103 protein-coding genes, 1 tRNA gene, 1 pseudogene and 1 CRISPR repeat array are annotated in these 109,465 nt (G+C 65.3%); of the genes and pseudogenes, 50 read left to right on the top strand and 55 right to left on the bottom strand.

The window, feature by feature from the left end; all coding sequences use genetic code 11:
* Nucleotides 1–563, bottom strand: a 563-nt coding sequence (locus tag U3A55_RS02330; protein ID WP_330989910.1) for a peroxidase family protein, incomplete at its 3' end; no start/stop codon positions are given.
* A 263-nt stretch (nucleotides 564–826) separates the two neighbouring features.
* Here U3A55_RS02330 and U3A55_RS02325 point away from each other — a divergent pair.
* Nucleotides 827–2,854 (top strand): GAF domain-containing protein, encoded by a 2,028-nt coding sequence (locus tag U3A55_RS02325; protein ID WP_330989909.1) that lies wholly within the window; start codon nucleotides 827–829, stop codon nucleotides 2,852–2,854.
* Here the strand turns inward: U3A55_RS02325 and U3A55_RS02320 are convergent.
* Nucleotides 2,851–3,600, bottom strand: coding sequence for a response regulator (locus U3A55_RS02320; protein WP_330989908.1), 750 nt, complete (start codon nucleotides 3,598–3,600; stop codon nucleotides 2,851–2,853). The two genes, U3A55_RS02325 and U3A55_RS02320, sit on opposite strands and share 4 nt — an antisense overlap.
* Before the next feature lie 26 nt (nucleotides 3,601–3,626).
* Nucleotides 3,627–4,397, bottom strand: a complete 771-nt coding sequence (locus U3A55_RS02315) for an MOSC domain-containing protein (RefSeq protein WP_330989907.1) — start codon at nucleotides 4,395–4,397, stop codon at nucleotides 3,627–3,629.
* 91 nt (nucleotides 4,398–4,488) lie between these two features.
* Between U3A55_RS02315 and U3A55_RS02310 the strand changes: the two genes are divergently transcribed.
* Nucleotides 4,489–5,919, top strand: coding sequence for an HTTM domain-containing protein (locus U3A55_RS02310; RefSeq protein WP_330989906.1), 1,431 nt, complete (start codon nucleotides 4,489–4,491; stop codon nucleotides 5,917–5,919).
* A gap of 55 nt (nucleotides 5,920–5,974) precedes the next feature.
* Nucleotides 5,975–7,489, top strand: a complete 1,515-nt coding sequence (locus U3A55_RS02305; protein ID WP_330989905.1) for a phosphoenolpyruvate carboxykinase (ATP) — start codon at nucleotides 5,975–5,977, stop codon at nucleotides 7,487–7,489.
* 136 nt (nucleotides 7,490–7,625) lie between these two features.
* Here U3A55_RS02305 and U3A55_RS02300 read toward each other — a convergent pair whose 3' ends face one another.
* Together U3A55_RS02300 and U3A55_RS02295 are read right to left on the bottom strand one after the other, a co-directional pair.
* Nucleotides 7,626–8,567: a metallophosphoesterase family protein gene (locus tag U3A55_RS02300; RefSeq protein WP_330989904.1), complete on the bottom strand. Its 942-nt coding sequence runs from the start codon at nucleotides 8,565–8,567 to the stop codon at nucleotides 7,626–7,628.
* Nucleotides 8,560–9,042 carry a DUF7529 family protein gene (locus U3A55_RS02295; RefSeq protein WP_330989903.1) on the bottom strand — a complete coding sequence of 161 codons (483 nt, stop codon included), beginning with the start codon at nucleotides 9,040–9,042 and terminating at the stop codon, nucleotides 8,560–8,562. Before U3A55_RS02295 ends, U3A55_RS02300 begins: the two co-directional genes overlap by 8 nt.
* Before the next feature lie 159 nt (nucleotides 9,043–9,201).
* Here U3A55_RS02295 and U3A55_RS02290 point away from each other — a divergent pair, with 159 nt between their 5' ends.
* From U3A55_RS02290 to U3A55_RS02260, 7 genes are all read left to right on the top strand, one after another.
* On the top strand, nucleotides 9,202–11,076 hold the full coding sequence (locus U3A55_RS02290; protein WP_330989902.1) for an ABC transporter substrate-binding protein: 1,875 nt from the start codon (nucleotides 9,202–9,204) through the stop codon (nucleotides 11,074–11,076).
* Between the two features lie 149 nt (nucleotides 11,077–11,225).
* A complete protein-coding gene (locus tag U3A55_RS02285; RefSeq protein WP_330989901.1) occupies nucleotides 11,226–12,248 on the top strand; it encodes an ABC transporter permease in 1,023 nt (340 codons plus the stop codon).
* A 1-nt stretch (nucleotide 12,249) separates the two neighbouring features.
* Nucleotides 12,250–13,707 (top strand): ABC transporter permease, encoded by a 1,458-nt coding sequence (locus U3A55_RS02280; RefSeq protein WP_330989900.1) that lies wholly within the window; start codon nucleotides 12,250–12,252, stop codon nucleotides 13,705–13,707.
* Nucleotides 13,704–14,750, top strand: a complete 1,047-nt coding sequence (locus U3A55_RS02275; protein WP_330989899.1) for an ABC transporter ATP-binding protein — start codon at nucleotides 13,704–13,706, stop codon at nucleotides 14,748–14,750. The genes U3A55_RS02280 and U3A55_RS02275 overlap by 4 nt, the downstream gene beginning before the upstream one ends.
* A complete protein-coding gene (locus U3A55_RS02270; protein ID WP_330989898.1) occupies nucleotides 14,747–16,069 on the top strand; it encodes an ABC transporter ATP-binding protein in 1,323 nt (440 codons plus the stop codon). The genes U3A55_RS02275 and U3A55_RS02270 overlap by 4 nt, the downstream gene beginning before the upstream one ends.
* 40 nt (nucleotides 16,070–16,109) lie before the next feature.
* Nucleotides 16,110–18,176, top strand: coding sequence for a PAS domain S-box protein (locus U3A55_RS02265; RefSeq protein ID WP_330989897.1), 2,067 nt, complete (start codon nucleotides 16,110–16,112; stop codon nucleotides 18,174–18,176).
* 42 nt (nucleotides 18,177–18,218) lie between these two features.
* Nucleotides 18,219–18,800 carry a response regulator gene (locus U3A55_RS02260; protein WP_330989896.1) on the top strand — a complete coding sequence of 194 codons (582 nt, stop codon included), beginning with the start codon at nucleotides 18,219–18,221 and terminating at the stop codon, nucleotides 18,798–18,800.
* Here the strand turns inward: U3A55_RS02260 and U3A55_RS02255 are convergent.
* The 3 genes from U3A55_RS02255 to msrA all read right to left on the bottom strand — a co-directional run bounded on the left by U3A55_RS02255 (nucleotide 18,797) and on the right by msrA (nucleotide 20,038).
* Nucleotides 18,797–19,069 carry a DUF7521 family protein gene (locus U3A55_RS02255; protein ID WP_330989895.1) on the bottom strand — a complete coding sequence of 91 codons (273 nt, stop codon included), beginning with the start codon at nucleotides 19,067–19,069 and terminating at the stop codon, nucleotides 18,797–18,799. The genes U3A55_RS02260 and U3A55_RS02255 overlap by 4 nt on opposite strands.
* Nucleotides 19,066–19,443 carry an ArsR/SmtB family transcription factor gene (locus U3A55_RS02250; protein ID WP_330989894.1) on the bottom strand — a complete coding sequence of 126 codons (378 nt, stop codon included), beginning with the start codon at nucleotides 19,441–19,443 and terminating at the stop codon, nucleotides 19,066–19,068. Before U3A55_RS02250 ends, U3A55_RS02255 begins: the two co-directional genes overlap by 4 nt.
* Before the next feature lie 67 nt (nucleotides 19,444–19,510).
* Nucleotides 19,511–20,038: a peptide-methionine (S)-S-oxide reductase MsrA gene (gene msrA / locus U3A55_RS02245; protein ID WP_330989893.1), complete on the bottom strand. Its 528-nt coding sequence runs from the start codon at nucleotides 20,036–20,038 to the stop codon at nucleotides 19,511–19,513.
* Nucleotides 20,039–20,114: 76 nt separating this feature from the next.
* Between msrA and U3A55_RS02240 the strand changes: the two genes are divergently transcribed.
* From U3A55_RS02240 to U3A55_RS02230, 3 genes are read left to right on the top strand one after another with little or no spacing between them, the layout of a single operon-like run.
* Nucleotides 20,115–20,984 carry a M48 family metallopeptidase gene (locus U3A55_RS02240; RefSeq protein ID WP_330989892.1) on the top strand — a complete coding sequence of 290 codons (870 nt, stop codon included), beginning with the start codon at nucleotides 20,115–20,117 and terminating at the stop codon, nucleotides 20,982–20,984.
* Between the two features lie 48 nt (nucleotides 20,985–21,032).
* Nucleotides 21,033–21,875, top strand: a complete 843-nt coding sequence (locus U3A55_RS02235; protein WP_330989891.1) for an aldo/keto reductase — start codon at nucleotides 21,033–21,035, stop codon at nucleotides 21,873–21,875.
* A 41-nt stretch (nucleotides 21,876–21,916) separates the two neighbouring features.
* Complete coding sequence (locus tag U3A55_RS02230) at nucleotides 21,917–22,801, top strand: haloalkane dehalogenase (protein ID WP_330989890.1); 885 nt, start codon at nucleotides 21,917–21,919, stop codon at nucleotides 22,799–22,801.
* On the opposite strand, the gene U3A55_RS02225 is transcribed toward U3A55_RS02230, so the two are convergent.
* Both U3A55_RS02225 and U3A55_RS02220 read right to left on the bottom strand, forming a co-directional pair.
* Nucleotides 22,798–23,106, bottom strand: coding sequence for a hypothetical protein (locus U3A55_RS02225; protein ID WP_330989889.1), 309 nt, complete (start codon nucleotides 23,104–23,106; stop codon nucleotides 22,798–22,800). The genes U3A55_RS02230 and U3A55_RS02225 overlap by 4 nt on opposite strands.
* A 261-nt stretch (nucleotides 23,107–23,367) precedes the next feature.
* On the bottom strand, nucleotides 23,368–24,402 hold the full coding sequence (locus tag U3A55_RS02220) for a ring-cleaving dioxygenase (RefSeq protein ID WP_330989888.1): 1,035 nt from the start codon (nucleotides 24,400–24,402) through the stop codon (nucleotides 23,368–23,370).
* A gap of 109 nt (nucleotides 24,403–24,511) precedes the next feature.
* On the opposite strand from U3A55_RS02220, the gene gatE reads away from it, so the two are divergent.
* Complete coding sequence (gatE, locus tag U3A55_RS02215; protein ID WP_330989887.1) at nucleotides 24,512–26,380, top strand: Glu-tRNA(Gln) amidotransferase subunit GatE; 1,869 nt, start codon at nucleotides 24,512–24,514, stop codon at nucleotides 26,378–26,380.
* Here gatE and U3A55_RS02210 read toward each other — a convergent pair.
* Nucleotides 26,377–26,865, bottom strand: a complete 489-nt coding sequence (locus tag U3A55_RS02210) for an Lrp/AsnC family transcriptional regulator (protein WP_330989886.1) — start codon at nucleotides 26,863–26,865, stop codon at nucleotides 26,377–26,379. The two genes, gatE and U3A55_RS02210, sit on opposite strands and share 4 nt — an antisense overlap.
* 152 nt (nucleotides 26,866–27,017) lie before the next feature.
* On the opposite strand from U3A55_RS02210, the gene U3A55_RS02205 reads away from it, so the two are divergent.
* A complete protein-coding gene (locus U3A55_RS02205) occupies nucleotides 27,018–27,959 on the top strand; it encodes a DMT family transporter (RefSeq protein ID WP_330989885.1) in 942 nt (313 codons plus the stop codon).
* Here U3A55_RS02205 and U3A55_RS02200 read toward each other — a convergent pair.
* A complete protein-coding gene (locus U3A55_RS02200; RefSeq protein WP_330989884.1) occupies nucleotides 27,912–28,727 on the bottom strand; it encodes a phosphatase PAP2 family protein in 816 nt (271 codons plus the stop codon). The two genes, U3A55_RS02205 and U3A55_RS02200, sit on opposite strands and share 48 nt — an antisense overlap.
* A 36-nt stretch (nucleotides 28,728–28,763) precedes the next feature.
* Nucleotides 28,764–29,480 (bottom strand): RNA methyltransferase, encoded by a 717-nt coding sequence (locus U3A55_RS02195; RefSeq protein WP_330989883.1) that lies wholly within the window; start codon nucleotides 29,478–29,480, stop codon nucleotides 28,764–28,766.
* A gap of 85 nt (nucleotides 29,481–29,565) precedes the next feature.
* On the opposite strand from U3A55_RS02195, the gene U3A55_RS02190 reads away from it, so the two are divergent.
* Together U3A55_RS02190 and U3A55_RS02185 are read left to right on the top strand one after the other, a co-directional pair.
* Nucleotides 29,566–30,693: a dihydropteroate synthase gene (locus U3A55_RS02190; RefSeq protein WP_330989881.1), complete on the top strand. Its 1,128-nt coding sequence runs from the start codon at nucleotides 29,566–29,568 to the stop codon at nucleotides 30,691–30,693.
* A gap of 128 nt (nucleotides 30,694–30,821) precedes the next feature.
* Nucleotides 30,822–31,502 (top strand): 6-hydroxymethylpterin diphosphokinase MptE-like protein, encoded by a 681-nt coding sequence (locus U3A55_RS02185; RefSeq protein ID WP_330989880.1) that lies wholly within the window; start codon nucleotides 30,822–30,824, stop codon nucleotides 31,500–31,502.
* Between the two features lie 16 nt (nucleotides 31,503–31,518).
* On the opposite strand, the gene U3A55_RS02180 is transcribed toward U3A55_RS02185, so the two are convergent.
* The 5 genes from U3A55_RS02180 to U3A55_RS02160 are packed head-to-tail and all read right to left on the bottom strand — an operon-like array spanning nucleotide 31,519 to nucleotide 35,395.
* Nucleotides 31,519–31,926, bottom strand: coding sequence for a hypothetical protein (locus tag U3A55_RS02180; RefSeq protein WP_330989879.1), 408 nt, complete (start codon nucleotides 31,924–31,926; stop codon nucleotides 31,519–31,521).
* A gap of 48 nt (nucleotides 31,927–31,974) precedes the next feature.
* Nucleotides 31,975–32,946, bottom strand: coding sequence for a quinone oxidoreductase family protein (locus U3A55_RS02175; protein ID WP_330989878.1), 972 nt, complete (start codon nucleotides 32,944–32,946; stop codon nucleotides 31,975–31,977).
* A 30-nt stretch (nucleotides 32,947–32,976) separates the two neighbouring features.
* Nucleotides 32,977–33,984: a TIGR04024 family LLM class F420-dependent oxidoreductase gene (locus tag U3A55_RS02170; protein WP_330989877.1), complete on the bottom strand. Its 1,008-nt coding sequence runs from the start codon at nucleotides 33,982–33,984 to the stop codon at nucleotides 32,977–32,979.
* 50 nt (nucleotides 33,985–34,034) lie between these two features.
* Nucleotides 34,035–34,577, bottom strand: a complete 543-nt coding sequence (locus U3A55_RS02165) for a cysteine hydrolase family protein (RefSeq protein ID WP_330989876.1) — start codon at nucleotides 34,575–34,577, stop codon at nucleotides 34,035–34,037.
* Nucleotides 34,574–35,395: a YqcI/YcgG family protein gene (locus tag U3A55_RS02160; protein ID WP_442978255.1), complete on the bottom strand. Its 822-nt coding sequence runs from the start codon at nucleotides 35,393–35,395 to the stop codon at nucleotides 34,574–34,576. The genes U3A55_RS02165 and U3A55_RS02160 overlap by 4 nt, the downstream gene beginning before the upstream one ends.
* A gap of 335 nt (nucleotides 35,396–35,730) precedes the next feature.
* Between U3A55_RS02160 and U3A55_RS02155 the strand changes: the two genes are divergently transcribed.
* Entirely contained in the window at nucleotides 35,731–35,910 is a 180-nt protein-coding gene (locus U3A55_RS02155) for a DUF7331 family protein (RefSeq protein ID WP_330989875.1), read from the top strand.
* On the opposite strand, the gene U3A55_RS02150 is transcribed toward U3A55_RS02155, so the two are convergent.
* Complete coding sequence (locus U3A55_RS02150; RefSeq protein ID WP_330989874.1) at nucleotides 35,911–37,476, bottom strand: AMP-binding protein; 1,566 nt, start codon at nucleotides 37,474–37,476, stop codon at nucleotides 35,911–35,913.
* Nucleotides 37,477–37,569: 93 nt separating this feature from the next.
* Here U3A55_RS02150 and U3A55_RS02145 point away from each other — a divergent pair, with 93 nt between their 5' ends.
* From U3A55_RS02145 to U3A55_RS02120, 6 genes are all read left to right on the top strand, one after another.
* Entirely contained in the window at nucleotides 37,570–38,355 is a 786-nt protein-coding gene (locus U3A55_RS02145) for an enoyl-CoA hydratase/isomerase family protein (protein WP_330989873.1), read from the top strand.
* Nucleotides 38,356–38,393: 38 nt separating this feature from the next.
* Entirely contained in the window at nucleotides 38,394–38,822 is a 429-nt protein-coding gene (locus tag U3A55_RS02140) for a PaaI family thioesterase (RefSeq protein WP_330989872.1), read from the top strand.
* A 38-nt stretch (nucleotides 38,823–38,860) separates the two neighbouring features.
* Nucleotides 38,861–40,261, top strand: coding sequence for a cryptochrome/photolyase family protein (locus U3A55_RS02135; protein WP_330989871.1), 1,401 nt, complete (start codon nucleotides 38,861–38,863; stop codon nucleotides 40,259–40,261).
* A 55-nt stretch (nucleotides 40,262–40,316) separates the two neighbouring features.
* The gene (locus U3A55_RS02130) at nucleotides 40,317–41,870 is read left to right on the top strand and encodes an archaellin/type IV pilin N-terminal domain-containing protein (protein WP_330989870.1); all 1,554 of its coding nucleotides are present in this window, start codon (nucleotides 40,317–40,319) and stop codon (nucleotides 41,868–41,870) included.
* Between the two features lie 94 nt (nucleotides 41,871–41,964).
* Nucleotides 41,965–42,564, top strand: a complete 600-nt coding sequence (locus U3A55_RS02125; RefSeq protein WP_330989869.1) for a hypothetical protein — start codon at nucleotides 41,965–41,967, stop codon at nucleotides 42,562–42,564.
* Nucleotides 42,565–42,609: 45 nt separating this feature from the next.
* A complete protein-coding gene (locus U3A55_RS02120; RefSeq protein WP_330989868.1) occupies nucleotides 42,610–43,077 on the top strand; it encodes an FKBP-type peptidyl-prolyl cis-trans isomerase in 468 nt (155 codons plus the stop codon).
* A 16-nt stretch (nucleotides 43,078–43,093) separates the two neighbouring features.
* On the opposite strand, the gene U3A55_RS02115 is transcribed toward U3A55_RS02120, so the two are convergent.
* Complete coding sequence (locus tag U3A55_RS02115; protein ID WP_330989866.1) at nucleotides 43,094–43,864, bottom strand: HAD-IIA family hydrolase; 771 nt, start codon at nucleotides 43,862–43,864, stop codon at nucleotides 43,094–43,096.
* A gap of 106 nt (nucleotides 43,865–43,970) precedes the next feature.
* On the opposite strand from U3A55_RS02115, the gene sod reads away from it, so the two are divergent.
* A complete protein-coding gene (gene sod / locus U3A55_RS02110; RefSeq protein WP_330989865.1) occupies nucleotides 43,971–44,573 on the top strand; it encodes a superoxide dismutase in 603 nt (200 codons plus the stop codon).
* 30 nt (nucleotides 44,574–44,603) lie between these two features.
* Here sod and U3A55_RS02105 read toward each other — a convergent pair whose 3' ends face one another.
* Nucleotides 44,604–45,035, bottom strand: a complete 432-nt coding sequence (locus tag U3A55_RS02105) for a DUF7522 family protein (protein ID WP_330989864.1) — start codon at nucleotides 45,033–45,035, stop codon at nucleotides 44,604–44,606.
* A 105-nt stretch (nucleotides 45,036–45,140) separates the two neighbouring features.
* Between U3A55_RS02105 and U3A55_RS02100 the strand changes: the two genes are divergently transcribed.
* Nucleotides 45,141–45,407 carry a DUF5827 family protein gene (locus tag U3A55_RS02100; RefSeq protein WP_330989863.1) on the top strand — a complete coding sequence of 89 codons (267 nt, stop codon included), beginning with the start codon at nucleotides 45,141–45,143 and terminating at the stop codon, nucleotides 45,405–45,407.
* Between the two features lie 13 nt (nucleotides 45,408–45,420).
* Here the strand turns inward: U3A55_RS02100 and U3A55_RS02095 are convergent, their stop codons facing one another.
* The 3 genes from U3A55_RS02095 to U3A55_RS02085 all read right to left on the bottom strand — a co-directional run bounded on the left by U3A55_RS02095 (nucleotide 45,421) and on the right by U3A55_RS02085 (nucleotide 46,700).
* Nucleotides 45,421–45,684 (bottom strand): DUF7571 family protein, encoded by a 264-nt coding sequence (locus tag U3A55_RS02095; RefSeq protein WP_330989862.1) that lies wholly within the window; start codon nucleotides 45,682–45,684, stop codon nucleotides 45,421–45,423.
* 66 nt (nucleotides 45,685–45,750) lie between these two features.
* Nucleotides 45,751–46,323: an MBL fold metallo-hydrolase gene (locus U3A55_RS02090; protein ID WP_330989861.1), complete on the bottom strand. Its 573-nt coding sequence runs from the start codon at nucleotides 46,321–46,323 to the stop codon at nucleotides 45,751–45,753.
* A 38-nt stretch (nucleotides 46,324–46,361) separates the two neighbouring features.
* Complete coding sequence (locus tag U3A55_RS02085) at nucleotides 46,362–46,700, bottom strand: cupin domain-containing protein (RefSeq protein ID WP_330989860.1); 339 nt, start codon at nucleotides 46,698–46,700, stop codon at nucleotides 46,362–46,364.
* Nucleotides 46,701–46,786: 86 nt separating this feature from the next.
* Between U3A55_RS02085 and U3A55_RS02080 the strand changes: the two genes are divergently transcribed.
* Nucleotides 46,787–46,972 carry an HVO_2922 family protein gene (locus U3A55_RS02080; RefSeq protein ID WP_442978254.1) on the top strand — a complete coding sequence of 62 codons (186 nt, stop codon included), beginning with the start codon at nucleotides 46,787–46,789 and terminating at the stop codon, nucleotides 46,970–46,972.
* Here U3A55_RS02080 and U3A55_RS02075 read toward each other — a convergent pair whose 3' ends face one another.
* The 3 genes from U3A55_RS02075 to U3A55_RS02065 are packed head-to-tail and all read right to left on the bottom strand — an operon-like array spanning nucleotide 46,973 to nucleotide 49,474.
* A complete protein-coding gene (locus U3A55_RS02075; RefSeq protein ID WP_330989859.1) occupies nucleotides 46,973–47,731 on the bottom strand; it encodes an ABC transporter ATP-binding protein in 759 nt (252 codons plus the stop codon).
* Nucleotides 47,715–48,494 (bottom strand): ABC transporter permease, encoded by a 780-nt coding sequence (locus U3A55_RS02070; RefSeq protein ID WP_330989858.1) that lies wholly within the window; start codon nucleotides 48,492–48,494, stop codon nucleotides 47,715–47,717. Before U3A55_RS02070 ends, U3A55_RS02075 begins: the two co-directional genes overlap by 17 nt.
* On the bottom strand, nucleotides 48,491–49,474 hold the full coding sequence (locus U3A55_RS02065; RefSeq protein ID WP_330989857.1) for an aliphatic sulfonate ABC transporter substrate-binding protein: 984 nt from the start codon (nucleotides 49,472–49,474) through the stop codon (nucleotides 48,491–48,493). Before U3A55_RS02065 ends, U3A55_RS02070 begins: the two co-directional genes overlap by 4 nt.
* A gap of 228 nt (nucleotides 49,475–49,702) precedes the next feature.
* On the opposite strand from U3A55_RS02065, the gene U3A55_RS02060 reads away from it, so the two are divergent.
* A complete protein-coding gene (locus tag U3A55_RS02060) occupies nucleotides 49,703–50,815 on the top strand; it encodes a helix-turn-helix transcriptional regulator (protein WP_330989856.1) in 1,113 nt (370 codons plus the stop codon).
* 83 nt (nucleotides 50,816–50,898) lie between these two features.
* Nucleotides 50,899–52,686: a PAS domain-containing protein gene (locus U3A55_RS02055; RefSeq protein ID WP_330989855.1), complete on the top strand. Its 1,788-nt coding sequence runs from the start codon at nucleotides 50,899–50,901 to the stop codon at nucleotides 52,684–52,686.
* A 1-nt stretch (nucleotide 52,687) separates the two neighbouring features.
* Here the strand turns inward: U3A55_RS02055 and U3A55_RS02050 are convergent, their stop codons facing one another.
* Entirely contained in the window at nucleotides 52,688–53,719 is a 1,032-nt protein-coding gene (locus U3A55_RS02050; RefSeq protein WP_330989854.1) for a sodium:calcium antiporter, read from the bottom strand.
* A 169-nt stretch (nucleotides 53,720–53,888) separates the two neighbouring features.
* Here U3A55_RS02050 and U3A55_RS02045 point away from each other — a divergent pair.
* Nucleotides 53,889–53,963, top strand: a tRNA-Glu gene (locus tag U3A55_RS02045).
* A 116-nt stretch (nucleotides 53,964–54,079) separates the two neighbouring features.
* On the opposite strand, the gene U3A55_RS02040 is transcribed toward U3A55_RS02045, so the two are convergent.
* Nucleotides 54,080–54,442 carry a hypothetical protein gene (locus tag U3A55_RS02040; RefSeq protein WP_330989853.1) on the bottom strand — a complete coding sequence of 121 codons (363 nt, stop codon included), beginning with the start codon at nucleotides 54,440–54,442 and terminating at the stop codon, nucleotides 54,080–54,082.
* Nucleotides 54,443–54,628: 186 nt separating this feature from the next.
* Here U3A55_RS02040 and U3A55_RS02035 point away from each other — a divergent pair, with 186 nt between their 5' ends.
* Entirely contained in the window at nucleotides 54,629–54,946 is a 318-nt protein-coding gene (locus tag U3A55_RS02035) for an RPA12/RPB9/RPC11 RNA polymerase family protein (protein ID WP_330989852.1), read from the top strand.
* A gap of 25 nt (nucleotides 54,947–54,971) precedes the next feature.
* On the opposite strand, the gene U3A55_RS02030 is transcribed toward U3A55_RS02035, so the two are convergent.
* Both U3A55_RS02030 and U3A55_RS02025 read right to left on the bottom strand, forming a co-directional pair.
* On the bottom strand, nucleotides 54,972–55,328 hold the full coding sequence (locus U3A55_RS02030; protein ID WP_330989851.1) for an STAS/SEC14 domain-containing protein: 357 nt from the start codon (nucleotides 55,326–55,328) through the stop codon (nucleotides 54,972–54,974).
* A 44-nt stretch (nucleotides 55,329–55,372) separates the two neighbouring features.
* On the bottom strand, nucleotides 55,373–56,095 hold the full coding sequence (locus tag U3A55_RS02025) for a hypothetical protein (protein WP_330989850.1): 723 nt from the start codon (nucleotides 56,093–56,095) through the stop codon (nucleotides 55,373–55,375).
* Between the two features lie 149 nt (nucleotides 56,096–56,244).
* On the opposite strand from U3A55_RS02025, the gene U3A55_RS02020 reads away from it, so the two are divergent.
* The 5 genes from U3A55_RS02020 to U3A55_RS01995 all read left to right on the top strand — a co-directional run bounded on the left by U3A55_RS02020 (nucleotide 56,245) and on the right by U3A55_RS01995 (nucleotide 65,813).
* Entirely contained in the window at nucleotides 56,245–57,849 is a 1,605-nt protein-coding gene (locus U3A55_RS02020) for a SufS family cysteine desulfurase (protein ID WP_442978253.1), read from the top strand.
* Between the two features lie 312 nt (nucleotides 57,850–58,161).
* Nucleotides 58,162–61,514: direct repeats of the CRISPR family, unit length 30 nt; unit sequence GCTTCAACCGCTCTAGCGTTCTGCTGTAAC.
* 180 nt (nucleotides 61,515–61,694) lie between these two features.
* Nucleotides 61,695–62,438 (top strand): MFS transporter, encoded by a 744-nt coding sequence (locus U3A55_RS02010; protein WP_330989849.1) that lies wholly within the window; start codon nucleotides 61,695–61,697, stop codon nucleotides 62,436–62,438.
* Between the two features lie 210 nt (nucleotides 62,439–62,648).
* Nucleotides 62,649–63,671 carry a hypothetical protein gene (locus U3A55_RS02005; RefSeq protein WP_330989848.1) on the top strand — a complete coding sequence of 341 codons (1,023 nt, stop codon included), beginning with the start codon at nucleotides 62,649–62,651 and terminating at the stop codon, nucleotides 63,669–63,671.
* Between the two features lie 179 nt (nucleotides 63,672–63,850).
* Complete coding sequence (locus U3A55_RS02000) at nucleotides 63,851–65,062, top strand: LolA family protein (protein ID WP_330989847.1); 1,212 nt, start codon at nucleotides 63,851–63,853, stop codon at nucleotides 65,060–65,062.
* 247 nt (nucleotides 65,063–65,309) lie between these two features.
* Entirely contained in the window at nucleotides 65,310–65,813 is a 504-nt protein-coding gene (locus U3A55_RS01995; RefSeq protein WP_330989846.1) for a hypothetical protein, read from the top strand.
* Nucleotides 65,814–66,296: 483 nt separating this feature from the next.
* Here the strand turns inward: U3A55_RS01995 and U3A55_RS01990 are convergent, their stop codons facing one another.
* The 4 genes from U3A55_RS01990 to U3A55_RS01975 all read right to left on the bottom strand — a co-directional run bounded on the left by U3A55_RS01990 (nucleotide 66,297) and on the right by U3A55_RS01975 (nucleotide 71,540).
* Nucleotides 66,297–67,592 carry a glycosyltransferase family 87 protein gene (locus U3A55_RS01990; protein ID WP_330989845.1) on the bottom strand — a complete coding sequence of 432 codons (1,296 nt, stop codon included), beginning with the start codon at nucleotides 67,590–67,592 and terminating at the stop codon, nucleotides 66,297–66,299.
* Between the two features lie 175 nt (nucleotides 67,593–67,767).
* Nucleotides 67,768–69,417 carry an ATP-binding protein gene (locus tag U3A55_RS01985; RefSeq protein ID WP_330989844.1) on the bottom strand — a complete coding sequence of 550 codons (1,650 nt, stop codon included), beginning with the start codon at nucleotides 69,415–69,417 and terminating at the stop codon, nucleotides 67,768–67,770.
* Entirely contained in the window at nucleotides 69,414–71,054 is a 1,641-nt protein-coding gene (locus U3A55_RS01980) for a histidine kinase N-terminal 7TM domain-containing protein (protein WP_330989843.1), read from the bottom strand. Before U3A55_RS01980 ends, U3A55_RS01985 begins: the two co-directional genes overlap by 4 nt.
* Nucleotides 71,055–71,186: 132 nt before the next feature.
* Complete coding sequence (locus U3A55_RS01975; protein WP_330989842.1) at nucleotides 71,187–71,540, bottom strand: ArsR/SmtB family transcription factor; 354 nt, start codon at nucleotides 71,538–71,540, stop codon at nucleotides 71,187–71,189.
* A gap of 144 nt (nucleotides 71,541–71,684) precedes the next feature.
* Between U3A55_RS01975 and U3A55_RS01970 the strand changes: the two genes are divergently transcribed.
* Nucleotides 71,685–72,263 (top strand): response regulator, encoded by a 579-nt coding sequence (locus U3A55_RS01970; protein ID WP_330989841.1) that lies wholly within the window; start codon nucleotides 71,685–71,687, stop codon nucleotides 72,261–72,263.
* A 1-nt stretch (nucleotide 72,264) separates the two neighbouring features.
* Here U3A55_RS01970 and U3A55_RS01965 read toward each other — a convergent pair whose 3' ends face one another.
* Both U3A55_RS01965 and U3A55_RS01960 read right to left on the bottom strand, forming a co-directional pair.
* Nucleotides 72,265–73,806 carry a bacterio-opsin activator domain-containing protein gene (locus U3A55_RS01965; protein WP_330989840.1) on the bottom strand — a complete coding sequence of 514 codons (1,542 nt, stop codon included), beginning with the start codon at nucleotides 73,804–73,806 and terminating at the stop codon, nucleotides 72,265–72,267.
* A 70-nt stretch (nucleotides 73,807–73,876) separates the two neighbouring features.
* Nucleotides 73,877–74,833, bottom strand: coding sequence for a sensor histidine kinase (locus tag U3A55_RS01960; RefSeq protein ID WP_330989839.1), 957 nt, complete (start codon nucleotides 74,831–74,833; stop codon nucleotides 73,877–73,879).
* 218 nt (nucleotides 74,834–75,051) lie between these two features.
* Here U3A55_RS01960 and U3A55_RS01955 point away from each other — a divergent pair, with 218 nt between their 5' ends.
* Nucleotides 75,052–75,705 carry an AIM24 family protein gene (locus U3A55_RS01955; RefSeq protein WP_330989838.1) on the top strand — a complete coding sequence of 218 codons (654 nt, stop codon included), beginning with the start codon at nucleotides 75,052–75,054 and terminating at the stop codon, nucleotides 75,703–75,705.
* 98 nt (nucleotides 75,706–75,803) lie between these two features.
* Nucleotides 75,804–77,171 (top strand): hypothetical protein, encoded by a 1,368-nt coding sequence (locus U3A55_RS01950; protein WP_330989837.1) that lies wholly within the window; start codon nucleotides 75,804–75,806, stop codon nucleotides 77,169–77,171.
* A gap of 57 nt (nucleotides 77,172–77,228) precedes the next feature.
* Here U3A55_RS01950 and U3A55_RS01945 read toward each other — a convergent pair whose 3' ends face one another.
* From U3A55_RS01945 to U3A55_RS01930, 4 genes and pseudogenes are all read right to left on the bottom strand, one after another.
* A complete protein-coding gene (locus tag U3A55_RS01945; RefSeq protein WP_330989836.1) occupies nucleotides 77,229–77,894 on the bottom strand; it encodes a DUF5518 domain-containing protein in 666 nt (221 codons plus the stop codon).
* Nucleotides 77,895–78,260: 366 nt separating this feature from the next.
* Nucleotides 78,261–78,579: pseudogene (locus U3A55_RS01940) on the bottom strand (DMT family transporter).
* 6 nt (nucleotides 78,580–78,585) lie between these two features.
* A complete protein-coding gene (locus U3A55_RS01935) occupies nucleotides 78,586–80,742 on the bottom strand; it encodes a PAS domain S-box protein (protein ID WP_330989835.1) in 2,157 nt (718 codons plus the stop codon).
* A gap of 209 nt (nucleotides 80,743–80,951) precedes the next feature.
* Nucleotides 80,952–83,336, bottom strand: coding sequence for an MEDS domain-containing protein (locus U3A55_RS01930; protein ID WP_330989834.1), 2,385 nt, complete (start codon nucleotides 83,334–83,336; stop codon nucleotides 80,952–80,954).
* A 198-nt stretch (nucleotides 83,337–83,534) separates the two neighbouring features.
* On the opposite strand from U3A55_RS01930, the gene U3A55_RS01925 reads away from it, so the two are divergent.
* Complete coding sequence (locus tag U3A55_RS01925; protein WP_330989833.1) at nucleotides 83,535–85,808, top strand: hypothetical protein; 2,274 nt, start codon at nucleotides 83,535–83,537, stop codon at nucleotides 85,806–85,808.
* A 100-nt stretch (nucleotides 85,809–85,908) separates the two neighbouring features.
* On the opposite strand, the gene U3A55_RS01920 is transcribed toward U3A55_RS01925, so the two are convergent.
* A complete protein-coding gene (locus U3A55_RS01920; RefSeq protein WP_330989832.1) occupies nucleotides 85,909–87,030 on the bottom strand; it encodes a hypothetical protein in 1,122 nt (373 codons plus the stop codon).
* A 192-nt stretch (nucleotides 87,031–87,222) separates the two neighbouring features.
* Between U3A55_RS01920 and U3A55_RS01915 the strand changes: the two genes are divergently transcribed.
* Nucleotides 87,223–87,744, top strand: a complete 522-nt coding sequence (locus U3A55_RS01915; protein WP_330989831.1) for a COX15/CtaA family protein — start codon at nucleotides 87,223–87,225, stop codon at nucleotides 87,742–87,744.
* A 1-nt stretch (nucleotide 87,745) separates the two neighbouring features.
* On the opposite strand, the gene U3A55_RS01910 is transcribed toward U3A55_RS01915, so the two are convergent.
* From U3A55_RS01910 to U3A55_RS01900, 3 genes are read right to left on the bottom strand one after another with little or no spacing between them, the layout of a single operon-like run.
* Nucleotides 87,746–88,252: a winged helix-turn-helix transcriptional regulator gene (locus tag U3A55_RS01910; RefSeq protein ID WP_330989830.1), complete on the bottom strand. Its 507-nt coding sequence runs from the start codon at nucleotides 88,250–88,252 to the stop codon at nucleotides 87,746–87,748.
* The gene (locus U3A55_RS01905) at nucleotides 88,249–88,560 is read right to left on the bottom strand and encodes a DUF7471 family protein (RefSeq protein ID WP_330989829.1); all 312 of its coding nucleotides are present in this window, start codon (nucleotides 88,558–88,560) and stop codon (nucleotides 88,249–88,251) included. The genes U3A55_RS01910 and U3A55_RS01905 overlap by 4 nt, the downstream gene beginning before the upstream one ends.
* A 39-nt stretch (nucleotides 88,561–88,599) precedes the next feature.
* Nucleotides 88,600–89,940: a hypothetical protein gene (locus tag U3A55_RS01900; protein ID WP_330989828.1), complete on the bottom strand. Its 1,341-nt coding sequence runs from the start codon at nucleotides 89,938–89,940 to the stop codon at nucleotides 88,600–88,602.
* 88 nt (nucleotides 89,941–90,028) lie between these two features.
* Here U3A55_RS01900 and U3A55_RS01895 point away from each other — a divergent pair, with 88 nt between their 5' ends.
* Nucleotides 90,029–91,210, top strand: a complete 1,182-nt coding sequence (locus U3A55_RS01895; RefSeq protein ID WP_330989827.1) for an outer membrane protein assembly factor BamB family protein — start codon at nucleotides 90,029–90,031, stop codon at nucleotides 91,208–91,210.
* An 8-nt stretch (nucleotides 91,211–91,218) separates the two neighbouring features.
* Here U3A55_RS01895 and arsB read toward each other — a convergent pair whose 3' ends face one another.
* The 3 genes from arsB to U3A55_RS01880 are packed head-to-tail and all read right to left on the bottom strand — an operon-like array spanning nucleotide 91,219 to nucleotide 93,262.
* A complete protein-coding gene (gene arsB, locus U3A55_RS01890; protein ID WP_442978252.1) occupies nucleotides 91,219–92,391 on the bottom strand; it encodes an ACR3 family arsenite efflux transporter in 1,173 nt (390 codons plus the stop codon).
* 35 nt (nucleotides 92,392–92,426) lie between these two features.
* A complete protein-coding gene (locus tag U3A55_RS01885; protein ID WP_330989826.1) occupies nucleotides 92,427–92,867 on the bottom strand; it encodes a low molecular weight phosphatase family protein in 441 nt (146 codons plus the stop codon).
* Nucleotides 92,864–93,262 carry an ArsR/SmtB family transcription factor gene (locus tag U3A55_RS01880; RefSeq protein ID WP_330989825.1) on the bottom strand — a complete coding sequence of 133 codons (399 nt, stop codon included), beginning with the start codon at nucleotides 93,260–93,262 and terminating at the stop codon, nucleotides 92,864–92,866. The genes U3A55_RS01885 and U3A55_RS01880 overlap by 4 nt, the downstream gene beginning before the upstream one ends.
* A gap of 291 nt (nucleotides 93,263–93,553) precedes the next feature.
* On the opposite strand from U3A55_RS01880, the gene U3A55_RS01875 reads away from it, so the two are divergent.
* Nucleotides 93,554–94,030: a GNAT family N-acetyltransferase gene (locus U3A55_RS01875; RefSeq protein WP_330989824.1), complete on the top strand. Its 477-nt coding sequence runs from the start codon at nucleotides 93,554–93,556 to the stop codon at nucleotides 94,028–94,030.
* A 99-nt stretch (nucleotides 94,031–94,129) separates the two neighbouring features.
* A complete protein-coding gene (locus tag U3A55_RS01870) occupies nucleotides 94,130–94,843 on the top strand; it encodes a ferredoxin--NADP reductase (RefSeq protein ID WP_330989823.1) in 714 nt (237 codons plus the stop codon).
* Nucleotides 94,844–94,892: 49 nt separating this feature from the next.
* On the opposite strand, the gene U3A55_RS01865 is transcribed toward U3A55_RS01870, so the two are convergent.
* From U3A55_RS01865 to U3A55_RS01850, 4 genes are all read right to left on the bottom strand, one after another.
* Nucleotides 94,893–95,342 (bottom strand): YccF domain-containing protein, encoded by a 450-nt coding sequence (locus U3A55_RS01865; protein ID WP_330989822.1) that lies wholly within the window; start codon nucleotides 95,340–95,342, stop codon nucleotides 94,893–94,895.
* A gap of 105 nt (nucleotides 95,343–95,447) precedes the next feature.
* A complete protein-coding gene (locus tag U3A55_RS01860; RefSeq protein WP_330989821.1) occupies nucleotides 95,448–96,314 on the bottom strand; it encodes a universal stress protein in 867 nt (288 codons plus the stop codon).
* Nucleotides 96,315–96,372: 58 nt separating this feature from the next.
* Entirely contained in the window at nucleotides 96,373–97,227 is an 855-nt protein-coding gene (locus tag U3A55_RS01855) for a hypothetical protein (protein WP_330989820.1), read from the bottom strand.
* Between the two features lie 51 nt (nucleotides 97,228–97,278).
* On the bottom strand, nucleotides 97,279–98,481 hold the full coding sequence (locus U3A55_RS01850) for an MFS transporter (RefSeq protein WP_330989819.1): 1,203 nt from the start codon (nucleotides 98,479–98,481) through the stop codon (nucleotides 97,279–97,281).
* Between the two features lie 249 nt (nucleotides 98,482–98,730).
* Between U3A55_RS01850 and U3A55_RS01845 the strand changes: the two genes are divergently transcribed.
* Together U3A55_RS01845 and U3A55_RS01840 are read left to right on the top strand one after the other, a co-directional pair.
* Nucleotides 98,731–100,026, top strand: a complete 1,296-nt coding sequence (locus tag U3A55_RS01845) for a putative manganese transporter (RefSeq protein WP_330989818.1) — start codon at nucleotides 98,731–98,733, stop codon at nucleotides 100,024–100,026.
* Between the two features lie 126 nt (nucleotides 100,027–100,152).
* Entirely contained in the window at nucleotides 100,153–102,522 is a 2,370-nt protein-coding gene (locus U3A55_RS01840) for a heavy metal translocating P-type ATPase (RefSeq protein WP_330989817.1), read from the top strand.
* A gap of 132 nt (nucleotides 102,523–102,654) precedes the next feature.
* Here the strand turns inward: U3A55_RS01840 and U3A55_RS01835 are convergent, their stop codons facing one another.
* On the bottom strand, nucleotides 102,655–103,839 hold the full coding sequence (locus U3A55_RS01835) for an ABC transporter substrate-binding protein (protein ID WP_330989816.1): 1,185 nt from the start codon (nucleotides 103,837–103,839) through the stop codon (nucleotides 102,655–102,657).
* A 455-nt stretch (nucleotides 103,840–104,294) separates the two neighbouring features.
* Between U3A55_RS01835 and U3A55_RS01830 the strand changes: the two genes are divergently transcribed.
* Both U3A55_RS01830 and U3A55_RS01825 read left to right on the top strand, forming a co-directional pair.
* Complete coding sequence (locus U3A55_RS01830; protein WP_330989815.1) at nucleotides 104,295–105,554, top strand: aconitase/3-isopropylmalate dehydratase large subunit family protein; 1,260 nt, start codon at nucleotides 104,295–104,297, stop codon at nucleotides 105,552–105,554.
* A complete protein-coding gene (locus tag U3A55_RS01825; RefSeq protein ID WP_330989814.1) occupies nucleotides 105,555–106,049 on the top strand; it encodes a LeuD/DmdB family oxidoreductase small subunit in 495 nt (164 codons plus the stop codon).
* 35 nt (nucleotides 106,050–106,084) lie between these two features.
* On the opposite strand, the gene U3A55_RS01820 is transcribed toward U3A55_RS01825, so the two are convergent.
* Entirely contained in the window at nucleotides 106,085–106,861 is a 777-nt protein-coding gene (locus U3A55_RS01820) for an SDR family oxidoreductase (RefSeq protein WP_330989813.1), read from the bottom strand.
* A gap of 141 nt (nucleotides 106,862–107,002) precedes the next feature.
* On the opposite strand from U3A55_RS01820, the gene U3A55_RS01815 reads away from it, so the two are divergent.
* Nucleotides 107,003–107,743: an ABC transporter ATP-binding protein gene (locus tag U3A55_RS01815; RefSeq protein WP_330989812.1), complete on the top strand. Its 741-nt coding sequence runs from the start codon at nucleotides 107,003–107,005 to the stop codon at nucleotides 107,741–107,743.
* Nucleotides 107,740–108,510, top strand: a complete 771-nt coding sequence (locus U3A55_RS01810; RefSeq protein WP_330989811.1) for an ABC transporter ATP-binding protein — start codon at nucleotides 107,740–107,742, stop codon at nucleotides 108,508–108,510. Before U3A55_RS01815 ends, U3A55_RS01810 begins: the two co-directional genes overlap by 4 nt.
* Here the strand turns inward: U3A55_RS01810 and U3A55_RS01805 are convergent.
* Nucleotides 108,511–109,465 (bottom strand): MmgE/PrpD family protein (locus tag U3A55_RS01805; RefSeq protein WP_330989810.1); only part of this gene is annotated, 955 nt, incomplete at its 5' end.

Raw genomic sequence — 109,465 nt, 5'->3', positions numbered from 1 at the left:
ACGTCCTCGTCCTCGAAGCGCTCGGGCGAGGTCGTCTCCCAGTCCTCCTCGGGACCCCACTCGACGGCCTCGTTGGACGTGGACTCGTCCTCGCGGCCGCCCGCGAACCCGAACGTCTCGACCCCCATCGATTCGAGGGCGACGTTCCCCGCGAGCACGATGAGGACGCCCCACGAGAGCTTCCGGCCGTACTTCTGCTTGACCGGCTGGAGCAGTCGGCGGGCCTTATCCAGGTTCACGTTGTCCGGCCAGCTACTCTCCGGCGGGAGGCGCTGGAGGGCGCCGGCCGCACCGGCGCGGCCGTCGAGGGTGCGGTAGGTACCGGCGCTGTGCCACGCCATCCGAATGAACAGGGGGCCGTAGTGGCCGTAGTCGGCGGGCCACCAGTCCTGCGAGTCCGTCATCACGTCGGCGATGTCGGCCTTCACTTCGTCGAGGTCGAGTTTCTGGAACTCCTCGGCGTAGTCGAAGTCCTCGCCGTAGGGGTCGAGTTCAGCGGCGTTGTCGTCGAGGATGTCGAGTCGGAGCAGGTTCGGCCACCACTCCTGGTTGGACCAGGTCATTCCCCCGACACCTCATCGTCGAACGTCGGTTCGCCGCGCACAGCCGTTCCGCAGTTGGATGCGTCTTCCATTGTTGTCTCCGTCACATCGTTAGTGAGCAGATATCTTGATAAATCCACCGATGGGATTCTCTTTTACACCCTATGAGTTAGCGAAGAGGGCATAATTTTTCTCTATACACAAACACGGGTGGGGCCGCCGCTCGCCGCGTACCGGCTGAGCGTGCCGCCGGATATATCCCCGCGGCCACACTCGATAGCGGTATGTCACCGGAGCCGTCCGTCCGTTCCCGCGTCCTCTGGGTGACGTCCGACGCGGGACCGGACGGTGGCCGCGTCGCCGACCGAACCGACCGATTCGCGGTCAATCAGGGAACACCCACCGAAGCCATGGACCGCCTCGCCGCGGGCACGTACAGCGCCGTCGTCACCGACACCGACCTCGACGGTGACGGCCTCGCCTTCCTCCGCCGCGTCCGCGACCGCTACGACGCCCTCCCGCTCGTCCTGCTCACGACCGAAGACCCGGACTCCACTTCCGCGCGGGCGGCCGCTGACGCCCGCGTCACCGCCTGCCACCCCGTCGACGCCGACGCGACCGTGCTCGCCCGCCGGCTCGAACCCCTCCTCAACACCTACGAGGGGGGCACCGCCGAACCCCGCGAGAACGCCGGCTCCGTCCTCGCCGACCTCAACGACGTGGTCTACCGGGTCGTGGACGCCGCGTTCCGCCAGAACACCCGACGAGACATCACCGAACTCGTCTGCCGCGAACTCGCCGACACCGACTCCTATCGGTTCGCCTGGGTCGCCGAACGCGACGAGGACGGCGCGACCCGTGTCGCCGCGGAGGCGAAGACGGACGGGTACATGGACGACATCGACCTCCGGCTCGACGCACCGCCCGCGGAACGCGGTCCGTCCGCCAGCGCCGCCCACACCGGCGACGTGCACACCGTCGACGACACGCTCACCGACGACGCGTTCGCCGGGTGGCGCGAGCGCGCCCACGAGCACGGCGTCCGGTCGTCGGCCGCCGTCCCCCTCCACACCGACGACGACACCTACGGCGTGCTCAACATCTACTCGCAGCGACCACACGCGTTCGCGGACCGCGAGCGCGAAGCGCTCTCCCGGCTCGGCCAGCTCGTCGCGAACGCCATCGCCACGGTCGAGCGCCGCCACCGATACGAAACGCTCGTCCGAAACCTCCCGAACGGCGCTATCGCGCTGTTCGACGCCGACAAGCGCTGCCTGACCGTCGGCGGGGAGGCGTTCGCCGACGAGGACGAGGTCGACACGTCAGCGCTCGAAGGCGCACGCGTCGAGGACCTCGATATCCTCCCGGAGCGCTTCCGCGAGTGGTGGAGCGACGCCATCGACGACGCACTCGGCGGCGACCGGGTGAGCGCCGAGCTCGAAACCGACAACGGCGTCTCCCGCATCCAAGTCCTCCCCGTGCACGCGGGCGAGAGCGTGGAGAGCGTGCTCGCACTTACGCAGGACATCACGGAACGCAAAACCCGCCAGCGCCAGGTCGAGGCCGAACGCGAACGCCTCGAATTCCTCAACCGCCTCATCCGACACAACCTCCTCAACGGCCTGAACGTCATCAACGCGCGCTGCCAGCTCGTCGCGTCAGCCGTCGACGACCCAGACGCGAGCGAACACGTCGAGCACATCCGGAACCGGGGCGCGGACCTCGCCGACCTCGTCGAGAAGATGCGGACGCTCATGGACGCCATCGTCGGGGACGCGGACCACTCGCTGCGCCGCATGGCGCTCGCGGACACCCTGGAGGCGAAACTCTCGCTCGCCGCCGAGATGCACCCCGACGCCCGGTTCACTGCGGACCTCCCCGAGGACGTCTCGGTGCTCGGCGACGAACTGCTCGGCGAGGTGTTCGAGAACGTCCTCGACAACGCCGTCACCCACAACGACGCCGACACGCCCATCGTCGACGTGACCGTCACGGAGACGACGACGACCGCGTACGTGGACGGCGACGGAACACACGTCCCCGACCCCGACCGCCTCGACGCCGTCGAGGCCGTCGAGTGCCCCGCTGTCACGGTCGAAATCGCGGACAACGGCCCCGGCATCCCCGAAGACGAACGCGAGGGAGTGCTCGAAACCGGCGTCTCACAGCTCAGCGAACCCGGGAGCGGGTTCGGACTCTACCTCGTGAAACAGATGCTGCAGTCCTACGGCGGGAGTATCGAAATCAGGGAGAACGAACCGCGCGGGACGGTGTTCGAACTGACGTTCCTCACCGAGCACCCCAACCGCTAGAGGAGGCGGCTGTCGCGTTCGAGGTCCGTGACGTACGCGCGCAGGAACTCAACGTCGTCGTCCGGGAGGTGGTCGACGACGCGCTCTGCGGCCGGCCGGACGTCTTCCAGGCGTGCTTCGAGGTCCTGGTACGCGTCCGTGTCGGCGAGACGCTGCTTTGAGTGCGTGGATTCGAGCTCGGAGAGCCGCACGAGCACGCTCACGTACTCACGGACGGGTTCGGGATACGAGTGCTGGCGTTGCAGCGTCGCGACGGCCTCACGCACCTCGTCCTGGTCGATAGGTTTCTGGAGGTACTCGTCGAACGGGAGGTCCGCGGACTCGACGCCGACCTCGGACGCGGTCAGCATCGCCACACGCACGTCCGCGTCGTGGTCGCGGAGGTCGCGGAGCACGTCGTCGCCGGAGACGGTCGGCATCCGGCGGTCGAGCAGGACGACAGCCACGTCGGGCGTGTACGCGTCGAGCGCTTCGTCCCCGTCGTACGCGACTTCCACCTCGTAGTCGTCCAGCCAGAGCGCGACGGCGTCGGCGAACGCGCGCTCGTCGTCCACCACGAGCACGGTCCCGCCGCTGCGGTCGCCGCCGTCCGCGATACCGGTGCGTGTTCGGTCGTCGGAGGCGTCCGCCGACGGGCGGTCGTCCGCCGACGACTGCCCGCCGACGCCCGGGTCGGCTCGAAGCGTCGGGCCGCTCGACCCCGCGGCCGGGCTGTCGAAGCCGCCCCAGGGCGTCGTTTGTATCATTGTCTGTCGTATCGTTTCCAGGGTGATTAACGTTCGGTGATGACTTCGTCGCCGACGGCGAGCGTCCGCCCGCGGGCGCCGTCGGGCACGTCCGCGATGAGCATGAGCGCGTAGTAGTGGTCGAACGCGTCCTCGTCCACCCACTCGGGGAGCGTGGCCTCGCGTCGCTCCACGAACCGCTCGCGGAACGCGGGATTGCGTTCGCCCGTATCGGGGTCGCGCTCGGGGACGACGCAGCGCCCGCAGGGTTCGACGCCCTCGAAGCGCACGTCGCCGGCGCGGAACGCGGGCGCGTCCGACCCGACGAACCGGTCCTCCCAGAACGCCGGGACGCCCGCGACCTCGACGTTCGCGCGCATCCGCCGCCGCACGCTCTCCGGGGTGAGGTCGTCGTACCAGCCCGCGACGGTTTCGACGGTCGCGGTGCTGATGACGGACGGGCCAGCCGAGCGCCGGTCCACGAACCCGAGTTCGGTGTCGCGGTCGACGGACAGGTCGACGCCGAAGAAGTCCCCGAGCCACGCCGCCGCCTCCTCGGGGCGCTCCCGGAGCGGGAGGACCGCGGTCTCGCCGGCGTTCGTCTCGACCGACAGCGTCCCCGAATCCCGGTCGTACCTCGTCGAGAGCGCGTGAACCAGCGGCGTGCGTTTGCCGTTCACGAGGTCGCCGTCGGCGTCCGTGAGCCGGTACTCGCGGTCGCCCGCGAGCGTCCCGCCCGCCGTCACCGCGACCGCCTCCACGTCCTCCCCGGAGAGTGCCTTCACGGGGTACCGCGTGAGTCGCGCGACCCGAGCCATACCGGAGAACGCGGCGGCCGCCGGCAAAGACCTGCCGGTCGACTCGACCCTCGTGCACAACGCCTATGCGTCCCTCGCGTCGACTCCGAGTGTGTCCGCCGCAGGCCGCCTCCACCGGTTCCTCGCGTCCCGCGCCGCTGTCGACGCGCGAGCGCTCGCCGCGTTCCGCATCGGCCTCGGGAGCCTGCTCCTCCTCGACCTCGTCCTCCGCCTGCGGCACGTCCGCGCGTTCTACACCGACTTCGGCGTCCTCCCCCGCGAGACGCTCTACGCGGAGTTCCCCGGCTTCGCGAGCGTCTCCATTCACGCGCTCTCCGGTGGCCTCGCGCTCCAACTCGCGCTGTTCGCGCTCGCCGCCGTACTCGCCGTCTGCCTGCTCGTCGGCTACCGCAGCCGGCTCGCCGCCCTCCTCTCCCTCGTCCTCCTCGTCTCCCTGCAGGCGCGCAACCCCGTCGTCCTGAACGCCGGCGACAGCCTCCTCCGCCGCCTGCTCCTCTGGAGCGTGCTCCTCCCGCTCGGCCGCGCGTGGAGCGTGGACGCCGCCCGCGACCGAGCACGCGACCGCGCGCTCGGCCCCGTCGCGAGCATCGCCACCGCGGGACTGCTCGTGCAGGTCGTCGCCGTCTACGCCGTGAACGCCGCGCTCAAGCTCCAGGGCGACGCCTGGCTCTCCGGCACCGCCGTGCGGTACGTGTTCAGCCTCGACCAGTTCCTCCGCCCGCTCGGCGAACTTCTCGCGGGGTATCCCGCGCTCCTCACCGCCGCGGACTACGCGTGGGTCGCGCTCCTGCTCGCGTCCCCGCTCCTCCTGCTCACAACGGGCCGCGTCCGCGGCGCGCTCGCGGCCCTCTTCGCATTCGGCCACCTCGGGATGCTCGCGACGATGACGCTCGGCGTCTTCCCCCTCGTCACCGTCGTCGCGCTCCTCGTCTTCCAGCCCCCGTCGGTGTGGAACCGGGTTCCCGACCCCCAACCGCGGTTCGACCGACTCGCCCGCCGGCTCCCCGAACTCCCCCAGCCGCGCACGCCGTGGGCGCTCGTCCGCCGCGGCACCCGCGCGCTCGCGGCGCTCCTCCTCGTCTTCGTGCTCGTCTGGAACGCCGCCGCGGTCGGCGTCGTCCAGACGCCCGAGAGCGCGCCCGTCCAGCCGAGCGAGCGCAGCTGGGACATGTTCGCGCCCGAACCCCTGGGGACCGACGGCTGGTACGTCGCGCCCGCGGTCACGACCGCCGGAGAGGAGGTGGACGCGTGGAACGGCGGCACCGTCTCCTACGCGAAACCCGCGGACGTGTCGGAAACGTACCCGAGCGCGCGCTGGCGGAAGTACCTCGCGACCGTCGCGCTCTTCGACGGCCGGTCGCTCGCCGACGAGTTCGCCGGCTACCTCTGTCGCGACTGGAACGCCACCCACGACTCGGAACTGACGCGCGTCTCCGTCGTGTTCGTCGCGCAACCCACGCGACTCGACGGCCCGGAACCGACGGAGAACTGGACGCTCGCGAACCGCACTTGCGGACGGTGACAACTCTCCGTGGATACCTGTGCGTTTATACTCGTCCACCTACTCCCCACACCTAATGGCAAATCGAGCCCGGACCCGCTATACCGCGGACGACTTCCCGGACCCGGCATCGACGGACCACATCACTCACAATCCGAGCCTTCCCGACCTCCGCGCTTTCTCCGAGCACCTCGAAACGACCACGGAATACGGGTCGCCTTCCTACGTCAGCGACTACCGCTCCCGGAGCTCCGAGCAGACCCGGAACGCCGTCGACCACGAGTTCGACGACGATTACGTCGCGTTCGAGAGCGCGCTCGACTTCGTGGAGGACGCGTCGAACGACGTGGTCGCCGTGGACCGCGTCGTCGGCCGCCACCCCGACACGTCGTTCGTCTGCCGGCTGTTCGTCCCGAAGGAGTACGGCCGCATCGCGCTCTCGTGGGCGAAACTCCTCGAACCCGCGCCCGAGAACGCGGACCCCGACTTCGTGACGGTACAGGTGCCCGACCGCGACGAGACGACCATCCGCGTCCTCCCTGAGGAAGGCGTCACCGCCGTGCTCGGCAGCGACTACACGGGCGAAGCGAAGAAGTCCTTCCTCCGGCTCTACATGTATCGCGCGAAACAGCAGGGCGGCCTCGGCCTGCACGCGGGGTCGAAGCGCGTCCACCTCGACGACGACGCGGGCGAGCGCGACGTCGGCCAGCTCTTCCTCGGCCTGTCCGGGACGGGGAAGTCCACGCTGACGAGCCACGGGCTCTGGCTCGACGACCCCGAGGGCGCGGAGATGCTGCAGGACGACGTGTGCGCGCTCCTCCCGAACGGCACCGTCACCGGCAGCGAGGGCAAAGGCCTCTACATCAAGACCATCGGCCTCGAAGCCGACGAACAGCCCGAACTGTACGACGCCGCCACCTCCGAGACCGCCGTGCTGGAGAACGTCGCGGTGGACGACGACGGCACCGTCCACTTCGACGAACCCCGGTACGGGTCGAACAGCCGCGCCATCGTCCTGCGCGACGAACTGGAGAGCGCCGCGGACGACATCGACCTCCCGTCCGTTGACCAGGTGTTCTTCATCACCCGGAACCCCCTGATGCCGCCGGTTGCGAAACTCGACGAGGCGCAGGCGGCGGCCGCGTTCATGCTTGGCGAGTCCGTCGAGACGAGCGCGGGCGACCCCTCACGAGCGGGCGAGTCCATCCGCGTCGTCGGCACAAACCCGTTCATCATGGGCTCTGCGGGCGAGGAGGGCAACCGCTTCCGCGACCTCATCAGCGACCTCGGCGTCGACTGCTTCGTCCTGAACACGGGCGTCGTCGGCACGGACACGCCCGCCGACGTGGGCGTCGAGGAGACCGTCGCGCTCCTCGAAGCCGTCGCGCGCGGCACCGTTTCGTGGACCCGAAACGACGACCTCGGACTCACCGTTCCGAGCCAGGTCCCCGGCATGGACATCTCGAAGTTCTCCGTCGCCGAGCGCACCGCCGACTTCGCGGACGCCCACCAGTCGCTCACCGAGGAGCGCCGCGACTACCTCGAGTCCTTCCCCGATCTGGACGACGACATCGTCGACGCGACCTACTGAGGCCTCCCGAGAGTTATTTTCACGAACGCCGGATAGAGTTATACTCGTCCGCGCCCTGCGTCCTCGTGGGTGCACTCGTGCACCGACTCCTGTCTGTCATCCACGACATAGTCCGGCCCCCCGCGGGCCGTTTTCCCTACTCGTCCACCAGCGGGAAGCGCGCCAGTCGCGCCGCCGCGATGGACGTGAGTCCGCGCGAGGTAGTGGAGTCGCCGCCGCGGACGTTGTGCGCGAGTTCCATGCCGGTGATGTCCGCCACGGGCACCAGGCGGACTTCCGTGCCGTCTGGCCCGACTTCGAAGACGAGGTAGGACTGGGGGAACGAGCACGTGGTCGGCGACATCACCTCCCGAACGCCGTCGATGGTCGCGACCGCGGGCAGGTGGAGGTGGCCGGTGAGAACGACCGGGTCCGTTCCGGTGGAGAGCGCGTCCACGAGCGCGTCGGTGTTCCGCGTAATCGGGGGGATCGCCATCTCCTCTTCGACCTCGTCGCGGTGCGAGCGCAACTGGTCGTACGTCGGCGGGAGGTTGTGGTGCATCAGGACGAAGACGTTCTCCGCCTCGGCGAGCACCTCGCGCAGGAAGTCGAGCTGGTCTTCGGGCACGTCGCCCTCGTGGGAGTCGAGCAGTCGGTCGTCGCCGCCCGAACTGTTCAGACCGACGACGGTCACGTCGCCCACGTCCGCGCGGAACGGGAGGCTGCCGGGCGTGTACTGCTCGACGAACCGGTCGAGCGACGGCGTGTCGTGTTCGTCGCGCTCCTTGCGTACGTCGTGGTTTCCCGGGACGGCGTAGAAGGGCACGTCGAGCGCCTCCAGAATCCCGTCCACGGTCTCGTAGTTCCAGGGTTCGCCGTCCTTCGTCAGGTCCCCCGGGGAGAGAACGGCGTCGAGGTCGCGGCCCGCCATGTCATCGACGGCGGCGCGGAAGTGCGTCTCCGTGTGCTCGAAGAGTTTCGACGTGCCCTCGGCCTCCGTGGAGACGTGGGGGTCGGCGACGACGGCGAACCGCGTCGTCGTGTCGCTGCGCGGTCGTGCGAACCGCGCCATCAGACTCCCGGCGTGTGTCTCAGTCATCGAAGAATATCCCCGGGTTGTCGAATTCGACCGTTCCGTAATGCGTTTCGTCGAGCGCGCGAACGTGCGCGCGGAGCACGCCCTCCGCGCGAGCGTGTTCCGCGAGGCCGGTCGCGGCGTCCTCGGGGAACGCGCCGACGAGGAGGACGGCGTCCTCAGCATCGGCGTTCCGCACCTCTATCACGAGGTAGCGCGTCCCGCCCGCGGACTCCGCGTACACGACGTAGTCCGTGACGCCCTCGGTGACGAGCGTCTCGAACTCCTCGCCCTCCTCGCTCGGGACGATGAACGCCAGGCCCACCGTGTCGGTCCCCTCGACGTCGGGGCCGACGGGGGCGAGGTGGCCCGCGCGGACGGTCGTCGCGTCCCAGTCGTCCTCGACGAGGGCGGCTGCGCGCTGTTCGGCCTCGCTGAGCGTGCGTCCCCACGCGTTCGTCTCCCGGACGTCGTTCTCGCCCGGTGAATTATCAGCCATCGAGTAGTGGGTCGCGTCTCGCCCACTCGAACCTTCCGCCATTCCCTCCACCACCCAAATGTAGAAATATATACTTCTATATACCGGTACATTCCTAACTGTACCTTATATATAACGGGTGGGAAAGAGTCAAGTGGTTTGTTTTCCGTCTACTACACGATGTCGGGAGACACCACCCGTCGAGGCTTCTTGACCGCTGCAGGAACCGGCGCAGCCGCCGCTATCGCCGGCTGTTCCAGTTCCAGCGAAGACACCACGGAATCGACCACCAGTGACGACGGAGGAGACGGCACGCAAACCACGTCCGGAGGCGGGACGCTCGAAATGATGGCGACCGGCTCCATCCAGACGCTCGACCCGATTAACGCGAAAGGGTCTGGTGCCGGCTACAACCAGTACGGCGCGCCCCTCATGCAGTTCCCTGACGGCCTCTATCCGCCGGAGGCCGCGCTCGTCGAGGACTACAGCATCTCCGAGGACGGACTTACCTACACGTTCGACCTCAAGCAGGACCTCACGTTCCACGACGGCCAGGAGCTCACTGCGCAGGACGTCGTCTACACGTACCGCCGCATCGCCGAGTCACCGAACTCCCGTAACAAGGACGACATCATCGGCGACACGATGACCATCGAGCACGAGAAGGACGCGAGCATCGCGTCCCCCGAGGACGAGGAGACGCTCGACGACATCGTCCCCCAGAGCCTCGCGGTTCGCGCACCCGACGACTACACGTTCGAGTTCGACCTCGCCTCGACCTTCGAGTACACGCTCTTCCAGATCGCGGGCGGGAACTGGGCTATCCTCCCCGAGAACGCCGTCGGCGACATTGAGGGCTACGACGGCGAGTACGAGTACAACGAGTTCTTCAGCACCTCGAACGGCGGCCCGAAGTACGCCGGACTCGGCGCGTTCCAGGTCGACTCCTGGACGAAGGGAAGCGAAATCACGCTCTCCGCGTTCGAGGACTACTGGAACGGCGAACCCGAACTCGACGAAATCCGCTTCACCGTCGTCACGAGCGGGAACACGCGCGTCAATCGGTTCACCGGCGAGAACGCGCACATCCTCGAAGGAATGCCGACATCCTCGTTCAACCCGAACAACGTCTCTATCGATGAGACGAAGGGCAGCCGCGAAATCGGGACGTACACGTTCGGCGACGGCACCGAAGTCAACTACGGGCAGATTCCCGCGCTCACGACCGAGTACCTCGTCTTCAACACGCTCGAAGTCCCGCTCCCGGTCCGGAAGGCGTTCGCGTACGCGCTGAACCAGCACGACGTTGCCGAGAACGTCTACAAGGGCACCGCGACGCCCGCCTACCACATCACTCCCCCGGACCCCTACCCGACGTTCGAGGACGGCGTCACCTCCCGGGAGACGTACACTCGTCACGCCGAGGACGGCTATCAGTCCAACACGCAATACGGCGAGAACGGGTACCCGTACGGCTACGGCGAAACCATGCTCGGCGAGGCGCAGCGGGTGATGGAGGACGCCGACTACGGCGAGAACAACCGGTTCTCCGTCACCGCGACCACCATCTCCGGGAACGACGCGTACACGCAAATCCTCACCACGCTCCAGGCTAAGCTTCGCACCGCCCACATCGACATGGAGATCACCGAAGCGAACTTCGGGACCATCATCAGCCAGGCCATCAACGGCAGCATGGAAGTGTTCGCGCTCGGTGACGGGATGGAGTACCCCGGCCCGCAGAACTTCCTCCGGTTCCTCCACGGTAAGAACCCGAGCGGCCAGTTCACGCGCTGGGGCGCGGAGGGAAGCTACTACAACGAGGAGGTCCGCCAGCTCGCCCGCGACGCGTGGGACGAGAACTACGCCGCGGACGACGCAACCGCGGAGTCGAAGGCCGAGGCGTTCCAGACCATCGAGGAAGTCAACTGGGCGTCAGTTCAGGAACTCCCGACGGTCAACCCCATCAGCCAGCGCTTCTGGCATCAGAACGTCGACGTAGATATGTACGGCGTGATGGAGAACCAGACGTTCGACGACGTCACCATCCAGTAGCGCCACCGAGGCGAATCCCCGCCTTTCAAACGACGCGAAGACGCAGTAATTCGTACCCTATATGCATTCATACGGCGCGACCGAACGCCGGCCTGGTGTCCGCGGGTTCGGTCCAGCACCGCATACGACGACACGACGGAGGGTAGACCGTGAGTAGACTGAAATACCTCGGGAAGCGGGTGTTGATGATGATTCCCGTCGTCTGGCTGGGCGCGTCGATGACGTGGTTCATCATCTTCATGGGGCCGATAGACCCGGCCTCGCGCCTCCTGAGCCAGGGACAGACGCGGAATCCCGCCGCGTACGAACGCGCACAGGAACAACTCGGACTGAACCAACCGCCGCTCCAGCACTACCTGGACTGGATGTTGAACCTCGTCACGTTCGACCTCGGGCAGACGTGGTTGCTCTACCAGGGGTCGAGCGTGAACGCGCTCATCCTCGACTTCCTCCCGCGAACGCTCTTCCTCGGGTTCTGGAGCGTGATCGTCGCTGTCCTCATCGGTATTCCGCTCGGGTTCTACGCGGGGATGCGCTCGAACACCGTCATGGACTACGTCGCGTCCATGGGCGGTATCGTCTGGCGGGCGATGCCGAACTTCTGGCTCGCCATTATGCTGCTCGTCCTCCTCCAGAACTCGGAGGCCTACTTCTTCGGCTTCAACTGGCAGACGTTCGGTGTGACTCTCGACGCGCTCACCGGCGCACCCGACATGTCGAATCTGTGGAGCGTCAACGGCTTCCTCGAGGCGACGAAGAAGACACTTCCCGCGGCGCTCGTCCTCGGGTCGGCGTCGATGGGCAACGAGATGCGTATCGGCCGCACCGCCGTCCTCGAAGTGAAGAACCAGGAGTACGTCGACCTCGCGCGAGCGAAAGGCGTCTCCGACCGCGCCATTGTCTGGAAGCACATCTTCCGGAACGCCCTCATCCCGCTGGTGCCCGTCATCACGAGCGAGGCGTTCCTCCTCATCGGCGGGAGCGTCCTGGTCGAGACGGTCTTCGGTATCAACGGCATCGGCTGGCTGTTCTACCGGGCCGCCATCCAGGGGGACCTCCCGCTCGTCGGTTCGCTGATGTACATCTTCATCCTCATGATCGTCGGAGTAAACCTACTACAGGACGTCCTGTACACGTTCATCGACCCGCGTGTCGGACTGGAGGGCAACTAGTATGTCGGAGACAACCACACAGGAGGCGTCCGGCGTCACCGGCAGCGAGCGCAGCGCGCTCACGGATACGCGTTTCCTCGCGTGGGCGATCGCCGGGCTCGTGCTGTTCGCCGTGGAGGCGCCCGCGCTCGTCACGTTCGTCACGGGCTTCCTCGCGGACGCGGTCGCAGCGTTCCCGTCCTCGTACGCGACAACCGCCGCCGACTTCCTCACCGGCATCGAACGCGCCGCCGTCGACCTTCCGACCCTGCTCTCCCGCGAGCTCATCCCGAACGGCGGGTACTGGAACGGCGACCGCTGGGTCGGGACGTTCCTCGGACTATCTCCCGCAGCGTCCTGGGCGATCCGGGTCGCACTCGTGTACGCGTACGCGTTCGCGTGTCTCGGCTGGCTCGCCACCGGCTACGAACTCTACCGCCGCCGCTTCCGGACGGCCGACTGGACGCCGCGCGACGACGTTGTCGACCGCTTCCGCGGGCACTCGTGGGGGAAGTTCGGGCTCATCGTCGTCTTCCTGTTCGTGACGATGGCCGTGTTCGCGCCGACGCTCGGCCCGACGACGGTCGACCAGAACATGCGGGACTCCTACTCCTACGAGATCCAGTACTGGAACGCAGACGCCCAGGAAGTGCAGACCACGCTCGTCGGGCAGGCGAACCGCAATTCGCTGTCCAAGGGCGACTCCGCGAACGTCGGCACATTCTCCTACGACGACTACGGCCGCTACCATCCGTTCGGAACGATGCCGACCGGGAGGGACCTGTTCACGTTCCTCGCCGTCGGGTCGCGGATATCGCTCATCATCGGCGTGCTCTCCGTGGCGTTGAGCGCGCTGCTCGCGACATCGCTCGCGCTCATCTCCGCGTACTACAAGGGACGCGTCGACCTCAGTCTCGTCCTCCTCTCCGACGCCGTGATGGCGATGCCGCAGTTGCTCCTCCTCATCATGCTGAGTAAGGTGCTCGCGGAGACGTGGATCGGCGGCATTTACAGCGGCGGGTTCGTGCTCGCGCTCATCTTCGCGGGGACGGGCTGGACGTACATGTGGCGGTCCATACGCGGCCCCGCGCTCCAGGTGTCCGAACGCTCCTGGATAGACGCCGCGAGAAGCTTCGGACAGACACCAGTCACCATCATGCGACAACACATGCTTCCGTACGTCACCGGCTACCTGCTCATCTACGGCTCGATGACGCTCGGCGGCGCGATTATCTCCATCGCCGGCCTCTCCTACCTCGGGCTCGGCGTCGCGCCGCCGACACCCGAGTGGGGGCGCGCGATTAACCTCGGACAGAACTACGTCTCCACGGGGTCGTGGCACATCTCGCTCATCCCCGGTATCCTCATCACCATCGTCGTCACGGGCTTCAACGCGCTCGGCGACGGCATCCGTGACGCAATCGACCCGCAGTCCGATAGCGCGACCGGCGAGACCGCCGGCCGCGGGGGTGGCGCATGAGCGAGACGCAGCGCGTCACCGACGCGCCGCTCCTGTCCGTTCGTGACCTGCGGACGGTGTTCCACACGGAACGCGAGGACATCCACGCCGTCGACGGCGTCTCCTTCGACATCTACAAGGGCGAGTCCGTCGGCCTCGTGGGCGAGTCTGGGAGCGGGAAGTCCGTCACAGCCCGCTCCATTCTCGGCTTGGTGGACGAACCCGGTCACATCGAGGGCGGCGAGATTCAGTTCCGCGGGGACAACCTCGTGGAGGACGGCTGGGACGCCCACCGCGGCGACATCGCCATCGTCTTCCAGGACCCCAGTAACGCCCTCAATCCCGTCTACACGGTCGGAAACCAGATTCGGGAAGCGCTAAGTATTCATCAGGGGCTCTCCGGGGCGGCGGCCCGCGAGGAGGCCGTCGACCTCCTCGAAACCGTCGGTATTCCCGACCCGGACCGCCGCGTGGACGAGTACCCGCACGAACTCTCCGGGGGGATGCAACAGCGCGCGGTTATCGCCATTGCGCTCGCCTGCGACCCGGACGTGCTCGTCTGCGACGAACCGACCACGGCGCTCGACGTGACGATTCAGGCGCAAATCCTCGACCTGCTGGACGACCTGCGGCGCGAGGAAGGCCTCGCGCTGTTGTTCATCACGCACGACATGGGCGTCATCGAGGAGGCGACCGACCGCGTGAACGTCATCTACGCGGGCGAGGTCGTCGAGCACGCGTCGACGGAGACGCTGTTCGAGAACCCGAAACACCCCTACACGCAGGCGCTCCTCGAGAGCATCCCGGGCCGCACCGAACCCGGACAGGAACTCCCGACGATTCCGGGCGAGGTGCCGACGCCGACCGAACCCGCGACGGACTGCCGGTTCGCGCCGCGCTGCCCGAAGGCGTTCGACGCCTGCACGCACGTCCACCCCGAACCGATAGACATCGAGGAGACGGCGGCCGAACACGAGGCCGCCTGCCTGCTCTACCCCGAGGACCGCCCGCGGCAGGAGGCCGTCGAACTACACCAGTCGAAGACCCAGGAGGACGACCGATGACGCAGAACACGCTCGACGCACGCGACGCCGGAACCGAGGAACCGCTCGTGTCGGTCCGCGACCTGAAAACGTACTACACGGACAACTCCATCGTCGCGTCGAAACCGCCCGTGAAAGCCGTGGACGGCGTCTCCTTCGACATCTATCGGGGAGAGACGCTCGGCCTCGTCGGCGAATCCGGCTGCGGGAAGTCCACGCTCGGCCGGACGATGCTCGGCCTCGAAACCGCGACCGACGGCGACGTGCTCGTCGACGGCACGGACGTCGCCGACCTCTCGGGCCGCGAGCGCCGCGAGTGGGCGCGGAACGCCGGCATGGTGTTCCAGGACCCCGAGGAGAGCCTGAACGACCGGATGACGGTCGGCGAAATCGTCCGAGAGCCGCTGGACGCGCACAGCGTCGGCACGCCCGACGAGCGCCGCGAGCGCGTGCGCGACCTGTTGGATACGGTGGGACTGCAGCCGGAGCACTACTACCGCTACCCCCACCAGTTCTCGGGCGGCCAGAAACAACGCATCGGCATCGCCCGCGCCCTCGCACTCGAACCGGATTTCCTCGTGCTCGACGAACCCACGTCGGCGCTCGACGTGTCCGTGCAGGCGCGCATCATCAACCTCCTGAACCGGCTCCAGGACGACCTCGGACTCACCTACCTCTTCATCAGTCACGACCTCTCCGTGATGCAGCACATCGCGGACCGCATCGCCGTGATGTACCTCGGGAACGTCGCGGAACTCGGACCGGCCCGCGAGGTGTTCGCGGACCCCGAGCACCCCTACACGGTCAGCCTGCTGTCCGCGGTGCCCGGCCGGCACGGGACGGACGTGGACCGAATCGCGCTCCCGGGCACGCCGCCGAGCCCGCGCGACCCCCCGAGCGGCTGCACGTTCAACACGCGGTGTCCCGCGAAGATACGGCCCGAGAAGCACGACGACCTCTCCATCGACGCGTGGGACGCTATCGAGGCGTTCCGGGAGGTCTTACGCGGCCGCGCGCTCGGCCAGAGGGGCGTGCTCGCGGACGTGAAGCGCCGCCTCGGATTCGTCGACGCGGACGTGACTGAGAGCGTGGACGAACTGTTCTCGAACGTCACTATCGACGGCGAGGCGTGGGCGGTTATCGAGGAGTCAATCGACCTCGCGGATGACGCTCGGTACGCCGAGGCGGAGGCCGTGCTCGCGGACGAGTTCGGCGGCGTCTGCGAGGAACAGGACCCGGCGAACGAACTCGGTGACGGCCGCGTGAGCCGGTGTCACCGCCACCGCGAGGAGTACGAGGACGTAACCCCCGTCATCGAACGCCGCCGCGCCGACGACTGACGGCCCACGCTTTTACACGCCCCACTGTTCTATTCGGCGTATGACTGGTTCGGTACGTCGGTACGCGGCGGGCGCCGCCGTCTCCACGCTCGGCGCGTTCACGCTCCTCGTCCCGCTCTACGATATGTGGGACGACGTTACGGACCTCTCGTGGGGAGTTACGACGACGCTCGTGGAGAACTCCCCGCTCATCGCGCTCGCGCTCGGCCTCGTCGCCGCCGGTATCTGGCTCGTGCGGCAGGACTGGAGCGACGACGACGTGGTTCGCGTGGCGTCGTGGAACGTCGCCGGCGCCGCCTCCGTGCTCGTGCTCTACGCGTGGGTGATGGCGCTCCAGTTGTGGGCGATGGGCGAACTGAAACCCGTCGTGCTCGCACTGGACGGCGTGCTGTTCGGCGCGGTCGCGGCGTTCGCGGCCGCCGTCTACCACACCCGCCAGCGCCGCACGGTCGACCGCCTCCAGGAGCGCGAGCGCACCCTCCGCGAACTCCACGACATCGTTTCGGACACCACTGCAACCTTCGACGATAAACTCGACCGTCTGCTCGGCATCGGCCGACGGCTGTTCGACGCCGAGTTCGCGGCGTTCGCGCACGTCGACCCCGAAACGAACGAGTACACGCTGAAGGCCGTCCAGTCCGACGACATCGACCTCGAAGCGGGTGACGTAGTGCCGTACTCCCAGACGCACTGCCAGGAGATGATTCGGGAGGACGAGACCATCCAGTTCGCCGTGCGGCCGTACGACGCCGACGAGAAACCGTACGGGACGGACGAGGGATTCGAGATGTACATCGGCACGCCCGTGTACGTCGGGGACGCCGTGTACGGGTCGCTGTGCTTCCTCGACCGCGAGGAGTCCGATGAGTTCGCGGACTGGGAGCTGACGATGGTGGAGCTGATGGGGAACTGGATCGGGTACGAACTCGACCGGAAGCGGTACATCGAGGCGCAGCGCGAACACCTCCAGGAGCGCGAGCAGCGCTTCGAGTCCGTGGTGGACGCGGTGGACGAGTACGCCATCTTCATGCTCAACGCGGACGGTCGCGTGAAGAGCTGGAACGAGGGCGCGCAGAACATCAAGGGCTACGAGCCGGACGACATCCTCGGTGAGCACATCCGAACGTTCTATCCCGAGGAGGACCGCGCGGACGGTAAACCCGAGCGGTTGCTGGCGCAGGCCGCGGCGGAGGGACAAGTGCACGACGAGGGCTGGCGGGTGCGCAAGGACGGCACGGAGTTCTGGGCGGACGTCACCATCAGCGCGCGCTACGACGACGGCGAACTCGTGGGGTACACGAAGGTGACGCGGGACATGACGGACGAGCGCGCGTACGAGCGTGCGCTCGAACGCGAACGCGAACGCCTGGAGTTCACGAACCGCATCCTCCGCCACAATCTCCTGAACGGCCTGAACCTCGTGAACGCGCGCGCCCAGCACCTCGAATCCGCGGCGGACCTCGACGAGGACGACCGCGAACACCTCGACATCATTCGGGAGCGCGTGAAGGATATGTCGGACCTCATCGACACGATGCGGACGTTCATGGACGCCATCGTCTCGGATACGGACCACGAACTCCGGAAGATGGCGCTCCGCGAGCGCCTCGACGCGAAAGTCGAGCTGGCGCGCGGGACGTACGAGGCGTCGTTCGACGTGCACGACCTCCCGGACGAGGACGTGCTCGTGTACGGCGACGAACTGCTCGGCGAGGTGTTCGAGAACGTCCTCTCGAACGCGGTCGTGCACAACGACTCCGCGACGCCGCACGTGGAGGTCTGGACGACCGAGACGTCGGCGACGATTCCGGTGGACGCGGACACGGGCGACCCGCTTTCGGCGTCCGCGGACCCGAGGCGGCGCGACGTGGAACACGAGGAGCACGCGGCGGTGACGGTGCATATCGCGGACAACGGTCCCGGTATTCCGGACGGGGAGAAGCAGGTGGTTCTGGAGAAAGGCGTCTCCGAGCTGAGCGAACCCGGGAACGGCTTCGGGCTGTACCTCGTGAAGGAGATGATGGACGCGTACGGCGGGACGGTCGATATCCGGGATAACGACCCCGAAGGGACGGTGTTCGAGGTGACGTTCCTTCGCGCCGACTAACCATCGCAACCCATTTGAAAATCGTCGCTGTTAGCTCGTACAATGGCCGATTCTGCAGACGGGAGCGACAACCACACCGTTCTCGTCGTGGACGACGAAGCCGACTTCGCGGACTCGGTGGCGCTCTGGCTCCGCGAACACTGGACGGTCGAGGTCGCGACCAGCGGCGAGGAAGCCCTCGACACCTACAGTCCCGACATCGACGCCGTGCTGCTCGACCGCCGGATGCCCCGGACCTCCGGCGACGAAGTCCTCCACGAGATACGGGAACGCGACGGGAACGCCCGCGTAGCGATGATGACCGCCGTCCAGCCGAACTGGGACATCGTCGAGATGGAGTTCGACCTCTACGTGAAAAAGCCCGTGACGAAGGAGGACGTCATCGAGACGACGCAGAAACTCCTCTCGCGCGCCGACTACGCCCTTGAACTCCAGGCGTTGTTCGCGCTGAGCGAGAAAATCGGAGCGCTGCGCGCGAACTACTCCGCGCACGAACTGGAGGACGACGAGCGCTTCCAGCGGCTGCAGGACGAACTGGAGCGCGTGCAGGCGAAGGCGAACGACCGGCTTGGCGAGCTCGACGACGACGAGTTCACGGAAGTGATGACGCTCATCGAGGACTAGCGGTAGAGCGAGTAGAGGATGGCGAGGAATCCGAGGAGGGTGAGCGTGCTCTGCGCGAGCACGCCGTAGAGGAAGTCGAGCGGGGTGATGAGGTCGATGACACCGCCGAGAACCGCGCCGACCGTGATGGCGGTGAAGCCGATGCAGAGCGCGCGCAATGCCGTGTTCTTCGTCTCCGTGTACGCGCGATAGGAGAGATGGGCGATAGCCGCGCCCGCGAGCAGCGTCAGGGCTTTCGTGGCGACGATGAGGGTTTCAACGGAGTTCATGTCTGTTTTCTCACTTCGTTCCAGAGCGTGGCGAGCCGGTCTTCGGGCCCGCCTTCCGGCCGGGACAGCGACACCTCGAACTCGCGCTCCTCCGTGAGCGCCACCGCCACCTCGTCGAACCCGAGCCGGTACTTGGTCGCGTGGTGGCCGTCCTCCCTGAGTTCCGTTCCTTCGACGAGTAACGACGCGTCGGAGAGGAGTTCGAGTTTGCGGTACGTGGTCGACGTGGGGATGTCGCAGGCGTCCGCGAGTTCGCCCGCCGTCATCGGCTCGTCGAGCGCGCGCACGATGCGGCGGCAGTCGGGGTCGCCGAGCGCGTCCAGTATCGCCTGGAGCTCGGACTCGGCTCCGTCGGACTGCGACTCCCGCGCCATACTCCGACCTCGTCGTTCTCCCTACAAAGAATCGCCGCTTCCCGCGGCGGTTCTCACGCCGTGGGAATCACGCCTTCAGCTGCGCCTCGAAGTTCTCCCGGAGCTTCTCGAGTTTCGGTGGGATGGTCGCCTGACAGTACGCGTCGTCCGGGTTCTTCTCGAAGTAGTTCTGGTGGTACTCCGCGGCCTCGTAGAACGCGTCGAGCGGTTCGACCTCGGTGACGATGCCGTCGTACTTCCCCTCCTCTTCGAGCGTTTCGATGAAGGACGCAGCGAGTTCCTGCTGGTCGTCGCTGTGCGTGAAGACCGCGGAGCGGTACTGGGTGCCCACGTCGTTGCCCTGGCGGTTCAGCGTCGTCGGGTCGTGAACCTTGAAGAACACTTCGAGGAGTTCGGGGTAGCTCACGACATCGGGGTCGTAGGTGAGCTGTACGACCTCCGCGTGGCCGGTGTCGCCGGTGCAGACCTCCTCGTAGGTCGGATTCTCGACGTGTCCGCCCGCGTACCCCGAGGTCACGTCCTCGACGCCCTCGATGCGCTCGAACGCCGCTTCAACACACCAGAAACACCCGCCGCCGAACGTCGCCTTGGTCATACCCATACTTGGATCTCTATCCGCTTAGGGGATTCGCCACCGGTAGCCGTTAGTGCCAGCCGTTCCAAGCGCGCGTATGGCAGTCGGTCGTCGCGTCGCGATGGCGCTCGTCGGCGTGCTCGTGTTCACGGTGTACGCGGCCGCTGCGGCCCTCGTCTACTGGGTGCTCGCCAGCGCCGTGCGCGCGGACGTGTCGCTCGCGTCCACGCTCGTCGTCGTGGTTGTCGCGACGGTCGTGTTCGCGTACGCGAGCTACCGCTTCGGCACCGCGCGCGTCCTCCGGGAGCTCGACGCGCGCCCGCTCACGCCGGACACCTCGCCCGAGGCGTACGAGCGCCTCGACCGGCTCACCGGCCAGATGGACGTGGGGGAGCCCACGCTCTACGTCGCGCGGATGCCGATGCCGAACGCCATCAGCCTCGGCGGCCCCGGTGACGGCGCGGTCGTGTTCGACCGACGGCTCTTCCGGCTGCTCACGCCCGTCGAGTTCGAGGGCGTGCTCGCGCACGAACTCGCGCACCTGGAGAGCAGGGACAGCCTCGTGCAGACCGTGGCGTACAGCCTCTCCCGGACGGTCGTGAGCCTGCTCGCCGTCGCCCTCCTCCCCGTGACGCTGCTCGCGACCGGGATTAGTCGCCTGCTCGCGTGGGTTCGCGGCCGGCCGTTCGACGCCTCGGGGTTCGACATCCACCGGCGAATCGGGTCGCTCGTCCTCGTCGTGTTCGTCGCGCTCACACTGCTCGTTCGCGCGCACTCGCGCTCCCGGGAGTTCGCGGCGGACGAACGCGCGGTATCGGTGACGGGCCGCCCGGTCGCGAGCGAACCCGCGACCGGCATCCTCAGCCCGCTCTACGTCCATACCGACGAGACGGACGAGGAGCGCTGGTTCAGCACCCACCCCTCGATGGACGAACGCATCGAACACCTCCAGGAACTGGCCGAGTAACTCGCCGCGTCACCAAGCTCTTTTCCGCTCGCCGCCGACCCCATCCGTATGGTCGAAAACCAGAGCGACACGTTCGACATCGGCGGCGACCTCACCGTGCACCGACTCGGGTTCGGCGCGATGCGCGTCACCGGCGAGGACATCATCGGACGCCCCGAGGACGAACAGGCCGCGCGCGAATTTCTCCGGCACGCCCGCGATGTCGGCGTGGACTTCATCGACACCGCCGACTCGTACGGCCCCGGCGTCTCGGAGCGCCTCATCCGCGAATCCCTCCACCCCTACGACGACGTGGTGGTGGCGACCAAGGGCGGACTGCTCCGCAACCGCGACGGCGACTGGCTCCCCCACGGCGACCCCGACTACCTGCGGAACGCGCACCTCGCCAGCCTCGACCGCCTCGGCGTCGACTCCATCGACCTCTACCAGCACCACCGTCCGGACCCCGACGTGGACTTCGAGGAGTCGATTCACGCGCTCGCGGAACTGAAGGACGACGGCGTCGTCGAGCACGTCGGCGTCAGCAACGTCTCCGTCGACCAGCTGGAGACCGCGCGCGACATCGTGGACGTGGCGACCGTGCAGAACAACTACAACGTCGCGAACCGCGAACACCAGGACGTCCTCGACGCCTGCGAGGAGTACGGCATCGGATTCATCCCCTACTTCCCCATCGGCGCGGGCGACCTCGACGAGAAGGAGGCCGCGGTGCGGGAGGTCGCGGCCGCCCACGACGCCTCCGTCTACCAGATCGCGCTCGCGTGGCTCCTCCACACGTCGGACGTGACGCTCCCGATTCCGGGCACGTCTAGCATCGAGCACCTCGAGGAGAACGTCGCCGCGTCCGCCATCGACCTCACGGACGACGAACTCGCGCGCCTCGACGCGTAAGCCACCCAACTGTTTTCTTCCGGGGGCGCGGACGCCTCCGTATGGACACCGTTCAGGCCGACGAGTCTCGCTTCGAGGACGTTCCGAACTACGACTACGACCCGGCGTTCGTGGACACCGGTGACGCCGAGATGGCGTACGTCGACACGGGCGCGGGCGAGGAGACGTTCCTCTGCCTGCACGGCGAACCGACCTGGGGCTTCCTCTACCGGAAGATGATTCCCACGCTCGAAGAGCGCGGCCGCGTCGTCGTCCCCGACCTCCCCGGGTTCGGGCGCTCCGAGAAGTTCAGCGACCGCGGCGACTACACGTACGAACGGCTCTACGACGCCCTCGACACCTTCCTCGCCGAACTCGACCTCACCGGCGTCACGCTCGTCTGTCAGGACTGGGGCGGCCTGCTCGGCCTGCCCGTCGCCGCGAACAACCCCGAGCGGTTCGCGCGCCTCGTCCCGATGAACACCGGCCTCCCGGACGGCACGGGCGGGATGCCGGAGGTCTGGCACGAGTTCCTGGAAACTGTGGAGACCGCGCCCACCCTCGACGTCGGCCAGCTGGTCGCGGGCGGCTGCGCGACCGACCTGGACGACGCCGTCGTGGACGCCTACCGCGCGCCCTTCCCGAACGAAGACCACCTCGCCGGCGCGCGCACGCTCCCCGGGATGGTGCCGCTCGACCCCGACGACGAGGCCGCCGCCCCCATCGCGGACGCCCGCGAGCGGTTCGCGGACTGGGAGAAACCCGTCTTCGTGCTGTTCGCCGAGGACGACCCGATCACACGCCCCGCCCGTGACGACCTCGCCGGCGTGTTCCCGACCGCGGACGACCAACCGGAGACGTGGATACCGGACGCTGCACACTTCCTGCAGGAGGACGCCGGGGAGACCATCGCGGAGGAAATCGTCGCGTTCGTCGACCGCACCTAGACGGAGACGTAGAACACGAGCATGACGGCGGTGAGAGTCGCGATGCCGACGACGAGGAAGCCGTAGGGCGCGTCGTCGTCCTCGCGGCGCGCTTCGAGGAAGCGGTCGAGGCAGCGCTCCGAGAGCAGGACGGCGAGCGACCCGGAGAGGATGAGGGAGACCGCGAGCGCGAGCGCTCCCGGGGTCTGGAGGGGGTTCCCGCGGCCGGCGTGCCGGGCGAGCGCGACGGCGGCGACGCTCGTCAGACAGAACAGACCGTACTTCGCTGATTCCCGCCGGAGGAACCCAGTCACGCTTCCCGTCACGATATCTACCAGTACTCGACGTGGTCGCTATAAGTATTCGGGCGGGGTGCGGCGGCCGGACAGCCGGTGTGGGCGGAGGTGTGTGACGTCTCCGCGCGGCCGTCCGGTGCTGCGATTACGCTGATACGACCCGAGCGGCCCAACGCCCGGTTCGCATCACCCAATCATGGTAGGGACCTGGTGTCCCTGTACCCGGACCATAGAACCCTATAGATATAGTTAATGGCTGATTAAGGGGGCGGGCGAGCGCGCAGGCCGGGCTTACTGATCGGATGGCTGCGAGGATGGCACGGTCACGTCGGGGAGGCCGGCCTCGATTTCGTCCCGGCGGCTCTCGAACTCCCCGGGGAGGACGAGGCGGCCGCCGAGGTCGGAGAGCGGTTCGTCGCTGTCGTACCCGGGGTCGCTCGTCGCGAGTTCGAACAGGACGCCGCCGTGTTCGCGGAAGTAGACGGACCGGAACCAGTGGCGGTCTATCTGCCCGGTCGGTGAGAGGCCGCGTGAGCGCACGGCGTCGCGCATCGCGGACTGGTGGTCGTCCGTCGGCGTCTGGAACGCGACGTGGTGGACGGTTCCGTGGCCCTGTCGGCCGCCCGCGATGGTCGGAAGCACGTCCACGTACTTCCCGACGGAACCGGCGGCGGCGAACCGCGTGCGCTCGTCACCGGGCGTGTCGTCGGGCGACTGCTCGCTCCCGACTCTTTCGAGCCCCATCGTCTCCAGAAGTTCCATCGTCGGTTCCGTGTCCGCAACCCAGAGCGTCACCGAATGGAACCCCCGAATCGCGTGCTCCGCGGGCACGAATTCCGTCCACGGGACGACGGGGTCGTCGTCCGGAATCTCCGTCTCCACGAGTTCCACCGGGAGGCCGTCCGGGTCCTCGAACGGGAGGACGGTCTCTGCTCGCGGCGCGTCGCCGCTCGCGTTTTCCGAGGCGGTTCCCGCCCCGTTTCCGAATCGCTCGACGCGCTCCTCGTACGGCACGCCGTACTCGTCGAAGCGCGCCTCCCAGTAGTCCAGGCTGCCTTCGGGGACGCGGAACGCCGTGCGGGACACCTGACCCGACCCGACCTTCCCCTGTCGCATGTCCTCCCACGGGAAGAACGTCATGCTGGTGCCCGGCGTTCCCTCCGCGTCCGCGAAGAAGAAGTGGTACGTCTCGGGGTCGTCCTGATTGATGGAGCGCTTCACCAGCCTAAGTCCCATCGTCTCCACCCAGAAGTCGAGGTTTTCCTGGGGATTACCGGCGATACAGGTCACGTGGTGGATGCCCGGCGTGGGCGGCGGACTGCTCATACCCCCGATTGGGACTCCGTGGACTTGAGTGCGCGCTAACACTCGCGTCACCGGGTGGCGCACATCGGACTGGACGCTTTTTTATCGCTCGCACGCACAGGAGTGAGTAATGAGTGAGTTCGACTACGAGTCCCTCGGACTGGTCGCGGGACTCGAAATCCACCAGCAACTGGACACCGCGGAGAAACTGTTCTGCGGGTGTCCGACGACGCGCCGCGAACCCGAGGAGGCCGTGCGCTCTTTCACCCGATTCCTCCACCCGACGAAGAGCGAACTCGGCGAGATGGACGAGGCCGCCCTGGAGGAGTCTCAGGTCGAGCGCGAGTTCGAGTACCTCGCGTTCGACTCGACGTGTCTCGTGGAGGAGGACGACGAACCGCCCCATCGGCTGGACGAGGAGGCGCTCGACACCGCGCTCGAAATCTCCCAGCTCCTCGACGCGACGGTGGTGGACGAGGCGCACGTGATGCGGAAGGTCGTCATCGACGGGTCGAACACGAGCGGGTTCCAGCGCTCCACGCTGCTCTCTCAGGAGGGCGAAATCGAGACGAGCGAGGGCGCGGTCGGTATCGAGGACGTGATGCTCGAAGAGGAGTCCGCCCAGCGCGTCGAGGAGACGGAGTCGGGGGTTCGGTACGGACTCGACCGCCTCGGGATTCCGCTCGTCGAAATCGGGACGAAGCCGGACATCCGCAGCCCCGAGCAGGCCCGGGAGGCCGCAGAACGCATCGGGATGCTCCTCCGTTCGACGGGGAAGGTGAAGCGCGGTCTCGGGACGATTCGTCAGGACGTGAACGTCTCCATCGCGGACGGCGCGCGCGTCGAGATGAAGGGCGTGCAGAGTCTGGACGACATCGAGGACCTCGTGCGCCTCGAAGTAAAGCGTCAGGTCCGCCTGCTCGACATCGCGGAGTCCCTCCAGTCCCGAGACGCCTCGGTGGGCGACGTGCGGAACGTCACCGATACGTTCGAGAACACGGACTCCTCGGTGATTCGGGGCGCGCTCGACTCCGGCGGCCGCGTGTTCGCGGTGCCGCTGTACGGCTTCGACGGCCTCGTCGGGAAGGAACTTCAGCCGGACCGCCGGCTCGGCACGGAGTTCTCCGACCACGCGAAGCGCCACGGCGCGGGCGGCATCTTCCACACGGACGAACTGCCCGCGTACGGCGTCACCGACGAGGAGGTCGACACGCTCCGGGAGGCTGTCGACGCCGGCCCCGAGGACGCGGTCGCCATCGTCGCGGCGGGCGCGGACGTGGCCGAGGGCGCCATCGAGGCGGTCGCGGAGCGCGCGCGAACGGCCATCGAGGGCGTGCCGGAGGAGACGCGGGGCGCGAACGAGGGCGGAACCACCGAGTACCTCCGCCCGCTCCCCGGCGCGGCCCGGATGTATCCCGAGACGGACGTTCCTCCCGTCTCGCCCGACCCGAGCGAGGTCGAGCCGCCCGAGCTCCTCACGGAGAAGGTCGAGCGCTACACCGACGAGTACGGGCTGAACGAGGACGTGGCGGAGCAGGTCGCGTACGGCCGGCGCTGGCGGTTGTTCGAGGAGGCCGTCGAGATGGGCGTGGACGCGAACCTCGCGGCGCGCACGCTCGAATCGACGGTGACGAAACTCCGGCGGGACGACGTGCCCACCGACCACCTCACGGCCGACCACTTCCGCGGCACCTTCGAACTCGTCGTCGCGGACGAACTCACGCAGGAGGGCGTCCCCGAACTCCTCGCCGCGCTCGCGGAGTCACCGGGCTCCGACCCCGCCGAACTGGCGGACGAACTCGGCCTCGGGTCCGTCGGCGAGGAAGAAGTTCGCGAGACCATCGTGGAAATCGTCGAGCGGAACGAAGACCAGATAGAAGAACAGGGCATGGGCGCGTTCTCCGCGCTGATGGGCGAGTGCATGGGCGCGCTCCGCGGGAAGGCCGACGGCGAACTCGTCTCCGACGTGCTGCGCGAGGAAGTACAGAAGCGCGCCTAGTCGTCGTCCGCGAGCTTTTCGAGGAGCGTGTCGAGCGAGTACGACTGGAGCGCGCGCTGGGCGTCCCGGAGTTCGTTGATGACGAACGTGCTGTTCGTCCTATCGACTTCTTCGATGGCTTCGAACTCGCCGATGAGGCGCTCCACGTCGTCGGAATCCGGGAGGTGGGCGACGACCACGAAGTCCGTCTCGCCCATCGTGAAGAAGCACTGCGTGACGCCTTCGATGGCGAGGATTTCGTCGCCGACTTCGTCGTAGGGGCCGCTGTAGTCCGCGAGCACTTCGACGACGACGGTCACGTCGAGGCCGAGCGCGTCGAGGTCGATGTCGTAGAGTTCGTTCGTGATGACGCCGGCCTCCCGGAGGTTGTTGAGCCGGTAGTGGATGGTCGAGACGGGGATGTCGGTCTCCTCGTGGAGGCGTTCCGGACTCCCGGTGCCGAGGTCGCTGATGGCTTTGAGGAGTCGCACGTCGCGTTCGTCCATACCGTCGCTGTCGGCGGTGACTGGCAAGTAACCACCGACCACGGCGGCTGGCGTATTCTCTCACTCTCGGCGACTATCTCGAACTATCATCCTAGAACACCACGAACTGTTGTAGGTGAGTTTAAGAACTTCTGGATATGATGTATTCCTATATGAATTCGAGACGGTACCTGGGAGCGGGCTCCGAAACCGCGCTCCTCTTCTGCCTCCTCGCGCTCGCCTGGGGCACGTCGTTCGTCGCTATCGAAGTCGGATTGCACCACGTTCCGCCCCTGCTCTTCGCGGGCCTCCGGTACGTCATCGCCGGCGCCGTCCTCCTCGCCGTCGCCCTGGTTACTGCCGACCGCCGCGTCCCCCGCACCCGCGACGAGTGGCTGCACGTCGGCGTCGTCGCCACGCTCGTCATCGGCGCCTACCACGGCTTCCTCTACCTCGGCGAACAGCACGTCCCCGGCGCCGTCGCCGCCGTCGTCATCAGCCTCACACCCGTCCTCACCGCGCCGCTCGCGAGCGCGCTCCTCCCCGACGACTCCATCGGCCTCGTTGAATGCGCCGGCCTCGCGTTCGGCGTCGCCGGCGTCGCCGTCATCGCCCTCCCCGGTTCGGGCGTCGGCTCCACGAGCGTTCTCGGCGTCCTCTTCGTCTTCTGTGGCGCGCTCAGCTTCGCGCTCGGCAGCGTCGCCTCCCGCCCCCTCGACGCCGGCCTCCCCATCCAGACCACGCAGGCGTGGGCGATGCTCCTCGGCGCCGGCGGCCTCCTCATCGTCGGCGTTCTGCGCGGCGAATCGCTCGCCGGCGTCGCGTGGAACGCCACCAGCATCGGCAGTCTCCTCTACCTCTCGCTCGTCGCCGGCGCCGGCGGCTACCTTCTCTACTTCGTCCTCCTCGACCGCGCCAGCCCCACCGAAATCAACCTCGTCGGCTACGCCGAACCCGCGGTTGCGACGCTCGTAACCTGGATCGCGCTCGGCCACGTCGTCGAAGAAACCACACTGGTCGGGTTCGCCGCGATACTTCTCGGGTTCGCGCTCCTCAAGCGTCGCGCGCTACTCTCGGTCGCCCGCGCCACGACCCGCGCCGCGCAGGGAGCCTAGGCCGAGCGTGAGCGGGATTCGCTGGGATACTTCGTGCGCTATCAGGACGAGCACGACCGCGAACGCCGCGTCGAGCAGCCAGTGGATGCCGAGGTAGAACGTCGCCACCACGATACACGTCGCCGCCACCGTTACCGTCCACGCGTACAGGCGGTCGCCAGTCTTCCACGCGAAAATAGCGGCAAGTGTCGAGAGACCCGTGTGGAGGCTCGGGAACGACTTCATCAGCGTGTCCGTCGCGAACGTTCCCGCCATGACGATGGAGTTCAGGTCGTAGAGCAGCGGCCGCACAGACACCAGCGAATACCCCGTTACCTTCACGGGGACGAACACGAAGAACGGCGCCGCGAGCAGGACGAGACACGCGTACGCCGCCGCGTACCGGTAGGCCTGCTCGCGGTTGTGCGCCTTCAGCTTGAAGTACGTGAACAACACGATGAACGGGAAGCCAACGAGGTAAACGAACACGAACAGCATCGTGATCGGACGCGCCGTCACCGTCTGGAACACGCCCACAGTCGCGCCCTCCATCGCGTAAATCGTGTCCGTGAACGCCGTATCGACGTGGTACTTCGCGAGTTCGTTCACGCCGAACGTCAGCACCCACGCCACGCCGAGGTACTTCCAGTCCGTCCGCAGGAACTCACGCACCTCCCGCTTGAGTTCGAGGTCCGGGAGGAAAACGTACGCACCGAGCGCGAACGCGCCGAGTGACGCGATGGCTACGTACGCCATGTATTGTATCTGCGGGGAGAGGGAGGAGGGCATCGTTGTTCGTATATATGTTCCTATATACAAAAACGTTTATTCGTCAGCCTTCCGCTGCGCACGCCGCAGGATACCACGGAGCGTGTTCACCTCGCGTCCGGTCGGGTGCGCGCGGCCGAGGATGCGCCGCATCATCCGCAGCGTCTTCGGCTTCTTCTCGCCCGGGTAGTCGAGGTCGTCGAGGAACTCGCCGAAGTGCTCGTAGAACGCCTCTATCTCCGCTTCGTCCGCGCGCTGCGTCGACACGTCGGGGAGCTGCGTGTCGTCGCGCGCGAGGTCCTGGAGTTCGTACAGCGCCACCGTCGCCGCCTGCCCGAGATTGAGCGAGGGGTAGTCCGCGCTCGCGGGAATCGACGCCACCTCGTCGATGCGTTCGAGTTCCTCGTTCACGAGGCCGACGCGCTCCCGGCCGAACACCAAGCACGTCTCCGTCTCCACGTCCTGCAGTGAGTCCACGAGTTCGGCGGGCGTGCGGAACGGGAAACGCGTGTGCTTGCGCGCGTCCTCGTTCGTGATGGACGTGAACCCCACCGTGTGGAAGTTCTCGACGAGGGAGTCGAACTCCACGATTTCGGCGTTCGGCAGCACGTCCTCGCGCGCCTGTCCGGCGAACCCGTACGCCTCGCTGTCCCGATGCAAGTCCGGCGGGTCGACGAGGTAGAGGTCTTCGAACCCGAAGTTCTTCATCGCGCGAGCGATGGTGCCGACGTTCCCCGACGTCTCCGCGTCCACGACCGCGACGACCGGCTTCATGCCCGAGCGTTGGCCGTCGCCGCGTAAAAACCGCGTGACACGCCGGAAGCGCCGACTCTTTGACGGTGGCACGCAGCCATCCAGTATGCGAACTGTCGACGCCGCCGGACTCGGAATCGGGGACGACCACCCGCCCCGCATCATGGGCGTGCTGAACGTCTCCGCGGAGTCACCGTACTCCCCGAGCGTCTACGACGACCCCGCCGAAGCCGCGGCGTACGTCGAGGACGAACTGCTCGCGGAGGGCGCGGACATCATCGACATCGGCCTCGAATCCGCGAACAAGAAGTTCGACGTGCTCACGGCCGACCAGGAACTCGACCGCCTCGACATCGCGCTGGAGACCATCGAGCGCGTCGACGGCGACGCGGTCTTCAGTATCGAGACGCGGTACCACGAGGTCGCGGACGAGGCGCTCGCGGGCGGGTTCGACATGGTGAACGACATCTGCGGGTTCGCCGACCCCGAGATGCCCGGCGTCTGCGAGGCGCACGACGCCGCGGTCGCGAAGATGGCGAGTCCGCCCGACCTCGAACGCCCCGGCGCGGTCGAGTCCGTCGACGACATCTACGACGCGCTCGGCCTGAACGGCTTCACGGACAAGACCATCGTCGACCCCGCGTTCGGCGGCTGGTCCGAGGAGAAAACCCTCGACGACGACCGGGAGACGTTCGAGCGCCTGCGAGAGTTCCGCGCGCTCGGCCGCCCGATTCTCGTCTCCATCAATCGGAAGAACTTCCTCCGCGACCTCGCCGGTCGGAGCACGGAGGAGGCGCTCCCGGTCAGCCTCGCCGCCACGTCGCTGGCGGTCGAGCGCGGCGCGCACGTGATTCGGACGCACGACGTGGCCGAGACCCGGGACGCCGCCGTCATCGGGGACGCCTTCACCCGCGACCGCGCCCGCACGCCGACCGTCGAGGAACTGGACGTGACGAGCGTCCGGGAAGCGGAGCGCCACCTCGCCCAGCACGACGGCCGACCGGACGCAGCGGCCGGAAGCGTCTCGCGCGCGTTCAGCGTGCGCGGCCTCAGTGACGCCGATCACGAGGCTCTCGCCGCCGCCGCGTCCGCCGCCGGCGCGGTCGCGTCCGGCGACGAGGCCGTGTTCCTCGCCGGCACGGTCGACGACCTCGAAACCGTCGCTGACGCCGTCGACGACGGCGCCGGGCGGCTCCCCGAGGTCGCCGCCGCCCTTCGGAACGCCCTGACGTAACGAGAAAACTTATACCGTCGGCGAGGAAATCCGCGAGCGGAGGCTGACCCCCCGCGTGGGTAGGGGTACACACTGCGGCGGGGTCGGCTCGGACTCCCCGAATTTCTACACCGACGAGCGAACGCCACATGGACTACGATACCTGGAACCCCGTCTACGAACGCATACTCGCCGATTTCGGCTTCAGCCGCGAGGCCGACGAGCGCGCCCGCGACCGCATCAGCGAGTACGCCCGCCCCTTCGACATGGACCGCCTCGACGCGCGCAGGCAGACCGTCGCCGTCGCGGGCGCGGGTCCCTCCCTGTCGGACGACCTCGACCTCGCCCGTGACGCCGATTGCGTGTTCGCCGCCTCGACTGCCACTGACATCCTCACCGACGCCGGCATCAGGGTGGACGCGATGGTCACCGACCTCGACAAGAACCCCGACACCGCCCGCGACCGCACCCGGAACGGCAAGCCGGTCGTCGCGCACGCCCACGGCGACAACATCCCGAGCATCGACGAGTGGCTCCCTCGATTCGACACCGACCACGTGCTCGCTACCACGCAGGCCGAACCCCGCGAGCACGTCCACAACTTCGGTGGATTCACCGACGGCGACCGCGCCGCCTTCCTCGCCGACGCCCTCGGCGCGAGCGAACTCGTCTTTCCGGGCTGGGACTTCGACGACCCCAGCGTGGACGCGATGAAAGCGAAGAAACTCGACTGGGCGGAGAGGTTGCTCCACTGGCTCGAAACGCGGAGAGACGAAGAGTTCGACGTGCTCGACGGCCGCCGCGACGGTCTCTCCCTGCCGTCGCGATAGGCGCAATGCGACGCTATTATCGGTCGTTACGCGTCGTAGGATCGGGAGTCGTCTGTTGTCTTGATTTCTGGACGCCCCGAAGATAGATTGTGACTGGGACGGCGATTAATGCGACTGTTCCGAGGACACGAGCCACGGGTATGTCAACTAACGGCGGGATTTCACGGTGCACGACTAAGACCTCGACTGCGAGCCCACCGACGCTGAGAGCCAAGATGAATATCCAGAGCCACATGGTCGCGTATCCGATCTGGTCAAGCTGGTTGGTCTTCACAGCGTGGCCGAGAAGTACGACGACAGATAGGAGCGGTACGACAATCAGGGTGCGAACCGGAGTCACCACCAAGATACTAGAACCGAGAGTGAGCGCCGTGAAATAGACCAAAATCGAGAGAATGCGGAAAACCCGTCGATTCTCACTCATATCTACGATATGCTTCAGCGTGACTTCGTATTGTTTGTAAATCCTCCCCTACGGTTCGAGAACGACCTTCCCCTGGGTCTCGCGGTTTTCGAGGGCTTCGTGGGCTTCTCTGGCGTTTTCGAGGTCGAACGTCTGCCCAACCACGACTTCGAGTTCGCCCGCGGCGAGCATGCCTGAGAGTTCGGGGACGGCCTCGTAGACGCGTTCGGGGTCGCGCGCCATCGCCTGCCCGAGGTGGAAGCCGATGACGGACTTGTTCCCGAAGAGGAGGCTCGCGGTGTCGATTTCGCCGGGCGTGCCGGAGGCGGCGCCGTACGCGACGACGCGCCCGAAGTGCGCGAGGGCGTCGACGCTCTTCGCGCTCGTCTCCCCGCCGATGCCGTCGAGGACGAGGTCGACGCCCGCGCCGTCGGTCAGGTCGTCGATTTCCTCGACGAAGTCGGTCTCGGTGTAGTCGATGGTGTGGTCGCAGCCCAGACGCTGGGCGAGGTCGCGCTTCTCCTGGGTGCTCGCGGTGCCGAACACCTCCGCGCCGTGGTCGCTCGCGAGCTGGACGGCGGCGGTGCCGACGCCGCCGGCCGCGGCGTGCACGAGCACGCGCTCGTCGGATTCGAGGCCGCCCCACTCGTGGAGGCAGTGGTGGGCGGTGAGGAACTGCACGGGGAACCCGGCCGCTTCGGCGAACGACATCGACTCCGGCACGTCGAACAGCGCCATCGCGTTCGCGGTGACGTACTCCGCGTACGCGTTCTCGCCCGTCATCGCGACGACGCGCTCGCCCGGGTCGCGCGCCACGCCCTCGCCCACGGCGTCGATGACGCCCGCGGCCTCCATCCCGGGCGTGTACGGCGGCGTGGGGCCGCCCTGGTAGTGGCCGCGGCGCTGCATCACGTCCGCGAAGTTCACGCCCACAGCCTCCACGTCGATGCGGACCTCGCCCGGGCCGGGCTCTGGTTTCTCGCGGTCCTCGACGCTGATGACGCTACTGTCGCCGAACTCACTGACGCGTACGGCTCGCATATCCAAACCCACGAGGGCCGGCCGGAAAAACTACCGATTCTCGGGGGCGACCGCCGTGAGTGTCGCATCTATCTGGTCGCGGTCCGCGCTCCGCGGCAGTCCCACGTCTATCTCGTTCAGGCCGTCGATGGCCTCCCACTCGGCGAGTTTCTCTGTGACTTCCTCGGGCGTGCCGGCGCAGACGAGGTCGTCGAGGAGTTCCTCGCGCACGAGCGAGAGCGCGTGCCCGCGGTCGTCGTCGTTCCACGCGTCGTGAATCTCGTGCGCGACATCGTCGTAGCCCTGTCGGGCGAGCGCGTCCCGGTAGAACGTCCCCATACCGCCGATGTAGAAGCCGACGTGCTGGGTGGCGAGCCGGCGCGCCTCCTCGCCGTCCTCCAGCGCGCAGCACGTGAGGAGCAGGGAGACCTGCACGTCGCTCGGGTCGCGGTCGCCGAGGTCGGCGCCGCGTTCGAGGTCGGAGAGGCGGTCTTCGAGGCCGTCCTGGGTGAGCATGAGGCCGTGCCAGCCGTCCGCGAATCGTCCCGCGAGTTCGACCGCTTTCGGTCCCATTCCGGTCACGTCGATTGGCGGCGCGGTCTCCGGCGGGTCACACCGCAGTCGGAACCCGCGGAGGTCGAAGAGGTCGCCGTCGTAGTTCACGGGTTCGCCCGCGACGACCTGCCGGACGATGTCGACGTACTCGCGGGTGCGGCGCAGCGGGCGCTCGAAGTCGGCGCCGTGCCAGTTCTCGATGACGGCGGGGCCGCTCGGACCGAGACCCACTCGGAACCGGCCGTTCGAGGCCTCCTGGAGCGTCGCGGCGGTCTGCCCGACGAGCGCGGGCGAGCGCGAGTACGTGTTGAGGATGCTGGTGCCGATACCGACCTCGCTCGTGCGTTCCGCGATGAGCGAAAGCGTGGTGACGGCGTCCCGTCCCCACGTCTCGGGGAGCCACGCGCGCTCGAACCCGAGTTCTTCGGTGCGGACGCCGAGGTCGACGAGCGCGTCGAGGCTGGGCTGTGCGGCCACGGGCAGGTGGACGGAGCGGTGCGTCATCGACTTCCACCGGCGGGATTTACCATACCTCAAATTTCCACCGGGTTACCTTAACGATTGATACCGAGAATCTCGTCAGTCGTCGCGACGCGCGCGAACTCGCCGTCGAGGTGCGCGAGCGCGAGGCGGTGAACGGTCTCGGCGTCGAAGCGCTCGCCGTCGAGCGACCGGTCGAACGTCGCGGTCGCGTCCCGCGCGAGCGTCACCGCGAACCCCCGGTTCTCCGCCATCCGCGTCGTCGTGGAGACACAGTGGTCCGTCGTGAGACCGGCGACGACGAGGGAGTCGTGCCCGTCCGCACGCAGCCAACTCTCCAAATCGGTATCGACGAACGCGCCGTTCACGCGCTTCACGACCTCTTTTTCGCCCTCCCGGGGTTCCAGGTCGGACTTGTACGCGAATCCGGGTTCGCCGCGCTTCAGCGGCGAGTCCGGCTCGGTGGAATCGTGGCGGACGTGAACGACCGGGTCGTCGCGCTCGCGCCACGCGTCCAGCAGTCGGCGGGCGTTCACCTCCGCGTCGGGGTTGTTCCGGTCGCCCCACCGTGGGTCGTCGAAGCCCGCCTGGAAGTCCACGAGCAGGAGGACGCTCACTGCTCGACCTCGCGCGCGATTCCGGGGTCGATGCTTGGCGTGACCTTCGGGTGTTCGCGCGACACCGTTATCGGACACTCGTCGGGGGCTTCGTCGTCGCTCTCGCGGAGCATATATTGTGGCCACTCGCGGTCTCCCTCGACGCCCCAGTCCCCGAGGTCGGCGTGCGGGCAGACGCCGTCGTAGTCTTCGAGGTTCTCCTGAATGGTGTCGCGGGCGCGCTGTCCGGCGTCGGTGTCGCCGGTGACGCCCATCGACTCGAACAGGCCGCGCGGCTGGAAGGTGATTTCGAGGCCGACCGGACAGTACCGGCTCCGGTAGGTGTCGTAGAACGGCGCGCGACAGGTCGGGAACATCGGTTCGCCCGCGAACGAGAACTCCCAGTAGGGGTCGTCGGGGTCGGTCGGGATGTCCGCGGGCCACGGTTCGGGGTCGTGGACGTGGAGGAACTGGAGCACGTGCCAGAGAGCGTCGTGGTAGTCGCTCTCTGCGAACGACCGTTCGGGCGGCGCGAAGAACGCCACGAGCGACGCGCGGTCGCTGTACTCCTCGTAGCGCTCGACGTACTCGACGAGCGTGTCCCGCAGGTCGAGCAGGGCGTCCGAATCGGTGAGCGACGGCACAGCGGTGTAGAGCGGGTCGCCCGCGCGCACCGACTCTCGGCCGAAATAACACGGGAACCGCTCGCCCTGATACTCGCCTGTGAGGCTCTCGTGGAACGTCTCCCAGTGCTCGCGCGCCCATGACGGATACCCGCTCTCGGCGCGCACCCGCATCGTCTCCTGGTCGAGCAACACGCCGGTCCCGGGTTCGTTCATGCTCTTGTGGAACTCTGAGAGTGAACTCAGATAGAACTTTCGAGACATCCACCTGTTTTCGGTACGTGGGAACGAACACCTAATACGTCCTCTCAGTACCTTAGGAATCACAACGTGTCTGGTCGGTTTATGCGGAACTATTTTATCCCGAATCCGCACAGAACGTGACGTATAATGACTGAACACACGTCTACAAAAACACCTGAATCGATCCGGGACGAAAACCATACTGGGGGAGAAAACACAGGTACGTGTTCTAGTGGCGCTGAATCTGTTTCGAACGGCATTCCCGTCTCTGGGTACGGGCCTGTCGTGAGCGCGTTCGGTGGCACACCATGACGGAAGACCTCGTCGCGTCCGAAACGGCGGCGATTCCGCTGCGCGGAAGCGGCATCGCAATCTACGACCCCGAGAAACCGGGCGCGTGGATACAGTCGGACTACGCGGTCGAACTGGCCGACGACGAACCGCCGGCGGAATCGGTGGAGTCCCCGAACCCCGAGTGGGAGTGGTAGTTAGGACTGGTCGCGCTCGACGAGCTCGTACTTCTGCACCTTCCCGGTGGTCGTGCGGGGGAGTTCCTGCACGAACTCGACCTCGCGCGGATGCTTGTACTCGGCGAGGTTGTCGAGACAGTACTGCCTGAGTTCGTCCGCGGTCACGTCGCTGTCGGGCGCTTTCACGACGAACGCCTTGACGGTCTCGCCGCGGCGCTCGTCCGGGATGCCGACGACGGCCGCGTCCGCGACGCCCTCGTGCTCGAAGAGCAACTCCTCGACCTCGCGCGGGTAGACGTTGTAGCCCGCGGTGTTGATCATGTGCTTCTTCCGGTCGACGATGTAGTAGTAGTCGTCCTCGTCGTAGTAGCCGATGTCGCCCGTGTGGAACCAGCGCTTCCCGTCCGCCTCCGTGAACGCCTCGGCGTTCGCGTCCGGGAGGTTGTAGTAGCCCTTCATGACGTTCGGCCCCGAAATCACGAGTTCCCCCGTCACGTCGTCCAGCGCGTCGTCGTCCTCGTCGACCGGGCCTTCCTCGACGGGGTCGAGCGCGTTGAAGTCCGCGTCGACAATCCGGGAGTCGATGCCCTCCAGTGGGGTGCCGATGCTGCCGACGCGTCGGCCCACATCGGGCCGGTTGAAGTGCGTCACCGGACTCGTCTCGGTGAGCCCGTAACCCTCGTAGATTTTCGGCTCGAACAGCTCCTCGAACTTCCGTAGCACCTCGACGGGAATACCAGACCCGCCGACGCCGCACATCCGGACGGACGAGAAGTCGAACTCGTCCGTGTTCGGCTGATTGATGAGGTCGTTGTACATCGCCGGCACGCCGTGGAAGAGCGTGATGTCCTCGTCCGCGACGAGGTCCGTCGCCTGCTGCGCGTCCCACTCGGCCATTGGGTAGTACGCGCCGCCATTGAACAGCGTCGAATTCATCGTGACGGTCATCCCGTAAATGTGGAACAGCGGGAGCGCGCCGAACGACTTGTCCTCTTCGTTCACGCCGCCCGGGGCGAGCGACGCGGCCTGCGACGCGTTCGACCCGAGGTTCTCGTGCGTGAGCTGGACGCCCTTCGGCTGGCCCGTCGTCCCGGACGTGTACGGCTGGCAGGCGTCGTCGTCGCCGTCGCGCGGGACGACATCGAGCGTGTCGTCGGCGAGGAACTCGTCGAACGACGTCGCGGCGTCGTGCTCGCCGCCGACCGAAACGACGTGCTCCACGTCGGTATCGTCCACGACTTCCTCGACGAACGGCACGAGGTCCGCGAGCGCGACGACGACCTTCGCCCCCGAGTCGTCGAGCAGGTGGCTGATCTCCCGGGACTTGTACTGCGGATTCATCGGCACGACGACGCCGCCCGCGCGGAGCGTGCCGTGGAACGCCGTCACGAACTGCGGGAGGTTCGGCAGGTACACCGCGACACGGTCGTCCTCGCCGAGTCCGCGTTCGTCGAGCGCCGCCGCGAACTGGCCGGTTCGCTGCCAGAACGCGCCGTAACTGATTTCGTTCCCTCGGAACCCGATGGCCGTCGCGTCGGGGTCGTTCCTTACCGCTGTTTCGACATTCGTCACAAGATTTGCCATTGGTACTACTGGAGTCCACGTCGGTTGCTCACAAGAAACTTACCCCGAAGACCGACGGAAAGCTAGAGGTGTCCCGCGCACCACTTCTCGCGTATGACGTACGAGAACGTCGACGCCCGCCGCGAGAACGGAGTCGCCTACCTGACGATAGAGGGCGCAAACGCCCTGAACGCGCTCGACGACGCCACCACGGACGGCCTTATGGCCGCTGTCACGGACGCCGTTGAGGACGACGACGTGCGCTGCCTCGTCCTCACGGGCGCGGGCGACGCGTTCGGCGCGGGCGCCAACCTCGGACAGTTCGACGGCGACGAGTCGGACGCGCCCGAACTCCGACGGCTCGCGTCGGCGCTCCACGATGTCGTTCTCCAGCTCCACCAGGCGCCGAAGCCCGTCGTCACCGCCGTGAACGGCGTCGCCGCCGGAGCCGGGTTCAGTCTCGCGCTCGTCGGCGACATTGTGCTCGTCTCCGAGGACGCCGCACTCTCCTACGCCTACTCGCGCGTCGGCCTCACGGGCGACGGTGGGTCGACGTTCTTCCTCCCGCGCCTCGTCGGCCTCCGCACGGCGAAGGAGCTAGCGCTCCTCGACGGCGACCTCACGCCCGCGGAGGCCGTCGACCTCGGCATCGCCACCGAAGCCGTCCCCGCCGGCGACTTCGACGACCGCGTGACCGAACTCGCGGAACGTCTCGCGGAGGGGCCGACGAAGGCGTTCGGCGCGACAAAGCGCCTCATGACGGAGTCCTTCGGGAACTCGCTTCCCGAACAGCTCGCGGCCGAGACGGAGGCGATGGCCGACGCGACCCACACGGAGGACTACGCGCGTGGCCACGCCGCCTTCTTCGAGAAATCCGACCCCGATTTCGTCGGGAAGTGACGCCAAGGGTTTAGGTGCCGGCGGGTCTCCCCCACTGCATGGACGAAGCGGAGTTCCTTCAGGCGCACATCGACCAGCACGGCTTCCTCTCCTTCCTCGGACTCACCGTCGAGGACCTCGAACCCGGCCGGCTCCGCCTCCGGGTGCCGTACGACGAGAAACTCACGAACACCGGCCCCGCCGCGAACGGCCAGGTGCACGGCGGCGTCGCCGCCACCATCGCGGACACCGCGGGCGGCCTCGCCGTCCGTTCGACGCTCGACGAACCCACGCAGACCGGTGTCGCCACCATCGACCTCAACATCTCCTACCTCCGCCCGGCCGCGGACGACCTCGTCTGCACCGCGAACGTCGTCCGCACGGGAAGCACCGTCGGCGTCGCCGAGATGACCGTCGAATCCGAAACTCCGGACGGGAAACTGAAGGAGGTCGCCGTGGGCCGCGGGTCGTTCCGCATCTTCGACTAGGCCGGTAGGCTTTCGGCGCGCCCCCGACACTCGCCCGTATGCAGGTCTTCTGGCACCGCCGCGACCTCCGCGCGCACGACAACCGCGGGCTCGCGGCCGCCGCCGAGGAGGGCGACGTGTTGCCCGTGTTCGTGTTCGACGACGACGTGCTCGCCCACGCGAGCCCCGTCCGCGTCGCCTTCCTCCTCGACGCCCTGCGAGACCTCCGCGCGTGGTACAGAGACCATGGGAGCGACCTCACTATCCGCCACGGCGACCCGCCAGGCGTGCTTCCCGACCTCGCGGTCGAGCACGACGCGGACCGCGTCGTCTGGAACCACGACTACACCGGTCTCGCGCAGGAACGCGATGAAATCGTTCGGGAGGCGCTCGACGCTCAGAACACTCCGCACGAGCAGTTTCACGACGCCGTGCTCCACGAACCCGGAGCCATTCGCACCAACGCCGGCGACCCCTACTCGGTGTACACGTACTTCTGGAAGAAGTGGCAGGACCGCGAGAAAGCGAGGCCCGCCGACCCGCCTACGGCGGACGCGCTCGCCGACGTGTCCGGTGCGGCGCTCCCCTCGCTCGACGACCTCGGATTCGACGAACCGGCGGCGGACTACCCCGACGCCGGACACGCGGCCGCCGTCGAACGCCTCGACGACTTCTGCGAGAGCGATATCTTCGACTACGACGAGGGCCGTGAGTACCCCGCTGAGGCGGGAACGAGCCGCCTCTCGCAGGACTTGACGTACGGCACGCTCGGCGTTCGCGAGGCCTACGCCCGCACCGCACAGGCGATGCAGGAGGCCGAGGGAGAGGACGAGGCGACCGGGGTGGAGGAGTTCCGTAGACAGCTCGCGTTCCGCGAGTTCTACCAGCAAGTCCTCTACTTCAACCCGCGCGTGGTGACGGAGAACTACAGCGAGTACGAGAACCCAATCGAGTGGCGGAACGACGAAGACGAAATCGCGGCGTGGAAGTCCGGCGAGACTGGGTTTCCCATCGTGGACGCGGGGATGCGCCAGTTGCGCGAGGAAGCGTACGTCCACAACCGCGTGCGGATGATAGTCGCCTCGTTCCTCACGAAGGACCTCCTGGTGGACTGGCGGGTCGGCTACGGCCACTTCCGGGAGTACCTCGTGGACCATGACACCGCGAACGACACCGGCGGCTGGCAGTGGGCGGCCTCCACGGGCACGGACGCCCAGCCCTACTTCCGCATCTTCAACCCCTGGACGCAGCAGGCGGACTACGACCCCGACGCGGAGTACATCCGCGAGTACGTCCCCGAACTCGCAGACGCGGACACTGAGGAGATTCACGGCTGGAACGAACTCGGCGAGGCCGAACGCGACGAGGTGGCGCCCGAGTACCCCGCGCCAATCGTGGAGCACTCGGAGCGCCGCGAGCGCGCGCTGGAGATGTTCGAGGCGGCTCGCGGCGAGGACTGACTAGCTCCATAGCCGACAGATTGAACTGGCAGCGAGGTGGAATTATCATTCAGGAATGGAACCTGTGGGTGAGCGTGGACAAATCGGCGTCGAGACACTCATCGTATTCATCGCGCTCATCCTCGTCGCCGTTCTTGGAGCGGGCATTCTCGTGCACACGGCCGGACTTCTCCAGTCGGACGCTCTCGACGCGGGCGAGGAGAGCAGCGACAGCATACTCGACTCCATCACCGTTTACTCGGTTACCGACCGCCCGACAACGCGGATTCTCTCGCCAACCCTCACTCAGGACGCGAACACCCTCACTAACGCGTCCGTACGGATCGCATCGAACGGGGAGACGCTCAGATACGACGCGTACGATACACTTACTGCCAACATCAGCTCGGGCGACTCCGTCACGCTCGTCGACGACCAGACCCTTCAGATCGAAGACGGCGACACAATCGCCGTCCGGTCAGCCTCCGACGGAATCACCATCGATGTCGTGGACGATTCGGACACCACCGAACTCACGGTTACGGACGGAGACGTGACCGTAGAGAACGACACGGATGGGACGCGTGCAACCCTTTCACTCGTCCACGACGACGAATCTATCTCACTCGCAGAAGGAGACACGGCGACGGTGTCCGGGCAAACACACCAGCTCGACGTGCTCGAAACGCGGGCGGTTCGCGCTACGGTGTCGTCCGGCGAAACGGTCACGCTCGAATCCCTCGAGGGAACCATCGAAATCGGGGATGGTGACTTGCTTCGTTTCACGTCTCCGGACGACAGTGCGGTGGTCACCCTCTTCAACGAAAACACGTCCGCGTCACTCCGCGGGCACGATTTCGAAATCACTCCTGACGGCGACGGGACGGACGAGACGATTACCTTCTCGACCACCGAGGGGGACGTTTCCTACACGGAGTCCACGCTCCACGACCTCGTCGTTTGGCCGAAGGACAGTCGACTCGTTCCGGAATTCCCGGAGTCCGATGACGGAGAGGTGCTCGTGGATGCGACGACGTCCAGCGGCGGGGATGTGACCCTGACTGACGGCGGCCAGACGTTCACCGTCAGCGACGGCGATACTCTCGATGTCGACCGGGCGGCCGCGGACGTACTCCGGCTGGAGAACCGAGAGACGGGGGCCGTCCTCACTACGAGCAACGATTCACTCACACTCGTAGACGACGATAACGGAGCGACCCTGACCCTCGATCGGGTCAACATGAATCCGATCACGCTCTACGAGACGGTGCCGAGCCGTATACTGGTCGAACAGGAAACGTTCCCCGTCGACTCGTCCGACGCCTCGTTCTCCATCTACACCGGACTCTCACCGGGGGCGGACACCGTCAACCTCGACGGGACGACGATTCGCGTGGTCGGCCCTGCGGGTGCACGGACACTCGTTTACCATCCCAACGTCTCGCGGCCCGGAGAGACGTTCACGGTCGACCCCATCGTGGACGCGGACGACACGGCTCCGGTCCTATCGAGCCAATCCGACCGTTTTTCACTCCGGTTCACGCTCACGGCGCCACAGCGTGGCGACATCACGGTCATCATCACTACGCCCTCCGGGGCGACCCGTGAGCTCACGATAGGGGACGCGTGATAGTGACGCGTCACACGTGCCGAGGACTGAACGCGTCGCGGAGCCAGTTTTATGTGACGGGATGCGAACACGAACCTGTGAGGCGAGTTATTGTATGTCACTAGGTGAGGCACGACGGCCCGAGACGGCGCGCGAACGGTACAGTCAGATGGCGGACGCTGCGAACCCGGCGTTCGCGGCGGGCGCAGTCGCAGTCCCCCTCCTCCTGCCGGTGCTGGGGTATCTCTCCGGCGACCACCGCGTCATGTTCACTATCCACCTCGTTCTCGGCGCGTTCTGGTTCGGGACCTCCGTGCTCGGCGCGCTCGTCCTCGGCCCCGTCATGGGCAGTCTCTCGGCGGAGGCAAACGAGGAGTTCGCGACGGGCTTCGTCCCGAAGATGAACTTCCTCATGGAACCAGTCTCCCTGGGCGTCGTCGGTTCCGGCATCGGATTGGCCGCGATGATGAACCTGTGGCAGGCCCCGACGACCGCGCTCTGGGCGGCGCTCGCGCTCGCTATCGCGCTCCTCGTGCTCGGGTTCGGGCCGCTGCACTGGTTCACGACCGGGATGTTCGACGAACTCGCGGCGGACGACACCGACTACGACCGCCTCGCCGACCTGAACCAGAAGTACGGGATGCTCAGCCTCGTCGAACTCGTCCTGATGGTCGCCATCGTCGGCACGATGTCCGGGCTTCGCTGGGGGTTCTGAGCGCGGAAACCACACACGTATCCGTCCGGCTCCGCTTTTTCGAGTATGGCAATCGAAACCGGCGACACGGTCACGTTCGAGTACGTTGGCCGCCTCGACGACGGCACAGTCTTCGATACCTCCCGCGAATCCGTCGCGACCGAAGAAGGTCTCGCGGAGGAACAGCCCGACCGCGAGTACGACCCGCTCACGGCCGAGGTCGGCGCGGGCCAGGTCATCGAGGGCATGGAAGACGGCCTCGTGGGCCTGGACGCGGGCGAGACGGAGACGCTCACGATTCCGCCCGAGGAGGCGTACGGCGAGTGGAGCGAGGAGCGCGTGCAGGAGTTCGAGACCGAGGAACTCACGGAAGCCCTCGGCCAGCGGCCCGAGGAAGGCCTCTACCTCGAAGCGCAGAACGGCCAGCCCGGCGAAATCACGCACGTCGACGACGACGTCGTGAAAGTCGACTTCAACCCCCGACTCGCGGGCGAGACGCTGGAGTTCGAAGTCGAAGTCGTCGACGTCGAGTAACCGTCTTCTCTCAGTTTTAGAAGAGCGTCGGTAGGTCCGCGATACTGTCGAGTACGTGCGTCGGCGTGATGTCCGTGGTTTCCACGTCCGCGCGGTCGCTGACGCCCGTGAGGACGAGCGCGGTGTCGATGCCGGCGCGCTCACCCATCAGCACGTCCGTGTGGAGGTTATCCCCGACCATCAGGCACTCGTCGAGCGGGACGCCGAGGATGTCGGCGGCGACGTCCGCCATGCGCGTGCTGGGTTTCCCGACGACGAGCGGGTCGTGACCGGTCATCTCCTCGACGGCGGCGACGAACGCGCCCGCGCCCGGCATCGGGCCGTCCTCGTGCGGCGTGGTGCTGTCGCGGTTCGTGGCGACAAAGTCGGTACCGGGGCCGAACGCGCGGAGCGCGCCCGTCAGCCGGTCCATCGACACGCGTTCGTCGTACCCGACGACGACCACGTCCGCCGTCCCCGACTCGGAGACGGTGAGGCCGGCCGCGGCGAGTTCGTCCGCGACCACGTCCTGTCCCATGACGTGCACGGACGCGTTCGGCCGGTACTCGGCGAGGTGCTCCGCGGTCGCCCACGCCGCGGTGACGACTTCGCCCGCGTCCGGGCTGATGCCGAGAGACTCCAGGCGCGCGTGGAAGCTGTCTCGGCGGACGCCCGTGTTGTTCGTCACGAACACGAGCGGCACGCCGCGCTCGCGGAGCGCGCGAACCGTGTCGGCGGCACCGGGAACGGGGTCGCGGCCGCGCCAGACGGTGCCGTCGAGGTCGACGAAGACGCCGGAGTACGTCACACTCCCTCGAAGACGCAGCACGCCCGAAAACCCTTCGTGGGCCGTGATAACGTGGAACGCCTCAAAGTTTAACAGTTATCCGAGCGTTGTATCTGTTGGTGATAGCATGACTGACTACGAACTTCCCGCGTTGCCGTACGACTACGACGCGCTCGAACCGCACATTAGCGAACAGGTGCTCACCTGGCATCACGACACCCACCACCAGGGGTACGTGAACGGCTGGAATAGCGCCGAGGAGACGCTCGAGTCCAACCGCGCGGACGGAGACTTCTCCAGCTCCGCCGGTGCGATTCGGAACGTCACCCACAACGGCAGTGGACACATCCTCCACTCCATCTTCTGGGAGAACATGAGCGAGGACGGCGGCGGCGAACCCGCCGGCGCGCTCGCCGCCCGCATCGAGGAGGACTTCGGCGGCTTCGACGCGTGGAAGGGCGAGTTCGAAGCCGCGGCGTCCGCCGCCGGCGGCTGGGCGCTCCTCGTCTACGACTCCCACTCCGACCAGCTGCGTAACCTCGTCGTGGACAAGCACGACCAGGGCGCGCTCTGGGGCGCGCATCCGATTCTCGCGCTCGACGTCTGGGAGCACTCCTACTACTACGACTACGGCCCCGACCGCGGCGACTTCATCAGTAACTTCTTCGACGTCGTCGACTGGGACGACGTCGCGGACAAGTACGAGGACGTCGTCGCGACGTTCGAATAGTCGGGAAACCCACCAGTTTTCTTTCGCGCGCTACGACGGCAGCAGGTCGGAGAGCGGGTAGTCCGCGAGTTCGCTGGGGATGCGTTCCGTGAGGTCCGCGAAATCGTATCCGCCGTCGCGGCGGTCGAAACTACACAGGACGCCGACGCGCTCGCCGTCCCGTGAGACGAACGTCCGGTACTGCTCGAACGTATCGAACCCGCGGACGGTGTAGTAGAACTCCGCATAGTGGAGGTTGTCGTACGTCTCACGCGTGACGAACCCGTAGCGCTCGTTGTCGATGTAGCGCTCCGCGTTCGTCTCCGAGAGCTCGTCCGCTACGTCCTCACGGATGAACAGCGGTTCCTGGGTGTCCCCGTCGAACACCCAGAGGTCGCGGAGCGCGTCCCCACCGAACGCCTCTACGACCGCGTACAACGCTTCTTTCCCCGGCGTGGACTGTCGTGTGCCATCTGACTCCATCGAGGATACCGAGTGTTAGAGACTCCCCCACATAATGCTTCGTCATCGCCGCGTCTTGCGCCACGAGTCCGTGGGTTTTTGCCGCGTGCGCGCGCAGACCTCGATATGCCTCGGCCGAAGTCCGATTTCGACACGTTCCACCCCTGTGACTTCTACGAACCCGACGAACTCCTCGACGACGACCGGATGTACACCGTCTACGAGATAGCGCGCCTCCTCCAGGGTCTCGACCCGGACGCCGCGCTGGACGAGGGGACGGAGGAAATCCTCCTCGACTGGGCGATTCCGTGGGTGATGCGGAACAGCGACGCGCTCGTCATCGCGGAACCCGAAGGCGATGACGAGCCCGGCTACTACGGACTGAAGGAGTAGAACGGCCGATTTCTCAGGTTGTCGTGGCCATCCACCCGGGGTCGTGGCCGGTGCGCTGGATGAGTTCGGCCCGACACGCCGGACAGACCTCGGGTGTTCGCTGTTCGTTCCGCGGAACGTAGACCGCGCCGCCGCACTCGACGCACGCGTCCGCGACGACTGTCGTGCAGTCGGCGCAGACGTTGAAGTCGTCGACCGTGAGGTCGCGCAGGGGTTCGAGTTGTTTATCGAGGAGATACTCGTCGATGACCGCCTGACAGTTTTGGCACGGTTGCATAGCGATGCACGCTACCGCATGGTACCGAGTGGCATATGTCTGTCGTCCGTGCGAAACACTGCCACCCTATCGGGTTTTCGCGCCCTGAAGCGCGAGTCGAACGTCCTCGACCGGGTTGCGGGTGACGCTCGGGCCGTGCCCGCAGTGCATCACGTCGAGGCCGTCCGAAAGCCGGGAGTCGAGGCGTTCGAGAGACTCGACGAGCGTCCGCCGGTCGCCTTCCTCCAAGTCCGTACGACCGAAGCCGCCGTTCGCGAACACGAGGTCACCCGCGAACAGCGCGCGCTCGTTGTAGAGACAGACATGGTCGTTCTTGTGTCCGGGCGTGTGGAGGACGGTGAACGTCTCGTCCCCGAGCACGACCTCGGCCTCGTCGTCGAGTTCGTGGTCGACGCCGTGCTGGTCGGGGTCGAATCCCCACGCGTCCACGTCGAGTTTGGTCTTCACGTCGTCGAGGTTGCCGACGTGGTCGGTGTGCGTGTGCGTGAGCACGACGGCGTCGAGACCGTTCGTTCGTTCCTCGACGCGGCTCACCACGTCGTAGTTCGCGCCCGCGTCCACGAGCACCGTGCGCTCGCCGTCGACGAGAAAGGCGTTGCTTGTGAACGCGTCGATGCCCGCGGAGAGGTTTTCGACCATACCGACCCCTTGGGATGCGTCCGGAAATACGACCGCCTTCAGACCGGCGCGCTCGCGAGCACGAGCTGGGAGAACTCGTCGCGGTTCTGAATCTGGCGCTCCTCCTCGGGGCTGATGCGGATGGCTTCGTCCTCGTCGAGGCTGACGGTGTGGTCGCCGAAGTCCACGTCGACGCCGCCCGTCACGACGTAGTAAATCTCCTCCTGGTCGTCGTCGAGGTGGGCGTGACTCATCGTCTCCTCGCCGGCTTCGAGCGCGAGCACGGTGACCCCGAGCGTCTCCGTGTCGAGTTCGTCCCGCAGCATCCACATCTCGCCCTGCACGTCGTCCGGGAGCACCGATTCGGCGTCGCTCGCGTGCGCTTTCGTGTGCGGCATGGATGACGCTGGGGACGCCCGCCACTAAAGCGTACTCGCCGCGCCAGCCCCCAGGCTTTTCGGGGTGGGGCGTCCCCACGCTACGTATGAGCGAATCGAAGGCACACTTCGAAGTGTACGAGGACGACGCGGGCCAGTGGCGGTGGCGGCTCGTCCACCGGAACGGGAACATCCTCGCGGACTCCGGCGAGGGGTACGCGTCGAAGCAGAAGGCAAAACAGGGCCTGGAGAGCGTGAAGGAGAACGCGCCCGGTGCCCCCGTCCAGGAGTAGCTATTCGACGCCGAGCGCGGTCGTGATGCGGTCGCGGTAGCCGACCAGCCACTCGCCGCGCTCGCGCGGCCGGTCCTCCGCGATGTCGACCGTCGTCTCGACCGTACCCGGCTGGCCGCCGAGCACGACGACGCGGTCGGAAAGATAGGCGGCTTCCTCCACGTCGTGCGTGACGAGGACGACGGTGAGGTCGCTGTCCCGCCAGAGGTCGAGGAGGAAGTCCTGTTGTTCGTACTTCGTGAGCGCGTCGAGCGCGGAGAACGGCTCGTCGAGCAACATCACGGTCGGGTCGTAGGCGAGCCCGCGCGCGAGCGAGACGCGCTGGGCCATTCCGCCGGAGAGTTCGCTCGGCCGGGCGTCCGCGAACCCCGAGAGGCCGACGCGGTCGATGAGCGAGTCGACGCGCTCCTGTGCGGCCTCGCTGTCGGGGTCGACGCCGCGCGGAAGGCCGACAGCGATGTTCTCGCGGACGGACTTCCACGGGAGCAGGCGCGGCTCCTGGAACACCATGCCGACGCGCTCGCTTCCCTCGTCGCGCACGTCCGTCCCGTCGACGGTCGCGCGCCCCTCGAACTCCGGTTCGAGGCCGGCGAGGACGCGGAGGAGCGTGCTCTTCCCGCAGCCGGAGTGCCCGACGACGGAAACGAACTCGCCCGAGTCGACGGAGACGGAGATATCGCGGAGCGCCACGGTGTCGCCGTACGACTTCGTCAGGTCGTCGACCGCTACCGCGGCGGGTTCGTCACCAGTCGACGACACGTTTCTCCACCTCCTTGACGGCGAGGTCGGTGATGTTGCCGAACAGCGCGAACAGCAGAATTGCGCCGACGATCAGGTCCGGTCGGGAGAGCACGCGGCCGTTCTTCATCAGGAAGCCGAGGCCCTGACTCGCGCCGATGAGTTCCGCGGCGACGACGAACATCCACGCGAGGCCGACACCGCTCCGGACGCCGACGAAGAGGCTCGGGAGCGCCGCGGGAAACACCACGGACTTGAGGGTTTCGTACCGGGTGAGGTCGTAGACTTCGGCGACCTCACGGAGCTCGTCGTCGACGGCGTGTAATCCCGTGGAGAGATTGAGGTAGACGGGGAAGAACGCGCCGACGGCGATGAGGAGGACTTTCGCGACCTCGCCGATGCCGAACCAGAGCAGGAACAGCGGCACCCACGCGAGCGACGGGATGTTCTTGAGGCTCTGGAAGAGCGGGTCGAGGAGCGCGCTCGCCGTCCGCGAAATCCCGGTGAGCGTGCCGAGGAGCACGGCGGCGGTCATCCCGATGACGCAGCCGAAGAAGACGCGCTGGACGGTGACGGAGACGTGGCCGGAGAGCTCTCCCGACACCGCGAGCGAGTACAGCGTCTCCAGCACGGAGAGCGGCTTCGGGAGCTGGTACGGCGGGAACACGCCCGTCACGACCGCGAGGTGCCAGCCGACCACGAGGACGGCGGGAACGACGAGGCCGATTATCCAGCGCGCGCGGTCGAGCGACACGCCTTCGAACTCGTACGTCCGCGTGCTCATTCGTTCACCACCGACTCCGCGATGGACGGCCGGACGAGTTCGTCGATGGCCGCCTGGAGGTCAACGCTCGAATCCACGAACCCCTTCTCCTGGAGGATGGGCGCGAGGTCGGAGAGCAGCGACTGGTGCTGGTCGCCCGGAATCGGTTCGGAGAGGTCGGTGCGGTCGGTGAACACCTTCCGCGCGACCGGTTCCGACATCTCCGAGGCGTTCGCGAGGATGGACACCGTCTCCTCGGGGTTCTCGATGGCCCACTTCCGACCGCGTTCGTACGCCCGCAGCACCCGGTTCACGTCCTCGGGATGGTTCTCCAGGAAGCCTTCGAGGAGGTTCAGGGTGCCGTTCGTGTTGAACTCGGGCCGCCGGAAGAACAGATCCACGTCGTGTTCGAGCTGGAGTTCGGCCATGTGGGGGTCGAGGCCCGCCCACGCGTCCACCTCGCCCTGCAGGAGGGCGTCCTGGCCCTCGGGGTGCTGGAGGTCCACGATGTCCACGTCGTTCTCGCTGAGGCCCGCGGTGTCGAGCGCCTGCAGGAGGAAGAAGTGGGGGTCCGTCCCGAGTGTCGCGGCGACGGACTTCCCCTCGAGGTCAGCGACCTCGGAGATACCGCTGTCCGACTCCGCGACCAACGCGGTCCACTCCGGCCGCGAGTAGATGTAGCCCGTGCGGATTGGGACGCCGTTCGCGCGCGCCATCAGCGCCGCGATGCCCGCGGTGGACGCGGCCTGCGCCTCCCCGCTCTGGGAGTACTGGTTCGCCTTGTTGCTCCCGAGGCTCAACACCCATTCGACGCTCGCGTCGCTGTCCTCGAACTCGGCCTCGACCCATCCCTTCTCCCGGAGCACGAGACTCACCGGGTTGTAGTATGCGTAGTCGAGGGTGACGGTTCGCGACCCGCCGACAATTCCGCTTCCGATGCAGCCAGCCGTCAACGACGCGGCCGCCGCACCGGTCGAGCCGAGGAACGTTCGTCGATCCATTGTACCCTACCGTACGGCTAGCGGTGTCAAAACACGACCTACCGCGTCAGCCGTTACGCCGGTCTCGTTCCCCCGACAGCAGCGCGTATCGGCCGGACGCGCACCGGAGACCGCGGGACGGTGCGGTTCTCGGGTCGAACCGGCGCACGCGACACCTGCAATACCTGCCGGACACCCCCGTCCGCGAGAATCCCTAGGCATTTGGTTCGCTGGTACCGAATCCGGGGTATGTCTCGGGCTACCGCCGCCGTCTGCGCGCTCGTCGTTGCGAGCGCCCTGCTCGTCGGCGTGACGCCCGCGAGCGGCCTCGGGGACGCGGACAGCGTCGGTACCGCCGACGACCCCGCGTTTTCGAGCGTTCACTTCACCATCACCGTCAACGAGGACGGGTCGGCGCGGTGGACGTTCCAGTACCGAACGCCGCTCGAAAACGACTCCCAGCGCGCGGACTTCCGCGATTTCGCGGCCCGGTTCGAGAACGAGACGCTCCCGCTCTACGAGAACTTCCAGGACCGCGCGGGGGCGTTGGTCGCCGACGGGGAGAACGTCTCCGGGCGGTCGATGAACGCCACGGACTTCTCGCGGTCGGCGCGCGTCACGGGACTGAGCGACAACCTCGGCGTGGTCGAGATGTCGTTCACGTGGACGGCGTTCGCTCGCGTGCAGGGTGAGCAAGTGCTGGTCGGCGACCTGTTCGAGGGCGGCCTGTACGTCGGGGAGAGCCAGCGACTCGTCCTCGAAGCCGGCGACGGCGTGCGGTTCGCGTCCGTCAGCCCGCAACCGGACTCGATGGCGGGCGAGACGGTCGAGGAGAGCGACTCCGTGACGTGGTTCGGACCGACCGAGTTCGCCGACGAACGCCCGCAAGCGACGCTCACAACCGCGCCCCTTCCGACGACCGCGACGACCGCGACGACCGCCGTCACGACCACCGGGAGCGGGCCGACGGAGTCCGAACCCACCGGCGGTCTCCCGTGGGCGCTCTACGCCCTGCTCGCCGTCGTGCTCGCGCTGGCCGCCGTCGCCGGCGTCGTCTGGTGGCGCTCCCGCCGCGATGACGCCGCGGACGACCGCGACGACGGAACTGCCGCGTCGGCCGAACCGGCGGTGCCGGACGCGGAACTCCAGTCGGACGAAGACCGCGTGCGCAGCCTGCTCGAAGACCACGGCGGCCGAATGCGTCAGGTGCAGATCGTCGAGGAGACGGACTGGTCGAAGTCCAAGGTGAGCATGTTGCTCTCCGAGATGGAGGAGGCGGGCGAACTCAGCCGCATCCGCATCGGCCGCGAGAACGTCGTCAGCCTCCCCGGCCACGAACCGGGGAACGACCGCGAAGAGTAGCGCGCTCGACGCGGATTATTTTACCCGTCGGAAGCGTGTAGGGCATCCGTTCGTCTATATATGCGGGCGTGCTGTGAGGCGGTATGGCTTCGTCCCCGCTGAGCGATATTATTTCGTTCAGTCCGGATACCCATACGGTGAGCGTCCTCCTCGTTGACGACGATGAGCCGACCGTGGAGATGTCCACGCGGTTCCTCGAACGCGAACTCGACGACGTGACGGTTACCGGATTCACGGACCCCGGCGCGGTCTGCGAACACGTCAGTAAACACGACTACGACTGCATCGTCAGCGACTACGATATGCCCGGCCAGAACGGACTCGACCTACTCGCCTCGCTCCGCGAGGACGGCTGTCAAGTTCCCTTCGTGCTGTTCACGGGGAAGGGTAACGAGGAGATAGCGAGCCAGGCCATCTCCGCGGGCGTAGACGAGTACCTCCAGAAGGACGGCCCGGACGTGTATCCGGTGCTCGCGAACAAGATAGAGACGCTCGTGGAGAAACACTGGGCGGAGTCCCAGGTCCGCCAGGGATTCCTCGCCATCGAGTCCGCCCAGGAGGGCATCGGTATCATCGACGCGGACGGCACGTACCGCTACCTGAACCCGGCGTACGCCGACGTGTACGAGCGAACCCGGGAGGAACTCGTCGGCGGTCACTGGTCGAAACTGTACGACACAGAGGAGCGTGCGCGCTTCGAGAGCGAGATACTGCCCGAACTCGAAGCCACGGGGTCGTGGCGTGGGCGCGCGACGGGCGTGACGAAATCCGGGCGGCGAGTGCCCGAGCGCCTCGTGCTAACCCAGTTGGCGGACGGCGGCCACGTCTGCGTCGTCGAAGACCTCACCGCGGAGGAGGACTTGCTAGAGGACCTCGCCATCCGGAACCGCGCGCTCGACGCCACGTCCATCGGCGTCGTCATCACCGACCCGTCCCGGGAGGACAACCCCATCGTGTACGTGAACGATGGGTTCACGAACATGACGGGCTACGAGCGCGAGGACGTGCTCGGACGGAACTGTCGATTCCTTCAGGGGGCGGAGACGGACCAGTCGAGCGTCCGCGAACTCCGCGAGGCAATCGAGAACGAGGAGTCGGTGACGACGGAGATACTCAACTACACGAAGTCGGGCGAGCCGTTCTGGAACCTCCTGGAGATATCGCCGGTCCGGAACGACGCGGGCGAGACGGTGAACTTCGTCGGGTTCCAGCGCCAGATAACGAAACGAAAGGAACACACTATCGCCATCGAGGAGCAACTGGCGTGGCTGCACGACTTCGGGCGAGTGCTCTCCCACGACCTGAAGACGCCGCTCACCGTCCTGAAGGGAAACATCGAACTCGCACGGGACGGCGACGAGACGCGGCTGGACGACGCGCGCCGCGCCGCGGACCGACTGGACGCGCTCATCAGCGACCTCTCGAACGTGATGCAACAGGGCGACCTCGTCTCGGACATCGAACCGCTCGACCTCGGGACGGTGTTCCGGTCGTGGGACGCGTTCGAGACCGAACCGTCGTCCCTCACCGTCGTCGACTCGAAGCACGTACTGGCGGACGAGCGCGCGCTCGTCAGGCTCACGGACAACCTCGTGAAGAACACGGTCGAGCACGCGGGCGCGGACACCGAGATGCGGGTCGGCGCGCTCCCCGGTGGCTTCTATTACGAGGACGACGGCCCCGGCATTCCGGAGGACGAACGCGATGACGTGTTCAAGCCAGGATACTCCACGAAATCCGGGGGGACCGGGTTCGGGATGGTGAGCATCAAACAGATCGCGATGGCGCACGGCTGGACCGTCACAATCGGGGAGAGTCAGTCCGGTGGCGCACGTTTCGAGTTCACGGGCGTCGAATCGCTCGACGAGTAACTCACACGCCCCTAATGACGCCGGTGACGCCGAGCGTCTCCGCGACCACCCACGCGACGAACAGCACGTAGCCCGCGAGGAGTGCGCCTGCCTCGACGGTCGTGAGGGAGAGGTCGGTGCGGAGTGCGGTGAACAGGAGGATGGTGGCGAGCGTGAGCACCGCGAACATCGGCACCGCGACCGCGAAGTTCACGGGCACCGCGCCGACGAGGAGCACGCCGACCGGGACGGCGACGAGGAGGTCGAACGTGTTCGACCCGAAGACGTTCCCGAGGCTGGTCGCGCCGTTCCCCTCGCGGGCGGACTGCACGCTCACGAGCGTGTCCGGAAGGCTCGTCGCCGCTGCGACGATAGTCACGCCGAGCAGGAACGCGGGAACGCCGAACGTGTGCCCGAGCGATTCCACGGACCCGACGAGCTGCTCCACCGCGACGAGAATAACCAGGAGGCCCGCGGCGAGCGTCCCCCACGCACGACCCACGGAAACATCCGGGTTCCCGGGTGTGTCGGCGTCGCTCACGTCCTGCCACTGAATGAAGAGGTAGAGGCCGTAGAGCAGGAGCGGAATCAGTGCGAGCGGCCGCGTCAGCTCACCCGTGAGCGTCGACCCCTGGACGGGCGCGTAGATGACCGCGAGCGCGAGCGTCACGACGAGCGCGGACACCGCGAGCATGTAGAACTGGGCTTCCTTGTAGACGATGGCGCGGCTCGCCGACAGGTCGTCGTCCGCCGCCAATCCCGAGAGCGCCGGAATCACGAGCACGTTGAAGATAGCCGACCCCACCACCGCGCCGACGCCGATGTCGAACGCGCCCGCGAGCGCCGCGAACACCACGCTCGCCAACTCGGGGAAACTCGACCCGACCGCCACCACTATCGACCCCTGCACGACCGCGGGCAGCCCGTAGTACGCCGCGAGGTCTTCCGCGGATTCCTCCAGCCACCCGCTCCCCACCCAGACGAGCGCGGTCGCAACCACGAGCACGAGCACGTTCACCGCCGGCGACGACGGCACCAGACCCCCGAGGACCATTAGTCTACGCCTCGAACTCCACGGGAATCAACCCACCGAAACGCACGACACCGCGCTACCCTCCGCCGAGTGATAGGGAGACACAGACCCACTCCGAAAAGTGAGGTTTAAATATGGCCGGTACATCGAGTCAAGTGAAGCGGGAGCGCCCGTGGACGAACGCACCAGTGCTCTGGTGGTGTAGTCCGGCCAATCATCTTGCCCTCTCACGGCAAGGACCAGGGTTCAAATCCCTGCCGGAGCACTCCCTTCCCGTCGCCTTCTCGCAGTTTTCATCTGTAACTGGACGTGAGTTCAACATACATCCCGGGAATCGGACTCACACGACCAGTTCGGTCGCCACTGTTGTGGCCGTCCGAACTACGAGTGTGTCTTGTAGGCGTCGACGAGCCGGCTTCCAAACCCGCGTTCGCGTTCGAGGTCGGTGATTTCGGCGCGGAGCGCTCGCTGCGCGTCGTCAATCGCTGACTCGGGCACGTCTGCGAGCTGTTCGATAGCTTCACGGTCGTCCCGACGGACGACCCGCCACCCGGAATCAGGGTCGAACGCAACACCGCGAACCCCTCGGTTCGTGATGAGAACGACAGCGACGACGAGCGTCTCCTCGACAGCCTCGAACTCGAACCGTTCGACGGGCCGAACCGCGACAAACGCGTCCGACCCATCGAGCGCCGCGACTTCCCGTCCCGTCAACGGCCGCGACGGAAGCGACGACAAATCCATACACGCAACCTCAGCCTCAAGCGCCCTCCCACTTTCGATAACCGAAGCGCGGGGGAGTGACGATTTCGCGCTGAGAACCGTACTACGGCTCTGGTCTCCTCCTTGTTCAGCACGCGCAGGTGCCTGAAATCCACGGCGGAGTGGAAATTAACGCATTTATCCGACAATCGTGTACGCTCACGTTATATGAACTTCTGTGATGAGTGTGGGTCGCTAATGCACACTGAAGACGACACCTGGGTGTGTCGGTCGTGTGGGTACGAGGAGTTACGGGATTCGCAAGCGGAGGCGGCGATGACGACTCAAGATGGACAACAAGACGACGGTGCGCCCGAGGTGGCCGACGCGACTCAGGACGACTCGGAGACGGTACAGGAGTCCTGTCCGGCTGACGACTGCGACAGCGACCAGGCGTACTACGAGATTATGCCGAAGCCGGGCGGCTCCTACGAGGTTCGCTTGTTCACGTGCGTCGAGTGCGGCACCAAGTGGCGGGAATCCTAATCAGGGGTCTCGCGATTCGCTGGAACTAGTTCTCTAGCCACGCCCAGGCGTCCTCTCGCTCGTCTGCGTCGAAGTGCTCGATATCGATACTGGACACGAGGTCGCCGGCGTCGGTCGCCCACTCGACGAGCGTGCTGTCCCCAACGACTGCGTACTTCTCGATGTCGTCGCCGTGCTCCAGCCAGAATCCGAGGTCTTCATCGAGCGCGTCGAGTTCGGGCGTCGGTACCGACGGCATCGCGACGAGCACCCGCACCACGCCCTCCGTTCGAATCGTTTCTTCGAGGTCTTCGAGTATCGCTTCCAAGTCGTCCTCACTGAGTTCGTCCCGGACTTCATACCCTCGCACGTTCCCGTGACTCCGGTCGAGTTTCTCGTGCATATGCGAGGACGAGGACGCTGGCCCGAAAACAGTTCTGGCGGCCTTTAGGGAGTCCGCTCCGTCGACGTTTCACTGAGGTTGCCGGGTGGTTTCGTGGTTGGTGTGGTTGTCGGGCGGACTGTCGTCGGTGTGGCGTTGGTGAGCCGAACGTTATCGAGGAAGCCGACGGCGCCGGTTTCCCAGACGATGTTGAACCCGACCGCAACGATTCCTTCCGCGTCGTGGGTGACGTCGTAGACGAAAGTTTTCCAGCCAGCCGCGTCGTGGCCCGCTAGCGAGTTGGACCGGTCGAACTGCTGTTCTTCAAGACCGTTTTCGGGTTCGGGGCCGGTGTAGACGGCGGCTTGCAGGATTTCGTTGAACGACGTCGACACCTGGTAATCAACGGCGAGGTAGTCGTACTGGGAGAGGTCGACAGGTTGTTGCACCCAGACGGTACCGTCGTCCTGACTCCCGTCGATGAACACTCGGAGACTCGTCTCCCCGTCACTCGCGTCCCGAGTACTCACCCCCGCCTCGGAGGCGACCGGCTGCGTCCCCGGTTCGTTCGGGTCGTCGGGAAGCCGGCGGCCGACCGTCCACCCCTGCCAGTCCGACTCGAAACTCCCGTTTTGAAGCGACGCGGACGGCGTCTCGGTCGTCGTCTGCTCGGGGTTGGTCGTTGATCCACGTGGTGTCGTTGAGTCTGCATCACCGAGTGAACTACACCCAGCGAGGGTCGTTGCGAGAGCGCTACCGCCGAGTGCGAGGAGGGCACGTCGCTCCATACCAGTCCCGACGACCGAAACCAGCATGTAACCGACGAACAGTCAAACAGCGATTTAACCGAAAGCAGTGGTACGGGCTCCCTCAACTCACTCGTATCGTGTGGGGCGTCACCATGCTTTTTCACGGTGTCCGGGAAACCTTAGCCCACATGGGATTGGATACTGACACGATCCGCCGTGATTTCCCGGTTCTCGACCGCACCGTCAACGACACGCCGCTCGTCTACCTCGACAACGCCGCCACCACCCACACGCCGACCCAGGTCTACGACACCTACGAGGACTACTACAGTCGGTACAACGCGAACGTCCACCGCGGCATCCACACACTCAGCCACGAGGCCTCCCAGGCCTACGAAGCCGCGCACGACCGGCTCGCCGAGTTCGTCGGCGCCGACGGCCGCGAGGAGATGGTGTTCACGAAGAACACGACGGAAGCGATGAACCTCGTCGCCTACGGCTGGGGCGTCAACCGCCTCGACCCCGGTGATGCTATCGTCACCACGGAGATGGAACACCACGCCTCCCTCGTCACCTGGCAGCAAATCGCCGAGAAAACCGGGGCCGACCTCCGCTACATCCGCGTGACCGCGGACGGCACCCTCGACATGGACCACGCCCGCGAGCTCATCGACGACGTCGAACTCGTGTCGGTCGCGCACGTCTCGAACGTCCTCGGGACGGTCAACCCCGTCCGCGAACTCGCCGCCCTCACCCACGACCACGATGGCGTCATCCTCGTCGACGGCGCGCAATCCGTCCCCACCCGCCCCGTCGACGTCAAAACGCTAGACGCGGACTTCCTCGCGTTCAGCGGGCACAAGATGGCCGGCCCGACAGGCATCGGCTGTCTCTACGGTAAACGACACCGGCTCGAAGCGATGGAGCCGTTCCTCTTCGGCGGTGAGATGATCAGTCACGTCACCTTCGACGACTCCGAGTGGAACGACCTCCCCTGGAAATTCGAAGCCGGCACCCCGCCAATCGCGGAGGGCATCGCGCTCGCCGCGGCCGCCGACTACCTCGACGACATCGGCATGGACGCCGTCCGCGAACACGAAGCCGCCCTCGCCCAGTACCTCATCGACGAACTCGACGCCCGCGACGACATCGAATACTACGGGCCACCCGGAGATGTCGAACGGAGCGGGTTGGTGTCGTTCAACGTCGACGGCGTCCACGGCCACGACCTCTCCGAACTCCTCGACAACCACGGCATCGCCGTCCGCGCCGGCGACCACTGCACTCAACCCCTCCACGACATCCTCGACATCCCCGGCTCCGTCCGCGCGTCCGTCTACGTCTACAACACCCGCGGCGAAATCGACACCCTCCTCGACGCCCTCGAGAACGCCCAGCGGAAACGCGACCACCTCCTCACCGACCACTACCACGACCTGATCGCGGACTACTACCAGAATCCGACGAACCCAGACGGAATCACGAACCCGACGTTCCGAAAGCACTCCGCCGAAACGACGTGTGGTGACGAAGGCGAGTTCCACGTTCGGGTCGACGAGACGGGGCGTATCGAAGCGCTGGGCTTCCAGAGCGACTCCTGTGCCGTCAGTCAAGCCGTCGCCAGCCTCCTCGCCGACCACCTCACCGGCGCGCACATCGACGACCTTACCGACCTCTCCGGAACCGTCGACGCCCTCCTCGACGGCGACTTCCCCGACATGCGCCGCGACTGCGTCGTCGGCCCCGAAGACGTCCTCCAAGCCGGCGCACGCGAACACCTCACCGACTCCTAACGTAGGTCGCGGACTCCGAGCCGAGACGACGGCACAGGGAGGTAGTGTTGTGCGCGTTCTGGTGTTGCCGTTTGCGTCTCGGCGCCTATGATAGATCGTATCGCCATTCTGGGAGTTGAAAACGTGAATTCGGTCGGAACCGCACGACAGGAAGCGTGTATCCCCGTCATCCACTGACCGATGCGGACCCACTGCCACGGTTATCGCGTGGTCGTTCACATGGCCGTGGACGAGTAGCGTATCTCCGAGCGATTCGGTGACATCTACGTCCAGCGGCAACACTGAGGCAGTCTCGAACGGAGGCAATCCGTATCTTCAACGGCACTAGCGTTCTGCTGTAACAGCCGAGAAGTACATCCGCCCGTCGGGTGGCCGGACGCTTCAACCACTCTAGCGTTCTGCTGTAACGGGGAGCGCCGCGGCGACATGGGTAAGCTCGTGGAGGCTTTAACCGCTCTATCGTTCTGCTGTAACGCGCGGGGACTGGTGGCGGCCAGACGCAGGGGGTGCTTCAACCGCTCTAGCGTTCTGCTGTAACAATCGACGGCGATTCGATGAAGTTGTGGGAGAGTGTGCTTCAACCGCTCTAGCGTTCTGCTGTAACTGCACATCATGGAAGTCGCCGCCGGCACCGAAACAGGCTTCAACCGCTCTAGCGTTCTGCTGTAACGACGGTCAAGCTCCGGATCAACCTCGTCCGCAAGCGGCTTCAACCGCTCTAGCGTTCTGCTGTAACCCGTGTTCGGTGTCCTCGTGACCGCCGAGACCGCTGCTTCAACCGCTCTAGCGTTCTGCTGTAACACCTGGACGTTCACACCCCAGCACACGATTCCCGCCGCTTCAACCGCTCTAGCGTTCTGCTGTAACAGTAGATGCCCACTGATTCGTTTACATCGCCGGGAGCTTCAACCGCTCTAGCGTTCTGCTGTAACAATTAGTATAGTGCTAGGCCACGCGGTGAAAGTAGCTTCAACCGCTCTAGCGTTCTGCTGTAACACTGAGCACGGGACGCGGCCGCTCAAAGGAAGTGGCGCTTCAACCGCTCTAGCGTTCTGCTGTAACGGTTGACGACGGGTCGGTGAACGTCGACGCCACGGTGCTTCAACCGCTCTAGCGTTCTGCTGTAACGGGTCGACTTCGACCGTATCGTCGTCGGGGTTCGTGCTTCAACCGCTCTAGCGTTCTGCTGTAACCGCCACTTCGTTCGCGGTTCCGCAGCGCTGGCAGATGCTTCAACCGCTCTAGCGTTCTGCTGTAACCATCTGCTGGCTGTCCCAGTTGTCGATGTGGCTGGTGCTTCAACCGCTCTAGCGTTCTGCTGTAACAAGTTCCACTGCCCCTCCGTAATCGTGAACGCGGTGCTTCAACCGCTCTAGCGTTCTGCTGTAACGGATAGTATAGATGAAATAGTCGAAGGAGATATAGCTTCAACCGCTCTAGCGTTCTGCTGTAACCACATCACCACCCTCGACCCCCTCACCAATGACACGCTTCAACCGCTCTAGCGTTCTGCTGTAACTGGTCGGTCGAGTGCACGAGGTTCAGCGGTGCGCCGCTTCAACCGCTCTAGCGTTCTGCTGTAACCAGGTCACCCATGAGTTCCGGGAAGCGAGCATTGAGGCTTCAACCGCTCTAGCGTTCTGCTGTAACCGCTGTCTTGCTTGCTCGGGTCAATATCGCCGATTGCTTCAACCGCTCTAGCGTTCTGCTGTAACCAATCCAACCGCTATGGAATACAACGCACTCAACCGGCTTCAACCGCTCTAGCGTTCTGCTGTAACTGTCGTAGAGGGACTCGGCTTTCTCGATGAACGTCTGCTTCAACCGCTCTAGCGTTCTGCTGTAACCGGGACCGGTCGAGGACGACGCTGCCGAGCCGGATGCTTCAACCGCTCTAGCGTTCTGCTGTAACGACTGGTACGCATACGCCACAAGATTCGCCTACGAGCTTCAACCGCTCTAGCGTTCTGCTGTAACGCTCGCCGAGATCGCGCCTGGCGTCGAGGAGCCCGTGCTTCAACCGCTCTAGCGTTCTGCTGTAACCGTTCGCTGCACGCTCGACGCCGGGGTGGGACTCGCTTCAACCGCTCTAGCGTTCTGCTGTAACGCCGAGCACGCTGACCGCCTCGCGAGCGATGAGTTGCTTCAACCGCTCTAGCGTTCTGCTGTAACGCGTCAGTTCCTCGTCGCTCGCGAGCAGCGCGGAGCTTCAACCGCTCTAGCGTTCTGCTGTAACGCCTGAGTAATGAGGGTGTGATTGGAGTGTCGGGCGCTTCAACCGCTCTAGCGTTCTGCTGTAACCTGGCGAGTACGGCCACGCGACCCAGTTATACGTTGCTTCAACCGCTCTAGCGTTCTGCTGTAACGCCGTCGCCCGAATCACCGGAACGTGCGGGTCGGACGCTTCAACCGCTCTAGCGTTCTGCTGTAACTATATCGACGAATGCCGGGAACGCGGGCTTAACCTGCTTCAACCGCTCTAGCGTTCTGCTGTAACGAGAGACGTACTAGGAAGCTCAGGAGACGGAAAGGGCTTCAACCGCTCTAGCGTTCTGCTGTAACTACCGCATATAGCAGTTCCACACCACCCCGACGCGAGCTTCAACCGCTCTAGCGTTCTGCTGTAACCATCCGCTCCTGTGGCGCGTTGGCACGATTATCAAGCTTCAACCGCTCTAGCGTTCTGCTGTAACCCGTCCTTCACGATACTCCGGTACGGTGCCGTTTCGCTTCAACCGCTCTAGCGTTCTGCTGTAACACGCCTGACACAACCATGTCGCGGCTGGTTCGGTGCTTCAACCGCTCTAGCGTTCTGCTGTAACTCCTGATCAACGTCACCGACACCTCCAACCGGTCGCTTCAACCGCTCGAGCGTTCTGCTGTAACCTCCCTGGAGTTCGCGGCGCCGGGCAGCGTCTCCGGCTTCAACCGCTCTAGCGTTCTGCTGTAACGAGACGCCCTGAGCGAGGCCGGTCGCGAACGTCACGCTTCAACCGCTCTAGCGTTCTGCTGTAACAATCAAGGGTCGACCTATCATCATCAACGAGGACAAGCTTCAACCGCTCTAGCGTTCTGCTGTAACTCGACCTCGTCGAGCGAACCCCTTGGAGGGGGTCGCTTCAACCGCTCTAGCGTTCTGCTGTAACCAATCCTATCCTCGCATCCGCAGAGTACGGCGTGGAGCTTCAACCGCTCTAGCGTTCTGCTGTAACAACCTCACGACTGAGGACCTCACCTACCAGCAGGAGCTTCAACCGCTCTAGCGTTCTGCTGTAACGCGGGTGAATCCAGTCCGAGTGGGGAGGTTCGCGGGGCTTCAACCGCTCTAGCGTTCTGCTGTAACCCGAGCGAGCCGCTGAAGCACGGCCAGCGCGTCCTGCTTCAACCGCTCTAGCGTTCTGCTGTAACACGCTCTACCGGCCCTCGATTACGTTCGGCGAGGGGCTTCAACCGCTCTAGCGTTCTGCTGTAACGCGCTCGATGCGGAGGTGTGGGACGACGTGGCTGCTTCAACCGCTCTAGCGTTCTGCTGTAACCGGATGCTCAAAAGAGGGTGTGTTATACGCCCTCAGCTTCAACCGCTCTAGCGTTCTGCTGTAACTACTTCTCCGTTCGTGGTTCTGTCGCAAAACCATGCTTCAACCGCTCTAGCGTTCTGCTGTAACCATGGCTGGTTCGCTAGCCATACGATGTCTGTGGCTGGTTTGTGCTTGAAGGTTTTCGTCGACTGTCAATAGTTGATTATTCCCGGGGGGATCGATGGACTCTGGGGGGAGCTATCGGAGCCGTCGATTACGTGTGTGCTGCACCCATTAATTTTTCAGATTTTTGATAAGTTATCGATGATGAAGGTCTGGTCCGATCCGTTGCGGAGACGGTGGATTATCTGGGGAGCGCTTGCAACCGGATTCCTCCTCGTGAACGTCCATCGGCTCTCAACGGCTGTGCTCTCTGAGGGACTGATGCGGTTGTTCGACATCACCGGCGTGGAACTTGGAACGCTGCATTCCGCGTTCTTCTACGTCTACGCGCCCATGCAGATCGTGGCTGGCGTCGTCGCCGACCGCTGGAGGATCAGGTGGACTGCGTCCATCGGCCTCTTCGTGATGAGTGTCGCCGCCATCGCGTTTGCGCTCGCGAACGCGTATGTCGTCGCGCTCACCGCACGTATCGCCATCGGCCTCGGTGGAAGCATCGTCTTCATCGCGACACTCCGGTTCTGCGCGAACTGGTACCGGCCCGGCGAGTACGGAACGATGAACGGCCGCGCCGTGGCAATTGCCGGCGTCGGAAGCGTCGCTTCGACGACACCACTCGCGGTTGCCGTAACGACGCTCGGAATACAGTCGACACTCCGCCTCCTCGGTGGACTCGGGTTCCTCGTCGTCGGGCGCGTCTGGTCGCTCGCCCGAGACACCCCACAGAAAGCCGGTCTGTCCGGTATCGAGAACGTCGGCGGATCACCGGTCAAGGAGAGCGCCCCGCGCTTCAGGGCGGGGAGGATGTCAATTCGCGCTCTGTATCACAACCAACGTACGCCGAGGAGTTCAATGGTTCGCCGGCTGTCGGCTTCATCCCACCGACTTTGATCGTGGGCTTTCGCCTTGACGCTCCGTGCGCGAAACCGGGTTGGGTGGTTGACTGGATGGGTACCATGCTTTTCGCGGTGGTCCGGAGTGGGTTTGTGGTGTGTTGGTTGGATAGAACCATTAATTTCAACATATGTCAGATGAGAGGTGGGTGCAATGAATCGACGTGGCTTTCTTGGGGTAGGGGCGGCGCTTGTTGGGAGTGCAACGATGGCCTCACAGGTCCATGCTGCACCAGAGGTCACCAGATCTGTGACCGCCCCGACAGATGATCTCCGTGGGTTGGGGAGCCGGCAGTCGTCCGATGGGTCGTTGCAGTTCTTTTCTACCCACCCACCGTCGGGACGGACGGCGACTGGTGAACAACCGGCGTTTGACTGGTATTACTTCAATCCGGCCGGTGCTGTCAGTTCAAGTGGGAGTACAGGGGTGTACAGTAGCCGGTCCGGGTTAGGCGCGGCTATCAACTCGCAGGCGGCGTACGTGACGGTTGAAGAAACGATAAAACGGTATGCGGGTGGAGAGGAGTCCGAGGCCGATCTTCCAGCTGTACTGCATTCGCTCGCGTACGACGACACCGCCGGCCAGCTCTGGGCCGGCGCCGGCAACGGCCGCGTGTGGCAGTTAGACTCGGAGCTATCAATCGAGCGCTCGTATTCGTTAAACGACCGCGTATCGGGACTCGCTCACGATGGCGAGTTCTTCTGGGTGAAACTTCTATCCAACCCCAATCTCTACCGGATTCCGCCCGCTGAACCTGACGCGTACACCGGCTTTGAGTCGCCGGTTGATCAGGATATCTACGACTTAACGTACCTTGATGATCGGCTCTGGGTGGCGACTGACCAGCGCGTCTACGAAACCACGCTCTCACAGTCCTCAACGAACGAGTCAACATCCACGACCACAACAGAATCGACGACAGCGGACGCACCAACCACCACACGCGCACAAACCACAACAGAGGCCCAGACGACAGAAGCTCGAACGACCAACGTACGCACGACCGAAGCACCAACGACTGAGACACGGACGACAGAAGCTCGGACAGCAGAAACGACAACAGGGACTGGGAGTGCAACAGGAACGCAGAACGCGGAGTCAACGCGGACTGACTCGTCGATGCCTGATGGATCCGCAAGTGGGTCTACGCCCGGGTTTGGGCCGTTGGTTGCGCTTGGCGGGGTGCTTGGTGGGCTCTGGCGATTGATGGCCGACGATTCTGGGGAGTGACGACTGGAACTATCCGATACGAACTGAGTGGTGCGGGTACGAAAATAGTCGTACGTATAACGTATTCGGGAACTCCCCTGGGCCAGATCGGTCCGATGATGCATTTCGAGATTGCTGAGCGAACGTGCGTGACCAGTTGTCTCGCTTGGGCGGTCGAAACGTATACCTGCCGGGTGTCCATGGGTCGACACGTTGTGGGCCGAACTGGACTTCTCGTGGGCCTCGTTCTAGTCCTCGTCACCCTTGCGGGGTGCGGAGGACTACAGACTGCCGAGGACATCCCGACGGGAGACGAGGCGCGGACGGGATATGCGGAGCTTGATGGCGTCGCCGGCACGGTTGAGTACCGATATAACTCCACAGAGACCAGTTCTGTTACGAGAGCGTCGGTCATTACGCGTCCAGATGCGGGGGTGACACGACGAGAGATTCTCGCGCCAGCGCAGCTGACTGGCGACATCACAGTTACGAATGGGAGCGTGTACTGGCGCTACGACGCGAGTGCGAATACAGCGACGCGAACGTCACTTGGAGCATCGGGGCCAGTGAACACCAGCAACGCCGGGTTTGTCCGGTCGGTGTTCGCGAACCTCACCAGTTCGGGGACCGGGTCACTTGTAGCTGATCCTGCACTCCCGGTCGGGCCCTTGAACATCAATGGAGAAGAGGGGAGTCAGACGGCGATTGAGTTCATGGGGGAGACGAAGTTTGATGTCGAGTATGCGGGGACGGAGACCGTGGCCGGACGACAGACGCACGTGGTTGAACTTGGCCATGTCAACGCGACTGGTGATGGACTCAGCACGTACGTTGAGAACGCAACATACTGGTTTGACGCAGAGTACTTCCTTCCACTCAAAGTCACGACTACCCTCTCAATCGACGGGGAGCGAACGCGAGCGATAAAACGGTACACGAACGTCACCTTCCCCGGTGATCTTGGGTCGGAGCGGTTCCAGTTCACGCCGCCCGCGAACGCCACCGTTGAAACCCAGTCGGTTCCGCGACCAGCAACCTTTGAGACCGCTGCGGCCGCGGCACGACGCGTCTCCTTCGATGTCGCAACACCCACCGTTCCGCCGGGCTACGACCTTGAAACGGCTCGAGTGAGCCAGTTCCAGAACCGGACGACTGTATCACTCACCTATGAGAACGCGACCAGTGAGTTCTCGGTCGTGACGCGGAACCCCCCGATTTCGGCGCTTGACGGTCGAACTGTCTCCCTTGGCCCGGTGAACGCAACGACCGTAACAGTGGACGATATAACCGTCTACCGATGGCAGTGTAGTGGCGTTGAGTACACCGTCAGAGGAAATCTGTCTACTGGCGGCGTTCAAGAGATCGCTCGCGACGCTGCGACAGCGTGTCCAGAAGCGAGCGGAGCGTCGTAGTTCTGCGTTCCGCGTTGCGTTGCATGCACGGGCCGGTTCCTCGCAAACGTTACCCGGTGGTCGTAACCAGACTGAACCGTCCTGTATGACTCTCAGCTCGTTCCTCCGATTTGGTGTTCTCGGCACCGCATCGTTAGCGGTTCTTCCAGGGGTGGTCGTTGTCTGGTATGCGTTGAGCCGGGTTCTTGCTCGGGTAACGGTTGCGTCACGACCGATAACTGATACTCTGCAATCTCGATTCCAGGAGGTGTTCGATACCGCGGAGGTTGCGGATATCGAGACAATCGTCGCGACCGACGTTGAGGATGCTGTTGCTGGGTTGAGCGCGACCCCCGGTCAGCGACTGTTCGGTCTCTCGGAGCCGACAGTCGAAACGGCCACGGACGAGGAGCTAACGGGGCTGGCCGGGCTTGTTGCCGGGCAACACAAACAGCGATTTCCTGAATGGTACGCGGGCGTGCTTGTTGTGCTCAGCGCTGCGTTTGCCGCTGCGCTGGGGATTGACCCGTCCGGGTTTCACTCCATGTGGCTACCGGCTCTGCTTGTACTGAGCCTCGTGATAGTGCCGGTCGTCGGATTCGCGGTGCTTCGACGAAAGACGTTCGCGGCCGATAGAACTGCCGTGGAATTGGTCGGACAATCGTCCGTCCGAGCAGCAATCTGCCTCGTCGGAACGAACCCGCTTCCGGACTGGGTCCCCGACCGACTCCATCCCAAACCATCGGCTGCTGAGCGCTTGCGACGACTGTGATACGGTGGCGCTGGTCGCCCCTCTACAGTGTGCGTTACGAAAACAGACACAACGGACGGTAGGTGTTCAGGAGCGCGGGTTGTGGGTCTGGGATAGTGTCTGAGTAGCTTCTCGTGATTGAACTGTTCGCGCTCAGCGACCAGTCCGTCTCCGTCATCCGAGCGCATTTTATCGCGTAGCGTATCCCTCGCGCACTAGACGAAAGTCCCCGCATTCGACGACAGGCTTATCCAGACACGCGCTCCCTGTGGGTGCGTCTTCACGCGGTAGCGAGACCAGGGGTGGCCCGAGATCGGCCCCTGGAGCGAAAAATGGGGAGGGCCGACCAGTGATGGCAAGGGGTGGCTGCCCGCCCGTTGCAAGGCAGGCGTAGGAACCGTCTCTCGGATTCGGCAAAGAACCCCGTTTCGTGTTTCAGACCGCGAAACACCAGCGTCGACTTCTCCATCCACCCTTGAAGGCGGGGATTCCGCTCGCACCGTGTCAGTCGGCAGGTAGCGCCTGTGACTCGCCGTCGGGGTCTGTCCGCGTGCGTGTTGACCGGACGGCACACCATCCGAGAATCGCTAACAGTCCTGCGAGCGGTATTGAGACTACGGTGAGGGCCTCGCTGAGGATGCCGAATCCCTGTGTGGTGAGGGATGGGGAAACGCCGGCGGTCGTCAAAACTGCGTGAATCTGTGCTGGTTGGACGGGAAACGCGATTGCGATGGTTCCCACCAGCAGTGCTGTGCGGCCGCGCTGTCCCGTGTCGAGGTGGAGGAGACAGAGGAGTGGGAAGTAGACGTAGACGACGTACAGCGTGTTCGAGGCCGGGGACACGACGAGCATCGCGATGAGTGCCGTGAGGTACGTCGTGACGCGGTCGGTGACTGTGTGGTCTCGGGTAGCGGTGAGCGCGAGGATGGGTGTGACTGCGAGGACCGCGAACAACGCGTACAGGTGTGGGTCGGTGTGCGGGAAGAGCTGTGAGAACGGACGGAACAGCGTCATTGAGAAGAAGTTCGGCGAAACCGTCTCGCTGAATGCCGCGATGCGACTCCGGCCCGCGAGCACGTGGAGATACTCGCTGTAGATTTCGAAGCCGAAGAGAACGCCGCCGACAATGACGCCGGAAATGCCTGTGAGGACTGCGGCGGCCAGTGCGCGCCAGGCGCGCCGCCAGAGTAACCAGAGCCCGAGGACTGCTGGGAACAGCTTCACCAGCGCAGCGCCGCCGAGTGCCGCTCCGGCAATCCCTTCACGGCCGTGTTCAAGTGCGACGAACGCGGCGGCGAGTGCGAGCGCGATTACCATATCGACTTGCCCCAATCCGAAGACTGCCATCACGGGGACGGTTCCAAGACAGAAGCCCGTGATGACTGTGCGGTCTATCAGGGGTAGTCGTCCGCGGTAGGTTTCGATTGTTCGGATGGTGAGGGCTGCGAGGGCGATGGTCGCACAGACGTTTATTGCGGTCTGGAATGCGAATGCGAGTTGCCAGCTGCCCATGGCGGTGTGGGGGAGGAAGAAGACGACTGAAATCGGCGGGTAGACGTATGTCACGCCGGGGATGCCGGTGTTGATACCGACGAACGAGTGGCCGTGGATTACGGCTTCTGCGGCCGTGTAGTACGCGCGAAAGTCCCACGCTAAGTGAGAGACATCGGCGATTCCGAGGAAGTAGGCCGGAACGACGAGTCCACCGATGGCGCAGACCAGTAACACGAGACGGCGAACCCGGTCGGTAACCGGGGTGTCATCACTGAAGTGGAGGGCGAACGACGGGATGACTGACATTACGCGTCTGTAGGTACTGAACGCGTATAATGGGGGATTCTGGGTTTCTCCACCGGAAACACCCAGCCGGAGGATCGTGTCACGGCAGCACCTGTGTCGCGTTCAACGCCACGATGTAGAGCTGGACGGCACGGTCCTGCCTCCGTCGACGTGGTGGTCCCGTGCCGGGAACGGCTTAGGGGATAGGCGTTTGGTGGTCGGGGAGAGTGAGCTGCACGCAGCTTCCCGATTCGATGTCGCGGAAGGAGAGTTCTCCACCGAGTCGAGTGACTGCCCAGGAGACGAACCACAGCCCAACGCCGGTTCCGTGCTCGAGCGGTGTTTCCTCACCGTCCTGTACGACTGCCCGTTCACGCTCCGGGATTCCCGGGCCGTAGTCCCGAACGCTGATGCGCACTCCGTCGGCGGTCTGTGCAATGGTGATCGTTACTGTCGGCGTGTCACTGTCCGTGTGCTCGATCGCGTTCTCGACCAGTTCAAGCAGGGCGGTTCGGAGCACGTCGCGGTCGGTTGTGAGACGCGGTTCACGCTCGCTCTCGTTCGCGGAGACGCAGTCGATACGGCAGTCAGCGCGGTCGTGAACCTGGTCTGCGACATCTGCGACGAGTGCCGGGACGGCGACTTCGTGCTGGTGAAGGGTGTCCCCGGCCAGGATTCGTTCTGCGCGCTCGACTGTGATCCCGAGGTCGACGAGGTCGCTCGATGTCCGCTGAATTCGTTCCGCGACAGCCGGGGGGTCGTCTACGTCGCCGTCAGCGAGTGCCTCCGCGAACGCGCGAATCGCGTCAAGGTCGTTGCGTAGATTGTGTCGCAGGACTCGATTCAGGACTTCGAGTCGCTGTTCTCTGGTCTGCTCGTCTGTAACATCCTGAAACACGTACGCCGTGCCGATCGGTTCACCACGAGTGTTCGTGAGCGATGATTGGCTTGCGTCGAACCGACGCCGTCCGTTCGGTGTCGGGACCGTTGCTGTCGACGCGACGGCGGTTGCGGGGTTCCAGCCTAGGACTGACTGAATCGGGCGGCCTGCAGCCCGCGCAACGACGACGCCGAGGGTGCGTTCGGCGGCGTTGTTCGCGTCCACGAGGCGGTCGTCTTGATCGACGACGAGGACCGCGTCGCTCATCTCCTCTAGTATTGACGACCGGGCGAGCGGTCCGGCTCCGGGCGTCTCACTAAACAGTCCGTATTGGAACACACTAACAGCGAACGCGCCCGCAACGACGGTTAGAAAGCCGGTTGTCGTCCAGGGAAACGTTACCGGATCGGTTGCACTGAGCGTGCTCAGAGAGAACAATAGCACCGAAATCCCAAGGCCGCTGATGGCTAATGCCACGCTTCGGCCGCGTGGAAGATCGTCATAGGTGGCTGTGGATCGAACGAGTAGAAACACGCCGAATAGCCCCACGCCGATGAGCGCGGTTTGCAGTATCGATGTGCCGGCGCGGACCAGCAGTCCGACTGGACCGTGGAGTACTGTTCCGTGGAGACTTGCGGCGCCGGTTCCAAGCACGTAGACGACGGTACCAAAGGCTAGCTGGCGGTTTAGAGATGGACCGCGGCCAGTGTACTCAAACACGAACCCTGTCCAGAGTGGCACGATACCGAGCCAGCCAATGAGCAATGCGCTCGCGACTGTCTGTCCGGTAATGACGTTGGTGCGAGCGAGCACAAGGAGCATGCTGAGGCCGGCGAGCACGACCCACAGGACGGTGATAACGAGTGCCTCGGGGCGCTCGCGGTGCCGAACACCCATCCCGCCCAGCAGGAGGAACACAGCGACGACGAGGACATCGACGGCGACAAGCGGAAGGTCGGGACTCATGCTGTCTCACGCTCCGCGTTCCTGCGGGTCTTCGCGCGGCGTGTGGGGAGTCGAACGCACACCGCTGGGACGCCGTCGATCGTTTTCGTCTCGACAGTCCAGTCGGTGTGCTCGGCTGCGAGCCGCGCAATATCGAGCGCCCGGCTGGGGATGGTGTTCCCGTCGCGATGCCTGTACGGCACGACCCCAATCGTAACGAACTCGTCATCGATGTCCACTTGGAGGGAAACTGTCGTTCCGGTGGTTTCGGCGGCGGTAACGAGTGTTTCGAGGATGGCGACGACGAGCGAGCGGTTAGCTGAGACCTGTACTGGCGTTCCAGCCGCTGCTGATGGGGCGTCGACACCGAGCGTGTTCTGGATGTCGGTGAGGAGTTCCTGTAGGCAGGTAGTCGTCGCTTGCGCAGGGTCACGGTCAGCGAGTGCGCGCTCCACGCTTCGCACTCGCCCCACTAACGTCGCCGTGTCTGTTGCGGTCTTCTGGATGCGTGCTCCACCCTCGGTTGCAGTGTGGTCGTCGTCGGCGATAGCGTCGGCGATGTCTGTGACGGTGCGCATCTGGTCGGTTGTCGCATCGGCTACTAACTGTGTGAGAACGCTGAGGCGGTGTTCGCGTCGGCGTGCGTCTGTGATGTCACGGCATACGAGGAGGTGTCCGAGCGTCCGGTTGCGCGTGTTGGTTACGGACTCGGCAGTGACGGAGACCGTTCGCCCGGAGTCAACTCGAATGTCCTGTGGTTCTGACTCCGCAAGCGATTCGGGAGCAGGGAGCGTGGCGGTGATTGTGTCTAGCGGCGCTCCGGTTGCCTCATCGCGCGAGATGTCGAACAGTGATTCTGCGGCGGGGTTCAGGTCTCGGATAGTGCTGTCGGCACCGACGAGGACGATGCCGTCGGACATTTCGTTGATAACGCGGTCGCGTCCGGCGATGGAGACGACGGGGAGTGTTTCGAAAACACGGTATCGGCGGATTACGGTGGTGAAGAGTAGTGCCGACGTGGTGATGGCGAGTGGTGTTGCAATCGGTTCTTGGAGTGTTGTCGTGATGAAGGGGAGCGTCAGAATTGCGCTGATGGCGAGGGTGAGTGCTGCGGTCTGGGTTGCGGGGAACGCCTTGTGTCTGAGTGTTGTCGCGCAGATGAGGAAGACACCGATCACTGCCAGTGAGTCGGCGAGAACGATCGTCATCCCGAGGACCGTGTTGAATGTGCTTGTTGAAATGCCGACGAACGCGCCGACCATTGCAAGGGCGACGTTGGGGGCGATGAGCAGCACGAGGAGAACTACGACCGCTGAAAGCGCGATCGGCGTCGCCTTTCGGTCGCGACCCGTATATTGGAGTGCGAACAGGAACCATAAGACGCCGACGATCGCTGGGAGGTCGAACGCGATGAGCGTCCAGAATCCGCCGGGTGACTCCGTTGGCGTCCACTGAATGCCGAGGGCGTGACGGACTGGGGCGACATCGACGACGGCGAGATGGAGGAGGGCGCCGGCGAAGAGTGCGACGGCGATTCCGATCATGGGGCTTGTCGTGGGGTCGTGCCGGTGCCGAAGGATTGTTGCGACGAAGCCGAAACTCGTGAGTACCGCCACGGTGCTGGCTGCGAGTGCAACAGGACCGGTCGCCGTAATCATATCGTATCGCCCGGATTAGTCCGGGTGCGTTGCTGGCGTAGCGGGCAGGGTGCGGGCGGACATCCTCACTATGGGGTGAAAACTGTGGCTCATCCGTCCGGTGCGGCGTGTGACGCCGCGAGCCGCAGTCGGTCACTCATCGACGGTGACGATCGCGTCGAGACAGCCGTCGGCGAGGGAAATCGAGAGGGACTCGGCCACGGCCTCGAAGCGCTCGAGGTGGTGGCCGTCGTCGCGGATGACCATCTCGGTGCGCACGAGACCGGCGTCGCTGAGGTCGTTGAGGCGGCGATACGCTGTCGGTCGGGAGACGTCAGCGGCTTCGGCGACAGCGCGGCCGCTCCGCGGTTCTTCGGCGACCGCCTCGTACACGCGGCGGGTGTACTCGTCCCCGAAGAGGTCGAGGAGTTCACCGGAGGTCAGTTCCTCGCTGTCTGAGTGGGTAGGTGGGTGCTTCGTGCTGGGGGCCGTCAATTGCGGGGACATACTTCATGAGATACGGGGGTTCCTACTGGAGGATGGGGCTAGCTATCCAGATTCGACGCCTCGGATGAGTCTAGGAGTGCAGACGCGGGACGGAAGCCAATCAGTTATGAGGATGTAGGGACGACCCTGAACCACTCCTCACAGATGGCGGACAGTGATCGATCAAATGAGTTGCGAGCACTCGTCGTCGACGACGAGCGAGAGGTGGCTGACGCCTACGCACTCCGCCTCCGCGGAGTCTGTAACGTCGACACTGCCTACGGCGGCGAAGCGGCACTCTCAATCATCGACGACTCATCGATCGACATCGTCCTTCTGGACCGCCATATGCCGGATATGTCGGGCGACGAAGTGCTGGCGCAACTCGACGAAGCAGGCTATTACGGCCGCGTCGTCATGGTAACAGCAGTTGACCCAGACTTCGACGTGCTCGAAATGCCGTTCGACGAGTACCTCTGCAAGCCCGTTGACCAAGCCGACGTACGAGCCGTCATCGACCAACAACGCCAAATCCTCGCGTACGAGACGCTCGGAGAGTACTTCAGCGCCGCGTCCACGTGTGCAGTACTCGAAGCCGAAACAAGCCCGGACACGCGCGAAACCCACGCAGAATACGCCGAACTCGCGGACCGTGCAGACCGCCTCGAAAAACGTGCACGCCGGCTTCTCGACGACCACACCATCCTTAACGAGTTCACCCAGATCGGGCGAGAAGAAGTCTGAACTAGTCCGTCGTTGCGGTCTCTTCTTCGAAGAACACGTCGAGTAACTTCCGTTGACTGGCCCGGAGATGATGCAGGAGCGTTGACCCAGTGATATCGAGGGACGCCGCGACTTGCTCTGCAGTGCTTCCTCGCGGGGACTCGAAGTAATCAGCGAGGTACGCGGTCCGAAGCACGGTTCGCTGCCGATCAGTCAGCTGATCCTCGAGTTCATCGCGCAGTTCCCGTGCCGTCGTCACGGACCGGTCTCGCTCGCGCTTTGCGACGATATCAACGCCCTCACTATCAGTGATAGTGTTGGTTAGCCGCTGAATATCGCTGTCCTGCGGGAGATCGACGACGACTCGACCGGCGCCGTCGTCGAAGGTCGCCCGACGAACACTCCCACCGAGAGAGGTGACAGCAAGCAGTGGAGACGAACCGCAGAGTTCGAGTTCTACGCTGCCGCCCGACGCTGTTTCGCTAATAAGGCGCGCGTTCTCGACACCCGCAGTAGTAGCGGCCACTCTATCGAACTCACCGATACGCTCACTCTCTAGTTCAACGAAGCAGAGTATCGCATCACGGTCCTGTGGCACCACTCCCGTCAGCGTGACTGTGGCATCGAGGTCGTCGCTGAGTGTGGCGAGAGCGGATGCACTCCCGACGTCGAAGGTGATTTCGGTCACTGCGTCCGACAGTAACAGCGTCTGGTTTCGTGTCGCAGTAATGGCGAACCCCGCGATTTCTCCGAGTGTCTTGAAACTCCGTCGCTCGCGCTCAGAGAACGCGTCAGTTCCAGCCGCATAGACACCAACCACACCGTGGACGTTCGACCCAGACACGAGCGGAATAGCGAGAACAGATTGGACGCCGTCAGCGAAGCCAGCCATTCGGATCGCGTCTGGCAGTGCTCCGTCCTCCGCGAGCGGTTGGCTCGTTTGTAGACGACCAGTCTCAACTGCACGTTCCTCCGGAGTTTGCACGTCCGCCTCGAGCGTCTCGCGGACCGCCGCGAACGTCTCACCGGTCTCTCCAGCGGACGCTTGAACGACAAGCCCGTCACGTCCAACGGAACGTTCACCTACCCACGTGAACTCGTAAAGGTCGGTTTCCCCAAGCCCCGTACAGATCGTTTCGCCTATTTCGTCGCGCGATGACGCAGCGACGAGGTCGGCCAGTACATCCGAGAGTACCGCGTCGACAACGCCAGTTCGGTCGCGTTCTGCCTGTAAGCGTTCAATCGTCTCTTCCTGACGGCGGCGTGGTGTCACATCCTGTAAATAGACCGTTGTTGCGTCGGCTACTGGAATGATCGAAACAGCGAGCCACCGGTCGAGAGCCGGGTAGTACTCTTCGAATTCGGTGGTAGTGACTGCGGCGCCTGTGAAGGCATCCACTAGTGAATCTTCAACCGATCGCGGCATGACGTCGTCGACGGCTGCCCCCGCCGCACTGCCTTCGAGATCGATCAGTTCGCGCGCGGCGTCGTTGACGCTGTCTACGATGTTTCCGTCCGATACTTCAATAATGCCGATAGGTGCGTTCTGTAGCCGGTCGTTCATAGCTATCTACGACCCCGCCGGTTCGACATCGGTCGGGTGGTCGCATCGCCAGACGGTCTCCCGTATGCGGTCACCATCGCACCTCGAAGCGAGCGCCTCCGCTTTGAGCGGTCGTGAGACGAATTGTCCACCCGTGAGCGGTAACGATTTGGTTGACAATCGCAAGTCCAAGCCCCGTTCCAACGTCTCCTGCCGAGTAGCCGGGCGTGAACACGGCGTCTGTCTCGTTCGCTGGAATGCCGGGGCCATTGTCAGCGATGAAAATCCCGTCGTTGAGGGAGCCGACACGCACGGTCACAGTCTCACCGGCGTGCTCCACCGCGTTCCGGAAGAGGTTCTCGAACAGGCGGTGGACTTGATCCGCGTCGGCGAGCACGGTCGGCAGCGTGTCCACGATGTCGAGTGTAGCGTGTTTCGTGTCGACAGACCCCCAGGCGTCAGCTACCGCGTTCTCCAGAGAGAGTTGTTCTGAGGGGTTTACGGCCTCTGGTCCCCGTTCAAGTGTCAGAACACCACGGATGATTCGTTCCATGCGGCCGTGTGCCTCGGCGACCGCATCGAAGTGTTCGGACTGCCCAGTCTCGCGGGCTGCTCGAAGATGCGCGGTAGCAACGTCGAGCGGGTTGCGAAGGTCGTGGCTGATCATGCTGGCAACCTGTCCAGCACCCGCTGTCTCCGCGACAGCAAGAACGTCATCAAGCCGGGTGAACGCGAGGAAGCCGGTCGTATCGTCGACCGGGAGGAGGCGTGCCAGATACGAGTCGGTCTCACCGAACCCATCGAGATACACACCGGTTGCCGTCCCCTGCACCATCTCAGTCAGGGGGTCGTCAGGTCCAGGCGACTCGACGACATCGAAGTGCTCGAAGACGACTGACACCGCGGGGTCGGACGGCAGCGGTTCGAACGTATCCTCGAACGCCTCATTTGTTGCCGTGATAACTGGTGTTCCGTCCGTGACAGCATACTTGAGGACTGGCTCGGGATAAACTCCAATCGGGATCGCCGCCGTACGTTCCCCGCGCATTCTCAACGCCCGTGGATCCGAGCAGCGGTATGTTTCCGGGAGACGGGCGACGGGTGTGTTGGCCGACGTATCGCGGCCGGCGTGCGTGACATACGTATTTACTCGAGGGGGTAGTGGTTTAGTGTTGTCTCCGTTTGCTGGGACAGAAACGCCGGCTGTGTGTTTATCGTGGTTCGGGCGTACACTCACGTATAGCCGAGTCACATCGGCGTTACGCCATGAATATCGACGAGTTTACGTCCGAACACGGACCGACGGAAACGGATGAACCGTTCCAGCTAGAGAACAACTACACGCTTGATGTCGCCGTTGATGGTGAGGTGCTGGCGAAAGCTGGGTCCATGGTTGCTTACACCGGCGACCTGTCGTTCAAAGGGAAGAGTTCAGCCGAAGGCGGGATCGGTGGGTTCCTGAAACAAGCTGCGACCGGCGAAGGCACTCCCGTGATGACCATCGCGGGACAGGGCCACGCGTATCTCGCCGACAGCGAGAAGAAAGTCCAGCTCCTCGAACTCGACGCCGACGAATCGATCACCGTCAACGGCGAGGACATCCTCGCGTTCGACTCCGATATCTCGTACGAAATCACGTCGATGGACAGTCTCGCTGGCGCGTTCGCCGGCGGCTTCACGAACGTCTCCCTCTCCGGCCCCGGCTACGTCGCTATCACGACGCACGCAGACCCAGTCGTGCTCAAGCCACCCGTCTCCACCGACCCGAGTGCCACCGTCGCCTGGAGCGACACAACCCCGGACGTCCAAGTCAACAAGAGCCTTTCAGACATGGTCGGACAGGAATCCGGTGAACGCTTCCAGATGCAGTTCAGCGGCGACAGCGGCTACGTCGTCGTGCAGCCATACGAAGAACACTAGGATGCCACCCGTCGGAAACAGTCCACCAGAGCGGCTGGCCGAGAACGGCTCTCAGGCCGCCCTGACCGCCACTAGCGGACTGATATCGGATGCTTTAGGTGGCGATACTCGGACACTCCGGACAAGCGGTAGACAGCGCTATGCCAAAGCTCAACCGCCGACAGTTCATTGCACTCGGCCTCTCAGCGACAGCGACAGCAGTCGCGGGCTGTAGCAACCCCAAAGCTAACGATACCGAGCCATACGCTGAGTGGCTCCCAGCAAGCAACGGTGGGACGGTCACTGCGTACATCGACTTCACCCTCTCCGAGGCACCCTCACAGATCAACCCAGCTCTCCCTCTAATCGTTCCCACGCCCGGCCAGAACGACGAGAATCTCGCACCCACGCTACCCGGTCTGGACGATATTAACGACCCACTTTTGACGTTCCCGTTACAGACCGGTGGCCGTGTTCTCGGTGGGGCAGTCCTCTCGCTGGCCATCGTCGGTCTCGGCCGGTTAGTCGACCCGGCACGACCAGAACAGGGAATCACCGAACTGTTCTTCGCGGACGGCGTCACCATCGGGCGCGGCGACCTCGACCCAACCACCATCGAGACACGACTTCGTACAGGACCCGAGCAGACCCAGTTCGAGCGCGTCGGGACCACAGGAGACTACGCGATGTACGCGCTCGTCGAAGGGACCGACGGGTTTGCCGCCGTCAACGAAACGACCGTAGTCATCGCTGATGCGCGCGACCCCGTCGAGGCTGTCCTCGAAACACGACGCGACAACCGTGCACACGCTGGCACGACCGGCGATAGCTTCGCAACGCTGCTCACCGAAACGGACGTGGGTCACGTGATGGTCGGCTGGGACGGCCCAATCGACCTCAGTCAGCACACGTTTGGTGACACCGAGGGTCCGCTGGCCGGCGGCCTCATCTCGAAAGACGATACGGTCGTGTCCTCGGTGACGTTCGAACCAGACACCCACGAAATCACGGCCGCGCTCGGCCTCAACGCTACGGACGACGTGAACGCGGCGAGGCTCAACAAACGGCTCGGCGCTGCCAGCGCCGAACACTCAGTCTCGGTCGACGGAACACACGTCACTGCGTCGGGCCGATACACCGAGAAAACAGTCGATATCGATTTTGTGGCCGACGAAGAGACCACGACGCAGACAGCCGTTCCACGCGGGGACACTCTCCCGCCGGAGGTCGTGAACGCAGTCCCGGAAAACGCGTTCGAATTCACGTTCGATGAAACTGAGGACCGAGTCCGAGTCAGATTCCTGTCGGAGTTCGATGCCGAGGAAGTAACCGTCAAAGCCACGAACTCGGGATACGAGAGTACGACGACGACACCAGACCCGATCAGCTATTTGGACGTTTACGTCAACCCCGAGAACGACACAGTTCTCGTAATCGTCACGGTCGACGGTGTCTCGGGAATAGTGGCCCAACACGACGTTCCCTGAACATTACGGTTCGGCCACCCGTAGTCGCTTCCGCCCCTCCCGTTTGATTCTCGCTCCTCAGCGCTTACGAACCCATTTGCCGACGAAGCCGCCGAGCGCGCTCAGCCCGACGAAGTAGACGAGACTCATGAACACAGCGATACCGAGAAGGATAGCAACCGCGGTAACGGCTTCAGGCGGGCTGCTCACGAACAGTCCTGCGCTCGTGAAGAGACCAATGATGAGCAGCGGGAGACTCCCAAAGACGCCGGCGAGCGCGCCGACGCTAATCCCACGTGAGTCGTGCGTGGAGTCAAGATAGCCGGCGGCAGCACCGCCAAGAACCGGTGAGAACGGGACGAAACTGAGGACGGCCGCGACTGTCGCCCCAACGACCCCGAGAATCCATGCCGGAGTTCCTCGATTATCGCGTCGGGCGCGCCGGTGGACGACGACAACCGCAACGCCGATGAGGATGATACTCGCGCCGGAAACAAGAAGACCAATCCCACTCCAGTGGCTCAATGCGGTGATTAGGTCAATTGCTTCGGCCTCCGTGAGCACATCGGACCGGAACTCCCCCTCACGAATAAGGTCCGCAACCCCCTGGCGAGTCACCCCATAGTAGAGTGCTGCGCCACCGAGCGCGACGACACACCCGCTAATCCAGAGAACCGCTCCGAGCACCCAGTCACCCAACCGATCAAAGACGATCGCGCGGTCTGAGTCGGTGTGTTCCTCCATACCAACCCTAGCGCCCCTAGTAGAATAAAAGCACGAGCATGGTTTCTCTGCCAGCAACTCCACTCGCCACACTGTGAATGCTCGCTGCCTGATTTCGAGCGCATCCCGTTTCTGTGCTAGTAGCCACTACTGTGAGCGCGTCACGATACGCGCGTTCAGAAACTCGCCTGGAGAGTATAAGAGGTAGCCGTACGTTGCGTCTGTATGGACTGGGCGTTCCGAATTCGGAAAGACGTTCCATCCTGGGTATTCAAGATTGTGCTGGTCGCTGCCATCCTCTTGGTCGCTGCCCTCCAATATTTCAACATCATTTAAACCTGCTGTCACTCTGGGAGGGTTGCCGCGTCTGAGTGAAATCAACCACACTCAGGCGGCGTTGGTTGTGAGGTGGAGGCCGACGATGCCGACGACGATGAGGCCGATGCAGGCGGTTCGGAGGAGCGTGGCGGGTTCGTCGAAAAAGATGATACCGAGCTGTGCCGACGGCGCCGATTCCGGTCCAGACGGCGTAGGCGGTGCCGACGAGGAGGGCTTTGATGGCGTGTGCGAGGAGGAGCATGCTGACGATGAGCGCGACGACGGTGGCGAGCGTAGGCCAAGGTTTCGTGAGGCCGTCGGAGTATTCGAGCCCGATCGCCCACGCGATTTCGAAGAGCCCGGCGGGGAACAGGATATACCACGACATACTACTCTAGTTGTTGTCGGTGCGGATTTCAAATCGTGCTCCCCCCTCCGGTCCGTTTGTCGCCGTAATCTCCCAGCCGTGTCGGTCGACGACTTCTTTGACGATACTGAGCCCGAACCCGGTTCCATCTTCGGCAGTTGTATATCCCGCCTCGAACAACGTCGCTTGCTCGGCGTCGGGGAACCCGTCTCCGTTATCAGCGATGTAGAATCCGTCCGCCGTATCACCGATCGTCACCGCTACGTCTGGTCCGCTGTGGTCGATAGCGTTCTGCAAGAGGTTCATGACGAGTTGCTGGAGTTGGTCACGATCCGCTTGGATGGTGCGTTCTGTCTCGATGGAGAGTGTCGCATCCAGCGTCGAAATCGTCCCCCAGCACGTTCGTGCTATCGTCGCCAGCGAAATCGGTTCCATCTCCATCGCCTCCTCACCGGCGCGGGCGAGCGCCAGTAAATCATCAATTAGCGCGTCCATCCGACCCAACGCGTCGTCTATCTTCTCGATGTGCTCACTCTCGTACTCGTCCTGTAATAGGTCTAAGTGACCGCTCGCGAGTTGGAGCGGGTTCCGCAAGTCGTGACTGACGACACTCGTGAACCGCTCCAGTCGCTCGTTCTGCTGGACGAGCTCACGCTCACGCCGCTTCTGCTCGCTAATATCGCGATCCATCGCCACGAACCGATCCTTCCCATCCAAGTTAAGGCGGATGAGATGAATCTCGATCGGGAACGTCGATCCGTCGCTCCGTTCGAGTTCCCCCTCAAATCGATGTGGGCTATTTGGCGGCATTGTTTTCCAGAACGACGATGCGCGTTCTCGGTCGGCAGACGGATCGAGGTCCCAAACTGTCCGTCCGATGAGTTCGTCTTCCGTGTATCCGAGTTCGTCACACAACCGCTGATTTACGTCGCGGATGACACCTTCGATGTCGTGCACGGCGAACATATCTGGGGAATGCTCAAACAGCGCTTCCAACCGCGCAGTCTGTGTTTGTAACTTCTGCTCGTACTGTTTCTGTTCGGTTACGTCGTCCTGAAATCCGACAAACAACTCGAGGTCGCCGTTGTCGTCGAACAGCGGGGCGATACGGACACGATTCCAGAACTCCGTTCCATCCTTCCGGTAGTTCCGCAACTCGACCGTCACCCACTCCCTGTTTTCGATGGCATCACGGAGGTCGGCAACCGGCTCGTCGGCAGTGGCTTCGCCCTGGAGGAACCGACAGTTCCGCCCGAGAACGTCACGTCTCTCGTAGCCAGTAAGCGCCGTGAATTCGTCGTTCGCGTAGACGATCGGATTATCGTCCTGCTGCGGGTCAGTCAACAGGATCCCGATTGGCGCTTCATCCATCGCGCGTTCCTTCAGGGACGAGTTCGCGGCGTTCGTCTCGCTCGGGAGGGGTGTGAGCGTGCAGATCAACGAGCCATCGTCCGTATACGAGAGCGTATGCTCGACAGTAATCTCATCACCGCTCTTCCGGACGAATGATGTCGTGCCGCGCCATCGCCCCTGACGTGCTTCCGGCAGCAGTACATCAGTGACCTGCTCGATATCGTCGTCATGATAGAACGCCTCCCAGTGAACGCCAAGCAACTCCTCGCGGTCGTACCCGAGAATATCCGCCCACGCGGAATTGACGTATTCGATGTAGCCGTCCTCGTCGAGAATGCCGATGCCGTCTCGTGCGGTTTCAATCGCTTCGAGCCCCCGGTTCAAATACTGTTCCGCTCGCATTCCTTCGACGGCGTTCTGAATCCGATTCGCAAGGACGCTGTACTGTTCCGTACCACCGGTTTTCTGGAGATAGTCAGTCACCCCAGCACTGATAGCTTCACTAGCAATCTCCTCACTCCCCTTCCCCGTAAAGAGAAGGAATGGAAGATCTGGATGCGTATCACGCACTCGTTCCAAGACCTCCAAGCCATCCAACTCGGGCATATCGTAGTCGCTCACGATACAATCCACCGGCAGCGCTCTATCGTCAAGCATCGCAAGCGCGTCTCGCGGATCTGTCTCGGAATGAACAGTGATGTGCTCGTGTTCGCGCTCAAGGAAGGCAGCGACGAGCTCATTGAAACTGGCGTCATCATCAATATGGAGAACATCGATTGTCCGTGGCGTTGGAAGAGAACTTGTCTCAGGATGGACGTCCCGCTCGGTCATACTGTCTCCTTGGGCGGACACAATAATGGTCTGCTGGTTGTTGGTCAATGCTCGTTCTCGGACAACCCGCTGTCTTCGAGACGAAAACTCGCCGCCTACAGCGAGAGGAACGCCGACGCGCACCGACTCAGACGACGCGCACCGTCTCGTCGACGCCGTAATTCTCTCCTTCCGGAAAGAGAACCCAGACTACTAGTAGGAAGTTAGTGCTACTCCTCGCCAGCCGTCGCCCGCGGAAGTGAGAGACTGAACACGGTGCCGTCCGGCTGTCGGTCTTCGACGGTGATTTCGCCGTCGTAGCCGTCGACGATCTCTCGGACGAGATGCAGGCCGAATCCGGTTCCCGCGCTGTCGAACCCCTGTACGCCTTTCTCGAAGACGGTGTCTTTGATGTCGTCGGGCACGCCCGGGCCGTTGTCCGCAATCCGGACTGTCGTCGTCTCCGCGCGCTCTTCGACGGCCACCTCGACGTGAGGCGTCTCTTTGTCGTTGTGTTCGACGGCGTTCGCCAGCAGATTCTCGAAGACTTCCGACAACAGGTCGTCGGCGAGTACCATGCCGGCAGCGGCCGTCTCACCGCGACTATCGAACTCCGCGTCGTCGAACACCTGTCGCGCGTTCTGGAGTTCCGCGTCAAGTATTTTCCCGAGGTCGACCGGTTCGAGTTCGGTGTCCCCGGTTTCGAGAACGGCCTTCATCAACGACCGGAGGGTGTCGATGAGGTCGCTCATCTCGTCGAGCCGGGACCGAATGACCTCGAGGTGGTCCGTAGCGTCCGGCGCGACGTCGTCGGCGATGATTCTCGCTCGCGCCTGCACGACGCTCAGGTCGTTCTGGAGGTTGTGGCGCACCAGCCGATTGAAGAACTCCATGCGTTCTCGTTCGTGTTCGAGCGTCCGCTGTTGGTCGATCACTGTCAGCGCCAACCCCATGATTTCGCCTACTTGCGCGAGCACACCGAGCTCGGTCTCGTCGAACGCTCGCTCACGGGCCGTAGCGACCGTCAACGCCCCGTATTGTTCGTCCTCGTACGCGACCGGAATCGACGCTAGCCTCCGGATTCCGCGGTCGTCCTCGACTGCTGTCAGTGGCTCATGCTCGGCCGCAATGTCCGCAACACTCGCGATTTGGGGGGTGCCGGTGTCGACAGCCTCGGTGACGAGCTGTGCTCCCGGACGTTCAGCGCGTTCGCCCGCCTCGTCGTGAACGTTCGCATCAGTCGTCAGCGTGACTGCACCGTTCTCGACGGTGGCGACGTGGGCGAACGTGTACGAGTCCGAGGCGGCGAGCCGGTCACAGACCACTCGCTCGACGTCCGCCTGTGTCGACTGTTCGACCAGCGCCCGATTGATGTCGCGAGCGGTCTCGTTGAGGTTGTTCAGCGCGAGGAACTGGTCCGTCTGGTGTCGCTGTTCGAGTTCGTAGCGCACCCATTGGCCCATCAGGTGATGGAACGTCCGCTCGCCCTGCGAGATTTCGTCGCGCGGCTCGGTCGAGACGAACCAGAACGTACGGTCGGCCGCGTCGTCGAACGCCAAATACGTTCCGAGATACGCGTGCACGTCGAACTCCTCGTACCCGAGCGTGTCCTCGTATCCGTCGGTGTCCGTGACGGCACAGGTACCGCCGTCGTCGGCGGTCGCCCGACAGTACGTCTCCGAGAGCGGATACTGAGCACCGGGAACGAGATCCGGGTGGCCGCCGCTGGTGGCTTCGACCTCGAACCGGTCGGTCCCCGGGTTCACCTGCGCAAGCCCGCCCAGTTCCATGTCGAAACGCTCGCATCCCACCTCGAAGAGCGCCTGGAGTTTCTCGTTGAAGTCGCGGTCAGTTGCGGCGATAATCTCGTAGAGCTCGTGGAGATACTGTTCGTGGTCGTGCAGCGTCGTCCGCGAGTCGGTTCGGTCGCGAAGCGTCCGGAGCTTCCGGTCCACTCGCGCTTCCGGTTGGTCGTCGAGGAACTGCTCGGGCGGCGTGTAGTAGACGTTCTGCGACACCGTACCGTCCTGCACAATCAACGGATGGGTCTCGATGACGTCGTCGATAATCTCGTCGGGAAAGCGCGTGCGGTTGTACTGACAGAGACCCGTGTGGTCGTTCGCCGCATAGAACGGATTGAGTAACGCCTCGTATTCGGCCAGCTGGCTGTTCGTCGTGCCGGGGTCGTCAAGCGCCCAGCTCATCTCGGCTGCCGTCCGAACGCCCGCGAAGTCAGTCGCTACGTCCCCGGAGAGTTTCTCCCGCCAGAACTCGAGCGCAGCGTCCGGGTCGAACGCACCCGATTGCTGGTAGGCGTCCGCCGCCGCTACCACCTCGAACGCTCCGGTTTCGAGCGCGGTATCGACATCGACCCCGGCGTCACGGAGGGCCTCGAGAACGGTCTCTCGAGGGGTCTCGTGTGTGACGTAGATGCACTGTTCCCCCGATTCGAGGCCGTGGCGGAGAAAGGAGACGACCGTCGCGAGTTGTTCGTCGCGGTCGTCGTAGACGTGCGCGAGATGGTCATTCACCTGCTCGTGCTCGGTAACGGGTTCGACAGCGCCGTCGAACCCATACCTGCGCTGTGAGCTAGTACGTCCAGTCTCGGGATTCATAGCGCCGCTACTCCCTGAGAATGGAGTCATCGTTACCGCAGCTAGACCGATGGCACAGAAAAACCTGATGTTTGCTGTCATTCCGGCCGCGTTGGTCGCTGTACGCAGCAAACGCCACGGTCTCCAGTGCGGTGCTCGGAGCGTAGTGGCGGGACTCGGCCACGAGATTTTTGAGAACTCCTACCAATGAGTCCGGTGATGGCCGAGCACGACATCCCGAAGGGTGTGAGTCTCGACACGCTACACGAGATCCTGGCGGGCTGGAGCGAAGCCGGCGCTGCAGACACCCCCACGTACACGTCGGATGTCGAGGACGTTACGAGCGTCTCTGATGTGGTCGGGCGCCAGACCCGCTTCCTCGAGGAACTCGGTGTCCTCGAACCCCATAATCAGCAACAACACACGCTGACCGCTCCCGGAGAGAAGCTCGCGAGCGCGCTCGCCGACGGGGATGAGGACCGCGCCAGGGAGCGGGCGCGAGACGTGCTCTCCGACTGGTCCCTCACAGACGACGTGCAGGGCGTCCTCACCGACAACCCACTGACGGAAGAGGACCTCGTCCCGCTCGTCGCCGACCTCGCGGACCAAGACCTCGACACCAGTCGCGTCCAAACCGGCCTCACCACGCTTCTCGACCTGTACGAGTGGGCGGGCCTCCTCGAACGCGACGTGGAGGACCGATACCGGGTGGCCACGCCCGCGGACACGGATGACACGGAGCGTGCTGACGAGGAATCGAGCTCCAAAGCGAGGACGACAGAGGTCGCGGACGCCACAGAGACAGCACAGGAGGCGGTTGATGTGGCCGAGGCGGCCGCGGACACGGCCGACACGACGGCATCAGAGGCCACGACGGCGGCCGCGGATGTGGAGGCTGCGGCCGAGGAGACTGCGCGGCGAACGGCCGCGGAAGTCGCCGCGCGCGTCGCCCGCGACATCGCGGAGGACACCAGCGAAGAACTGGTATCGGAGACCGCCGAAGAGGTGTCGCAGGCCGCGCAAACGGCGGAGGAAGCCGCCGAACGGTCCAAGGAAGTCGCGGAGACGGTCGACACCCCGGCGAGCGAGGAGGCTGTTGCAGACACGGTGGAGTCGGTCGCGCAGCGGGTGGCTGCGCAGACGGCTCGCGAGGTCGCCGCCGAGACGGCCACGGAGACAGCTGAATCCGTGGCGCAGGAGACGGCCGCACGGACCGCCGAGGAGACCGCACGCGGTGTCGTGGAGGAGGCGGTTGCGGAGATCGACCGGGCCAGTGAACGGGTCGCGGAAACGGCGGACACGGTCCGCGAGCTCGCCGACGAAATTGCGGCGGTCACCGAACCCGTCACGGACGCCACCGACGCGGCCGGCGAGCCGGGGAGCGGAGGCGAAGCCACCGCACAGACCGCGCCGCCGGAGGTATCCGAGCCAATCGAGGCAGTGACAGCGGTGTCGGACGAGGCGGACGCCGCGTCACAGCCCGGCACAGCAGACCCGACCGCCGGGACGGAGCAAGCGCCGACAGCGAACGCGCTGACAGACGCCGTCGAAGGTTCGTCAGATGATGTCGGCGAGGCAGCCGAAGAAGTGACGCGGGAACTCCTCGAGGACGCTGGCGAAATCGAGGGTACGGTCGGCGACGAGTCCGGCGTGGAAATCACAGTGGACGACGAGTCCGGCGTCGAAATCAGTGTCGGCGGCGATGTCGACCTTGCCGGCGTTGACCTCCCGGAGGGCGTTCAGATCGATGCCGGCGAGCCGACGCAGGAGACGACGGGGGCATCCGAGACCGACACCCTGGAACCCGACGGCGGCGTCGAGAACGCAGCCGACGAAACCGACACCGGTGTCGAACTGACGCGGGAGGACGACACGGTCTACATCGACATCGACGCCGGCCCGGGAATCACAATCGCCGTGGCGGACGACGCGACGAACGACGAAGCAGCGGGGGACGGCGAAACAGCGGAGGCCGATGTAACGGGCGGCGACGAAGCCGATGTCGGGGACGGGACTGACGGGGAATCGGAAGCCGTGGAGGAATCAGCGGCGGCAGAGGAACCGGCAGACGAGACGGCTGGTGACGAACCGGACGGTGACGAACCGGACGGAGACGAGTCCGTCGCGGGAAGCGACGCCGCAACTGATGAGGAGATGGAGGGAACCGGTGACGGAAACGGCGGGGACGCGGACGCCGCTGTTAGCGCGGGTGAGGGCGACCTTGCGGAACTAGCGGACGCGGACTCCGCATCGGAGCTCGTCGCCGACCTCGCGGAGGCGACGAGCGACGCGAAGGAGGCAGCCACCGAAGCGAGGGCGGCCGCCGAAGAAGCCCAAGCCACGGTCGAAAACGCCACTGCGGGCGGTGGCTCGGCGGACAGCAGCGAACCAGCAACGGAGCCACACGCGATTTCGCTCGACCTCGATATCGATTCCGCGGACCTCGAAGCCATCGTTCGCGGCCTCCAACAGGGCTTGACGGATACTGACTGACCACAGCGATGGGGCGACGGACATCACGCGCCTCGATATCATCGAGACCGTCGCCGGCGACCTCAACGCTTGCCTCCGCGACGACGCGTACGGCAGCGAATCACGTTGAAACGGCGCGTTCGCGGCTGTCGGGCGTGTCGCTTGCGCTCGCCGAAACCGAGTAGACGACGCTGGCGGTGAAGAGGACGATACTTCCGACGAGGAACAGCGTGCTGAACGGCGAGGCGGTGTCGACGAACAGCCAGTAGATGGGCGCGGCGACCGAGGAACTCGTCGCCAGCACCGCGACCTTCGCGATGAGCGGCCCGCAGCAGCCACACGTGCACGACCCGATGATGGCGGCGCTCCCCGCGCTCCCCTCGGTGAGGCCCGCGTCGCCGCCGGCGCGCCAGCGGTACGCGATGAACGCCGCGCTCGTTCCGACGAGCGCGCTCAACAGGCCCGTGATGAGGAGGTGGCCGGGCGACAGCGCGACGAACAGCGGGACGTGCGGGAAGTACAGTTCGAGGACGGGCCACGTGACGAGCTGGTAGAGCGTCGGAATCACGGCAGTGACCCGGCGGTGGGGCAGTCCCTCGATGGCGAGAATCGAGAGGTAGCCGGTGACGGAGAGGAAGAAGAGGAGCATACAGAGCGCGACCCCGACGCCGAACGCCGTGGCGACGCGGTCGCGGGCGACACGCCGGAGTGCGCGTCCCGCGTCCCGCTGGAGAATGTACCCGACGACGACCGGTGTCGCGAGGACGATGGCGTAGCCGAGCGGATGCGTGTCGCTCGCCGCACCGGGAATCAGGTAGGGGTAGGCAACCCACGCGCCGAGCAGGATGCCGAGCGCGGCGTACCGGGGGCGGGACGGCCACTTGTGGCGGACGAGCGCGAGAGTGGCGAGCATGATGGTGAACCCGCCCACGAGCGACATCAGCGCGTACCACGACCGCGGGAACGGGAGCGTGCCCGCCCCGTACGTGAGGTCGGGTGAGAGCGTCTCGAAGAGCACGACGCCGAAGGCGGTGAGGACGATACCGAGAAACACCGCGGCGAGCGCGCGCGTCGGCGTGACCCACGCTCGGCGCTTCGCCAGCACCGCGACGCCGAGCACGATAACCCCGAGCGCCGCGAGTTCGATGCCGAGCGCTTTCGAGAGAACGCCCGTGTCAGTCGCCCGATGCGCGGACGCGGCGGACGCCTGAGTGAGCGCGAGCAATGCGAACACGACGACCATACCGGCGCGACGCGCGCGCCGCCGCGATGACGGGCACGACCCACGGGGTGACACGAGAGCGCGGGATGGAGCACGTAGAGACATCCGGATGTCGACGCCGACGGCCGCCGGCTACTCGTAGTTCGTGGTAGGGTTCTCGAAACCGGGCGGGGGAGCAGTACACGCAAGTGCCTTCGCGCGGCAGTCGGCCGTATGCGTCGTCCCCCGTTCGACCCGCCGCGCGCCCTCAGGTGGCTCGTCACGCTCTCCCTGCTCGGAACCGTGGTCCTCACGGCCGCGGCTATCCAGTCGGTCGCGCTCCGCGGCTGGATGTCCTGTGGCGGCGACTTCCCGAAGTGCGCCGGCCAGTGGGTGCCGCTCGCGGATGCAGCCGCGTCCTCCCAGTACACCGCCGCGCAGATCGCTGCGGAGTGGCTTCACCGCGCAATCGCGTTTCTTACCGGCCTGCTGATGCTCGCGGCGACCGCGCTCGCGTGGTGGCGCGTCCGCGACTTCTTCCTGACTCGGTGGTCGCTCACGCTCGCCACCGCCCTGCTCCCGTTCGAGGCGTGGCTCGGCGTCGTCACCGGCGTCCCCGACCCCGACCCGCTGTACGCCGGACTCCACACGGTCATCTCGCTCGCGGTGTTCGCCCTGCTCTGTCTCGCAGCGCTCGTCCTCTGGACGCACAGACAGCGCCGTCGGAACGGCACGGCCGCCGAACAGTCCGCGTAGGCTACGGCTCGAAAACGGAGTCCAGGAGGCGTTCGAGCCGGTCGACGAGGCGTTCGGGGAGCGACGGTTCGATGTCGGCGAGGATGCGCGCGGTACGTCCGGGGTCGACGAGCGACAGTTCGACGCGCTGGCGGGCGTCCTTACGCTTCTCGACCAAGCCCACGTCGACGAGGCGGTTGACGTGATAGGAGAGCGTGCTTCGCGCGAGATCGAGGTCGTCCGTGAGCGCGCCCGCCCGCCGGTCGCCGTCGAGAAGCGCGACGAGAACGTCGCGGGAGGTCTCGCGGCGCGCGAGCGCGAGCGCTCGGCGCTCGAACGCGTCGTACCCGGTCGGATAGTAGTGCGTGCGGCCGTACAGCGACTCCTCGACGAGCGCGTCCGCGCGCAGGAGGCGGTGGACGTGATACTGGACCTGGCCGGGCGCGAGGTCGAGCTCGCGGACGAGCGCGCTGAAATGGATGCCGGGGTCCGCGGCGATACGGTCCGTGATGCGTGTCCGTGTCGTCATGGTGGGTTGTCGCGTTCGACGGTGCGGGCGTAGTAGACGGCCGCAACGACCAATCCGGCCATCACCACGTCGAGGCCGTGTTCGAGGACGTGGTGGAACGTGGCCGGTATCGCGTTCGAGACGGAGAGCAAGGCGACGCCGGCGCGCGCGAACAGCGCGGTGAACGCGAGCACGATGAGGAGGTAGGAGCGCTGGCGGCGCCGCAGATAGACCGCGGTGGCGAGCGCGACGAGCAGGCCCGATATCGCCGCTGCCGCGAGAAGAACCGCGACGAGGAGCATACTCGGGTCGCCACCGTGGTACTGCACGCGTGGGCGTTCGGACCGGAGGGTTCTATGTCGTTCGATTCAGGACGCGAGCGGCCGGGAGAGTATCCAGAGCGAAAGCACGGTGTAGGCGACCATGAGCGCGACGAGCGGCGCGTGCGCGCGCAGCGACCCACTCGGATACGCGCGGTCGAAGGCGTGGTGGGCGGCGGCGACCGCGACGAGATGGCCGGCGACGACGAGCACGACCTGCCCCGTCCAGTATGCGGGAATCGACAGCCACGAGAGCAGGACTGGTTGGGTTCCGGTGAGCGCGCCGACGAGCAGGGCGGCGTTCTCGACGAGGTGAGTGGCGTTGTGCGCGAGTTCGTACGCGACCGCGATGGGGAGCAGGGACCCGGCGACCGCGAGCGCGACAGTTCGGGCGGAGTCCGTGGTGATGCGAGCGACGATAGCTGTGACGGCCGCGAACACGGAGAGGAAGGCGAGCAGGCCGACGGCGTAGACGAGGAGGCCGGGGGCGTGACCGACGCCGAGGTCGCGGAGTGCGAGGAAGAGCGCCTGGTATTCGGGCGTGCTGGTGAACCCGTCGAAGCTCACGGTGTACACGCTCGCGACGACCATCGCGACGACTGCCGTGGACGCGACCGGGCGCGCGCAAGCGGTCCACGGCCGCCGCGCCACGACGACCAGTCGTCCCTCCCGTTCGCGGACGGTGAGTGGGGCGACGCGTCCGACGAGTCCGTAGAACACTTCGAAGAGGTCCGCGCGCCGGTACCACTCGCGGCCGAAGACCAGTCCGCCGCAGACCATCAGGGTCGCGTACGCCGCGAGGAGCGCGCTCGTGCGCTCGGGCGACCGCGGAAGCACGGTCAGGTTCTCGAAGACGCCGACGAGCACCACGAACCCGAGCGTGGCCAGCCATTCGGCGAGCCACGACGGATACGCGCGCCCCTCGATTCGTCCGCCCTCCACGTACTCCAGCGCGCGGTGAACGGTCCGCCACGGCGACAGCGCACGCCACGGACTCCCGGCGAGCGCCGACGCGACGAGCACGCCCTTCAGCCAGAGCACCCAGAACACCACGACCGCCGGGTTCGTTGGCGTCGCCCGCCCCAGCACGCCCACCGCGAGCACGCCAGCGAACACGGCGAGAAATCCGAGCGCGGCGAGCGAGCGACTCGCGGTCGCGGCCCACGACGGGACCGTGGCGAGCGCGCGTCCCCGGCGCTCGCTCGTTTCGCCGGGGTCGGTGCGCGCGAGCCAGAGCGCCGTCGCGGCGACCGTCGCGCCCGCGCCGAGGTAGAGGAGGGCGAGTGGGAGCGGCGCGTCGAACCGGGTCGCCGTCACCTGGTGTGCGCCCGCCGTCGAAACGAAGGTGGCGAGCGCGGCGAGCGCGGGCAGGGCGCGGGCGACCGACATCACTCGGTCGTGGGGCCGTCACCGGAAAGCGGTAGTGGTACGCGCGTCGAATGGTGTGAGTTTTCCCGGGCGGCCGTGAACTCCACGTATGCGCCGGAGGACGATAGCGGCCGCGGCGGTGCTGGTGCTCGCGCTCGCGGGCGTCGGCGCGTACGCGGTCGTGAACGGCGGCGGGTCGGGGATGCTCACTGTCGCGTGGGTGAGCGACACGGACCGCCCGAACCAGGTGAACCACCACCCTGTCGCCGTGGCGGGCTCTGGTGAGGACGCGACGGTGCTCGCGCCGGTGAGCGCCGTCTCCGGGAGCGGCGGACACTGTCGGCTGGTCGCGCTCGACGCGAACGGCAGCCAGCGCTGGAGCGAAGGTATCGCCGACCACGCCTGCGCAATCCACGGCATCGGCGACCCGACCGTCCTCGACCTCACCGGCGACGGCGACGTCGAGGTCGTCGTTCCGACCGCCGAGAACGCCGTCTACGGCTACGATGTCGAGTCGGGCGACCGCGCGTTCGTCGGAAACACGACCTCCTTCGGGTACAGCAAACCCGTCCTGCTCGACGACCCGCGCCGCGTCTTCGCCATCGACTTCGACGGCCGCGCGTACGCCTGGCACCCCAACGGGTCGGTCGCGTGGAACGTCTCTGTCGACCCCGCAATCATCGCCGATCCCGTCGTGATGAACGACCGCATCGTCGTCGGAATGACCGACGCCACAATCGCCCTCCACCAGAACGGTACGCGCGCGTGGTCGGTTCCCGTCGGCGCTGAATGGCTCGTTCAGGTGGACGAAACGCACGTCGTCGCGTCGAACGGTGCGCGCGTGACGAGCATCGACACCGACACCAAGACGGTCGACTGGACGCTCGACACCGCCGGTCGCGCGGTCGTCCACGATGTCGTGGACGGCGACCGTGACGGCACGCGCGAGGTCTACGTCGGGAGTCGCGGCGGTCGCGTCCTCGCCGTCAACGCCACCACCGGCGCCGTCGAGTGGCGGACCCGACTCTCGGAGACGACCGACCTCACACCCGCGCCGATTGTCGGGAACTTCACTGCCAGCCCCGGACCCGAGGTCGCTGCCGTCACTCACGGCGGCCAGGTCGCGATCCTCGACGCGGCCACCGGCGAGACCGTCGCGACGTACGAGCGCGACGTCGCGGTCTGGGTTCACCCGACCGCCGCCGACATCGACGACGACCCGCTCGACGAACTCCTCGTCATGTACGGCGACGGCCGCGTCGTCGCCCTCGACGCGCCCCCCGCCAGCTGAGACCGCCGTCAGTCGTCCTCCGCGCTCGGAGGGGTGGATGCCGCGTCGAGCTGGCCGGTCGTCGCGTCGCTCCAGTCGAGCCGGCGCTGGAAGTAGAGGGCGACGTTCACCAACGCGAGCAGTACGGGGACTTCGATGAGCGGGCCGACGACGGTCGTGAACGCGACGCCGGACCCGACGCCGAACACCGCGACGGCGACCGCGATGGCGAGCTCGAAGTTGTTCGACGCGGCGGTGAAGCCGATCGCCGTCGTCGTCGAGTAGTCCGCGCCGATACCCTTCCCCATCCCGAAGCTCACGAGGAACATCACCACGAAGTAGATGGTCAACGGGACGGCGATGAGGAGCACGTCAGTCGGGGCGGCGACGATAGTCTCGCCCTGCGTGGCGAACATCACGATAACGGTGAACAGCAGCGCCACGAGTGTCAGCGGGTCGATTTTCGGGACGAACGTCTCCTCGTACCACTCCTCGCTTTTGGCTCGCGTGCCGGCGTACCGCGTGAGGAACCCGCCGAGGAAGGGGATGCCGAGGAAGACGACGAGCGCCTGGAACACCTGCATCGGCGTCACATTGAACGCCTCGATGCCGGCGACGAGCGTCTCCATCCCGAGCAATGGCGGGAGAACGAGGCCGAAAAACCAGACGTAGACGCCGTACGTGACGATCTGGAAGAGGCTGTTGAACGCCACCAGTCCGGTGACGTACTCGGTCGAGCCGTCCGCGAGTTCGTTCCAGACGAGCACCATCGCGATGCAGCGCGCCATCCCGATGAACACGAGGCCGAGGAAGAACTCGGGGCGGGCGGGCAGACCGGGCACCAGTCCGCTGAAGAAGAACACGGCGAGCCCGAACATGAGCGTGGGGCCGATGAGCCAGTTCTGCGCGAGGCTTAGCCCGAGGACGCGCCAGTTGCTGAACACGGCCCGGAGCTGCGAATAGTCGGCTTTCGCCAGCGGCGGGTACATCATCGCGATGAGACCGAGTTCGACGAGGTGGAAGTCCTGAATCGGCCGGGTGACCGACGGGGCGACGAACCCGAGGCCGATACCGACGGCCATCGCGCCGAAAATCCAGACGGTGAGGTACTTATCCAGGACGTCCATCGACCGCGGGTCGCCACAGCTCTCACAGGTACAGTTCGGGCCGTGTTCGTGCGTGTCCGTGTCGGCGTTACGCATCAGTGTCCCCCGGTGTTCGACCGGCGGCGCTCGCGTTACGCACTCGCCGCCACCTCCCGCTCGATTTCGTCGAACAGCGCGCTCACGCGCTCCCGTATCTCCTCACGAATCTCGCGGACGCGCTCCAGGTCGTTCCCGTCGGGGTCGTCGAGCGCCCAGTCCCGAATGTCCACGCTGGACGCGTCCGCGTCGAGTTCCAGCGTCGAACACCCCATCGTCGCGACGTAGTCACACGATTCGAGCTCCGCCCTCGAAATCTTCCGCGGTGTCCGGTCCGAGAGGTCGACTCCCTCCTCGCGCATCACGTCGACGACGATGTCGTGCACGTGGTCGGCGGGATGCGTGCCGCCGGTGAGGATTTCGACCGCGTCGCCGAGGCCGCGGCGTTCCCGTTCCTGCTCGGCGAACGCGGTCGACATCTGCGAGCGTCCGGCGTTCTGCACGCACATGAACGCCACGCGCACCGGTTCCGTCATCGGTCGTCACCCCGCGTCTCGTCGAGGGCGGACAGGAGGGCTTCGGCCCGGTCGGTCACCTCGTAGTACCGCCACGTCCCGTCCTTCCGGCGGGTGACGAGGCCCGCGTCGTGGAGGTCCGAGAGGGCGTGACTGATCGCGCTGTCACTCACGTCGACGACCGGACTGATCTCGCAGACGCAGAGCTCTCGGTCCGCGGCCGTCAGCAGCCGCGTGATGTCGTACCGCGTATCGTTCCCGAGCGTCTTGAGCGCAGTCACCTCCGCGTCAGCGTTCGTCGGAGCCGCCGATTGATACGCGCGCAGCGAATCGAGGCGGTCCGCCACGTCCCCGTCGCAGCACTCACCGATCTCCTCCGTGATAAGGCGTTCGAGCCGTTCCGTCTGTCCACTCATAACTGAGTAGATGAACACTCATTCATATAACTGTGTGGGGCTGCGGTCGAGACGACGCGGACAGCGCGCCAGGCGTTCGAGGAAGAGCCGTCGTCACCGGCCGACACGACCAGGCGACCGGCCGGCATCGACACGGTTTTTCCGCATCCGCGGCCTACTCCAGCGCGTGCACGCAGCCCGACCGGCCCCCTCGCCCGACCGCGGAGCAGCCACGCGAACAGCGGTCTCACCCCTCCACGGGAACACAGGCGTGACCGCCGCTCACCCGGACATCACCCTCTCTCGGACAGCATGAGTGCGACCGTCGAAATCCGGCGCGCGACCGCCGACGACGTCCCCGCACTCGTCCCACTGTACCGCGCGGCCTACCAGACGACCGCCGACCTCGGCTACCCGACGAGCATGACCGACGTGGACCACGAGTACGTGCGGTCGTGGTTCGCCGACGAGGAACCGTCCGCCGAGTTCGTCGCCGAACGCGACAGCGAGGTCGTCGGCGCGGTGCGAGTACTCGAAACCGAAGACCACCCGTTCGCCGAACGACTCGCCGTCGCCCCCGACGAACAGGGCGCGGGAATCGGCGCACGACTGTTCGAGCACGCCGAAACATACGCCCGCGAACGAGGCTACGACCGCCTCCAACTTGGGACGTACTCAGAACACCCATTCCTTATCGACTTCTACGAATCCCGGGGCTACGAGCAGTACACCGTCTGGGAGAACGACGACGCCGACCACGACTACATCGGCTACCAGAAACAACTCTGAGCCGTCCTGCTCTCCCTGACTGTCCGCCAGCGTGGTTCTCCCGGCCACCGGCGTTTTGTGGCGGCCGCCCGAACTAGGCACTATGTGGGTGGTCTTCGAATGACGTACTCAGCGACCGTCGTCGACACGTACCCGCTCACGCCCCGCGTGAAGGGGTTCCGGCTCCGCGTACCCGACCACGAGTTCGAGTACGACCCCGGCCAGCACACGACCGTGCACTTCGAATCCGGCGACGAGGAAGTCGTTCGGCCGTACACGCCGACGAACCTCCCCGGGACCGACCAACTGACGTTCGCCATCAAGCGCTACGACGACGGCCTCGCCTCGGCGTACATGCACACCCGCACCCCTGGCGACGAGGTGACCATCGGCGAACTCGAAGGCAACCTCGGTATCGAGGACTTCGACCGCGACGTGGCGTTTCTCGCGACGGGCGCCGGCATCACGCCGATGCTGGCGATGCTCAGGCACTACCTCGCCGAGGGAACGGGCGACGCGACGATGCTGTTCGGCGAGACGGACGAATCCTCGCTCATCCACCGCGGCACCCTGAACGAACTCGCCGCAGACAACCCAAAACTCGACGTGGCGTTCACGCTCTCCCAGCCGAACTGGGAGTGGACCGGCCGCCAGGGATACGTCCAAGAACACCTCGAGTCGGTGTTCGACGACTTCGAGTCCCGCGACTTCTACGTCTGCGGCGTCCCCGAAATGGTCGTCCAGACCAAAGACCGCCTCCGCGAACTCGGCGCGCCCGACGACCGCATCCACAGCGAGGGCTGGGAGGACGACGCCGTGACCGACGACACGTAGACAGTACACGCCTCGAACATTCCCCTTCGACAGTGGGTCGCGTGTCCGCTTAGTACCGGTAGAGCGAGACGACGTACGGGAGGCGGTCGTACATCCACACGGCGAGCGGCAGGCCGATAATCGTGATGGACGCAGCCCACGCGAGACTCATCCAGACGCCGCTCAGCCACCAGCCGACGAGGACGAAGTAGACCGCACGGACGAGCAGGGAGTGCTGCTCGCGGCCGCGTTGGGAGACCATAACCGTTCCGTCCGCCTCCGTGACCGCGGTCGTTTCGAGCGTTCTGTCCTTCAGCGAGACGATTTTCGGCACGTAGTTTATCATCTTGATACCGACCGGCATCAGGATGATTGTCACGACGAGGAACCACGCGACGCCGAGCCAGATACCGCTCGCCCACCAGCCGATGAGGACGAAGTAGACCGCGCGAACGAGCAGGGATGGACTCCCGTCATCGCGCGTCACTGACACATCCGCATGCGACCCCGAATCTACCATACCCTATCGTAGCCCGGTGACGCTGATAAGTCCGTCCCAGCACCGAACAATCCGGCGACAATCAGGAGAGTCCCGAGACGTAGTCGGGAACCAGCGGGTTGCGCGTCAGGACTGCTCGGGGTCGCCGACCGTGATGACGGGGACGGGGGCGGACCGCACCGTCTTCTCGGCGACGCTCCCGAGGAGGATGCGGTCGGTGCCGCGTCGTCCGCTCGTTCCCATCACGACTGTGTCGATGTCGGCGTCGTCGATGCAGTCGAGGATACCGTCCACCGGACTCCCCTGGTCCACGTGCCGGACGATTTCCTCGACGCCGTGCTCCGCGGCGGTCGCTTCCAGGTCGTCGAGCGCGTCGTTCGCAGCCGTCTCACCGGCCGTGGGCGAGCGAACGTCGAACCCCGCGAACGCGGTGTCGACGACGGACAGCGCGTGCACGGTCGCGTCGAGCGCGCCGGCGAGCGCGAGGCCGTGTTCCGCCGCCCGGGTCGCCCCCGGACTTCCGTCGGTCGGAAGCAGGATGTTTTCGTATGGGAACGCGAGCTGTTCGTCGTCCCGCATCCGTGCGGTCAAAACGGGAACGCCGGAGAGTCGAACCACCTTCTCGGTAACGCTGCCGACGAGGTACCGCGACACGCCCCGTCGGCCGTGCGTCGGCATCGCGATGAGGTCGTGGCCGTACTGCGCGGCGTACTCGGCGATAGTCGGTGCGGGATTCCCCTGCACGACATCAGACTCGTGGTCGACGCCCTCGGCGCGGAGCGCTCGTTCGGCCTCCGCGACAATGTCCTCGCCCTGTTGTGCGAGCGCGTCCACCGTCCGGCCCTCGACGACGGTCACTGAGTCCCGCGTCGTGTCCGCGACGAACAGGACGTGCACTGTGGCGTCAAACTTGCCTGCGATGGCGGCGGTGTGCTGGAGGACCGCCGCGGCGCCGTCACTCCCGTCAAAGGGGAGCAGAACGTCCTCGTACATACTGACGGATACAGTCGGACCCCGCAAATCGTTTTGGGTCACGTCCAGGGCTTCCCGCCTACCACTCGATGTACGCGAGGTACTCATCGCCCCCGTACTGCGTGAGCCAGGTGCCGTAGGCGTCGGTGCGAGAGAGCGCGTCGTGCGCGTGGAACCGCTCGACGACCGACTGGAACGCGTCGCTCTCCTCGAAGTACCCCTCGTCGATTGCGGTTTCAACGACCTCGCGTTCGCCCTCCGAGAGCCCGGAGAGCGTGAACCGGTATCGCTCGCGAATCCGGCTGACGAACGCATCTACGCTGTCAGCGACCTGCGTCACCTCGTAGCGATACGTCTCACGGGTGCTCTCGTGGGAGGTGACGGTGACGCGGTACCGGTCGCCCTCGTAGACGAGGATGTCGTACTGGGGGTCCGGGACGAACACGGACTCTCCGACTTCGTCGGCCGTGCCGTAGTGGACGACGATGTCCTCGCCCTCGACGGTGCGTTTCGACTCGCTCGTGACGATTTCGTCGAGTCGTCGCTCGTCCGCGGGCGGGAGTTCCGTGTAGGCTATCTCGCCGCGCGACGGCGTCTCGTCCGCGGGATTGAAGTCGAGGCGGAGTTCGTACTCCGTCACCTCGGTGCTGTCGAGGCGCGTCTCCGAGACCTCGTAGACGGTGCCGTTGACGCGAACCGCGTTCGCGTCGTGGAAGAGCCGACTCCGGCGGGTTCGCGTGACGGAGTCGTTGTCGCGGGCGGCCGCGACGACCGCGTACGCTTCCGAACCCGGGTCGGGGGCGCGCGAGCGCTCGTCGGCGATTCGTGTCGGGGTCGCGTCGGTCATGTCGAGGACGACCGGCGGGTGGGCGCACCCGGCGAGCGGGAGGGCGAGGACGGCGGTGCCGCCGGCGAGGAACTCGCGGCGTCGCATACCCGGCGAGAGAACGGGCCGCGGTGAAAGCTTTCGGCCGATGTCTCCGACTCAGACCGTGTCGTCGGGCATCCGGTAGGTGAGGACGATGACGACGACCATCACGGCGGCGAGCGCGACGTACCCCTCGTCGAAGTAGCCGTAGTCGGCGACGACGCCGAAGACGACGGGGCCGGCGGCCGCGATGGACGCGGTGAGGGTGCGGATGACGCCGAGGCCGGTGCCCTGCATCTCGTCGGAGAACGCGTCCGCGAGGAACGACTGTGTGACCGCGCCGGTGCCGAGCATCGTGCTGACGAGCGCGGTGACGCCGACGAGCAGCCACGCGTCGTCGAGCAGGGGGAGGAGGAGGAAGCCCGCGGCGGCGGGGAGGAGGATGGCGACGAGCGAGTGCCGGATGCCGACGCGGTCGTACGCCGCGCCCGCGAGCGGTTTCACGAGCACGCCGACCGCGAAGAAGAACCCGAAGAGGACGCTCGCTTGCAGAGAGGTGAGCCCCTTCACGGTCGTGAGGTAGGTCGGGAAGAACGCGGTGAACGACTGCCAGATGAAGAGGTAGAGGAAGAGGATGACGGTCATGAAGCCGAGCGAGGGCGTGCGGAGTTCGGAGACGATACCGAGCGTGTCCCGGAGGGACAGCGTGGACCCGCCGGTGGGCGTCTGTCGGGGCGTGACGGCGTAGATGGCGACGCCGGCGACGAGGAGGAGCGGGGCGACGAACCCGAGGCCGGCCTGCCACGCGACCGCGGTCGCGAGCGCCACGGCGACCGGCGGGAGGACGGTCTGTCCGATGTCGCCGGTCGCCATCGTGACGCCGAGCGCGCTCCCGAGCCGGGTCGTGTAGAGCTTCGAGAGGATGGTGATGCGGGCGATGGGGTAGAGGGAGTGGCCCGCACCCCAGACTGCCGTCGCCGCGAACAACACGAGCGGCGACGCGGAGGTGGCGACGAGCGCGAGCGCGCCCGCGACGGCGACGACGCTCACCACCATGAGCGCGCGCTCGTCGTACCGGTCGGCGAGCATCCCACCCGGGAGCTGGCCGATGGCCGCGAAGAACCAGAGCACCGTCACGAGGAACCCCGAGAGCGTGAGGCTCAGGCCGTAGTCCGACCGGAGGAACGGGATGACCACGGGGTACACCATTCGCACGCCGTTCAGCAGTCCCCAGCCGGTCGCTATCGCGACGAGCGAAACGCCCGTGCCGTCGTCCCAGAGCCCGGCCGCCTCCCGGCGGAGTTCCGTTCGCAAACCCATCTATCTATGGTGGGCGGCCGCGCCGCGATGAAAGTGCTGATACACGGACGGCGACCACCCAATGCGCGCCCCGACGAGCACCCTCCCGCCGCCCGACGAACACACTCAGCAGAAAATTAGACAGTTCTAAATTTAGGTTTACTAGGAACTATTTTATAGATTGGTATAGTAGGGTCCTTCGAGAAGAATGCTCGAAATCGTCTGTTCTCGGCGTACGCTCCCGACTACGCTGCGGGAGGAGAGGGTGTCGTGACCGCCGCGCTCTCGTTTCTCCCCGCGTTCACGGTCGCGGACGCCGCCGACGCGTTCGTGTTTTCCGTCCGCGATGGCTTCGTGCAGGTGAGCGCGTTCGTCGCCGTCACCGTCCTCCTCTTCAGTTACGTCCAGTACCGGACGGGCGGCCGCCTCGTCACCTACCTCACGGAGAACGAGCGCGTGCAACCGCTCGCCGGCGCGCTCCTCGGCCTCACCCCCGGGTGCGGCGGCGCTATCATCGCGATGCCGCTCTACATTCGGGGCACAGTGAGTTTCGGCACCGTCATCGCCGCGCTCGCCGCGACCGCCGGCGACTCCGCGTTCGTCATCCTCGCGCTCGCCCCCGAAGCCGCCGCCTACGCCTACGGCCTGGCGTTCGTCTCCGCCGTCCTCTTCGGCTACGCCGTCGACCGCTACGGCCTCGGCGTGGCGCGCGTCGACCGCGCCGTCACCCGCCTCAGCTACCCCGTCACCGACGGCGGATTCGCCACCACGAACGTCGCCGCCGGCGGCCCCAGCCTCCCCGACGACGACCAGGGCGACCACGCCACTCCCGACTCCGCGCGCGTCGAACGCGCGCCCCACGGCGTCCGTGACACGTGGAACCGCTTCGTCCGCCGGTTCACCCCCGCGCTCACGACGTTCACCCACGTTGTCCACGTCGTCTGGTGGGTCGTCGCGTTCGCGGGTCTCGCGGCGGGCGTGCTCTACCTCGCGCGGGGCGCGCCCGAGGTTCCGCTCGCCTTCGCGCCGACGTTCTACGGCCTCTTCACCGTCGCCGGTCTCGTCGGAACGACCGCGTCGTTCTACCTCCACTTCGTCGGCCGCGACGTCATCGGGCCGGGCCGGGCCGGCCGCATCCGCGACGACTTCGAGAGCGCGTACGCGACGTTCCAGCACGCCGCGATGGAGACGAGCATGGTGACCGTCTGGGTCATCGTCGCCTACCTCGCCTACGAATACGCCGTCGCGCTCTCCGGCGTCGAAATCGCCGCGCTCGCCGCCGCGGCGGGCGTACTCGCGCCCGTCGCCGGCGCGCTCCTCGGCCTCGTCCCGGGGTGTGGCCCCCAGATCGTGTTCGCGCAGGTGTACGCCGAGGGCGGCCTGCCGTTCTCAGCGCTCACCGCGAACGCCGTCAGCCAGGACGGCGACGCGCTCTTCCCCCTGATGGCGATCGACATGAAGGCCGCCATCGTCGCCACCATCTACACCACCGTCCCCGCGCTCGTCGTCGGTGTGGCGCTCCACTACGTGTGGCCGTACAGCCAGTTCGGCTTCGGCGTCCTCTAACCGCGCGGCGACGAGACCCGACACCGCGTATTATTAACTCATAGCCATTTCAGTAATAACTACTGGTAGAATAGGCGGTGTTCATAGCAGGTGAATTAATACTTTTCGAGCGGGTAGGGCCGGGTAATGACTCCCTCCGAAGACCGCGGCGGCGCCGAGCGCGCGCCCGCGGACGCCGACTCACCGAACGACGCCGGGGTGACGCTCAAACTCACGGTGCCGAGCATGGACTGCGCGTCCTGCGCCGGAAAGGTCGAGAACGGCCTCAGCGGCGTCCCCGGCCTCCGCTCGTACGAGACACATCCGACCACTGGTCGGGTTGTCGCGACGTTCGACCCCGCCGACGCCGACGAAGACGAGATTATCGCGGCCGTTGAGGGCGCGGGCTACGAGGTTGTCGGCGTCGAAGGCGGCCGCGACCACGAGTCGAGCGGCGACCACGACGAGGCGGAGGGACACGACCACGGCGGCGAAACGGGCGTGTGGCGGAGCACGCGCGCGAAGAAGACCGCCGCGAGCGGCGTCCTCCTCGCAATCGGCCTGGTGTTCGAGTTCCTCGTCGCGTCGAACCCGCAGGTCGCGGCGGTGCTCGGCGAACCCATCCACCTCGCGGACGCCCTCTTCCTGTTCGCGGTCGCGGTCGGCGGCCAGGAAATCGTGCGGAACGGCTACTACTCCGCGCGGAACTACAGTCTCGACATCGACTTCCTGATGACGCTCGCCATCACCGGCGCGCTCGCAGCGAGCGTCGGGTTCGGCGAATCGCTCTACTTCGAGGCCGCGACGCTCGCGGTGCTGTTCAGCGTCGCGGAACTCCTCGAACGCGCGTCGATGGACCGCGCACGAAGTAGCCTGCAAGAATTGATGGACCTCTCGCCGGACGAAGCCACGGTGAAGCGCGGCGACACCACCGAAACCGTTCCCGTCGAAGCCGTTGAGGTCGGTGACGTGGTGGTCGTACGACCGGGTGAGAAAATACCGATGGACGGCACCGTCGTCGAAGGTGGGAGCGCGGTGAACCAAGCCCCAATCACGGGCGAGAGCGTTCCCGTCGATAAGACAGAGGGCGACGAGGTCTACGCCGGCACCATCAACGAGGAGGGCTACCTCGAAATCGAAGTCACGTCCGCGGCGGGCGAGGACACGCTCTCCCGGGTCGTCGACCTCATCGAGGACGCCCAGTCCGAGCAGACCGAACGCGAGCAGTTCGTCGAACGGTTCGCCGCCTACTACACGCCCGCTGTCGTCGCGTTCGCCGTGCTCGTCGTCCTCGGGAGTCCGTTCGTCCTCGGAACCTCGTGGACGGACGCGTTCGTGAACGGCCTCACCCTCCTCGTGCTCGCCTGTCCCTGTGCGTTCGTGATTTCCACGCCCGTCTCCGTCGTCTCCGGGCTGACGAGCGCCGCGAAGAACGGCGTGCTCGTGAAGGGCGGCGCGCATCTCGAAGCCGTCGCGGACGTGGACGCGGTCGCGTTCGACAAGACGGGCACGCTCACGAAGGGCGAACTCACCGTCACCGATGTCATCCCGATAGGCGGGAACACCGAGGAGGACGTGCTCCGGTGCGCGCGCGGTCTCGAACGCCGCAGCGAACACCCAATCGGCGACGCCATCGTCGAACGTGCCGACGAGGAAGCGGTCGCGCGCAACGATATCACGGACTTCCAGAGCATCACCGGGAAGGGCGTGCGCGCCGACCTCGATGGCACCCGTCACTACGCGGGCAAACCCGGCCTGTTCGAGGAACTCGGATTCGACCTCTCGCACGTCCACGCCACCACTGACGGCGGCGTCGTTACGCGCACCACCCAGGAGTTGTGCGAGCGCCACAACTGCCTCGACCTCCTCTCCGACGCCGTTCCCGCCCTCCAGTCCGAGGGGAAGACTGTGGTCCTCGTCGGCACGGCGGACGAACTGGAGGGCGTCATCGCCGTCGCGGACGAAGTGCGGCCGGAAGCCGCGCGCGCCGTCGAACGCCTCCACGAACAGGGCGTCGAACACACCGTGATGCTCACCGGAGACAACGAGCGCACCGCGCGCGCCATCGCCGACCAGGTCGGCATCGACGACGTGCGCGCCGAACTCCTCCCCGAGGAGAAAGTCGCGGCCGTCGAGGACATCGTCGACAAGTACGAGACCGTCGCGATGGTCGGCGACGGCATCAACGACGCGCCCGCGATGGCGACCGCGACCGTCGGCGTCGCGATGGGCGCGGCCGGCACCGACACCGCGCTCGAAACCGCAGACATCGCCCTGATGGGCGACGACCTCTCCAGACTCCCCTACATCCATATGCTCGCCGACCGCGCGAACGCCGTCATCCGGCAGAACGTCGGCGCGAGCCTCGCCGTCAAGGCCGGACTCGCGCTCGCCGTCCCATTCGGCTACGTCCCCATCTGGCTCGCCGTGCTCGCCGGCGACGCCGGCATGACTGTCGCCGTCACCGGGAACGCGATGCGGCTCTCCCGCATCACTGCCGACGAACCCGCAGAGTAGCGCTGACTCGTACTCGGCTGGCGACCGGAATTGCGCTTTGGCGAGCACCAGATAGTCGCGGTCGGGCGCGAAGAGGGCCTCTGGCGTCACGACCGGTGCCACGCATTTTCTGCCTCGTTCGCGAGGGGTGTTCTATTCCTGAACGCCTTCGGTGATGATAGTCGCCAGCCGGTCGCGGTCAATCAGCTGATCCTCCTCGAACTGGGTAGGGTAGAGACCTGTTGCGTATCGTTCGATCATAAACAGGTTGTGCAGCGGACCGGCGTATATGGGTCCCCCGCGAAACACTCGTCCTTCTTGGACGGCCGTCAGTTCGCTACCGAGGTTGTGGTCCTCAAGGTACGGGATAACCGTGTCCTCGAACTCCGCACGGGTCATCCCACGCCCGTGGTACCGGAGCAATAGGGAGTCCGGGTCGATTTCCAGCAGCGTCTCGTAATCCAGAGACTCGGAGCCAGTGTATCCCTCGACGCCCGTCCCTTCGAAGGCATCCTCGATACCGACCGCGCGGAAGTGTTCCTTGTTCGCGCCGCCACCACTGATACGGTAGGGAGTGAACGTTTCGGGTTGCTTCCCTGCAAACATGAGCGCAGCGTTTGGGCGCTCCGTCCGCGGTGGCAGTCGGGCCTGGACGGTTTCGATCAGGTCTTCGTGCATCGATTGAATCGCCTCGAAGCGTTCGCGTTCTTGGACGACTGCGGCGACCTTCTCGAACGCTTCGTACAGTGAGTAGTAGCGGTAGTCGTGCCAGTCGTCCGTGTGCCGGAAGATAAGATTTCCGAGGAACGGGGCGACGTTATTCCGGATTTCTTCGAGGTCGGACTGGTCCCACGTTGCGAGCCAGTCCGTCAGCGAGTGGGGGTCGATGAGATGCACATCTGCATTCATCTCGTAGAACGCTTCCTTGGAGACGCCGGCGTTCCACAGTTGGGTGAGACCGTCGAGGTCGATAGAGACACCGTCGAGGTCGTCATAGTGAATCGTCTTGTACCGGCCGCGGTACCAGATGGACTGGACGGCGTCGGCCTGACCCAGCGCGACCAACATGTCGATATAGTCGGCGGTAAAGGGCGCAATGGTCTCCGGGACGGACTCGAATTCAACTGTCCCTACCGGCTCCATGGTCACTGAGTATGACTGGTCGTCCGGCTGCTGGGTCTCTGTCGACGTGCCCGTGGTTGTCTCGGTTTGTTCGGGTGTGTCGCCATTGCTGTCACTGGAGCAGCCAGCAAGGAGCGCCCCACCGAGAACTGTCCCACTGTACTTCATGTAGTCACGGCGCGTCGGTGCCTCGTGTTCACTGGCGTCGCCTGCCATACGATTTAGGCCAACCTAAATATACAAAAGCGTTCTGCTTTTTAGGCCAGCCAAAATTAGGTGGGCGCCACAACGCGCGAACACATCGGTGGTCTCGGTTTGAGAACAGAAACTCGATGGTGCGGACCCGCCGTTAAGCGACCTCAATCTTCAACAACGCGTTCGTCCCGGACTGACTGAATCGTCCCTGCTCCTGACATCGCACAATCTTCGTGTCCATTTAAGCCTACGAACGAAACTGAGAATTCTGGAAGTTAGTGAGTCCGCTACCAGCGCGAAAAACGGACCGAGATCGACTTACCGACTGAACAGTACCCGAACTACCGACAGATACCGCGAAAACACGCGAAAATGAACAGCGCAGCCTTTTGATATCGCGGCATATGGTATATTGGTGGGTTTCGGGGCCGGTCGTGCACGCTACTTATTTCAGTACGGTCGGCGAAGACCAGGTCATGGTTGGCGGAACAATAGCGCAGCAGATACTCGCAGCACACGCCGAAACCCCGCAGCGTCCCGCGCCGGGAAGTCACGTCACAGTTTCCCCGGACTGGGTGCTCTGCCACGACATCTCGGCGTACGCTGGTATCGAACGGATGCACGAACTCGGGTTTTCAGACGTGACGAACCCGGAGAACGTGATTCTGGTCTTCGACCATTACGTCCCCTCGCCGAACGAGCGCATCAGCACCCAGATGAACGAGATGGAAGCCTGGGTCGAGGACCAGGGCATCGAGCACTTCTTCCCCGCCGGGAACGGCATCAGTCACAACCTCATGGCCGAGAACGGCTACTCGCTCCCCGGCACGCTCGTCCTCGGCGCGGACTCCCACACCACGACCCACGGCGCGTTCGGCGCGTTCGCGACCGGTATCGGTCACACTGACCTCGGTGAAGTTCTCGGCACGGGCGACCTCTGGCTGCGGGTTCCCGAAACGCAACGCGTCGTCGTGGAGGACACGCTCCCCGACGGTGTCGGTGCGAAGGACCTGGCGCTCGCCGCGATGCGGGAGTTCGGGACGAACGGCGCGATCTACGACGCGGTCGAGTTCCACGGGGCGGGCGTTCGCGATCTCGAGATGCACGAACGCCAGACGCTCTCGAACATCACGGTCGAAATGGGGGCGATGGCGGGCATCGTCCCGCCCGATGAGACGACTCGCGAGTACCTCGACGGCCGCGCAGTCCGTGACTACACGCCGGTCGAACCGACCGCGGACGCCGAGTACACGACTGACCGACACATCGACGCGGGCACGCTCGAACCGCTCGTCGCCAAACCGAGCGCCGTCGACAACATCGACACCGTCGCGAACGTCGCCGGCACGGCGGTCGACCAGGTGTTCGTCGGCACGTGCAACAACAGTAGCTGGGCGGACATCCAAGCGTTTGCCGACCACCTCAACGGCGAGTCGGTCGCTCGCGGCACGGACCTCATCGTCGTTCCCGGCACGAAGAACACCCTGAAACGAATGAACGAGACCGGTGTCGCGAACAGCATCCTCGACGCGGGCGGAATGGTCGGCACGCCCGGGTGTGGGCCGTGCTTCGGCGCGCACGGCGGCCTCCTCGGCGAGGGCGATGTCTGTGTCGGGACGATGAACCGGAACTTCCCCGGGCGGATGGGGCCCGGTGAGATCTATCTCGCCAGCCCGCAGACCGCTGCCGCTGCGGCCGTCCACGGCGAGGTCACGGATCCCCGCGAGGTGGTGTGAATGGAGCGAACCGGCCGCGCTCGCTTGCTCCCCGACGACGTGGACACGGACCAGATACTTCCCGGCGAATACCTGAACACCGTCGACGAAGCCGAACTCGGCCAGTACGTCCTCAACGGGTACGACGAGTCGTTCGCGGATACCATCGACGACGGGGACATCCTCGTCGCGGGCCGGAACTTCGGACTCGGAAGTTCACGGGAAGCCGCACCCGTCGCCATCAGGAACGCGAACGTCGGCGCCGTCGTCGCCGAGTCGTTCGCCCGCATCTTCTACCGGAACGCCATCAACGTCGGCCTCCCCATCGCCGAAGTCCCCGGTATCACGAACCACGTCTCCGAGGGCGATACCGTGCGCGTGGACATCGAAACGGGCGTCGTCGAGAACCGCACGACCGGCGAACGGTTCGAGATGGCCGCGCTCCCTCCGGACCTCCTCGAAATCCTCGACGCCGGTGGTCTGGTCGCGTACCGCCGACACGCGGACGATTCCTGACGCGCACCGCCGGCACGACGCGACGAGCTCGTGCGCTACCCGGTGTTGTGGATGCCGCCGTCAACCACGAGGCTTTCCCCCGTGACGTACCCCGCGAGGTCGTCGCTCGCGAGGTAGAGCGCTGCCGCGGCAACGTCGTCCGGACTCCCGAGTCGATTGAGCGGTGCGCGCTCCCGAAACGACGTTTCGGCGTCCGTTCCGACCACTTGGCTGTCCGAGCGCGTCATCTCCGTCTCCACGACGCCCGGATGAATGACGTTCGCGCGGACGCCGTGCGGGCCGAGTGCGTCCGCCAGCGCGTACGTCAACAGACGTGTCGCGCCCTTCGAGGCGGAGTAGGCGACGTACTCCCCGACCCCGTAGAGACCGGCGGTCGACGAGATGTTGACGATGCAGCCGGCCTCGCGGTCGACGAACCGCTTCGCGGCGGCCTGGGAGCCGAAGTACGTGCTCTTGACGTTCGTCGCCATCACACGCTCGAACTCCGCTTCCGTCGCCGACAGGAACTCCTCCGACTGGAAGACGCCCGCGTTGTTCACCATCACGTCGATTCCGCCGAACTCGTCGGCCGCCGCGACCGCGCGTTCGAGCGCGGCCGGGTCGCGCACGTCGCACTCCACGAACCGGCCCGCTCGGTCGGTTTCCGCACCGATTCGTTCGTGCGTCGGGTCACCGCCCTCTCTCGGTTCTTGCTGGATGTCCGCGACCACGACGTCCGCCCCCTGCTCCGCGAACCGGAGCGCGATTGCACGCCCGATACCGCTCGCGGCGCCGGTGACGACGGCAGTCTGGCCCGTGAGGAGATCGTTCACGTCCCGGCCTTCGGGGAACGGGCTCTTTGCTGTTTCGCCATCACATACCACGGGACGATGGGATTCAACGCCGACCCGTCCTGCTAGTGGGTTGTCGGCACGTACCAAGGTTTATGGTGGGGCGTCGCCTCCGCTCACACGATGGAGTCGCTCTTAGAGATCGAAGACCTCCGTAAATCGTTCGGGGCCATACACGCGAACGACGGCATCACGCTCTCCGTGGAGGAGGGGAACGTTCGCGGTATCATCGGCCCGAACGGCAGCGGGAAATCGACATTCTTCAACACCGTCACTGGATTCCACCACCCTGACGGTGGAACCGTTCGCTTCGACGGCACCGACATCACGGGGAAACGACCCCCCGAAATCGCCCGGCAGGGTCTCGCCCGCACGTTCCAGATCGTCTCTCCCTTCAAGAACCTCACCGTTCGGGAGAACCTCCTCGCGGTCAAGTCGAAGGGGTTGCGCGTGACCGACGAGAAACGTCGGCGAGCAGACGAGATTCTCGAGTTCCTCGACCTCGACCACATCGCGGACAACGAGGCGAGCGACATGAGTGGCGGCCAGCAGAAACTCCTGGAACTCGCCCGCCTCCTCATGCTCGACCCCAAGTGCGTCCTGCTCGACGAACCGACGGCCGGCGTGAACCCCGCGCTCCAGAAGCGCATCGTCGACCGTCTCAAGGAGATGAACGAACGCGGAACCACGTTCGTCATCATCGAACACGACATGGACCTCATCCGCGAGTTCGCGGACGAAGTTACCGTGTTCGACCACGGCCAGGTCATCGTCGAGGGGTCGTTCGACGAGGTGACGGCCGACTCCCGCGTCCGCGACGCGTACCTCGGCTCCGAAGACGACCTTTCCGAGGTGTTAGCATGAGCGCGGATGCGGACGCGGACGCGGACGCCGCCGCACGTCCCGCAGACCAAGAGACCATGGAGTCCATCGTCGTGGAGGACGCCGTCACGGGATACGAGAATTCGGAAATCCTCCACGGCGTCTCCATGCGGAGCCGCGACGGCGTAACGTGCATCTTCGGCCCGAACGGCAGCGGAAAATCCACGCTCATCAAGGCCCTCGGCGGGAAACTCCCCCTCTGGTCCGGGTCGAAACGCCGCGGCGACCGCGACCTCACGAACGCGAACGCGAGCGACATGGTGGACTCTGGAATCATCACGGTCCCTCAGGACGGCGGGCTCTTCCCGACGATGAGCGTCAAGGAGAACCTCCTCCTCGGCGGGTACACGGTCGACGACAAGCAGACCGTCCAGGGACGCATCGACGAAGCGCTGGCGGCGTTCCCCGTGCTGGAGGACTTCCTGTCGGCACAGGCGAAATCGCTCTCCGGCGGCCAGCAGATGATGCTGAGCTTCGCACGCGCGATGGTGTCCGGCGCGGACATCTTCCTGCTCGACGAACCGTCAGCAGGCCTCGCGCCGAGCCTCGTCGACGACGTGATGGAACAGGTGCAGACGCTCGTCGACAACGGCAAGCAGGTCGTGCTCGTCGAACAGAACGTGAAGGCCGCGCTTCCCACCGCCGACCACGTCTACATTCTCGCGCAGGGCAGCACCCAGTACGACGGCCCGCCGTCCGGTCTCGCGGAGGAGGACGAACTCATCGAACTCTACCTCGGCCTCGGGTAGTCACTGCCGCGTCAGCTCCAGTACGTCCGCTATTCTTCCCGATCCGTCTCTCGTCGCCGTCCACAACGCGTCCGCACGTTCCGCTCCGAGCACGGGCTCGGTAAGCGAATCGAATTTCTCGCGCACCTCGTCCTCACCGTACGGGTTCTCCGCACCGCCCGCCGCGTGCTGTACGGTCTCAGACAACGTCCGCCCGTCGTGGGTTTCGACGACGACGCGCGCGGACCGCCGGTCGGGCAGCCCGGCCCGCATCTCGTCGGTCGCGACGACCGTGACGCGGGCCGCGAGCGCGAGCGTCGCCTCGTCAATCGCGTCCTCGACGAACGCCTCCTTTCCCGAGGTCCCATGAACGAGCCGCGTCGCGACCGCGAACGGCACGGAGAACTTCGCCTGCAGCGCGTTCACCGGCCGGCGTTCCGCGAGGTCGGCCGCCGCCGGGTACGTTTCGACGCGAACGGACGCGACCGCGTCCGCCGACAGGCCGGACTGGGCGAGCGCGTTCACCGCATCCAGTGTCGGGTGGGTGTACCGGCACGCGGCGTGCCGTTTGAAGTACCCGCGGGTGACCTCCCACGTTTCACCGAGACCGGCGGCGAGGGCCGCCCGGTCGAACTCGGACGCGGCGAGCGAGAGGTGGCGCGCAACTCCGTCCGAGACGCCACTGAACCCAGCGCTCGCAAGGTCGGCGGCGAGGAGGGCGTCGAGGTTCGCGCGCCCGGCGAACGCCTGCCGCACCGTCGCGCCTTCCGTCGCCGCCGCCATGAGCGTGTGCTGGGCGTCCTTCGCCGCGATACGCGCCGCCCGCCGCACACCGTCCGCGTCGTACCCGCGGTAGGTAGCGACCGCGACCGCGCCGCCGACCGCACCCCAGACGCCGTGTGGATGATAGCCGTCCGCGAGCGGGTAGCAGGCGCGGCCGGCACGCGCCGCGGTTTCGTACCCCGCAACGAACGCC

It is taken from the genome of Salarchaeum sp. III (assembly GCF_036418315.1).
In the GTDB taxonomy this organism is placed as follows: Archaea; Halobacteriota; Halobacteria; order Halobacteriales; family Halobacteriaceae; genus Salarchaeum.
This window is presented reverse-complemented; position numbering and strand designations above follow the sequence as displayed.

What these genes read in the sequence shown, in the direction of transcription:
- U3A55_RS02325 (WP_330989909.1), top strand. Translation starts at nt 827, where the DNA reads ATGTCACCGGAGCCGTCCGTCCGTTCCCGCGTCCTCTGGGTGACGTCC.
- U3A55_RS02320 (WP_330989908.1), bottom strand. Translation starts at nt 3,600, where the DNA reads ATGATACAAACGACGCCCTGGGGCGGCTTCGACAGCCCGGCCGCGGGG.
- U3A55_RS02315 (WP_330989907.1), bottom strand. Translation starts at nt 4,397, where the DNA reads ATGGCTCGGGTCGCGCGACTCACGCGGTACCCCGTGAAGGCACTCTCC.
- U3A55_RS02305 (WP_330989905.1), top strand. Translation starts at nt 5,975, where the DNA reads ATGGCAAATCGAGCCCGGACCCGCTATACCGCGGACGACTTCCCGGAC.
- U3A55_RS02300 (WP_330989904.1), bottom strand. Translation starts at nt 8,567, where the DNA reads ATGACTGAGACACACGCCGGGAGTCTGATGGCGCGGTTCGCACGACCG.
- U3A55_RS02295 (WP_330989903.1), bottom strand. Translation starts at nt 9,042, where the DNA reads ATGGCTGATAATTCACCGGGCGAGAACGACGTCCGGGAGACGAACGCG.
- U3A55_RS02290 (WP_330989902.1), top strand. Translation starts at nt 9,202, where the DNA reads ATGTCGGGAGACACCACCCGTCGAGGCTTCTTGACCGCTGCAGGAACC.
- U3A55_RS02280 (WP_330989900.1), top strand. Translation starts at nt 12,250, where the DNA reads ATGTCGGAGACAACCACACAGGAGGCGTCCGGCGTCACCGGCAGCGAG.
- U3A55_RS02275 (WP_330989899.1), top strand. Translation starts at nt 13,704, where the DNA reads ATGAGCGAGACGCAGCGCGTCACCGACGCGCCGCTCCTGTCCGTTCGT.
- U3A55_RS02270 (WP_330989898.1), top strand. Translation starts at nt 14,747, where the DNA reads ATGACGCAGAACACGCTCGACGCACGCGACGCCGGAACCGAGGAACCG.
- U3A55_RS02265 (WP_330989897.1), top strand. Translation starts at nt 16,110, where the DNA reads ATGACTGGTTCGGTACGTCGGTACGCGGCGGGCGCCGCCGTCTCCACG.
- U3A55_RS02260 (WP_330989896.1), top strand. Translation starts at nt 18,219, where the DNA reads ATGGCCGATTCTGCAGACGGGAGCGACAACCACACCGTTCTCGTCGTG.
- U3A55_RS02255 (WP_330989895.1), bottom strand. Translation starts at nt 19,069, where the DNA reads ATGAACTCCGTTGAAACCCTCATCGTCGCCACGAAAGCCCTGACGCTG.
- U3A55_RS02250 (WP_330989894.1), bottom strand. Translation starts at nt 19,443, where the DNA reads ATGGCGCGGGAGTCGCAGTCCGACGGAGCCGAGTCCGAGCTCCAGGCG.
- msrA (WP_330989893.1), bottom strand. Translation starts at nt 20,038, where the DNA reads ATGACCAAGGCGACGTTCGGCGGCGGGTGTTTCTGGTGTGTTGAAGCG.
- U3A55_RS02240 (WP_330989892.1), top strand. Translation starts at nt 20,115, where the DNA reads ATGGCAGTCGGTCGTCGCGTCGCGATGGCGCTCGTCGGCGTGCTCGTG.
- U3A55_RS02235 (WP_330989891.1), top strand. Translation starts at nt 21,033, where the DNA reads ATGGTCGAAAACCAGAGCGACACGTTCGACATCGGCGGCGACCTCACC.
- U3A55_RS02230 (WP_330989890.1), top strand. Translation starts at nt 21,917, where the DNA reads ATGGACACCGTTCAGGCCGACGAGTCTCGCTTCGAGGACGTTCCGAAC.
- U3A55_RS02220 (WP_330989888.1), bottom strand. Translation starts at nt 24,402, where the DNA reads ATGAGCAGTCCGCCGCCCACGCCGGGCATCCACCACGTGACCTGTATC.
- gatE (WP_330989887.1), top strand. Translation starts at nt 24,512, where the DNA reads ATGAGTGAGTTCGACTACGAGTCCCTCGGACTGGTCGCGGGACTCGAA.
- U3A55_RS02210 (WP_330989886.1), bottom strand. Translation starts at nt 26,865, where the DNA reads ATGGACGAACGCGACGTGCGACTCCTCAAAGCCATCAGCGACCTCGGC.
- U3A55_RS02205 (WP_330989885.1), top strand. Translation starts at nt 27,018, where the DNA reads ATGAATTCGAGACGGTACCTGGGAGCGGGCTCCGAAACCGCGCTCCTC.
- U3A55_RS02200 (WP_330989884.1), bottom strand. Translation starts at nt 28,727, where the DNA reads ATGCCCTCCTCCCTCTCCCCGCAGATACAATACATGGCGTACGTAGCC.
- U3A55_RS02195 (WP_330989883.1), bottom strand. Translation starts at nt 29,480, where the DNA reads ATGAAGCCGGTCGTCGCGGTCGTGGACGCGGAGACGTCGGGGAACGTC.
- U3A55_RS02190 (WP_330989881.1), top strand. Translation starts at nt 29,566, where the DNA reads ATGCGAACTGTCGACGCCGCCGGACTCGGAATCGGGGACGACCACCCG.
- U3A55_RS02185 (WP_330989880.1), top strand. Translation starts at nt 30,822, where the DNA reads ATGGACTACGATACCTGGAACCCCGTCTACGAACGCATACTCGCCGAT.
- U3A55_RS02180 (WP_330989879.1), bottom strand. Translation starts at nt 31,926, where the DNA reads ATGAGTGAGAATCGACGGGTTTTCCGCATTCTCTCGATTTTGGTCTAT.
- U3A55_RS02175 (WP_330989878.1), bottom strand. Translation starts at nt 32,946, where the DNA reads ATGCGAGCCGTACGCGTCAGTGAGTTCGGCGACAGTAGCGTCATCAGC.
- U3A55_RS02170 (WP_330989877.1), bottom strand. Translation starts at nt 33,984, where the DNA reads ATGACGCACCGCTCCGTCCACCTGCCCGTGGCCGCACAGCCCAGCCTC.
- U3A55_RS02160 (WP_442978255.1), bottom strand. Translation starts at nt 35,395, where the DNA reads ATGAACGAACCCGGGACCGGCGTGTTGCTCGACCAGGAGACGATGCGG.
- U3A55_RS02155 (WP_330989875.1), top strand. Translation starts at nt 35,731, where the DNA reads ATGACGGAAGACCTCGTCGCGTCCGAAACGGCGGCGATTCCGCTGCGC.
- U3A55_RS02150 (WP_330989874.1), bottom strand. Translation starts at nt 37,476, where the DNA reads ATGGCAAATCTTGTGACGAATGTCGAAACAGCGGTAAGGAACGACCCC.
- U3A55_RS02145 (WP_330989873.1), top strand. Translation starts at nt 37,570, where the DNA reads ATGACGTACGAGAACGTCGACGCCCGCCGCGAGAACGGAGTCGCCTAC.
- U3A55_RS02140 (WP_330989872.1), top strand. Translation starts at nt 38,394, where the DNA reads ATGGACGAAGCGGAGTTCCTTCAGGCGCACATCGACCAGCACGGCTTC.
- U3A55_RS02135 (WP_330989871.1), top strand. Translation starts at nt 38,861, where the DNA reads ATGCAGGTCTTCTGGCACCGCCGCGACCTCCGCGCGCACGACAACCGC.
- U3A55_RS02130 (WP_330989870.1), top strand. Translation starts at nt 40,317, where the DNA reads ATGGAACCTGTGGGTGAGCGTGGACAAATCGGCGTCGAGACACTCATC.
- U3A55_RS02125 (WP_330989869.1), top strand. Translation starts at nt 41,965, where the DNA reads ATGTCACTAGGTGAGGCACGACGGCCCGAGACGGCGCGCGAACGGTAC.
- U3A55_RS02120 (WP_330989868.1), top strand. Translation starts at nt 42,610, where the DNA reads ATGGCAATCGAAACCGGCGACACGGTCACGTTCGAGTACGTTGGCCGC.
- sod (WP_330989865.1), top strand. Translation starts at nt 43,971, where the DNA reads ATGACTGACTACGAACTTCCCGCGTTGCCGTACGACTACGACGCGCTC.
- U3A55_RS02105 (WP_330989864.1), bottom strand. Translation starts at nt 45,035, where the DNA reads ATGGAGTCAGATGGCACACGACAGTCCACGCCGGGGAAAGAAGCGTTG.
- U3A55_RS02100 (WP_330989863.1), top strand. Translation starts at nt 45,141, where the DNA reads ATGCCTCGGCCGAAGTCCGATTTCGACACGTTCCACCCCTGTGACTTC.
- U3A55_RS02095 (WP_330989862.1), bottom strand. Translation starts at nt 45,684, where the DNA reads ATGCAACCGTGCCAAAACTGTCAGGCGGTCATCGACGAGTATCTCCTC.
- U3A55_RS02090 (WP_330989861.1), bottom strand. Translation starts at nt 46,323, where the DNA reads ATGGTCGAAAACCTCTCCGCGGGCATCGACGCGTTCACAAGCAACGCC.
- U3A55_RS02085 (WP_330989860.1), bottom strand. Translation starts at nt 46,700, where the DNA reads ATGCCGCACACGAAAGCGCACGCGAGCGACGCCGAATCGGTGCTCCCG.
- U3A55_RS02080 (WP_442978254.1), top strand. Translation starts at nt 46,787, where the DNA reads ATGAGCGAATCGAAGGCACACTTCGAAGTGTACGAGGACGACGCGGGC.
- U3A55_RS02070 (WP_330989858.1), bottom strand. Translation starts at nt 48,494, where the DNA reads ATGAGCACGCGGACGTACGAGTTCGAAGGCGTGTCGCTCGACCGCGCG.
- U3A55_RS02065 (WP_330989857.1), bottom strand. Translation starts at nt 49,474, where the DNA reads ATGGATCGACGAACGTTCCTCGGCTCGACCGGTGCGGCGGCCGCGTCG.
- U3A55_RS02060 (WP_330989856.1), top strand. Translation starts at nt 49,703, where the DNA reads ATGTCTCGGGCTACCGCCGCCGTCTGCGCGCTCGTCGTTGCGAGCGCC.
- U3A55_RS02055 (WP_330989855.1), top strand. Translation starts at nt 50,899, where the DNA reads ATGGCTTCGTCCCCGCTGAGCGATATTATTTCGTTCAGTCCGGATACC.
- U3A55_RS02050 (WP_330989854.1), bottom strand. Translation starts at nt 53,719, where the DNA reads ATGGTCCTCGGGGGTCTGGTGCCGTCGTCGCCGGCGGTGAACGTGCTC.
- U3A55_RS02040 (WP_330989853.1), bottom strand. Translation starts at nt 54,442, where the DNA reads ATGGATTTGTCGTCGCTTCCGTCGCGGCCGTTGACGGGACGGGAAGTC.
- U3A55_RS02035 (WP_330989852.1), top strand. Translation starts at nt 54,629, where the DNA reads ATGAACTTCTGTGATGAGTGTGGGTCGCTAATGCACACTGAAGACGAC.
- U3A55_RS02030 (WP_330989851.1), bottom strand. Translation starts at nt 55,328, where the DNA reads ATGCACGAGAAACTCGACCGGAGTCACGGGAACGTGCGAGGGTATGAA.
- U3A55_RS02025 (WP_330989850.1), bottom strand. Translation starts at nt 56,095, where the DNA reads ATGGAGCGACGTGCCCTCCTCGCACTCGGCGGTAGCGCTCTCGCAACG.
- U3A55_RS02020 (WP_442978253.1), top strand. Translation starts at nt 56,245, where the DNA reads ATGGGATTGGATACTGACACGATCCGCCGTGATTTCCCGGTTCTCGAC.
- U3A55_RS02010 (WP_330989849.1), top strand. Translation starts at nt 61,695, where the DNA reads ATGAAGGTCTGGTCCGATCCGTTGCGGAGACGGTGGATTATCTGGGGA.
- U3A55_RS02005 (WP_330989848.1), top strand. Translation starts at nt 62,649, where the DNA reads ATGGCCTCACAGGTCCATGCTGCACCAGAGGTCACCAGATCTGTGACC.
- U3A55_RS02000 (WP_330989847.1), top strand. Translation starts at nt 63,851, where the DNA reads ATGGGTCGACACGTTGTGGGCCGAACTGGACTTCTCGTGGGCCTCGTT.
- U3A55_RS01990 (WP_330989845.1), bottom strand. Translation starts at nt 67,592, where the DNA reads ATGTCAGTCATCCCGTCGTTCGCCCTCCACTTCAGTGATGACACCCCG.
- U3A55_RS01985 (WP_330989844.1), bottom strand. Translation starts at nt 69,417, where the DNA reads ATGAGTCCCGACCTTCCGCTTGTCGCCGTCGATGTCCTCGTCGTCGCT.
- U3A55_RS01980 (WP_330989843.1), bottom strand. Translation starts at nt 71,054, where the DNA reads ATGATTACGGCGACCGGTCCTGTTGCACTCGCAGCCAGCACCGTGGCG.
- U3A55_RS01975 (WP_330989842.1), bottom strand. Translation starts at nt 71,540, where the DNA reads ATGTCCCCGCAATTGACGGCCCCCAGCACGAAGCACCCACCTACCCAC.
- U3A55_RS01970 (WP_330989841.1), top strand. Translation starts at nt 71,685, where the DNA reads ATGGCGGACAGTGATCGATCAAATGAGTTGCGAGCACTCGTCGTCGAC.
- U3A55_RS01965 (WP_330989840.1), bottom strand. Translation starts at nt 73,806, where the DNA reads ATGAACGACCGGCTACAGAACGCACCTATCGGCATTATTGAAGTATCG.
- U3A55_RS01960 (WP_330989839.1), bottom strand. Translation starts at nt 74,833, where the DNA reads ATGCGCGGGGAACGTACGGCGGCGATCCCGATTGGAGTTTATCCCGAG.
- U3A55_RS01955 (WP_330989838.1), top strand. Translation starts at nt 75,052, where the DNA reads ATGAATATCGACGAGTTTACGTCCGAACACGGACCGACGGAAACGGAT.
- U3A55_RS01945 (WP_330989836.1), bottom strand. Translation starts at nt 77,894, where the DNA reads ATGGAGGAACACACCGACTCAGACCGCGCGATCGTCTTTGATCGGTTG.
- U3A55_RS01935 (WP_330989835.1), bottom strand. Translation starts at nt 80,742, where the DNA reads ATGACCGAGCGGGACGTCCATCCTGAGACAAGTTCTCTTCCAACGCCA.
- U3A55_RS01930 (WP_330989834.1), bottom strand. Translation starts at nt 83,336, where the DNA reads ATGAATCCCGAGACTGGACGTACTAGCTCACAGCGCAGGTATGGGTTC.
- U3A55_RS01925 (WP_330989833.1), top strand. Translation starts at nt 83,535, where the DNA reads ATGGCCGAGCACGACATCCCGAAGGGTGTGAGTCTCGACACGCTACAC.
- U3A55_RS01920 (WP_330989832.1), bottom strand. Translation starts at nt 87,030, where the DNA reads ATGGTCGTCGTGTTCGCATTGCTCGCGCTCACTCAGGCGTCCGCCGCG.
- U3A55_RS01915 (WP_330989831.1), top strand. Translation starts at nt 87,223, where the DNA reads ATGCGTCGTCCCCCGTTCGACCCGCCGCGCGCCCTCAGGTGGCTCGTC.
- U3A55_RS01910 (WP_330989830.1), bottom strand. Translation starts at nt 88,252, where the DNA reads ATGACGACACGGACACGCATCACGGACCGTATCGCCGCGGACCCCGGC.
- U3A55_RS01900 (WP_330989828.1), bottom strand. Translation starts at nt 89,940, where the DNA reads ATGTCGGTCGCCCGCGCCCTGCCCGCGCTCGCCGCGCTCGCCACCTTC.
- U3A55_RS01895 (WP_330989827.1), top strand. Translation starts at nt 90,029, where the DNA reads ATGCGCCGGAGGACGATAGCGGCCGCGGCGGTGCTGGTGCTCGCGCTC.
- arsB (WP_442978252.1), bottom strand. Translation starts at nt 92,391, where the DNA reads ATGCGTAACGCCGACACGGACACGCACGAACACGGCCCGAACTGTACC.
- U3A55_RS01885 (WP_330989826.1), bottom strand. Translation starts at nt 92,867, where the DNA reads ATGACGGAACCGGTGCGCGTGGCGTTCATGTGCGTGCAGAACGCCGGA.
- U3A55_RS01880 (WP_330989825.1), bottom strand. Translation starts at nt 93,262, where the DNA reads ATGAGTGGACAGACGGAACGGCTCGAACGCCTTATCACGGAGGAGATC.
- U3A55_RS01875 (WP_330989824.1), top strand. Translation starts at nt 93,554, where the DNA reads ATGAGTGCGACCGTCGAAATCCGGCGCGCGACCGCCGACGACGTCCCC.
- U3A55_RS01870 (WP_330989823.1), top strand. Translation starts at nt 94,130, where the DNA reads ATGACGTACTCAGCGACCGTCGTCGACACGTACCCGCTCACGCCCCGC.
- U3A55_RS01865 (WP_330989822.1), bottom strand. Translation starts at nt 95,342, where the DNA reads ATGGTAGATTCGGGGTCGCATGCGGATGTGTCAGTGACGCGCGATGAC.
- U3A55_RS01860 (WP_330989821.1), bottom strand. Translation starts at nt 96,314, where the DNA reads ATGTACGAGGACGTTCTGCTCCCCTTTGACGGGAGTGACGGCGCCGCG.
- U3A55_RS01855 (WP_330989820.1), bottom strand. Translation starts at nt 97,227, where the DNA reads ATGCGACGCCGCGAGTTCCTCGCCGGCGGCACCGCCGTCCTCGCCCTC.
- U3A55_RS01850 (WP_330989819.1), bottom strand. Translation starts at nt 98,481, where the DNA reads ATGGGTTTGCGAACGGAACTCCGCCGGGAGGCGGCCGGGCTCTGGGAC.
- U3A55_RS01840 (WP_330989817.1), top strand. Translation starts at nt 100,153, where the DNA reads ATGACTCCCTCCGAAGACCGCGGCGGCGCCGAGCGCGCGCCCGCGGAC.
- U3A55_RS01835 (WP_330989816.1), bottom strand. Translation starts at nt 103,839, where the DNA reads ATGGCAGGCGACGCCAGTGAACACGAGGCACCGACGCGCCGTGACTAC.
- U3A55_RS01830 (WP_330989815.1), top strand. Translation starts at nt 104,295, where the DNA reads ATGGTTGGCGGAACAATAGCGCAGCAGATACTCGCAGCACACGCCGAA.
- U3A55_RS01825 (WP_330989814.1), top strand. Translation starts at nt 105,555, where the DNA reads ATGGAGCGAACCGGCCGCGCTCGCTTGCTCCCCGACGACGTGGACACG.
- U3A55_RS01815 (WP_330989812.1), top strand. Translation starts at nt 107,003, where the DNA reads ATGGAGTCGCTCTTAGAGATCGAAGACCTCCGTAAATCGTTCGGGGCC.
- U3A55_RS01810 (WP_330989811.1), top strand. Translation starts at nt 107,740, where the DNA reads ATGAGCGCGGATGCGGACGCGGACGCGGACGCCGCCGCACGTCCCGCA.